A 91,715-nucleotide genomic window follows, 5' to 3' on the forward strand; every position below is an offset into this window, starting at 1 on the left:
ACCGAGGCCGCCCAGACCGTGCAGGTCTCGGCCTACCCCGACGCCTACGCCCAGTGGGAGAAGCAGGCCGCCGACCTGGTCGCCAAGCACTGGAACAGCTGAACCCGCTAACCACCACGAACGCTGGCCGGCACCCCACACCCGGGGTGCCGGCCAGCGGCGTCTCCACACACATCGTGAACAGTTGTTGTCGCTCCCGCGACAACAACTCTTCACGCAACCGGCGGGGCGTACCTGGTGGGTCAGACGCGGAAGCCGGCGGCGCGCGCGGCCTGGCGTTCGCGGCGGCGGTCCTTGCGCCTGCGCAGGAACCAGAAGAGGAAGACCACCATGCCGACCAGGAACGCCAGCACCAGCACCGGCAGGATGATCGCCACCAGGGACATCACCACGCTGGTCGCGTCCTCGGCCGTGCTCGCCACCGGCGCGCCGAAGCCCGCGGTGGTGGCGTTGACCACCGGCCGGGCGGCCGACTTGAGCAGGTGCACGCCGAACGCGATGACCACGCCGGTCACCACCGGCACCCACTGGTTCGACGAGAAGAAGCTCCCCGGGTCGCTGACCGTCACCGTCTCCGAGCTGGAGCCGGCGCCGAAGGCCAGGCCGCCGGCGGTCGGCCGGACCACGGTCTGCACCACGTCGTTGACGTGGTCGACCACCGGCACCTTGTCGGCGACGACCTCGACGGCGAGCAGCACCGCCAGGATCAGCATCACCCACCCGTTGCCCAGCCACTGCCAGCCGCCGGGCAGGTCGATCAGGTCGGTGTAGCGGGCCAGCAGACCCATGGTGAGCAGGGGGATGTAGGCGTTGAGACCCGCCGAGGCGGCGAGCCCGGTGCCGGTGAGGACTTCGAACACGATCTCAGCATCGCACCGGCACGCCAGTGCCGCTCGCTGGCGACGGCGAGGTCCTCGGCTACCCTCGTCGGGTGCGGCTGATGATTGCGAAGTGCTCGGTGGACTACGTCGGACGGCTCTCGGCTCACCTGCCGCCGGCCACCCGACTGCTCATGGTGAAGGCGGACGGGTCGGTGTCGATCCACGCCGACGACCGGGCGTACAAGCCGCTGAACTGGATGAGCCCGCCCTGCCGGCTGGAGGAGGCCCCCGGCGTCTGGCGGGTGGTCAACAAGGCGGGCGAGGAGCTGCGGATCACCCTGGAGGAGATCTTCCAGGACACCTCGTACGAGCTGGGCGTCGACCCGGGCCTGCGCAAGGACGGCGTCGAGGCGCACCTGCAGGAGCTGCTCGCCGCCAACCCGGAGACGCTGGGCGACGGCTTCACGCTGGTCCGGCGGGAATACATGACGGCGATCGGCCCGGTCGACCTGCTCTGCCGGGACGCCAACCATGGGGCGGTCGCCGTCGAGGTGAAGCGGCGTGGCGAGATCGACGGGGTGGAGCAGCTCACCCGTTACCTCGAACTGATGAACCGGGACCCGCTGCTCGCCCCGGTCGCCGGCGTCTTCGCCGCCCAGGAGATCAAGCCGCAGGCCCGGGTGCTCGCCACCGACCGCGGCATCCGCTGCGTGGTGGTCGACTACGACAAGCTGCGTGGCATCGAGCGCGACGAGCTGACTCTCTTCTGACCCGGTCCGCGCAGGACGTCCGCCTGTCCTTCGACGCGGAAGCACCAGCTGGCAGGCCGGCGGCCGGTGCGCGGCACGGGGTCGCCGGTCAGCGCCGGCCGTACATAAGCTTGGCTGCCTTGACCAGGCGGGCCACGTCGCCGGGCGTCCGCTCGAACGTCATCGACGGCAGCAGGGACCGGGCCCGGCGCCGGGTGATCGCCTTGGCCCGGCCGAACTCGCGCAGCCCGTCCTCGCCGTGGATCCGGCCGAAGCCCGAGTCGCCCACCCCGCCGAACGGCAGCGTGGACATCCCGGCGAAGGTGAGCGCCGAGTTCACCGAGGCCATGCCCGAGCGGAGCCGCCGGGCGATCGCCACCGCGTGCCGGCGACCGAAGACCGAACCCCCGAGGCCGTACGACAGGGCGTTGGCTCGGCGTACGGCCTCGTCGGCGTCGCGTACCCGGTTGATGGTCAGCGTCGGGCCGAAGGTCTCCTCGCGGACGGCGGCCGACTCTTCGGGGACGTCCACCAGCACGGTCGGGTGCACGTACGGCGGCCGCACCGCGGCCGGCCCGCCGAGCACCGCGCGCCCGCCGGCGATGATGGCGTCGTCGATGTGCCGGCGGATCACCTCGACCTGGCTCGGCATGGTGATCGGGCCGATGTCCGAGCCCTCGGCCCCGACGGTCAGCCGCTCGGCGCGGGCGACCACCTTGCCGACGAAGGCGTCGAAGACCGGGTCGACCGCGTAGACCCGCTCGATGCCGATGCAGGTCTGGCCCGCGTTGGTCAGCGCGCCCCAGACGCACGCCTCGGCGGCGGCGTCCAGGTCGGCGTCCGCGTCGACGATCATCGCGTCCTTGCCGCCCGCCTCCAGCAGCACCGGGGTCAGCGACTCGGCGCAGGCCGCCATCACCTTCTTGGCGGTGGCGGTGGAGCCGGTGAAGGCCACCTTGTCCACCCCCGAGCGGCACAGCGCCGCCCCGACGTCGCCGAGGCCGTGCACCGCGGTGAGCACCGGCTGCTCCGGCACCGCCTCGGCGAAGCTGTCGACCAGCCACTGGCCGACCGTCGGCGTGTACTCGCTCGGCTTGAACACCACGGCGTTGCCGGCGGCCAGGGCGTAGGCGGTGGAGCCGATCGGGGTGAAGACCGGATAGTTCCACGGGCCGATCACACCGACCACCCCGTACGGCTGGTATTCCAGGTGGCCGGAGAACTCGGCGAGGATCAGGCGCGACCGCACCCGGCGCGGGCCGAGCACCCGGCGGGCGTTGCGGGCCGCCCAGTCGATGTGCTCGATCGCGGTGAGGATCTCGACGATCGCGTCGGCGACCGGCTTGCCGCCCTCGACGTGCACCAGCTCGGCCAGCTCCTCGATCCGCCGGGCGAGCAGGCCGCGCCAGCGCAGCAGGCGTTCCCGGCGACCGGTGAAGCCGAGCCCGGCCCACCACTGCGCGGCGGAGCGGGCCCGCTCGACCGCCGCCGCGACGTCGGCCGGGTTGGCGACCGGGAAGCGCCCGGCCTCGACGCCGGTCGCCGGGCTGGTGGAGACCAGCCGTCCGTCCTCGATGACCGGGGTGCCCGGGACATGCACAGCCGTCATGGCGCGAGTCTAGACTCGCGCGTTACCCACGGGTAGTCCCGCGACCGGCTGTTCAGTCGTTACCAGACCGGTCGGCCGTTCAGCGCCCGGACCGGTCGGCCGGAGTTGATCGGCGGATCAGCCGGCACTGATCACCGGGCCAGCCGGACCGGGCGCCGCTGAAACGGCCGGCGCGGCCTCCGGAACGAGGGGTTGGGCAGCCCGATTCGGTGGAGGGTCTGACCGGCCGGTTAGTGGAATGGGCCACGGTGTGATGGGAGGCTCACTCCGGGGAGTTGGCGGGAAGGGGATCGTCCATGGAGGAGCAGCTGTTGCCGCTCTTGACGGTGGCCAGCGGTGCGATGCGGGGGGCGGCCTTCCGCGTCCGGTCGAACCGGCAGGTGATCGGCCGCACGCCGATCGCCAATATCGTGATCAACGATCCGCACGTGAGCCGGCAGCACGCGGCCGTCCGGCTCACCGATGCTGGCGCGACCCTCACCGACCTTGGTTCCTGCAACGGGACGTGGGTCAATGACCGGCGTATCGAGGTCGCCGAGCTGTTGTGCGACGGGGACCTGATCCGGCTCGGCCGGGTCGACCTCCGCTTCTTCGACCCCGGTGTGGCCAACACCGAACGGGTCGGGCTCTCCTTCAGCGTGGGGCGCCCGGACATCCGCCCGACCCTTCCGCTGCCGGTCGCCGTCCGGCCGGTTCTCGAGCAGCGGTAGGTCGACCGGCCGCGAAACCGCTCGGATCCGCATGTCCGTCAGGGATGCGGGCACGAAGCCCACTCCGTCCCGGGCGTCACCATGGCCCGGAGACACATGGTGCCGCGCCGGGCAAGGATGACAGCATGCCGCGGATGGAGACCGAGCAGCGGATCGTGACGGCGAACGGCATCACCCAGGCGGTACGGGTGGCCGGGCCGCCGGACGGCGTGCCGGTGCTGCTGATCCACGGCAACTGCTCGTCGGCCGCCTTCTGGGAGCCGCTGGTCCGGCGACTGCCGGCCACGCTCCGCGTCGTCGCCCCCGACCTGCGCGGCTACGGCGACACGCAGACCGCCCCGGTCGACGCCACCCGCGGGCTGCGCGACTTCGCCGACGACGTGGCCGCCCTGCTCGACGACCCGGCCCTCTTCGGCGCCGCCGACGCCCGCCCGGTGGTGGTCGGGCACTCGCTCGGTGGCGGGGTGGTTATGCGGCTGCAGGTCGACCACCCGGACCGGGTGGCCGGGCTGCTGCTCTCCGCGCCGGTCTCTCCGTACGGCTTCGGCGGTACCCGCGACGTGACCGGCACCCCGACCACGCCCGACTTCGCCGGCACCGGCGCCGGCACGGCGAACCCGGACTTCGTCGCCCGGCTGGCCGCCGGCGACCGGGGCGCGGACGCCCCGACCAGCCCTCGCAACGTGCTCCGGGCCACCTACGTGGCGGACCCGGCCTCGCTCGGCGAGGACGAGGAGCTGCTGCTGGACAGCCTGCTCTCCACCGCGACCGGGGATGACAACTACCCGGGCACGGCGGTCCCCTCGGCAAACTGGCCCGGCACGGCGCCGGGGGAGCGCGGGGTACTCAACGCGCTCGCGCCGGCGCATTTCCGGATCGCCGACGAGCTGGTCGCCGTCGCGGCGAAGCCCCCGGTCACCTGGGTACGCGGCGACGCCGACGTGATCGTTTCGGACACCTCGCTGTTCGATCTGGCGTACCTGGGGTCGCTGGGCGTCGTGCCGGGCTGGCCGGGGGAGCGGGACTGCCCGCCGCAGCCGATGGTCGGGCAGACCCGGGCGGTGCTCGAGCGGTACGCCGCGGCGGGCGGCACGTACCGGGAGGTGGTGCTGCCCGGCTGCGGGCACAGCCCGCACCTGGAGCGGCCGGTCGAGTTCGTCGCCGAGTTGCTCGCGCTGACCGACCCGGTGGCGGCGGTCTGAGGACCGTCCCGTCGGGGACGCGTGAAATATCCCACGGCGTCTCGACAACGCAGCGTCACGTGGCAGACTCCGGCGCATAACCTTAGCGGCCGTTCAAGTCGGCTGCGGAGCGAACAGGGGAGGCCGGTCGTGGCGCGCGAGTTCACCAGTGTGGGTGTGGTGGGTCTGGGCACCATGGGTGCCGGCATCGTCGAGGTGTTCGCCCGCAACGGCATCGACGTCGTCGCGGTGGAGATCTCCGAGGCCGCCCTGGCCCGCGGCCGGGCCAACCTGACCGGCTCGACCGACCGGGCGGTGGCCAGGGGCAAGCTCGCCGGGGCCGACCGGGACGCCCTGCTGTCCCGGGTGCACTTCCAGGTGGGGCTGGACGCGCTGCACTCGGTGGACCTGGTGATCGAGGCCGTCCCCGAGCACCTCGACCTGAAGCAGCGGATCTTCGCCGAGCTGGACCGGGTCTGCAAGCCCGAGGCGATCCTGGCCACCAACACCTCGTCGTTGAGCGTCACCGAGATCTCGGTCGCCACCACCCGGCCCAACCAGGTGATCGGCATCCACTTCTTCAACCCGGCGCCGGTGATGAAGCTGGTCGAGGTGGTCCGCACGGTGGTCACCTCCGCCGACGTGGTGGCCGATGTGGAGGCGCTCTGCGAGCGGCTCGGCAAGGTCGACGTCACCATCAGCGACCGGGCCGGCTTCATCGCCAACGCGCTGCTCTTCGGCTACCTCAACCACGCCGTCAGCATGTTCGAGGCGAAGTACGCCACCCGCGAGGACATCGACGCCGCGATGAAGCTCGGCTGCGGCCTGCCGATGGGTCCGCTCGCGCTGATGGACCTGATCGGCCTGGACACCGCGTACGAGATCCTGGACACCATGTACCGGCGCGGCGGCCGGGACCGCCGGCACGCCCCGGTGCCGCTGATCAAGCAGATGGTCACCGCGGGTCTGCTCGGCCGCAAGTCCGGCCGGGGCTTCTACACCTACGAGCGGCCGGGCTCGCCGGTGGTCGTACCCGACGAGCAGACGCCGGTGGCGACGGGGTCGGCGCTCGCCGATGGCGCGCGCGGCATCGCGAAGGTCGGCGTGGTCGGCTCCGGGACGATGGCCACCGGCATCATCGAGGTCTTCGCCAAGGCCGGCCACGAGGTCGTCTCGGTGACCCGGGGCGCGGAGAAGTCCGCCAAGGTCTTCGAGGCGGTCAAGACCTCGCTCAACAAGGGCGTGGTCCGCGGCAAGCTCAGCGAGGCGGACCGGGACGCCGCGCTCGGCCGGATCAACTGGTCGGCCACCCTGGATCACCTGGCCGACGTCGACCTGGTGGTCGAGGCCGTGGTCGAGGAGCTGAGCGTCAAGAAGGCCCTCTTCGCCAGCCTCGACGAGATCTGCAAGCCGGGCGTCGTGCTCGCCACCACCACCTCGTCGCTGCCGGTGATCGACGTGGCGATGGCGACCCAGCGGCCGGCCGACGTGGTCGGGCTGCACTTCTTCAACCCGGCGCCGATCATGCCGCTGGTCGAGGTGGTGCAGACCATCCGCACCTCGGCGGAGACCACCGCCACCGCCCGCGCGGTCTGCGCGGCGCTGGGCAAGACCGGTGTGGTCTGCGGCGACCGGTCCGGCTTCATCGTCAACGCGCTGCTCTTCCCGTACCTGAACGACGCGGTGAAGATGCTGGAGGCCAGCTACTCCACCGCCGAGGACATCGACTACGCGATGAAGCTCGGCTGCGGCTACCCGATGGGTCCGTTCGAGCTGCTCGACGTGGTCGGCCTGGACGTCTCGCTGGCCATCCAGCGGGAGCTCTACCTGGAGCTGCGCGAGCCGGGCTTCGCCCCCGCGCCGCTGCTGGAGCACCTGGTCACCGCCGGCTACCTCGGCCGCAAGAGCGGCCGGGGCTTCCGCGACCACACCCGCCGCTGAGCGGTGTCAACACCGGGCGCCGGTGACGGCGTCTCAGTGGTGTGACCTTCGAGGAGTACGTCAGCAGTCGCGGGCCGGCGCTCGTCCGGCTGGCCCGGCTGCTGACCGGTGACGAGCACCGGGCCGAGGACCTCACCCAGGACGTGCTGGCGCGCGCGTACGTGCACTGGCGCCGGATCGCCCGGGCCGACCGGCCGGACGTCTACGTGCGCCGGATGCTGGTCAACGCCAACACGTCCTGGTGGCGGCGCCGGTCCAGCCGGGAGCTGGCCACGGCGGAGTTCGCCGAGCGCCCCGGCCGGTTGGACCTGGGTGGCGAGGCCGCCGACCGGGACGAGATGTGGCGGCTGATCCTCGGCCTGCCCGACCGCCAGCGGGCGGTGCTCGTGCTGCGCTACTACGAGGACCTCGACGACGCGACCATCGCCCAGATCCTGGGCTGCTCCCCGGTCACCGTCCGCACCCACGCGATGCGGGCGCTCACCCACCTCCGGGAGCGCCACGGCGCCCCGACGACGAACGGGAGCCGGTCGTGACCGACCTGGATCAGCGGATCAGCAGCACGCTGCGGGAGCGCGCCGAGGGCGCGGTGGACACCAACCGGTTGACCGCGCGGGCGGTCGCCGGGGGACGGGCCCGACGGCGTCGACGCCGGGCCGGCGCGGGGGTCGCGCTGGGGCTCACGGCGGCGCTCGGCGCCGGGGTGATCGCCGGTCTGCCGTCGACCGGTCCGGCCCCGCAGCTCGCCGCGCCGGCCGTGGTGGCGGTGGCGCCGCCCCGCGCCGACGGGATTCCCGGGGCCGCCGCCCGGCCCGATCTGATCGGCTCCGACCCGCAGGTGCTGCACTTTGGCGCCGACCCGGCCCGGGTGCGCTACCTCGGCTGGGAGGTGGCGCGCGGGGTGGAGAGCGTCCAGATCGACGTCGGTAGCGGCCGGGCCGTCACGGTCGATCTGGCCCGTTCATCGGGGGCCCTGCGTCAGCGACCCGTGGAGGGGCTCCCCGGGGAGCTGGGGAACCTGGCCGCCGAAGCGGCCTTCGATGGCCGGGCGGTCAGGCTCGGCCCCGACGCCCGACCGGTCCTGATCCGACACTGGCATCCCGCCTCCGGCTTGTTCGCCCGGGCAGTGGTGAGCGAGGGAACAGCGGCGGAGTTGCTGGTCGCCGCGGACCTGCTGCGGTGGGACCAGGCCCGGCGCTGCGCCGCCCCCCTGCGGCTGACCGCCCTGCCACCCGGCGCGACGTTGGCCGGCTGCCGGGTGGACCTCGGCGCCTTCCCGCAGGCGCTCAGCGCCACGATGACGCTCACCCGGACCGGGGAGCGCTGGATGTCGGTCGGCCTCCAGTACGCGCAGGGCGTCGCGGGTGGCCGGACCGAGGGAAACCGGACGATCGGCGGCCGGGCGGCATACCTCTATCCGAAGGGTGACCAGTTGGAGCTGCTCGGTTTTCCGAAGGCGCACCTGATCGCGGACTTCGGCTGGCCGACGGTCGGCTTCACCGAGGCGGACGCGACCGCACTGCTCGCCGGGGCCCAGGTGGCCGACGATCTCACCCGGCCGGAGACCTGGCAGTGATGTCGGTCCGGCCGGCGGGCCACCCCGCCGGCCGGGCCGTAACCTTGGGTACGTGAGCCCCCGTCGCAACCGTCCCCGCCGCGAGGACAGCGCCCACCTGGACTCGGCCCGGTCGCGGCAGGGCGTGGAGTCGGTGCAGCAGTGGCGCGACGGCGAGTGGCAGGTACGCGGGATCAGCGGCGGTGGGTCCACCAAGACGTACCGCTGTCCCGGTTGCGACCAGGAGATCCGCCCCGGGGTGGCGCACCTGGTGGCCTGGCCGGCGGACGGGGTGGGTGACCTCACCGACCGGCGGCACTGGCACAGCGGCTGCTGGCGGGCCCGGGACCGGCGGGGCCCGATCATCCAGCGCGGCCGCAGCGCCCCGAGGTACGGCTGAGCGATCTGGATCACGCTGTTTCCGCCCGGACGGGCGGCGGCGGCGAGTTCGCGCCAGACTTGAGCGGTGAGCACACCGATCCGCGCGTCGTCGATCCTGCCCGGCCACCGGGAGGACATCGAGCTGCACACCGCCGACAACCTGCGCCTGGTCGGTGAGCTGGCCCGGCCGGTCGACCGGGAGCCGGTTGGCACCCTGGTCTGCCTGCACCCGCTGCCCACCCACGGCGGGATGATGGACAGCCACGTCTTCCGCAAGGCGGCCTGGCGACTGCCGGCGCTGGCCGACCTGGCGGTGCTCCGGTTCAACACCCGGGGCACCAGCAGCGTCCGCGGCACCAGCGAGGGCGCCTTCGACGGCGCGGTGGGGGAGCGTTTCGACGTCGCCGCCGCGATCGAGTACGCCGAGTTCCACGAGCTGCCGAACATCTGGCTGGTCGGCTGGTCGTTCGGCACCGACCTGGCCCTGAAGTACGGCTGCGACCCGGCGGTGGCCGGCGCCATCCTGCTCTCCCCGCCGCTGCGCTTCTCCGAGCCCGGGGACCTGGCCGTCTGGGCGGAGTCCGGCACGCCGCTCACCGCGCTGGTGCCCGAGTTCGACGACTACCTGCGGCCGGACGAGGCGCGGGAGCGCTTCGCGGCGGTGCCGCAGGCCGAGGTGGTCGGGGTGCCCGGCGCCAAGCACCTCTGGGTGGGCGATGCGGAGACGGTGCTGGACGAGATCGTCAGCCGGGTCAACCCGGCGGTGCCGGTGCCGCTGCCGACGACCTGGGACGGCCCGATGCAGACCGGCGACGTCAGCGCGTACGCCGACCGGACGGTGGCCTCCTTCGCCGACGTCCCGGTGCCCGGGCCGGAGCAGCGCTCCGCCACCGACTGAATTGCGCTCAAGATTGTGGTGCCCGGGGGCGAACGGACCCGGTGGTAGAGGTTCTGGCCCGGTCCGATCAGACGGTCGCGGTCGTTCCGCGGGCGGCACCCCGTTCGTCGGTCGGCCGCAGCCGGCCGCCGGCGGTGAGGTGGGCCAGCAGCGCGTCGGCGATGCGCTGACCCGCGCGGCCGTCCCACAAGTCCGGCATGCGCTTGGCATTCGGACCGGCCAGGACCTGCCGGGCGGTCGTCACTATCCGTTCCGGATCCCGTCCGACGAGGATGTTGGTGCCCTCGGTCAGGGTGATCGGGCGTTCCGTGGAGTCGCGCAGGGTCAGGCAGGGCACGCCGAGGGCGCTGGTCTCCTCCTGGACCCCGCCCGAATCGGTAAGCACGAGACGGGCCGACGCCTGCAGAGCGATGAAGTCGAGGTAGCCAGCCGGCGGCAGGAGGCGGATCCCATCGGGGAGACCGACCTCTTCGAGGCGGGCGGCGGTCCGGGGGTGGACAGGGAGAACGAGCGGCAGGTCCCGGGCGACCTCGGCGAGCGCTTGCAGCAGCGAACCGAGCGTGCCCGCGTCGTCGACGTTGGCCGGCCGGTGCAGCGTCGCCAGCCCGTACGCCCCGGGGGTGAGACCGTGTCGGTGCAGCACGTCGGACTCGAGCGCGCGGTCGAGGTTGGCGTACAACGTGTCGATCATGACGTTGCCGGCGAGGTGCAGTTGGTCGTCGTGATACCCCTCGGCGCGCAGGTTGTCGATTGCGTCCGGCGAGGGCGCGAAGAGCAGGTCGCTGAGCCGGTCGGTGACGACCCGGTTTACTTCCTCGGGCATGCCCCAGTCGCGGCTGCGCAGGCCGGCCTCGACGTGCGCGACCGTCACCCCCGCCTTGGCAGCGACCAGCGCGCAGGCCAGCGTCGAGGTGACGTCGCCGACCACCACCACGGCATCGGGCGCCAGCTCGGCCACGAGCGGTTCGAACGCGGTCATGACGCGGGCCGTCTGCTCGGCGTGACTGCCCGAGCCGGTGCCCAGGTGCCGGTCCGGCGGTCGCAGTCCCAGGTCCTGAAAGAAGACGTCGTTCATCGCCGCGTCGTAATGCTGCCCCGTGTGGACGAGTACGACGTCCGCGTGACGTTCTTCCAGCGCGTCCATCACAGGTTTGACCTTCATGAAGTTGGGCCGCGCCCCGGCCACGCACACGATCCGCGGCACCTCAGATCACCTCCACCGTGGCACCCCGCACCCGATGGCGGGTGTCGAGCACGTACCGGGCCTTCCGTTCGATGAGGTCGTAGTCGAACTGGTCGTGGTCCGCCAGCACGACGACCGCGTCGGCGGCGCTCAACTCCTCGGCAGTCACCTCGACCAAGGTCAGATCGGGTGCGCCGTGTACTGCCTCCACGACATGCGGGTCGGCGACGCGGACCTCTGCGCCCATCTGCCGCAGCAGTTGGACGATCCGCACCGCCGGCGACTCCCGTGCGTCACCGGTGTTCTTCTTGTACGCCAGGCCCAGCAGCAAAATCCGGCTACCCGACACAGACCGCTGCCGGCGGTTGAGCGCGTCGATGAGTCGGCGTACGACGTAGTCAGGCATGTGGTTGTTGATGTCGTTCGCCAGATCCACGAAGCGGAAACTCTGGCCGAGGGCGCGCTGCACTCGCCAGGACAGGTAGGACGGGTCGATGGGCAGACAGTGACCGCCCACGCCGGGGCCCGGGATGAAGCGCATGAACCCGAAGGGCTTGGTGGACGCCGCGTCGATGGCCTGCCAGACGTCGATGCCCAGGTCGTTGGAGATCATTGCGATCTCATTGACGAGCGCGATGTTGACATGCCGAAAGGTGTTCTCGATCAGCTTCGCCAGCTCGGCCTCCCGACAGGAGCTGACGGTGACCGTCGTGTCAACAACCGTGTCGTAGAAGGCCTTCACCTTGCTCAGTGACGCCTCGTCGACACCGGACACGATCTTCGGGGTGTTGACGACGTTCCACGTGGGGTTGCCCGGATCGATCCGCTCCGGGCTGAACCCGAGAAAGAAGTCGCTACCGGCGGTCAACCCGGAGGCCTTCTCAAGGACCGGCCCCACGACCTCCGCGGTGGTGCCGGGGTAGGTGGTCGATTCCAGCACCACGGTGCCGCCCGGACCCAGATGGCGGCCGAGTAGTTCCGCCGCTGCCTCGACGTAGGAGAGGTCCGGCACGCCATCGCGGAGCGGAGTGGGAACCGTGATCAGGGCGACCTCGAAACTCGCGCACTCGTCGGGGTTGGTGGTGGGTCGGTAGGAGCCGGCGTCGAGGACGGCGCGGATGCGGTCCGCCTGGACGTCCTCCACATACGACTCACCCGCCGCGAGCCGCCCGATCCGAACCGGGTCAACGTCGAATCCGACGACCTGGTGGCCGACCTCCGCCGCGCGGATAGCCAGCGGCAGCCCGACGTACCCCTGGCCGGCTATGACGACTCGCATGTCTGTCTCCTCAGTTGCTCTCGCCGCGCCGGGTGGGCAGGGTGGAGCGCGCCCACTCGCGGACGACCAGCCCGATGAAGGTCACGTTGGTGGTCAGGTAGCGCCGCCCGAGCCGCCGTGGCTCCTGCAGGGCCCGGTAGAGCCATTCACAACCCATGCGCTGCCACAGCCGGGGCGCCCGCCGCACGACCCCGGCGAGGACGTCGAACGACCCGCCCACGCCGTGCACGACCCGGGCGCCGGTGCGCAGGCCGTGCGTGGCGACGAAGATCTCCTTCTTCGGCGACGTCATGCCGAGGAAGAGCAGGTCGGCGCCGCTGCCCTTGATGCCGTCCGCGATGGCCGGCGCTTCGTCGTCGCGGTAGTAGCCGTGGTGGCTGCCGGCGATGAGCAGGTCGGGGTGCTGGCGGCGCACCCGGTCGATCATCGCGTCGAGGACGTCCTGGCGGGCGCCGAGGAAGTAGACCGATCGGCCCTGTTCCTCGGCCACCCGGAGCAGCGCTTGAAAGAGATCGATGCCGGCGACCCGCTCGGGTAGCGGCTGGCGCAGGACTCGGCTGGCCCACACGACCGACTGTCCGTCGGCCACGATCACGTCACAGCCGGTCACGGCCTCGTGCAGGGCCCGATCGTTGCGCATCTTGACGATCTTCGCGGCGTTGACGACGCCCACCTCGAGGAGCTCACCGCGCTCCACCGCTTCCGTGCACCGCTGCACAGTCTCGCGCAAGGTCACGGCGTCGATGGTGATCCCGAACAGCTTTCGGCGGAGTCGGGCACGCGTCCCGGCGGGCCCCTGCTGTTCAGGCTCCTGCACGGTGATCCGTTCTGCCGTCATTGCGCTCCCCACCCGGTGCGGTCGGTGGCCGGTTCGCCGGCCCGAAGGGTTCCGGCCGTACGCGGACCGACGTTGGCCCGCCAGGCGAAGAAGAGCCAGCCGAACTCGTACGGCCGGCACTCACGGTCGAGCGACGTCGGGCGGTAGATCCGGTCGATGACCGGCATCCGCAGCCCCGCGCGCGCCCGGGTGGCGACGGTGTGCAGTGCTCGGACGATCTTGCGCGGATCACCCCGGTAGACCTTCCGAACGGTGAGCCCTTCGTCGTCGAGGAGCATCGACTCACCGGAGGAACCGAGTTCCCGCGGGCCGAGCAGCCAGCGCAGCCCTCGCCGGATCGGTTCCCCGTACTCGCCGCCGCCCGCCTCGGTCAGGTCGAGCAGTGCCATCGGGCCCATGGCGTGCTGGTGAACGCTGTAGACGGGGTAGCCCTCGATGACGTCGCCGGTGCGGGCGTCGTAGTGCCACCACCACTGGCCCTCGGGGCCCTGAAGCCGACAGATCCGCTCGGCGGTCGTTCGGGCGGCGGCCAACGCCTCCGGGTCGTGCCCGGACTGGTGCAGCCGGGCGAGGGCCTGCACCGGATACACCTGGTCGGCGAAGCAGGCGACGTGGTCCCGATAGGTCCTGACCAGGCCCGGCCCGGTCGTGTGGGGAAAGAGCGGACTGCCGGGCAGCACACTGCCGAGCAGCCGCTGCCGGGCGGCGGCCAGATGCTCCTCGACGTCGGCCAGGCCGCGCGCTGCGGCCAGTGCCGACACGACCCAGGCGGCCTCGACCACGTAGGCGGGAGCGGTTCGCCGGTCGAACTCGCGCAGCCGATCCAGAGCGACCGGCAGCAGCGGGTGGGCCGCCTGCGCAGCGATCCAGCACACCAGGGCTACATCGCCGAGATTGCCACTGGTTGCCTGCCGCTTGACGAGCAGAGCGATGAAGTCGTCGATACGGTGGCCGCCCAGCAGCTCCCGATGCCGCACCTCCGGTAGCCAGTACACCCCGAGCGCGACGATCGCGGCGTAGCGCAGGCTGGTCCCGCGCGCCGCCGTCCGTACGCCGTCAGCTGTGTCGGTGAACGCGACCGTGTGCACGAATTCGTCGCGGTCTTCGCGATACATCATGGGCAGGCCCCGCGATGCGAGCGCGACGAGACGGTTGGTGAGTTCGATCGTCTGGCTGTCGAGGTGGGAGTACCTCGGCGGTGCTGACGTCATGTCGTCCTTCCGAAGGGCAGCGCAAGCCCCAAACAGGACGGCCGCCTGCGGTTGCGGCAGGAGAACCGCCCGTGCCCATGTCGTACGCGGTCCGGCGATCAAGGCGCGCGGAGCCGAGGATCCCGCTCACTCTCCGTGAGCCGGTGCGCCACGATCCGCAGAGCCGACAGCGACGCTACTGAGGACGGTGCGGCCCGGGACACATGTGACGGCAAGGCGACACTGGCGCGGCGCCCTTTTTGCCTTTTTCGTTAGGGGTTCTTCGTCCGATCAGATGTCCTCGATCTCCGGACGTACGGCCGCATCCGCCGTACCGCGATCACGTCACGGCCATTCCGGCAACGGTGGGACAGGTGCCGCGCTGGGCAGACCACGGCGCGGCACGACCGCGACCAACCGGGACGCGCCCCGTTACGGGGCGGCGCTGTCAGCCGCGGGTGGGAAGGGCAGCCGGGCCGGCCTCATCAGCGCGACAGTGGCCCGACGGCTGCGCGGGTGGCCGAGGACGGCCCGGGCGGCCTCGCGGAGGAACACCGCCGCCCAGAACAGAGCCGTCGCCGGCGGGGAGTGACGCATCCGGTAGAGCCGGACGCGGTTGACGGTCAGCAGGGTCCACAACGCCGGCGACACGCGTGACTCGCCGCCGATGTGAATCACCTCGGCACCGGCCGCCAGCTTCGTCAGGAAGCCCCGGTCGCGGGCACGCAGGGCGAACTCTGTCTCCTCTGAGTAGAGGAAGAACCGCTCATCCCACGGGCCGCAGGCGTCCAGGCACTCCCGGGACATAAGCATGGCGGCGCCCGTGGCCCAGTCGACCGTGCCGTCGCGGAAGTAGGCGTCGCGATCGACGATGGTCTCGCCGAGCGCCGGGAATCGGCCGGCCCGCTGGCCCAGGATCGCCTCGCCCAGGGCGCGGGGCACCGTCGGCTCGCGGCGCAGCGACAGTGCGACCGCGCCGTCCTCGTCAAGGATGCGCGGGACGGTGATGCCGACCCGCTCCGGCCCCGCGCCGCCGAGGTGGGTAAGCAGCGTCGCCACCGCGCCGGGCCGCAGCCGCACGTCGGGATTGAGGATCAGCACCGCGTCGTACGGCTCCGCGACGCGCAGCGCCGCGTTGAAGGCCGCGGCGTAGCCCGCGTTGCGCCCGGTCTGCGCGATTCGGCAGTGGGGCACCAGCCGCCGGGCGATCTCGACGCAGTCGTCGGCGGACGCGTTGTCCGCGACCGTCAGGTGCCAGCGCACCCCACACAATCCCTCGTCGAGCGACGCGAGCAGCCCGGGCAGTACCGCGGCGCTGTTGTACGTCACCACAACGACTGCGACCATCGGCGCGGCGCGCCCGGTGCTCATACGGCGCGGCTGCTCTCGTCGCGAAGCCAGGTGGTGAAGTCTCCGGAGTGGATCGGGCGCCTGGCGCGCCAGCGGGTCAACGCGGTGACGGCGAGGAAGACGGCCAGCTTGGGCGCCGTGGTGGGGCTCCGCGACACGACCCCCAGCAGGTCGGCACGGGTGGTGCGCGCCGCATGGACCGCCTTGGGCATGCTCCGCTGCAGTTGGGTGGTCGCGGTCACCGACCGCACCCGCCGGCGGACCAGGTCGCCGAGGGTGCGCGGAGCGTGCACGACGACGCGCGTGTCCGGCACCACGCGCCGCTCGTCGGGGGCGAAGGTCACCGACGCCGCGAGATCGTCGCCCATCACGTCGGGAAGGGCGAGGAGTCGCCGCCGGGCCTCGCGGGACACCGCGATGACGCCGCGGCCGAAGAGACCTTCCCGTACGACTGGCAGCTGCTGCCAGAAGTCGTAGTACCAGCGCACCGTCCACGACGACCGGGCGGTCGCCACGAGCCGCTCCGGCGCGACCGCCAGCACGCCAGGCTCGCGCAGGGCGGCTGCCAGGCGGCGGAGGTCGTCGGCGCCGATCTCGACATCGGCGTCGAGGTAGATAACGATGTCGCCGGTGGTGTGCGCGTCCCCCGCCCGCAACGCACCGTATTTGCCCGCGGAGGCCACCGGCACCACCCGGACCGGCTCGCCGACGGAGGCGGCCACCCGCTCGGTGTCATCGGTGCACCCGTTGGGGACGACGACGATCTCGAACTCGCCGGGCCGCGCATCGGTCACCAGCCCCCGCAGCAGTCGTCCGATGACGGCCGCCTCGTTGTGGGCCGGCACCACCACGCTGATCACCCCGTGAGTATCCATAGGAGGGTCGTGTCCCACCACCGTTTGTCGGATCCCTGTCGAAGAATGTTCGGCCGGATGGGGGTCGCCGCAGCGGCGGTGAGGTGCGGATACTGGCTGCGACCAACGGGACGAGAAGGGGCGGGACCAGCCAGGTGTACGTCACGGTACGCGACCGACCCGTCAACTCGACGGGCCCGCGCACCCGCCGAGTGGCGACCACGGTCCTGCTCCTCGGCGTGGTCAGCATGCTCACCGACGTCTCGTCGGAGATGGTTGCCGCGGTCCTGCCGCTGTATCTCACCGCCCAGGTGGGCCTGGGATACCTCGCCTACGGCTTCGTCGACGGCCTCTACCAGGGAGTCAGTGCGTTCGTGCGGATCGCCGGGGGGTACGCCGGCGACCGCGGCGGCCGGCCCAAGTGGGTCGCCGGCGTCGGGTACGCGGTGTCCGCGGTCAGCCGCATCGCTCTGTTGCCCGCGCAGGGGTTTGCCGCGATCACCGCGGTGGTGACGGCGGACCGGCTGGGCAAGGGCCTGCGCACCGCGCCGCGGGACGCACTCATCGCCGCGGCCTCCGAACCGGCGGCGCTCGGCCGGGCGTTCGGCGTGCACCGCACTCTCGACACCGTAGGCGCGGTCCTCGGACCCCTGCTCGCCTTCGCGGTGCTGGCCGCGGTGCCGCACAGCTACGACTCGGTTTTCATCACGTCGTTCTCGTTCGCCGTGGTCGGCGTCGCAGTCCTGGTGCTCTTCGTACCGAACTTGCGCACCGGCGCGACGACGGGACGCGTCCGGCTGCGGCGGGTGATGGCCGAGATTGCCGGGCCCCGGCTGCGCCGTCCCCTGGCGGCCACGGCGCTGCTCGGCGTCCTGACAATCGGCGACGGCTTCCTCTACCTGTCGCTGCAGCAGCGCGACGATCTCGCCGCCGCGATGTTTCCGCTGCTGTACGTCGGCAGCAATGTCGCGTACCTGATCCTCGCGCTGCCGCTGGGGCGGCTGGCCGACCGGGTCGGCCGGGCGCGCGTGCTCGTCGGGGGCCACCTGGCGCTGGTCGCCGCCTACCTGGCGGCCGGGGGGCCCTTCACCGGAGTGACCGCGACGATCGTCGTCCTGCTCCTGCTGGGCACCTTCTACGCGGCGACCGACGGCGTGCTTCCCGCTCTGATCAGCCGGCTAATCGGCGCCGAGACGAGAGGGAGCGGGATAGCCGCGGCGCAGACAGTCGTCGCGCTGGCCCGGTTCGTCGCCGCGGTCGGGTTCGGCAGCCTGTGGGTGGTGCTCGGGCGCGGTCACGCCCTGCTGCTCGTGGCCGCCCTGCTCGTCGCGGCCCTGCCGGCGGCCTGGTGGCTGCTCCGTCCCGCCGATCGGACGGTCGCGGCGTGACGGCCCGCGTGCGGCTGGCCGTGCTGGCCGGCGTCGTGCTGCTCGCGGTCATGGCCGCCACCGGGTACGTGCTGCGCGCCCGGCACCTGCAGGGGAAGGTGGAAGCCGCGCCCCTCGTCCCGCGCACCGACCTCGCCGCCGTGGTCAACGGACCCCATCTCGTGTTCCGCAACACCGCCCTTGGCGACGGGTACGGCAGGGTTGCTGTCGTGCCGGTGTCCTCGCCGGCCGGTCCCCGCGCCGTCACGCCGGCGTCCTGCGAGCGGGTGTACGCCACGACCGACCGCGCGGTCTGCCTGTCGGCCCGGCGCGGGATCACCAACACCTACCGGGCGCAGGTGCTGGGCCGCGACTGGGCGCCGGTCGGTGATCTGCCGTTGGCGGGGCTGCCGAGCCGGGCCCGGCTCTCCCGCGACGGTTCCCTGGTGGCGACGACAACCTTCGTGTACGGCGACTCGTACGCACAGCCCGGCCAGTTCTCGACCCGCACCCTGGTCATCCCCGTCGACAGAGGGGCCTCCGCCGACCTGGAGCAGTTCCGGCTCCTGGTTGACGGGCGGCGCGTGACGGCCGCCGACCGCAACGTCTGGGGTGTGACGTTCGTTGACGACGACCGTTTCTACGCCACCGCCGCGTCAGGCGGAAGGACCTGGCTCGTCGAGGGAAGCCTGTCCGCCCGGCGGATGACGGCCGTGCGCGGTGACGTGGAATGTCCGTCGCTGTCGCCGGACGGCACGCGAATCGGCTTCAAGAAGCGCGGCAAGCTGCCCGCGGGACAGTGGCGGTTGGCCGTGTACGACCTGACCACGGGGAAAGAGACTGTGCTGGCGGAGAATCGCAGCGTCGACGACCAGGTCGAGTGGCTGGACAACGCGACGGTCGTCTACGGGTTGCCGCGTACCGACGAGACCGGCGTCGCGACCAGCGACATCTGGGCGGTGCCGGCCGACGGCTCCGGTGCCCCGCGCGTGCTCGTGCCCCACGCGTGGTCGCCGGCGGTGGTCAACCGCGACTCGTCCTGACCAGACGGAGTTGTGCCGCTGTGGCAGGGGTGTTTTCTGCCAGAATGGGCCGGAGCCGACCCGGTCCAAAGCAGTCCAGTGACAACCGGAAGAGCGTGACCGCGACGATGAAGATTCGAGTGACCGGACGCCGTATCCGCATCACCGCTGCCGTCGTCACGGCGGTCCTGTTCCTTGCCGGCGCGATTGTGGCGCGGGCGGACGACCGCCACCGGACCAGCCCGATTGACCACCAGGAGCCGGCCGCCAGTGCCGCGGCACCGCAAGGCTCCCGGCCAGCCGGAGCCCGCGACCGACTGGGCGCGGCACCGTCACCCGCCGCTTCGGCGTCCCGCGGTGCCCGCCCCTCTACCTCATCGGCAAGCCCGAGCGCAGCGCCGCAGCCGGGGAACGGTCAGAAGTGGTGTGCCGAGACCCCGAGCGCGTGCGGATACCCGGACGAGACGAACACGGGGTGGCGGCACACCGGAGTGCGGCTCAAGACCGTGCACCAGGACCCCTTCACCATCGCCAAGCCTGGGACGGTCATCGACGGGCTCGACATCCGGGGATGCGTCCAGGTACGGGCCAGGAACGTCACGATCAAGCGATCCAGGATCGCCTGCTCCAACCAGCCGATGGTGAAGAACTACGAGCCTGACGGTAACGGTGGTCTGATCGACGTGGGAGCGGGCCTCGTGGTGGAAGACGTGGAGTTCGACGGACTGAACGACCCCGACGCGCATGGTATGGCGTTCAACAAGTACACGGTGCGTCGGGCGTACTTCCACAACCTCGGCGCGGCAGCCAAGCTCGGCTCTGACGTCCATATCGAGGACAGCTATGTCGCCGCCATCAGTTCGACCGAATCGAGTCACAACAGCGGCTTCCCGTCCGACGGCGGGGTGGGTATCACCCTTCGCCACAACACCGTCCTCATGAACAGCCAGAACGGGCATGCCGTAGCGATCTACAACGAGATTCCTGTGGGATCGATCGTGAAGGACGTTGTCGTCGACAACAACCTTCTGGCTGGCGGCAACTATGTCCTGTACTGCGGCGCGCCCGGGAAGACGGCGCCGAACCTTCGGGTGACGAACAACCGGTTCAGCGGGATCATCTACGCCAAGGGTGGGTTCTATGGGCCCACCGCGAACTGCGACGGAGCGGTGCTCTGGCAGAACAACTACTGGGACGCCTCACGTGAACCGCTGATGCCCTGAGGTGTCAGGTTGTGGCGGCCAGGAGGTCGACGAGGAAGGCAACCGTCGTCGGCTGAGCGTGCCGGCCGCCGGACAACACGTCGTCCAGCCATCGCGGTTGCAAAACCGGAGCGCCGTCCGACGTGACGTCGTACAGGGCCTGACACGTCTTCGGCTCCGCACGCCAGTGCGTGAGAACCAGCGCCGCCGCCTCCGCGGCCCCCAACTGCGGGCGGCGGGCACGGGTGAGCCGCTGGCTGACCTTGAGGGTCACCTTGCGCGCGGCGAGCGTCTGTGTTGCCAGCGTCGTCACCACCGAGCGGGTCCCGAGGCGAGCGGGAGACAGCCCGGAGTCGAGCGGAATGCGTGCCAGCTTCGGATCCAGCTCCTTCATAAGCCGGCCCAGCAGTAGGGAGTCCCGCTTGTCTCTCGGGGCCACGCCCAGCGCCAGCTCGACGAAGCGCCGGTCGAACATGGGATTGACGTAATGCCGTCGTACGGCCGCGACGGTCCCATGTGCGCCTGCCCACCGGTGCATCCGATGCATCAGGTAGAACTCGTCGGTCGCACGGAGCCAGTCGCCGGGCGCGAAGAGGGACTTGAGAGCCGCGATCGTCGTGTCCCGGGCCGAGGCGAGAAATGTGGAGTCGAGCGCCTGAGCCTCCACGGATTCGTTGCTGAACAGCCGCCAGTTCGCCAACCGCTCGATCAACTGGCCCGTGGTCCTCGCACGTCTCGGTTGCCCGGCGTAGTAGAAGCCGCGCGCGACCTCTCCGCCCAGACCTGACAGCCGGTGCCCTTGATCGAGATGGGCCTCCGCCAGCAGCAACGGAACCAATGCGAGCGGGCTGGCCTGGCAGTGCAGCGCTCGAGCGGCGGCGAGAGACAGGTCGTGGGCCCCCTGAGGCGTCGGCCACGCCTGCTCGTCGAGCCGATGAACCACGTGATTCATCTGGAACGGTGCCGCGAGGCGGGCTGCGATCTCCGCATCATCACTGTCCGGGTCGCCCAGCGTCAGCGCATTGAGCCCGGCTCGCATCTGCTGGGGAGTCGCAGCGAGAAGGATGCGCGAATCGTGCCCGCCGGTCAGCTGCAGCACGGCGTCCGGGTGGTCGCTCAAGTAGCTCTGCTGCCATCCACGCAGCACCGAGGCCATCTCGGCGACAGCATCGTCCAGGTTGGGCGTCCGGGCAGCAGCCGCAGGGGGATCCGCGTACTGCCGTTGGACGATCCTTCCCCCGTCGAGGGTGGCGACGGTGGCTGGCGGAAAGGTCCGCACACCTCGGAACATCGTGTGGTCACCGATCTGCCAGCCGATCATGGCCTGGACGCCCAGCCCAACGGCGTCGAAACCGGCGTCGGCCAACGCCGCAAGTGCCCTCGCGCTCGTCGAGGCGGCCACCACCCCGTTGCCACGCCACCAGAACAATTGATGAAACCCGAGCCAGTCACTGACGATGGTCAACGGGGCAGACCTGTGCGCTCGGTGTACGGCGGCGAAGGGAGGGAGCATCGACGTCAGATCTCTGCCATCCATGATCATGGCCGGCAGGTCGGACGTCGGGACATCCCGCTCCGGAGTGCGGGCCATCCGCCCGATTCTGATGGTGAAGCTTCCATCATCACCGACGATCGAGTCGCCGGCATCGGGCCCCGCGCAGGCGGTCCAGCCATTCTCCGCCGCATGCACCGCACCGACAGGGGTGTCGTCGTCGGTCAGGCAGGCGAGCACCCGCGGGTCGGGTCGTCGGAAGCGGATGGCGACGCCCGGCTGCCAGGCGACTGCCAGAAATGCCTTCACCGGGACGCTCGCTCGCCGGACGCGGGGGCAGGCAGCGCAGCGGGCACGTCCACCGCCTCAGCGCACGGTCTTGATAGCGATCAGCGACTTGGCGAGGCCCATCAAGCGCTCGGTGCGGATCTGCGAGTCCGGGAAGTAGTAACGCATCTGGGTCTTGTCGACGAGCTCCGTCCACAGCACCCCGCCGAGCGCCTCGCGGAGGTCCGCGGACCTGACGTGCGCGAGAGGCCACCACTGCGCCAGGGAGGCGCGCACCCGTACCGGCAGGTACTGCATGCCGGGAGCGATCCAGTGTGGCTCGACGGGGAAGTACCGGTACGGGGTCTGGACCCAGTGCTGCGACGCCAGCTGGTGGACCGTTTCGGCGAACCGCAGCCGGCGTTCGTGACCCCCGACGTGCTCGAGCACCGAGTTTGAGAACACGAGGTCATACCGGCGGGTCGCGATCTGCTCCGGCAGGGCGCAGGCATCGCCCAGGTCGACCTCGATCCAGTCGGGTACGTCGCTCGGGAGCGCCTCGATGTTCACCACGTGCACGTGCTTCGGGTGCACGGGAGATGCAGTCCAGGTGCCCGGCTCGCCTCCAAGGTCGATGACGGACATCTGGTCGAGGTCCGGGAAGGTCCGCACGAGCCAGTCCCACCGGCGGGCCCGACTGTGTCCGCCCCAGGAGTCAGCCCCGACGACCGCACGCTCGCGAATCGACTGCAAAGGCATTCAGAATTTCCCTTCTCTTCCGGCCCTGGCCCGGCCGTACTCGACGGGCCTGTGACCAGCGGCCGGACCGGCCGGGGAGCGAGGACGCTCGCCCGCAAACCTAACGTCGCGGATCGGCGGGTCAAACAACCGAAGCGGTCGTTGTTCCGACAGTCTGACCGAGAGTTCGCCCCGGCGAGCCTGTTGTCGCTGGGAAGATGGCATGGAAGGCTCGGCGTGCATCGCCGGAGCGAAGGGACGCGCCCGGACTTCCGCCGTACCAGCACGCCCGCCGGACTCGCTCGACCCCGAACAGTGAGCGTGAGACCTGCCGCCCCGTCCCGTGGATGCGACGACGTGGTCGAGTCGGGCGTCCCGGGCCGAGGAGAGGTGCTGATGAACATCACCGTCGCGAGAACCATTGCCGAGGTCGACTCCATTGCTGAGCAATGGGACGCCATGTCGGTCACGAGTCCACATGCCGCTCGAGCGCTCTTCACGCTGGTTCTCAGGGCCTCCCGCGACGACGTGCGGCCGCATGTGCTCATGATCCGCGACGGTGTCAGGCCTCCGATTCTCGTGGTGGGGCGCGTCGAACGCCGCCCTGTTCCGGTCAGGGTCGGCTACCGCACGGTGCTCTCCATGACGGCAACCCGGCTCGTCGTCGTGCCCGGGGGCGTCATCGGCGCTGAGAGCCGATCCGACTACGAGTTGGTCATGCGGTCACTGCTCGACACGCTGCGGCGCCACAAGTTGGACGCCCTCGAACTGTCGAAAATCGAGCTGGGTGGCCCCCTGTACGAGGCGGCGCTGCGTCATCTTCCCTGGTATCGCCGTGCCCATGCGTCCTCGCCGCTCAAGCGTCACCGGTCTGATCTGTCCGGCGGCTTCGCCGCTTTTCTCGCGGCGCGATCAAAGGGCACCCGATGGCGTCTGCGGCGGCGGTTACGCAAGCTCGACGAGGTGACCGGGGGCGGCGGGAAGCTGTCGGTGCACCGGATCGGTCCCGGAGACGATGCCGCCACCGGGTTGCGAATGCTGGAGGCTGTTGCTGGCAAAAGTTACCAGCGCGGGATCGGTGTCGGTTTCATCGACGACGAGCTGCACCGGGCGCTGATGACGTGGGCAACGGATGGCGGGGCTTATCGCGTCTGGCTGCTCCTGGTCGATGACGTGCCGGTTGCGTACGTCAACGGAGTCCTGCACGGACGAACTTTCTTTCTCTTCGAGACAGCCTTCGACCAGTCCCTCGCCGCTGACGAACCCGGCGCGATCCTCCTGACGCGAGTGCTCGAGGAGCTCGCGGCAGACCCCGAGGTGGACGGGTTCGACTATGGATTCGGCGACGCCCAGTACAAGCAGTCGCTGAGCGACGTTTGCTGGGACGAGGTCGACATGGTGGGCTTCGCGCTGCGCCCGCGGCCCCTCGCGCTGAGCCTGACGACCTCCTCGGCGGCGTTCGCGGTGGTAGCGGCCAAACGGCTCCTCGGCGGTGAGCGGGTGGCGAAGCTGCGACGGCGTCGCCGGGCCGAACTGACCGCGCCCGCCCGCGGGAGGGATGGTGACTGAGCTGCGCCAGCGACTCCACGGCAGTCGCGAAGACCTGATCGTGTATCTCGCGGCCGGGTGGTGGGACGGCCCGGCGGGGACGGACCGGCAGATGGCCAGCGAGCTGACGAGGTACGGCCCGGTGTTGTACGTCGACCCCCCGGTTTCCGCCTTGACGAAACTGCTCAAGCCGCATCACGCCGCATTGAGCAACCAGCCTCGTCTCCAGCTGCACCACCCGCGTATGGCGCGTCTGATCACCCGCGTCATACCGGGAATGACCCGGCCGGTCCTCCGTCACCTCCGGGCGCCGATGGTGAGCCGCGGGGTGGTCTCGGCGGTTGCTTCTCTCTGTGGCGAGGGAGCTCCCGTCGCCGCCGTCGTCTCGAGCCGGGTCGACGAGGCATGGTGTGCACTCCCCGCCCGGCGCCGGCTGCTGTACGTCACGGATGACCTGGTCGCGGGTGCTGACATGCTCGGCCTGCCGCGTCGACGGCTGGAGCGTGCCGAGAGGGCCGCGGTCCGGGGCGCCGACGCCGTCGCCGTCGTGTCACCCGGCCTGCGGCAGCGGTTCGCCCGGGACGGAATCTCCGCCGAGATCGTTCCCAACGGCTGCGCCCCGGACGTCTTCGCCGACGTCGACTCCGTGGCACCGCCCGAAGGGGTGCCGCTCGAGCGGCCGATCGCGGGGTTCCTCGGTTACATCAACGATCGGATCGATCTGGCGCTGCTGGAGGCCGTGGCCGATACCGGGTGTTCACTGCTGATCGTCGGGGCTCTCGGGGACGGCTTCCAGTCGCCACGCTTTGCGACTCTCACGGCCCGCAGGAACGTCTGGTGGGCCGGCCCCCGCCCGTACCCGGACATGCCCTCGTTCATGCGTCTCATCGACGTCGGACTGACACCGTACGCCGACACCCCGTTCAACCGGGCCAGCTTCCCGCTCAAGACTCTTGAGTACCTTTCCGCGGGCCGAGGGGTCGTGGCGACCTCCTTGCCCGCCACGAGATGGCTGGACACCGACCTGATCGCGATTGCCGATGAGCCGGGGGCGTTCGCTGAGAGGGTGAGGAGGGCTCTGGCGACGCCGCGGACGGAAACGCTCGCGGCCCAACGACGGGCGTTCGCAGAGCGTCACAGCTGGCGGCGACGTGCCGACCGCATGGCGGAGCTGCTGGGTCTCACCGGGACTATTACGGACCGAACCAGCGCGTCGTCGAGGTCCGTACCTGTCCCGTGGGATGGGTGAATCGCCAGACGGTCCCGCACGTTCCAATCATGATGCCGAGCGCGGTCGTGTAGGTCGAGTAGGCCATCACGTCGAACGTGTAGGCGAGGAACAGGGCCTGCAACTGTACGGCGACAAGGACCAGGCAGAGGTGCCGGTCCTCCGGCGTGGACGAACGACGGAACGCGATCGCCGCCAGCGACAAGGCGACGAGATGCAGCATCGCAAGAGCCGCCATACCGATGATGCCGTTTTCCAATGCCGTGCGAAGCCACTGGTTGTCCAGGTACTGGTACATCGGAGGAACCCACGTGCCGGTACCCCGGCCCCACCATGGTCGTTGGGAAAAGTAGTAACCAACCATGGCGTAGCGCTCGGTTCGTGACGTGATGCTGGGATCGTCGCTGGCATCTGCGAACAGGTTGATCAGCGTCCGGCCCAGCGATGGGGAGGCTGCTGCTAGGACCCCGAAGATGACGACGCCGAGAACCAGCGTGTTGTAACGCTTACGCCAGGTCCATAGCGGCATCAACACCAGAGCCGCGATCGCCACCGCGATCATGCCCGAGCGCGAGATCGTCTCGAGAATACCGAGGGTTATGAGGATGGCGGCGAGAGTGTATTGACGCCGGCGCCTGGAACTTTCGGCGTACGTCGCGAAGTGGATGGCGATGGGCCACGCCAGGGACAAGGTGCCGCACAGTTCCAGGTAGTGCGTGGTCGTGGCGGCGACCCGTACCCCGCCGCCCCGTTCCTGCAGTCCGATGAGCTCACCTGACTGGAGGCCCGGAATCTGCAGGTACTGCACGGGGTCCACGGGCAGTACCTGCTGCAGCAGCCCCACCACCGACATGAAGGCGCAGCACCAGACGAAGACCCGCAGGACCAGGCGGAGCCGGTCCCAGTTCGCCAGGCCGTCCGCGGTCATCAGGATGGCGCCGAAGAACGCGGCCGTAGCGAGTAGAAGACGGTCGGCCGCATTCGCCTCCATCGTCGTCAGGCCTCGTACGAAACCGACGGCGTAGGAGATGAGGAGAGACAGCGAGAAGATGAGCGTGGCCCACCGAATCGGCTGAGGACCGGACATGGCGAGTCGGGGGTGAAAGCGGGACCCGATCCACCAAGCGAACATGAGGGCGCAGAGGATGACGGCGGGCCGACCGATGTCGGCGCTCGTGCTGGGCAGGATGAGCAGCGACGGCAGGATCGTCAGCAGGCAAAGCATGACGGCGAAGACCAGGGCTGCGTCCAGCGACCCTTTCCTCCGCCGCGTGGCGTAGGTACGCTGACCGGCCAGCGCGGGTTCGAAATCGGTGAGTTGGATGCCCGGCGCGCTCAACGCCGGTTCCCGCCCTCGTCGTTCAGATTCCGGCGCAGGGTCGGCAGCACGATGGTCGGGTCACTTGGCACCTCCGATGCAGGTGTCGGTCGGCGCGTGGCGGGCTGGAGGGCGGTTTGAGCCCCTCCGCGCGGAGGGATGCTGGCCGGAACCCGGGTGCGGACCGTCTCACCGTCGTTGCCGCCCGCCGGCGCCCAGTGAGGCGGTTGGACCGCACGGGTCGACTCGTCGTCGACCTCGTCGGCCGCCTGTCCGTCCGCCGCCTGTCGCCGCAGCCGACGGCGTCGCAGGAGGGCATCCCCGCCGATCGTCACTCCACACATGATCAGCATCCCGGTACCGAAGACCGCGATGATGGCGCGCTTGACCTTGCCACCCGGACGCTTGAGATTCTCCCCCTGGTCGAGCCGTTGCACCGTGATCAGGTCCTGGCTTCGCACCCGGTACTGGGTCTGCAGCGCGAGGGCGCTTTCGCGGTAGCGCGTGATGACGGTCTCGGTGGTCTGGATGGCCTGTGCCCGGCTCTCTCCGATCACCTCAATGGTGGCGCCAGCTACGGGGTCGCCAGAGGTGATCTTGAAGCTCGTGCTGTAGCCCTCTCGTTCGAGCCGGTCCAGGAAGGTCTGGTCGACAGTGGTGTAGTTGGCGGCCTGGCTCAGCGCCTCGAGCCCGAGCAGGTTCCAGGGGTTGACGGGGAACTTCCTCGCTTCCTCCGGGTCCACGGACGTCTGGGGTGGAATGAGCTGGACGTACGACGTCAGCACGTAGTCCGCCTCCACCGCCGTCGCGGTGAAGCCCGTGCCGGCGATGGTGAGCAGGAGGAGAGGCAGCGTCATGTACCAGCGCCGCATCATCACCTTGGTGGCGTCCCAGAAGTCCACGTGATGTCTCCTCCGCCGGCCGCGAGTCCCGCCGCCCCTCCGTCGATGTGGACGACGGTGCGGCCCAAGCCAACAAGCCGACGCCCTAGCGCCCAAACATTAACGATGCCGGCTGATCCGAGTCATCCCCTGGATGGGTCGACATCCCCGCTTTGCGCCGCTACGCGCCGTCGCGGATGTCGGCATTCCGACCCCGGCCGGCTGGACATTGCAAAGGTGTGGGATGCGGGCTCGATGGGTTCTTAGAATCGCGACCAGTTGACCAGCGACGTACGGAGAAATATGAGCCGCGCAGGGCTGAAGATTCTTGTCTATCCCCACGCGATGGCGCTCGGTGGCAGCCAGCTCAACGCGATCGAGCTTGCCGCCGCAGTCCGCGATCTTGGTCACCAGGTATCCGTGATCAGCGAGGGCGGACCCCTGGTCCAGCGGGTACGGGAGTTGGATCTGCCCCACCTCATGTTGCCCGAGCGGCGCCGCCGCCCCTCCCCGCAGGTCGTCCGTCAACTTCGACGCCTCGTCGCCGAGCGTGGTGTTGACGTCATACACGGCTACGAGTGGCCGCCGGCCCTCGAGGCGGCGGCCGCCACCTTTCCGACCGGCAGGGCCGCCGCCGTCTGTACCGTCATGTCGATGGCGGTGGCGCCCTTCATACCCCGCTCCATGCCGCTGGTCGTAGGCACGAGGGCGATACAGGAGCGGGCGGCGGTGAACCGGCCCGGGCTGGTTCATCTCATCGAACCGCCCGTCGACCTCGTACACAACGGGCCGGATCAGCCCGTCGATGCGTTCCGGTCGGCACACGGCCTGCAGGACCGGGACGGCGTGGACATCGGGGTCGTCTGCCGTCTCGTGCCTGAGCTCAAGCTCGAGGGCGTCCTCACGGCGGTGGACGTGGTCGGCGATCTCGCGCGGGAGCTTCCGGTCCGGCTGGTGGTCGTCGGTGACGGCGCCGCCCGCGACATGGTGGAGGATCGAGCCGCGAAGGCAAACGCGAAGGCAGGCCGCCGTGCGGTGGTGCTCACCGGCGAGTTGTTCGACCCGCGGCCGGCGTATGCCGCCGCCGACATCATGCTCGGCATGGGGGGCTCCGCACTGCGCGCACTGGCCTTCGGCCGTCCGTTGGTGGTGCAGGGGGAGCGGGGCTTTTGGGAGCTACTCACTCCAGGCAGCTGTGACCTGTTCCTTCAGCAGGGCTGGTACGGGGTTGCCGACGGCAGGGGCGGTGCCGAGCGGCTCACAGGGATCCTCCGGGACCTGATCGCCGACCCCGCACGCCGGGCCTCGCTCGGGGCGTACGGCCGCCGGCTCGCCGAGGATCGCTTCAGCCTGGCACGAGCCGCCGGCATTCAGGAGAACATCTACCATGAGGCGCTTGCCGAGGCGCGAGCGGGACGGAGCGTGCTCGCCCAGAGCGGCGAAGGCTTCCGCTCGCTGACGGGCGTCGTCGCGCACAAGGTGGGCCAGCGTTATCGGGCCTTGCGGGGCACCCGAGCCGCCGAGGATTTCAACCAGGTCGCGCTCGCCCAAGCGGCGCTGACGAGGAACGGATCCTAGACCGAGGCCGGTGCGGTGTCGGGAGCGACCTCGGGGCTTCCCACCGTCCGCAACGAACGGACAGCGTCGCGCATCCCGTACAGCAACAGCCCCAGCGCGGTCGCCGCCGCCAGACCTGCCACCAGGACGGCAACCAGGTCGCTCGCGATCAGATGCGTGGCGAGCAGTGCGGCGCCGCCGACGCCGAGGGCGGCCAGCACCGGCTTCGCCAGTCGACGGCCGAATGCGCCCGGCGTCACGCCGGTACGCGCCAGCTCGTACAGGTAGACGGGCGCGACCACGAAAGCTCCCACGGCGAGCGCGCCGGCCGCCGCGCCGGACCCGCCGCCCAGTCGCGCCCCCGTATACAGCGCGGGTACCAGCGCGACCAGCCAGACCAACTGCACGGTGAACACCACCCGGGTGTTCGCCAGCACGACGAAGTAGTCGTAGACCAGTTCGAACATGATGCGCAGCGCGGCCAGCAGGCCGAGCCAGGCGAGCGCTGCAGCGGCCGGCTGCCACACCTGCCCGTACACCAGGGTGATGAGCGGCTCGGCGGCGCCCGCCAGCACCACACAGGCGGGCAGGGTCACTGCTGCCAGCAGGCCGCCCGTGGACAGGAACGTCGCCCGCATGATCGGCGGGTCGTGCTGCAGGCGGGCCAGGAGTGCGGGCGCCACGGACCGGACCGGTAGGGAGAACATCGTCGCCGGCCAGTTGGAGAGGTTGGCGGCGAGGACGTAGAAGCCCAGCGGCACCGGGCCGAGGACCACGCCCACGACTATCTTGTCCACATTGGTCGACGCGAAGACGACGATGCTGGAGCCGGCCAGCGGCAGGCCGAAACGCAGCAGCGCCCGGGCCCGCCTGGAGTCGAACCCGAACCGCAGCGAGCGCGGCGCGAAGGCGATGAAGAGGGCGGCGCCGACGATCGATCCGGTGAGCTGCCCGATGGCCAGGCTCATCGCACCGATGCCGGACAGCGCCAGCGCCACAGAGACCAGCGCACTGGTCCAACCGGCCACCTGGTCGGCCACCATCTTGCGGTCCTGCCGGAAGGTGCGCTGGAGCATCGCCACAGGCGCAGCCGCGAGGCCGCTGACGATCACGCTGAACCCGAGCACACGGACCACCGGCGTGGCGGACGGGTCGCCCATCGCGGCGGCGAACGCCGGCGCGCCGATGTAGCAGCCCCCGCAGATCAGAGCGCTGGATACCACGGATATCGTGGCGACCGTTGGCGCGATCTCCCGGGGATCGCCCGGCCACCGGACGATGGCCAGGCTCACCCCGAGCTCGTTGAAGCTGAGCACCGCGAGCAGCGCCACGGTCGCCACGGCGAAGGTGCCGAACTCGTGCGGACCCAGGAGCCGCGCGAGAACGATGCCGATCGCCAGCGTGCTCAGTTTGCTCACGGCGGCGCTCGCGAAGCTCCACCCCAGGGCCCGGCTCGCGCGGGAGAAGAGCGAGTCGTCCTCGCCGACGCCGAGCCTCACCCGGCCAGCCCCCGGAGCCGCACGTGTGTCTCCTCTCAGCTGCCCGGCGTGAACACCACGTCGACCCAGTAGTTGTGGTTGACTCCAGAGACCGGGAAGCCCCCACCGTACTGGTAGGAGCCACCGCCTGCGGGCACCCGCAGGGGCGCGTTGGTGACGCCGGCGGAGAATCCGTTCACGTCCACCGCATAGTGGCCGCTGGGGGTCGAGTACGACACGACGTACGGTGTGTTCGCGGTGATGGCGACCGGCGATGAGAACAGCATCGTCTGCCAGCCGGAGTCCGTCTCGCCGACGAACCTGCCGGTCGCCAGCAGGGCGCCGCTCGATGACCACAGCGACCCAGTGTGGGTGCCTGTGTTGTCGACCCCCTTGTAGAAGCGCACTCCGTTGACCGAGCCGGCCACGTCGGAGGAGAAGCGCATGCCAACCTCGATCGCCGCCGGATCGTTCCAGTTCGGGTTCACCGGCGTCGCCGTGTCCGCGAACACCGTCACCGCGCCCACCGGCACGGTCGGCTGCGGCGGTGGTGGGGAGGCGACGAATAGCGGCTCGACCCAGTAGTTGCTGCTGCCCCACGTACTGGTGGGGAAGGCGTCCGATCCGTACACGTAGACGCCGTTGCCGCCGGCGGGTGCGCTCAACGGGCCGTTCGTCCAGGTGCTGGAGAACAAGCCACTCGTCACGGCATAGTTGCCGCGGGGCGCGAAGTACGAGGCGACGTACGTCGTGCCCGCGGTCACCTGCACCGGTTCGGCGAAGTACACCGTCTGCCAGCCGCTGCCGGACTCGTTGACGAAGGCCGCCGTGGCGAGCCGCGCGCCGGTCGACGACCACAGGCTTCCGGTATGCGTGCCGCCGTTGCCGGTGCCCTTGTAGAAGCGCACGCCGATCAACGAGCCGTCGGCGGCCGAGGTGAACCTCACGCCGACCGAGACCGCACCGGGGTCCTTGACCGCTGCCGTGGCGGGCGTGTCGGTTGGCGAGAACAGCGTGTGGATCGTCGTGTTCGCGGGGTCGGTGGTGAACGACCAGATCTCTGGCGTGCCCATCGCGTTGCCGTTGGGGTCCGACGCCGTAACGCTGGCGGTGAACCTCTGCCCGGCAGACAGCGCCACCGGCGTGAAGGTCGCCGTCTTCGCCGTGCCGTCGTAGGAGACCGATCCGCCGACGGCGCCGTCGCCACTGTCGGTCAGCGTGAACTGCAGCGTGGCCGGATCGATCGGCTTGGTGAAGGTCGCGGTGAGCGCCGTCGAGACGGGCACGTACAGGGCGCTCGGGGTGGGCGTCACCGTGGTGACGTCGGGCGGCGTCAGCGTGGACGAATCGAACAGCACATCCACGTAGTAGTTCGTGGCCTTGTACGACCGGACGGGGAACTGGCCGGGACTGCCGTAGACGCCGTTGCCGCCGGCCTCGTGATCGCGCGGAGCTTTGAGCGGTGGAGCGAGGTGGTCGGCGTAGACGAAGGCCCACGGGTCGGCCGCGTAGCGCCCTGCGGGCGCGGTGTAGGAGGCCACGTACGTGGTGCCGGCAACGACCGGGACCGCGGTCGAGAAGAGCAGCTTCTGCCAGCCGGTTTCGGTCTCTCCGGTGAACGTGCCGGCGGCCAGCAGGTCACCGTCGGCCGACCAGAGGCTGCCGGCGTGGGTGCCGTTGTTTCCGAGGCCCTTGTAGAAGCGGACACCCTTGACGAACCCGTCGATCAGCGGCACCACCTTGACGCCCAACTCCGCGCCGCTGGTGTCGTTCGCGGCCGGATGTCCCGGCACCCGGTCGCCGAAGAGGGAGGTGGAGCCGGCGAGGGGAATCTGTCGAACCGTCGTCGTGCCGATGTTCGCGCTGTCGTCGGTGGCGCGCACCTGCACCGTCGACGAGCCGTCGCCCGTGGCGTGGTAGCTGTAGGACCAGGAGTCGGTCCCGGTGGCCGGATGCCAGGTCGCGCCGTCGTCGGTGGAGACCTCGATGCCGGCCACCACGCCGCCGCCGCTGTCACTGGCGGTGCCCTGCAGGGTGATCCTCGTGCCGTTGGCGAAGCTTGCTGCGGCGGCGGGCGAGACAATACCCGCGGTCGGGCCGACCGTGTCGGTGGACGCGGTGGCGGCGGCCAGGCCGCTCATCCGCGTTGCCGGCTGCACCCCCATGTCGGCGAACAAGTTGACCGTGGCCTGCTGGATCCGGGCGTCGGCCGGGGTCACCGGATCGAAGCCACTGTCGTGGTTGGCGTCGAGGCCCCAGGCGTACTGCACCGTGCCGGCGCCGAACACCAGAGCCCCGCTGGCCGCGCGGTAGAGCGTCAGATGGTGGGTGGTGGTGCCCGGCGTCACCTCGTTGCCGAAGTCGCGCAGGTACTCCGGGGTCTCGCCGGTCGTGGTGGACAGCCGGATGAGCCCGGCCGGCCGGAACCCGTTGTCCAGGTCCTCGTCCGACTCGTACCCGATCGTGTGCGGTGCCAGCGTCGCCGTCTGACCGGCGCTGAGATTCGCCACGGACGTGTTGCGCCAGAGGCGGTTCCGGCCCTGCCCGGCCGGCACCTGCAGCGCCAGGTCGTCGCTGTTGGCCATGAACGCCGTCCCGGTGAGTGCGTTCTCCGGACGCCCACCGTCCGACGGCGGGCTGAACCGTGGGTCGCGCCAGGTGCCGGTCCACTCGGGCGACGGGTCGCTCTTCGTACCCGCCCAGGTCTCCTTGTAGCAGACGAGCGTCCGGTGCCCGGTGTTGCTGCCATCCTTGCTGGGCTCCCACCGGGTCTTCCAGTAGACCTCGTTACCGCTGAAAAAGGCCAGGCTGGTGCCGGCGTCGCGGGCGGCCTCGACGTCGGCGCGCTGCGGGCCCGACCAGTACTCGTCGTGCCCGACCGAGAGGAAGACCTTGTGATTCCGGATCAGATCGCCCCGGCGGTCAGCATCGACGTCGGTCGTGTAGGTGACGTCGTACCCGTTCCGCTCAAGGAACCGGATCATCGGGTACTCGGTGCTGAACAGGAAGTCCCGGCCGGCGAGAACCCCGCGGGTGGCGAACGGCCTGTTGTAGCTGAGCTTGGTGGCGCGCCCGTTCGGGCCCGAGTAGAAGTTCGTGCCGCCGTAGCTGTTGTACGCCTGCCAGGTGGCGTCCGAGGTCTTGAAGATCAGGTCGGACGTGCTGCTGTCGTCCCGGACGACGAACGTGATGTGGCTGGCACCCCCGGTGTCGGTGCGGGTGAGCAGAGCGATGTAGACGCCGGAAACCGCGGTCGACGGGACAGTCCACGTAGTCGAGACGGCCCAGGTGCCGCAGTCGAAGATCTGCGTGGCAGGGTCAGTCACACACGGCGTTTCCTGGTTCTGCGCGGGGAAGGTGCCCGGCAACGTGGCCACCCTGCGGGCGCCGTTTCCGCCGTAGTAGCCCAGGCGGTAGATGTCAACGGTGTACTGGTGCTCTGCCCTGATCTTGAAGCTGACCGATTCACCGACGTTGGCGCTCATGTCGGCTGCGAAGCCCTGCAACGTCTCGTCCCCGGCGCCATCGATGTCCCAGACGCTGGCGGGAGTACCGGTCTTGCTGTTCTCGCAGACCACTGGGTTGGGTAGACATGTGGCCGCGGACGCCGCGCGCGGGGCGCCGGCGGCCAGCCCGGTCGCGAACAGCGCACTCGTGACGGCGAGGGCCACGGTGGATCGCACGGTCCGACGAGGCGGCACCGATCCGAACCGTCGGGCTGTTCTCACTCCCGCTGTCTGGTTCATCTGCTGCCAGCCCTCCGCCGGAAAGTGATTCAACTCCTGCACCGGGGAAGCCCCCGTCCCGGCGAATGACTTAGCGTGACCGTAGTGAGATCCTCGTCAGCTTGGCAACTGCCCGTTGAACCGATTTTCACGCCAAGTGGACAGGCCAGTTCGGCCGCCCAGATCAGGCAGGGTGGATGTGTGTCGCCCGTACAGACACCAGAACGAACACCGCCTGTCCGATCAGCGACGACACCGCTGTCGGCTTTGGACAGAAACGTTTTCATTCTGGTTGGGCCGGATCATCACTCCTCGAGGGCGGACCCCAGCGCCTCGGCGACGCGCGCCTGCTGGTCCGGGGTGATCTGTGGGTAGATCGGCAGCGACAGGATCTCCGGCGTGACACGCTCGGCGTTCGGGAACGACCCACGCCCGTATCCGAGTTCGGCGAAGGCGCCGGTCAGGTGCACCGGGACCGGGTAGTGGATGGCCGCACCGACGCCGGCCGCGTGAAGTCGCGCCAGCACGGCGTCGCGGCGGGCCGGCGTGCCGTCGCCGGGGATCCGGACGCAGTAGATGTGCCAGACGTGCTCGTTGCCGGGCAGCGTCACCGGGCGCACCACGTCGAGGTCGGCCAGCAGCTCGTCGTAGCGGGCGGCGGCGGCGCGGCGCCGGGCGTTCCAGTCGGCGAGCCGGGCGAGCTTGGCCCGCAGCACGACCGCCTGCAGGCCGTCGAGGCGGCTGTTCATGCCGACCACGTCGTGCGCGTACTTCTTCAAGCCGCCGTGGCCGCCCAGCGTGCGGACCGTGGTGGCGAGGCCGGCGTCGGCGGTCACCACCGCGCCGGCGTCGCCGTACGCGCCCAGGTTCTTGCCCGGATAGAAGCTGGTCGCGGCGATGCCGTCGGCGCCCGCACCGCGGCCGTGCCGGGTCGCCCCCTGGCACTGCGCGGCGTCCTCGACGATCGCCACGTCCCGTCCGCCGAGCCCGGCGCGGACCTGCTCGACCTCGGCGAGCTGGCCGTACAGGTGAACCGGGGCGATCGCCCGGGTGGCCGGTGTGACGGCGGCGAGTGCGGCCTCGACGTCGATGAGGTACGTCTGCGGGTCGCAGTCGACCAGCACCACCCGGCCACCCGCGCGGGCGACCGCCTCGGCGGTGGCGATGAACGTGTTGGCCGGCAGGATCACCTCGGTACCGGGGCCCACGCCGACCGCGCGCAGCGCCAGCTCCAGGGCGTCGGTGCCGTTGGCGACGCCGACGCAGTGCGGCACGCCGCTGAACGCCGCGTACTCCTGCTCGAACGCCGCAACCTCGGCGCCACCGATGAACGCGGTGTCGGCGATGATCCGCTTGAAACCGGTCTCGACCTCCTGGGCCACCTCCGCGTGGGCGGCGGCCAGGTCGACGAGCGGAACATTGCCCATGTCTGTCAACTCCTCAACGGTGCCGTCAGCTCGGCGGGAAGGTCGGCGGTGCGTAGCTGGCGGGCCGGGATGCCGGCCCACACCTGCCCGGGCGGGACGTCGCGCAGCACGACCGAACCCATGCCCACGAGGGACCAGGCGCCGACCGTGACGCCCTCCCGGACGAGCGCGCCGGCACCGAGGTAGGCGCCGCGCTCCAGCACCGCGCCGCCGCCCAGTCGAACCCCCGAGGCGATGGTGGCGTAGCTGTCGACCCGGTCGTCGTGCGTCAGCACCGCCTGCGGCATCACCGCCACGTGGCTGCCGACCGCCACGTCGGCGGTGAGCACCGTGCCGGCCAGGAGCACGCTGCCCGGCCCGACGGTGCATCCGGCGCCGACCTCCGCGGCCGGGTGCACGACGGTGGCGTACCGGTCGGTCGGCAGGTGGAGGCGCCGGACGATCCGTTCCCGTACCACGTAGTTGCGCGAGTTGCCGACGCAGACGACCACCGCGGCGTCGGGCATCCCGGCGACCACGTCGAGGCCGCCGAGCACGGGTAGCCCGGACCGCTCCGTGCCGTGCAGGGCCGGATCGTCGTCGACGAACCCGCGGAGCCGCCACGTGGGGCGCAGCCGGTTGGCCGCCAGCGCCGCGGACGCCGCCTCGCGGGCGAAGCCGCCCGCGCCGACGATGACCAGGTCTCTCATCCCCGCGCCAGTGCGTGCAGGACGCCCACCACGTGGTGCTGGTCCTCCTCGGTCAGCGCGTGGTGCAGCGGCAGGATCAGCGAGTCGCGGGTCAGCCGCTCGGTCACCGGCAGTGGCGCCGGCCGCACGTCCGCGTACGCCGGCTCCAGGTGGGCGGCCATGATCCCCCGGCGGGCGGAGACGCCCTGGCGGGCCAGCTCGGCGAGCACCTCGTCGCGTCCGGCGCGGAACGCCGGGGTCAGCAGGACCCAGAAGGACTGGTAGTTCGTCCGCCCGTAGGCCGGATCCCGGACCGGCAGCACGCCGTCGATGTCGGCGAGCATCTGCTGGTAGCGGGCGGCGAGTGCCCGGCGCTGGGCGACCAACCCCGCGAGGCGGCCAAGCTGGACGATCCCGACCGCCGCCTGGATGTCGGTCATCCGGTAGTTGTAGGCGGTCTCCAGGTACGCCTCGAGGACCGGCTGGGCACTGGCGTGCCGGTCGGCGGCGGAGATGTTCATGCCGTGCTCGCGCAGGCGGCGCAGGCGGGCCGCCAGGTCGACGTCGTCGACGGTCACCATGCCACCCTCGCCGGTCGTGATGATCTTGCGCGGGTGGAACGACCAGGCGGCGATGTGGGCGCCGGCACCCACCGGCTGCCCGTACGCGGTCGATCCGGCGGCGCACGCGGCGTCCTCGACGAGTCCGACGCCCCAACCGTCGGCGGCCCTGCGCAGCGCGGCCACGTCGAACGGCACGCCTCCCTGGTGGACGGCGATGACCGCCCGGGTCCGCGGGGTCCGCACCGCGTCGACGGTCTCGACGGTCAGGTTGCCGGTCGCCAGGTCGACGTCCGCGAAGACCGGCGTCGCGCCGACGTATCGAACCGCGTTCGCGGTGGCGATGAAGGACAGCGACGGCACGATGACCTCGTCGCCCGGGCCGACGTCGAGCACCACGAGCGCCAGGTGCAGGGCGGTGGTGCAGGAGCTGACGGCGACGCCGTGCCCGGCCCCGACGACGGCGGCGAATTCGCGTTCGAAGCGGGCGACCCGCGGCCCCTGGGCGACCCAGCCGGAGCGGACGGCGTCGGCGGCGGCTTCCGCCTCCTCCTCACCGAGCAGGGGAATCATCACCGGGATCCGGCGCGCCTGCGGCTCCGCGGCCCGTACATCGGCGGGGCTCGCCGGCTGACTCGTCGTGCTCACCGGGAACTCCGCCACCAGTCGACGAGGCCCTGCAGGCCCTCGTGCAGGCCGATCCCGGCGCGGAAGCCGAGCTTGTCGGCGGCCGCGCTCGTGTCGGCGAGCCGGCGCGTCACGCCGTTCACGGCGCGGGCGGGACCGTGCTCGGGGACCAGGTCGGACTTCATGACCTCGCTGAGCGCCCGGGCCAGCTGCTTGAGGCTGGTCTCGGTGCCGCTGGCGATGTTGAAGATGTCATCGGTGACGTCGGCCCGCGCCGCCAGGATGTTGGCGCGCGCGATGTCGGCGACGTGCACGAAGTCCATGGTCTGCAGGCCGTCGCCGAGGATGAGCGGCGACGTGCCGGACTCGATCCGCTCCATCCAGCGGATCAGCACCTCGGTGTAGAGGCCGTGGATGTCCATCCGCGGGCCGTACACGTTGAAGTAGCGCAGAGCCACGTAGTCCAGCCCGTACATGCTGTGGAAGCTGCGCAGCATGCCCTCGTTGAACGCCTTGGCGGCGCCGTAGAAGGTGTCGTTGTTGTACGGATGGTGCCGCTCGGTGGTGGGGAACTGCTCGGCCAGCCCGTAGACCGATGCCGAGGACGAGGCCACCACCTTGCCGACCCGCTCCGCGGCGGCCGCCTCCAGCACGTTGAACGTGCCGCCGACGAGTACCTCGTTGGCCAGTCGGGGTTCCTCGGCGCACTGGGTGATGCGGATCGCCGCCAGGTGGAAGACCAGGTCCTTGCCCCTGGTTACCTGATGGACGAGCGCGGCGTCCCGGATGTCCCCCTCGACGAGCCGGACTGGCCCGTTCTCCAACGCCCATCCCAGGTTGGCGCGCCTGCCCCGGACGAGGTTGTCCAGCACGACGATCTCCGCCGCCCCGCCCCGGACCAGTTCGTCGACGACGTGCGAGCCGATCGTGCCCGCACCGCCGGTGACGAGGGCTCGTGCGCCCTCGATCTGTACGCCCGTCACGCCAGGTGCCCCTCACTCAACTTGATCATCCGTCCGCCCTGCCCGAGGCTGCGTGAAGCGGCCTCCAGGATCTCCAGCACCCGCAGGCCAGCCCGGCCATCGGTGAGCGCCGGTGCGCCCGTGGTGATCGCCCGCGCGTACTCGTCGACCATCGTGCGCAGCGCCTCCCTCTCGGTCAGTGCCGGCGCGACCATGTCCCCCGAGCGGTAGGAGATCAGCATGTCACGCCGTTGATCCGCGCCCAGTTCCTCGCGGGTGGCCACGTCGACGCCCCGGTCGAACACCGACAACCGCTGGCTCGGGTTGAGGTCGTCCCAGACGATGGTCCGTTTCGAGCCGCCCACGATGGTGGTGCGAATCTTCACCGGGGAGAGCCAGTTGACGTGTAGGTGCGCGACCGCGCCCGTGTTGAGCTGCAGCGTCAGGTAGGCCACACAGGCGCGGCCGGCACCGATGCCGTCGGCGCCATGCGCGGCGACAGCCGTGGGGTGGACACCGGGCGGCAGAACGAAGTCGATGATGGACAGATCATGTGGGGCCAGGTCCCACATGACGTCGATGTCCTTCTGCACGAGGCCAAGGTTGATCCGCACCGAATCGAGGAAGTGCAGCTCACCCAGTTCCCCCGAGTGCACCAGCTCACGGATCCGCAGCACGGCCGGGGTGTAGCAGTACGTGTGGTCACACATGAGGGTGAGCCCTCGGCGCTCCGCCTCCTCGACCAGCCGCCGCCCCTCGTCGTAGGTGGCGGCGAGCGGCTTCTCCACGAGCACGTGCTTGCCGGCCTGCAGCGCTGCCAGTGCCACCCGCAGGTGCGTGCCCGCGGGCGTGGCCACGGCAACCGCTTGCACCTCCTCGTCGGCGAGCACCTCGGCGAGGTCGTCGGAGGCCCGGACCTTCGAGTACTCACCGAGCACCGATCGTGCCCGTCCAATGTCGAGGTCACAGAGCCAGCGCAGGCGGAACGAAGACGTGGCCATGAAGTTGCGGACGAGGTTCGGGCCCCAGTAGCCGGCACCGATCACAGCGACGCCGACGGGCTCGTCGGGCGTGGCGGGCTGAGCAGTCACGGGGATCCGTTCTGTCGTCGAGCGGGGCTTCGTCGGCCGGTCCGGGTGATGACCTGCACTGGCGGTCACGCGTCTCCACAGTGAGCGCCCGGCCTGCCCGCACCAGGGATCCTCGGCAAGCTAACGATCGCCGGTGAGAGAGTGCGAGGGCATTGACGGATTTTGGTCAGAGCCGATGGGTACGCCGGTACGTTCGGCTGTCGTCGCCTCTCCTCCTGGTCGGCGCTGATCCACTGTCGGTGGGGGCTGGACGATGACCGGCCTTGTCCGGACCGTCCGTCGGTCCGTTCCGCCGTCGGACGGCGGGTGGTGGGCCGGCACGCGCGGACCTGCGACGTAGGCTGCTGGGCACACTGCCAAGAGAGGGACGAGATGAGGGATGCCTCCACGCCGTCGCCGGACGGCGTGTTCGTGGCCGCCGGCGCCGACGTCGACCCTCGGGCCGTGATTGGACGCGGTACCCGGATCTGGCACCTCGCCCAGATCCGCGAGGAAGCCGCGCTCGGCCGTGACTGCAACGTCGGCCGGGGTGCGTACGTCGGTCCCGGCGTCCGCCTCGGCGACAATGTCAAACTGCAGAACTACGCCCTGGTCTACGAGCCGGCCCGGCTGGGCGACGGGGTGTTCATCGGGCCCGCGGCGGTGCTCACCAACGACGAATTCCCCCGGGCGGTGACTCCGGACGGCTGCCTCAAGGGCGATGCCGATTGGACGGCGGTAGGCGTCACCATCGGCGAAGGGGCCGCGATCGGCGCCCGGGCGGTCTGTGTGGCGCCGGTGACCGTCGGCCGCTGGGCCCTGGTCGCCGCCGGCGCAGTGGTGACCCGTGACGTGCCCGACTTCGCGCTGGTGGTCGGCGTGCCCGCGCGCCGGGTCGGCTGGGTCGGCCGCGCCGGCAAGCCGCTCGTCGCCAAGGGCGACGGCCGATGGGTGTGCCCGGATTCCGGGGCCGGGTACCAGGAGGCCGACGGCCGCCTGATCGAAACCTGAGCGAGCTGCTCGCGGGTGGTCGCCCGGCGGCTCACCGTCGCTGCTGCCGGGGCAGCACCACCTCGCGCAGGATCAGCTGGAGGGCGGCCACCGTGGGGATGGCGATCAGCGCGCCGACCACGCCCATCAACGCCACCCCGAGCAGCGCGGCCAGCAGGGCGGCCACCTCGTTGACCTCCACCGAACGCCGCATCACCTTCGGGTAGATCAGGTAGTTCTCCACCTGCTGGTAGATCAGGAAGAAGACCACGCAGGCGATGCCCTCCGGCAGCCCGGTGGCGAACCCGACCACGCTCACGATCACCGCGCCGAGGGTGGCGCCGATCTGCGGGATCAGGTCGGTCACCGCGACCACCACGGCCAGCGCGAACGGGTACGTCAGCCCGACGACCAGCGCGAAGACGAAGGTGGTCGCCCCGGCCAGCACGGCGATGCTCAGCGCCCCGACCATGTACGCCCCGACCTTGGCCAGGATCTCGTCGCCGATCAGCTGCACCCGCTGCCGGCGCGAGCGCGGCACCAGCGCGTACCCGAGGGCGCGCAGCTTGTCGAAGTAGGCCAGGAAGTAGATGGTCAGCACCAGCACGGTGAGCGCGCGGAACAGCGTGCCGAAGACCAGCTGTGCGCCGCCGAGCACCCCGCCGAGCGCCCGGCCGATGGTGTCGGCGTTCGCCGCCCCCTGCACCCGCTCCATCACGTCGTACCGCTCCACCAGGTCGTTGACCGCGTGGTTGCGGCGCAGCTGCTCGACGTAGCTGGGCAGCTGGTCGATGAACTGCCCGGTCTGGGTGACCACCGGTGGTACCAGCGCCACCAGGCCAGCCGCGATCAGCAGCACCACGGTGAGCGCGACCACCGCCACGGCCAGGCCGTGCGGCAGGCCCCAGCCGCGTAGTCGGACCACCGCCGGGTTGAGCCCCACCGCCAGGAAGAGCGCGATGACCACCAGGACCAGGATGCCGCCGGCGTTGCGGATGCCCAGATAGACCGTGTACGCCAGCAGCACCCCGAGCGCGCCGGTGAAGCCGGTCAGGAAGCTGCTCTGGCGCAGTGGGCGGCCGGGCCGGCCGAAGCGGCCCGACGCGGTGGCCGCCGGGCCGGGCGCCCCGAAGTCCGTGGGGTCCTCGTCGGGGGACGCGGTCCGCTCTCCGCCGGTGGCGGTGGAGCTGGCGGGCTCAGGTATCGCTTCGTCCCGGGGCACGCCCCGCCGCGGTTCGTCCCGTGCCACCCGACCTCCCCGGATCGCGTTCCGGCGGGCACGACCGGAACTGCCGGACCGTCCCGTGGCGTGGCCCGGGCGGCCCCCTTGTCCGGAGGGTAGTGGTCGACAGGTGCCCGGGCCAGCCCTCCGCGTGGCGGCCCCGGTCCGGCACCCTCACCCCGGGCGTCGATCCCGCCGGGGTCTCCGGATCTCCGGGGAGGTCGGGCGGCCGAACAGGGGTACGGGTGCGGCCGGATCGGGCCGGGCTCGACGTCGTCGGCCGGCGACCGGACCGACCGTTCCGACCTCACGGGTCGGAACGGCCCCGGTCAGTCGGACTCGACGGTGACAGTGCTCGGCTTGGCGCTGCGCTCGTCGGTGGTCGGCTTGGTCGGCCGCTTGCCGTTCTCCCCGGTGCTGGTGATCTTCGTCGGGGCGGCTTCCCGGCCGCCGTTGCCGGGCACCGCCGCCACGGTCGGCTCACCGTCCACGCCGGCGTTGGCCGTGCCGCCGTCGACGGTGGTCACCGGCTCCGCGACGGGCTTGGGCCTGGACGCCCCGCCGTTCGGGCCGGCGACCGGCTTGGCGCCCTCGACGGCAGGGGCGGGGGTCGGCTTGGCGCCGTCCGCGACGGACATCGGGGTCGGCTTGGCGCCGTCCGCCGCCGGCCCGGACCCGTCGAGCGTGGGTATGGCCGCCGTGCCGGTCACCTTCCGCAGTTGGAGCTCGGTGATCTGCCGCTGCACCTCGTCGTGCTCCTGCCGGGCCTGCCAGGTCTCCTGCCGCAGGTCGGCGAGCTGCTGCTGGGCCTGCGCGATCTCCAGCATCACCTGGGCCAGCTGCTGGCGGCCCGCCGCCGCCTCCTGCTGGGTCGCGGCGAGGTGCTGCTGGGTGGTGGCCAGGTGCTGCTGGGTGGTGGCCGCGTACTCCTCGAACTGGCGGCGGGAGGCGGCCACATGCTCGTCGGCCTTGCGGCGCTTGTCGGCCGCGTCCGTCTCGGCCCCCTGGAGCAGCTCGGCGGCCTCCACCTCGGCCCGCCGGCGCATCGTCAGCGCGTCGGCCTCGGCCGCCCGGCGGACCCCCGCGGCACCCGACTCGATCTCGTCGCGCCGGGCGGTCCACTCCCGCTCCAGCTCGTCGTGCCGGGTCGTGTGCTGGCGTTCCAGCTCGTCCGACCGGGTCTTGTGCTGCTTGTCCAGCTCGTCGCGGCGCTTGGCGTACTCCTTCTCGGCGGTGGCGTGGCGCTGGGCCAGCTCCCGGTCGGCGGCCTCCCGCCGGCCGTTGACCTCCTTCTCCACCCCGGCCCGCCAGGCGCCCAGCTCCTGCTGCGTCTGGGCCCTGGCGTGCTGCACGTACGCCTCGGTCTCGCTGCGCATCCGCTGCACGTACGCCTCGGTGTCGGCGCGGTTGCGCTTGGCGGCCTCGGCGGCCTCGGTGGTCAGCCGGTGCGCCTCCTGCCGGGACCGGCCGCGGGTGCCCTTCGCCGCCTCCTCGGCGTCGTCGACGATCTGCTTCGCCTCCTGGAGGGCCTTGGCGTGGGTGGCCCGGCCCGCCTCGGCCGCCGATTCGGTGAGCCGCTTGGCCTCCTGCTGGGCCTTGGTGTGCACCTCCTTGGCCGTGTCGCGCAGCTGGGTCGCCTCCTGCTGGGCCTTGGCCAGCGCCGCCTTGGCCGTCTCGCGCAGCCTGGTGGCCTCCTGCTGGGCCCGGGTGTGGATCTCCTTGGCCGTGTCGCGCAGCTGGGTGGCCTCGCGCTGGGCCTTCTTCAGCGCCTCCTGGGCGGCGTCGCGCAGCCGGGTCGACTCCTCCTGGGCGGTCGTCCGCAGCCGGGTCGACTCCTCCTGGGCGGTCGTCCGCAGCCGGGCCGACTCCTCCCGGGCGGTCGTCCGCAGCCGGGCCGCGTCGTCCTTGGCGCTCTTGACCGCGGCGTCCGCCTCGGCCTTGCGGGCGGCGGTGTGCCGCTCCTCCTCGGCGCGCCGGGCGGCGAGCGCGATCTCGAAGTCCTTGAGTGCCTGGGCGGCCTGCTCGCGGGCCTCGTCGATGATGTGCTCGGCGGCGGCGCGGCGCGCCTCGATCTCTCCGTTGGCGGCGGCGAGGATCGCGTCCGCCTGCTCCTCGGCGAGGGCGAGGATCTGCTCGACCCGGGGCCCGAGGTGTTTGAACGAGGCCCGGTCCACCACGCCCACCTGCTTGCGCACCTGGGCGAGGTCCCGCTGGAGGTGCTCGACCTGGCCGGCCAGCTTGTGGATCTGCGTGTAGGCCTGTTCCCGCTCGGCCGTCAGGGCCGCGATCTCATGCTCCGCGCGGGCGACGTACCGGTCGACCTGTCGTTTCTCGTACCCCCGCAGAGCGGACTCGAAGCTGGGCTCCGTCGTCACTTCCCCGCCGAGAGCGAACAGTTCCTCGCCGTGCGACATGCCCCCATCCTCACACGCATCCGGCCCTCCTGGGGCGATACGGACGCCCCGGTTGGGATGTACTTCACTGGTGCCGCGCGGGTGGATGTCACGTGGTGGGAAACGACTACGGCGCGGGGCGGAACCGGTCACCCGGTGTCACCCCGCGCCGTGGCTCATGCCCCGTCGGTGCGGTGGGTCAGCTGGCCGTCTCCGCGGTCGTCCGCTGCTCGGCGTCGGCCTTGGCCGGCTCCGGCTTGGCCGCCGCGGCCGGCTGCTGGGCCGGCAGGCCCGGCACGATCCCGGCGAGGCCGGAGAGCATCTGGCCGAGCTGGGAGGTGACGGCATTCTTCTGTCGGGTCAGGTCCTCGACCTCGCGGCGGGCCGCCTGCGTGGTCAGGTCCGCCTCGGTGTGGGCCTCGGTGAGCAGCCGCTTCGCCTCGGCCTTCGCCTCGTTGAGGGTCTTCTCGGCGAGCGCCTTGGCCTTGTCGACGGTCTCGTTGGCGGTGCGCTCCGAGTCGACCCGGCGGGCCTCGGCCCGCTGCTCGATCTCCTTGGCCCGCTCCTGGGCGGCCCGGGCCCGCTGCTCGGCCTCGCCGACCAGCTTCTGGGTCTGCGCGACCTGGGCGGCGTGCCGCTCCGACTCCTCGCGCTCGGCCTTCTCCCGCCGCTCGGCGAGCTGCAGTTCGAGGGCCTGGAGGTCCTTGTCCCGCTTGTCCCGGGCGTCGGTGAGCAGCTTGGTCGCCTCGGCCCGCTTCTCCTCGGCCTCGCGCCCGGCCTTTGCCCGCTGCTGGGTGATCTCCCGCTCGGCGGTGGCGCGCAGGGTGGCCACCTCGCGCTCGACCGTCGACTTCAGCTCGGCCACCTCGTGCGCGGTGACCGTACGCAGCTGCTTGGTCTCCCGGTCGGCGTCGGCGCGCAGCGTGTCGGCCTCCCGGCGGGCCTGCACCCGGACCTCGGCGGCCTCCCGCTCGGCGGCGGTACGGGCGCTGCCGGCCTCGCGCTCGGCGGTGGCCTTCATCGCGGCCGCCTCGGCCCGGGCCTTGTCGGTGATCTCCCGCGCCTCGAGGCGTGCCGCGGAGAGGATGCCCTCGGACTCGCGCTTCGCCTCGTTGCGGTGGTCGTTGGCCTGCTCCTCGGCCAACCGGAGGATCTGCTCGACGCGGGTGCCGAGACCGGAGAGGGTCGGCCGGCTGTTCTCCTCGAGCTGCTTGCTGGTGTCGGTGAGCTTCTGCTCGAGCGCGGACTGCCGCTGCTCGGCCTGGCGGAGCCGACGCTGGGCGTCGTTCATCCGCTGCTCGGCTTCGGCCCGGGCCTGCTCGGACTGGGTCAGCGCGGCGGTCATCCGACCGATGAAGTCGTCGACCTGGTGGGTGTTGTATCCGCGCAGGCCAACGGTGAAATCTGGCTGCGAGTTCGCGTTATCGAAGAACGCGAGAGGAGAGGACTGCTGCTGGGGCATTGGGACATACTCGCAGACCCCCCGGGGTCGTTCGCAAGAGCGGTCCCGAGCTTTCGCGTCCTCTTTACATGGTCAACTTCGGGGTGCCCGGTGGACCGGACCAAACGGCGATCTTGGCAGGTCCCGGGCGGGACGGGCGTCACGCATGGTGAGCGGGAAAGGGCCGCGGGACGATGCCCGCGGCCCTTTCTCCGGCGTCACTCGAATGGGGGTACGGCGGCCGTGTGGAAAGGCAATGGCCGGTCACCGCAATGGACATCCCGGCCTCCCCCGGACGGCTCAGTGCCCCCGGAACCGGTTGATCGCGGTCTCGTGGCGAGAGCGCAGCTCGGCGTCGCGCACGCCGAGCCCGTCCGTGGGGGCGAGGCAGCGCACGCCGACCTTGCCCTGGTGGGCGTTGCGGTGCACCTCGTACGCGGCCTGGCCGGTCTGCGCCAGCGGGTAGGTCTTCGACACGGTCGGGTGGATCTGCCCCAGCGCGACGAGGCGGTTGGCCTGCCACGCCTCGTGGTAGTTGGCGAAGTGGCTGCCGACGATCCGCTTCAGGTGCATCCACAGGTAGCGGTTGTCGTACTGGTGCTGGTAGCCGCTGGTGGAGGCGCAGGTGACGATGGTGCCGCCGCGCTTGGCCACGTAGACGCTGGCGCCGAAGGTCTCCCGGCCCGGGTGCTCGAAGACGATGTCCGGGTCCTCGCCGCCGGTCAGCTCGCGGATCCGCTCGCCGAAGCGGCGCCACTCGTCCGGGTCCTGGGTCTCCTCGTCCTTCCAGAACCGGAAGCCCTCGGCGGCCCGGTCGATGACCAGCTCGGCGCCCATCTTCCGGCACAGCTCGGCCTTCTCGGGTGAGGAGACCACGCAGACCGGGATCGCCCCGCCGTTGAGCGCCATCTGGGTGGCGTAGCCGCCCAGGCCGCCGGAGGCGCCCCAGATCAGCACGACGTCACCCTGCTTCATGTTCGCCCCGTGGTGCGAGACCAGTTGCCGGTACGCGGTGGAGTTGACCAGGCCGGGGCTGGCCGCCTCCTCCCAGGTCAGGTGGCGCGGCTTCGGCATCAGCTGGTTGGCCTTGACCACGGCCACCTCGGCGAGGCCGCCGAAGTTGGTCTCGAAGCCCCAGATCCGCTGCTGCGGGTCGAGCATGGTGTCGTCGTGGCCGGCCGCGTCCTCCAGCTCCACCGACAGGCAGTGCGCGACGACCTCGTCGCCGGCCTTCCACTTGGTCACGCCGGGGCCGGTGCGCAGCACCACGCCGGCCGCGTCCGAGCCGATCACGTGGTACGGCAGGTCGTGCCGGCGGGTCAGCTCGGAGAGCCGGCCGTAGCGCTGGAGGAACTTGAAGGTGGGCAGCGGCTCGAAGATGCTGGTCCACACCGTGTTGTAGTTGATCGCGCTGGCCATCACCGCGACCAGCGCCTCGCCCGGGCCGAGCTCCGGGGTGGGCACCTCCTGCAGGTGCAGCGCCTTGCGCGGGTCCTTGTCGCGGGTGGCCATCCCGTCGAACATCCGGGTGTCCTCCGCGCGGACCACCACGCCCCGGTAGGTCTCCGGTACCGGCAGCCCGGCGAGACCGGCGAGCTCCCGCTCCGGCTGGTCGGAGCCTTCCGCCGCCATGATCGCTTCGAGGATGTCCTGCACGGTGACCTCCCGTTCGTCCGCACCCACGCCGGGGGCACGGGTGCTGCCATCGTCGGCGCCGGTGCGACCGACCGCCATGTCGGCAATCGACACATCCGGCACCGGTCGCGCTCCTGTGGGCCGGAACGTTACTGAACGGTAGCTAGGGCCGGAAGCCCTCTGTGAAAAACTGCATTGGCCGATGCGTGGAGGTGTCCGTGGGAACGGTGAACCGCGCACGGCCGCACGCTGTCCCGTCGACTGGGACGCCGCCCGCCGCCCGCCGCCCCGCCCGGCACGCGGCCGGTCAGCCGCGGCGGTTGCGGCATGTCGCGCTGTCCAGCGGCCCGGACACCGCGACATGCCGCGATCGGCGGGCGGAGGCGCCGGTCAGTGGCCCCTGGCGGCCGGTTCGACCAGCTCGACCAGCACGCCGCCGGCGTCCTTCGGGTGCACGAAGTTGATTCGGGAGTCGGCGGTGCCCCGCTTCGGGGTCTCGTAGAGCAGCCGGACGCCGCGCTCGCGCAGCGCCGCGCAGGTCGCGTCGATGTCGGCCACCGTGTAGGCCACCTGCTGCACGCCCGGGCCGCTGCGGTCCAGGAACTTCGCGATCGTCGACTCCGGGGTCAGCGGGGCGAGCAGCTGCACGCAGCCGCCCTCGGTGGTCGGGCCGACGGCCAGCATCGCCTCGCGGACGCCCTGCTCGGTGTTGGTCTCGGTGTGCACGCAGCGCATGCCGAAGGTCCGCTGGTAGAAGTCGATCGCGGCGTCCAGGTCGGCGACCGCGACCCCGACGTGGTCGATACGGCGCAGGCCGATGTCTGTGACGAAGTCGGCAGCGGGCTCGGCGGGGGAGTTCTCAACCATGGCGCTAGTCTGACCGAACAATCGTTAAGGCGTACAGGTCGGCACCCCCCTCGGAGGCAGGCAATGGCTTCGGTGATCGTCAGCGGCGCGCGGACCCCAATGGGTCGCCTGCTCGGCAACCTCAAGGACCTCCCGGCGACGAAGCTCGGCGGCGTCGCGATCAAGTCGGCGCTGGAGCGGGCCGGCGTCGCCCCCGATCAAGTGCAGTACGTGATCATGGGCCAGGTGCTCCAGGCCGGTGCCGGGCAGATCCCGGCCCGTCAGGCGGCCGTCGAGGCCGGTATCCCGATGTCCGTGCCGGCGCTGACCATCAACAAGGTCTGCCTCTCCGGCCTGGACGCGATCGCCCTGGCCGACCAGCTGATCCGGGCCGGCGAGTTCGACATCGTGGTGGCCGGCGGCATGGAGTCGATGACCAACGCCCCGCACCTGCTGCTCGGCCAGCGCTCCGGCTACAAGTACGGCGACGTCGCGGTCAAGGACCACATGGCGCTGGACGGGCTCAGCGACGCCTGGGACTGCTGCTCGATGGGCGAGTCCACCGAGCGGCACGGCGCCCGGCACGGCATCACCCGGGAGGAGCAGGACGCCTTCGCGGCGGCCAGCCACCAGCGGGCCGCCGCCGCGCAGAAGAACGGCCACTTCGCCGACGAGATCACCCCGGTGATCATCCCGCAGCGCAAGGGCGACCCGCTGGTGATCAGCGAGGACGAGGGCATTCGCCCGGACACCACCGCCGAGTCGCTGGGCAAGCTCCGCCCGGCGTTCGCCAAGGACGGCACCATCACCGCCGGCAGCTCCTCGCCGATCTCCGACGGCGCCGCCGCCGTGGTCGTGATGAGCAAGGCCAAGGCGAAGGAGCTGGGGCTGACCTGGCTGGCCGAGATCGGCGCCCACGGCAACGTGGCCGGCCCGGACAACTCCCTGCACTCGCAGCCCTCGAACGCGATCAACCACGCCCTGAAGAAGGGCGGCCTGAGCGTCGCCGACCTCGACCTCATCGAGATCAACGAGGCGTTCGCCCAGGTCGGCATCCAGTCCGCACGGGACCTCGGGATCAGCACCGACAAGGTCAACGTCAACGGCGGCGCGATCGCGCTCGGCCACCCGATCGGCATGTCCGGCGCCCGGCTGGTGCTCACCCTCGCGCTGGAGCTCAGGCGGCGGGGCGGTGGCACCGGCGCGGCCGCGCTCTGCGGCGGCGGCGGTCAGGGTGACGCGCTGATCATCCACGTCCCGAACGGCGGCGAGACCCAGCAGTGAGCGATGCGGTCGACCACGTCCCGGCGGCGGCCACCGGATCGGTGCGCCGCAGTCGGGACGTACCGATGCTGGTGGAGCGGGCCCGCGCGGGTGACCCCCGCGCGGTGGCCCGCCTGATCACCCTGGTCGAGTCCGGCGACGAGGTGCTGCCGCAGGTCGCGGCGGCCCTCGCGCCGTACGCCGGTCAGGCCCAGGTGGTGGGCCTGACCGGGTCCCCGGGGGTGGGCAAGTCGACCACCACCAACGAGCTGGTCCGGGCGCTGCGGGCGCGCGGCCACCGGGTCGGGGTGCTGGCCATCGACCCGTCCAGCCCGTTCACCGGCGGGGCCATCCTCGGTGACCGGGTCCGGATGCAGGACCACGCCACCGACCCCGGCGTCTACATCCGCTCGATGTCGAGCCGGGGCCACCTGGGCGGGCTCTCCGCCGCGACCCCGCAGGCGGTCCGGGTGCTGGAGGGCGCCGGCTGCGACGTGGTGCTGGTGGAGACGGTCGGCGTCGGGCAGGCCGAGGTGGAGGTGGCCTCGCTGGCCGACACCACGCTGGTGCTGCTCGCCCCGGGGATGGGCGACGCGATCCAGGCGGTCAAGGCCGGCATCCTGGAAATCGCCGACGTCTTCGTGGTCAACAAGGCCGACCGGGACGGCGCCGACGCGACCGTCCGCGACATCCAGGGCATGATCGCCCTCGGTGAGCGCGGGCCGGGGGACTGGCGCCCGCAGGTGGTCCGCGCGATCGCCGTGCGCGGCGAGGGCATCGACGACATCGCCGCCGCGATCGACAAGCACCGCGGCTGGCTGGAGCAGCACGACGAGCTGCGCCGCCGCCGGGAGGCGCGGGCCGCCGCCGAGGTCGAGGCGATCGCGCTCGGCGTCCTCCGCGCCCGGATCGGCTCGCTGCGCGACGGTACGGAGCTGACGACGCTCGCCGCCAAGGTGGCCGAGGGCGCCATCGACCCGTACGCGGCGGCGGACGAGCTGCTCGCCCAGCTCGGCTCCTGACGGGATTGACCGCGGGCCCAGCCGGGTACAGCATCTGTCGACGTCGATCGACGGGGTGAGGGCCATGGGGGCGGACGGGATGCCGGCGGGGCTCGGCGACCGGGAGGCCCCGTGGCGGGTCGACGGGGTCGGCCCCCGGTGGTCACCGCTTCGTCTGCTGGCGCTGCTGTTCTTCGTCGGCATGCTCCTCTGCGCGTTGGGGATCGCGGTGTCAGCGGTCGGCGACCGGGACGGGTCCGGAGTCGTGCTGGGCGTGGCCGGGGCGGTCCTCTTCGCGCACCTGCTGGGTTTCCTCGCCGTGGTGTGGCTGCCGCGCCGGCGCTCCGCGCGGCACGTCACGTCGGCCCGGACTCCCGACGGCACGGTCGGCGTGCGGTTCGGCTATTCCCGCTGGGCGTACTACTGGATGACGGCGCTGCTGGTGCTCTGCCTGGCGATCGGTGCGGCGGTGGTGCTCGCCGCGGCGGCCCAGGGAGGCACGGCCGGGCGGGTGGGCGCGGTCGGCCTCGCGGTCCTGCTGGGGCTGACCGGCTGGTTTCTGGTCACCGTGCTGCGGGTGGGAGCCGGCGCGGTGACGGTCTCGCCGGCCGGGATCGCCCACCGCGGCCTGGTCCATCTGCACGTCGTCCCCTGGTACGCGGTCCACGGGGTCGGGGCCGGGGTCCGGGCGGGTACGCCGGTCATCGTGGTCGACGCCGCCCCGTCGCCGGACACCGTGGTCCGCCGGTACACCGGCTGGTTCGGCACGGCGGACGCGCGGGAGCTGCCCCGGCTGGTGGTCCGTACCCTCTGGCTGGCCACCGACCCAGCCACGGTCCTGGCCGCGCTGGCGTTCTACCACGCCCACCCGGAGCTGCGGGGCGAGCTGGCGACGCCGGAGGCGCCGCGCCGGATCGCCGAGGGGCGGGCCCGGGGGTGAGCGCGTCCACTCCGGACTCCGATCTCCTAGTACGCTCGCACCGCTCCACGGAACCGTGGGGGGAGCGAGGGTGTGGGGAGACCATGGCTGACGAGGCGACCCAGGAGCTGTCGATGACTCCGGACGTGGTGGCGGGCGGGACGACGCAGGTCTCCGACGAGGTGGTGGAGAAGATCGCGGTGGCCGCCGCCCGGTCGGTGCCCGGGGTGGCCGAGCTCGGTGGCGACGTGGCCCGGTTCTTCAACGCCGTGTTCGACCGGGTCGGCCTGGACCAGGTCGGCGACGCCCGACGGGGCTGCTCGGCGCACGTGACGAACGGCGCGGCGGTGGTCAACCTGGTGCTGGTGATCTCCGTCGGCCACCCGGTGCCCCAGGTGACCGACGCGGTCCGGGTCGCGGTGACGGCGGCCGTCGAGGCGTACGGGCTGCGGGCCGACGAGATCAACATCCGGGTGGACGACGTGGCGATGGGTGGTCCGGCGGCGCCGTCGGCCTGAGCAGGTTACCGGCCGGTACGAACATCCTTAGCGATCGTTCAGGCAGCCGTTCTACACTCGGTCTTCAGTCGAGGACTCGAGGAGGAGCTCCGCGGATGAACGCCGACGAGATCGCCGCCGGACGGGCACGCTGGCAGGCCCGCTACGACGCCGCGCGCAAGCGGGACGCGGACTTCACCACGCTGTCCGGGATGACCGTGGACCCGGTGTACGGGCCGCCCGAGGGCACCGCGTACCCGGGCTTCGAGCGGATCGGCTGGCCGGGCGAGTTCCCGTACACCCGGGGGCTGCACCCGACCGGCTACCGCGGGCGGACCTGGACCATCCGGCAGTTCGCCGGGTTCGGCAACGCCCAGCAGACCAACGAGCGCTACAAGATGATCCTCGGCGCCGGTGGCGGCGGGCTCTCCGTCGCCTTCGACATGCCGACCCTGATGGGCCGCGACTCCGACGACCCGCAGGCGCTCGGCGAGGTCGGCCACTGCGGCGTCGCCATCGACACCGCCGCCGACATGGAGGCGCTCTTCGACGGCATCGGCCTGGCCGGCGTGACCACCTCGATGACCATCTCCGGCCCGGCCGTGCCGGTCTTCTGCATGTACCTGGTCGCCGCCGAGCGGCAGGGCGTCGACCTGTCCACCCTGGACGGCACGCTCCAGACGGACATCTTCAAGGAGTACATCGCGCAGAAGGAGTGGCTCTTCGACCCGGAGCCGCACCTGCGCCTGATCGGCGACCTGATGGAGTACTGCGCCCGGGAGATCCCGCGGTACAAGCCGCTGTCGGTCTCCGGGTACCACATCCGCGAGGCCGGCTCGACCGCCGCGCAGGAGTTGGCGTACACCCTCGCCGACGGGTTCGGCTACGTTGAGCTGGGGCTGTCGCGGGGGCTGGACGTAAACGTCTTCGCCCCCGGCCTGAGCTTCTTCTTCGACTCGCACGTGGACTTCTTCGAGGAGATCGCCAAGTTCCGGGCCGCCCGCCGGATCTGGGCCCGCTGGCTGCGCGACGTCTACGGCGCCACCAGCGAGAAGGCGCTCTGGCTGCGGTTCCACACCCAGACCGCCGGCGTGTCGCTCACCGCGCAGCAGCCGGTCAACAACGTGGTGCGAACCGCCGTCGAGGCGCTCGCCGCGGTGCTCGGCGGGACGAACTCGCTGCACACCAACGCCCTGGACGAGACCCTGGCCCTGCCCACCGACGAGTCCGCCGAGATCGCCCTGCGTACCCAGCAGGTGCTGATGGAGGAGACCGGCGTGGTCAACGTCGCCGACCCGCTCGGTGGGTCCTGGTACGTCGAGGCGCTGACCGACAAGATCGAGGCCGAGGCCGAGGAGATCTTCGCCCGGATCCGGCAGCTCGGCGGCGAGGGCCCGCACCAGATCGGCCCGATGACCTCCGGCATCCTGCGCGGCATCGAGGACGGCTGGTTCACCGGCCACATCGCCGAGTCCGCCTTCGTCTACCAGCAGGCGCTGGAGAAGGGCGACAAGCGGATCGTCGGGGTCAACTGCCACACCGGCACGGTCACCAAGGAGCTGGAGATCCTGCGCATCTCGCACGAGGTGGAGCTGGAGCAGCGCCGGGTGCTGGCCGAGCGCAAGGCCGCCCGGGACGAGGCGGCGGTCAAGACCGCGGTCGCCCGGATGGTCGAGGTGGGCCGCACCGACGGGAACATGATCCCGGCCATGCTCGACGCGGTCCGCGCCGAGGCGACCCTCGGCGAGATCTGCGACGCGCTGCGCGGCGAGTGGGGCGTCTACCGCGAGCCGGCCCGCTTCTGACCCCGCCCACCCTTCCCCCCGCGATCGTGCACTCGGGCCCCGCGTCGCGTGGCATCCGCCCCATTTGCCGGGGCGGAAAGTGCACGATCGCGGGGTGGGGTGACGGGGACGGCGGGATGGTGGGTGAGCAGGGGTGAGAGTGGCAACTGTCGCCGTCGCGGTTGATCTGAGTTCGGCGGCGTCCGTGCGAGACTAGGTAACCATGAGCGACCCACGGATCACCTCGTCGATCTTCACCCGCGGCGCGGTCGACCTCAGCGCGCTGCGCACTCCCGCACCCACCTCCGCCCCGGTCCAGGCCGGCCCCCCCGCTGGCGCGCCCGGCGGTGCCGTTGGCGGCGTCACCGTCATCGACGTGACCGAGGCGACCTTCCAGTCCGAGGTCCTCGAACGCTCGCTGAACACGCCGGTGGTCGTGGACTTCTGGGCCGAGTGGTGCGAGCCGTGCAAGCAGCTCTCCCCGGTGCTGGAGCGGCTGGCCGTGGAGGGCGGCGGGGCCTGGCTGCTCGCCAAGGTCGACGTGGACGCCAACCCGCGGATCGCCCAGATGTTCCGGGTGCAGGGCATCCCGATGGTCTACGCGGTGGTCGGCGGGCAGCCGATCGACGCCTTCTCCGGGGTGGTGCCCGAGGCCCAGCTGCGCCAGTGGATCCAGGCTGTGCTCAAGGCCGGCGGCGTCACCATGGCCGAGCCGGAGGACCCCCGCCTCGACGAGGCCGACGACGCCCTGATGAGCGGCGACCTGGACGCCGCCGAGCGGGCGTACCGGAAGATCCTGGCCGAGTCGCCGGCGGACGCCGCGGCGGAGGCGGGCCTGGCCCAGGTCGGGCTGGCCCGCCGGGTGGCCGGCGCCGACCCGCAGGCGGCGCTCACCGCCGCGGGAGCCAACCCGGACGACGTCGACGCCCAACTGCTGGCCGCGGACATCGAGGTGCTCAGCGGCATGGCCGAGCAGGCCTACCAGCGCCTGGTCGGCCTGGTCCGCCGCACCGCCGGTGACGACCGGGAGAAGGTACGCCAGCACCTGGTGGGCCTCTTCGCCATCGCCGGTCCGGACGACCCCGCGGTCGCCTCGGCCCGCCGGGCGCTGGCCAGCGCCCTGTTCTGAGCACGTAGCACGCCAGCGCGGGCCGGCGTTCCGGCCGGCCCGCCCGACCACCGAGGACGGGAGCCCATGATGCGCCGGATCGCCGTCCTCGACGCGCCGACAAACCTGGGGTTGCGACCACCCACGTCCACCTCGGTCCCCGGCTGCGCCAAGGCGCCCGGCGCGCTGCGCGACCACGACCTGCTCGCCCGGCTGCGCGCCCGCGACGCCGGTTGCCTCACCCCGCCCCGGTACGACCCGGGCGACTGGCGCCCCGGCGACGGGGTGTGCCACGCCCGGGAGATCTCCGGCTACTCGGTGGCGCTGGCCGATCGGATCGGCGCGGTGATCGACCGCGGTGAGTTCCCGCTGGTGCTCGGTGGGGACTGCTCTGTGCTGCTCGGCTCGGCGCTGGCCATGCACCGCCTCGGCGAGGCGGTCGGGGGCCGGATCGGTCTGGTCTTCGTCGACGGGCACTCCGATTTCCGGCATCCCGGCAACGCCTCGTACGTCGGCGCGGCGGCGGGGGAGGACCTCGCGCTGGTGACCGGGCGGGGGCAGGCCGACCTGGCCGCCATCGAGGGGCGACGCCCCTACTTCCGGGACATCGACGTGGTGGTGCTCGGCATCCGGGCCCAGGACGAATACCGGCTCGACCTCCAGGCCGCCGGCATCACCACCCGGCCGGTGCCCGCGCTGCGCGCCGAGGGCGCGGCCCGGACCGCCCAGTGGGCGCACGAGCAGCTCGCGGACTGCGCAGGCTACTGGGTGCACATCGACGTGGACGTGCTCGACCCGGCGGTGATGCCGGCGGTGGATGCGCCCGACCCGGGCGGGATCGCCTTCGCCGAGCTGGAGATCCTGCTCGCCGGCCTGGTGGACACCCCGCACTGCCTCGGCGTCGAACTGACCGTGTTCGACCCGGACTACGACCAGGACGGCTCGTACGCCGCCGAGATCGTCAACACGATCGTGGCCGGGCTGGCGCCGGTGTCGGCGCCGGCGGCGGTGCCACCCCGGCTGCTGCCGGCGGCCCCGCCGCCGCAGCGCGTCCGGTCGGCGGGCCTGCCGGCGGCCCTCGGTGGATCCCCCTCCGGCGCCGGGGCGATGCCGGCTCCGACGAGCGGGCCGGCTCCCGCTGACCCGTCCGCCGGTCCCGGCGTGGTGAACGGTCCTCGCGTGCCTGGCGGCTCGGACCGGGAACCGGGCAACGGGCTCGCGCCGCCGGTGGTGGCGCCGGCCGCCGCGGTCGCCGTCGAGCCGATCGGCCCGCCCGCCTCCGCCGGGCCGGGCCTGCTGCGGCGGGTGCAGCCCCCGGACGAGGACGCCTCGACCGAGGAGAGGGCGCCATCGTCCGGTGACGGGCCCTCCTCGGCTGCCGGGATCGCCTGACATTCGCGCCGTGCGGGGTTCGGACCGGGACGGGGCCTGATCCGTGAGCGACGCTGAGTGACCGCGGGCGGCGCTCAGGATCTCGGCAGTGCCCGGAGGAAGCGCTCGCTGATCGGGACCGCGCTGGCGGCGCTCGACCCGCCCTGCTCGACGAAGACCGCGAACGCCACGTCGCCCCGCCAGCCGACGAACCAGGCGTGGGTGTGTGCCGGGTTGTTGTCGTACTCGGCGGTGCCGGTCTTGCCGTACACCGGGCCGCCCGGGACGTCGGCCAGCGCGCTGGCCGTGCCGGCGGTGACCACCTGGCGCATCATCGCCTTGAGCGGCTCCACCGACTCGGCCTTCAGCTGCGGGCCGGCTGCGGCGGGCTTCTCCGGCGCCGGGTCGAGCACCAGCTTGGGCTGCGCGAAGCGGCCCCGGGCGACGGCCGCGGTGGCCCCGGCCATGGCCAGCGGGCTGACCACCGTGGTGCCCTGACCGATGGCGGCTGCGGCCTGCTCGACCGGGGAGCCGTTGGCGGAGACCTTGCCGGTGAAGGCGTCGGCGCCGAGGTCCCAGGAGCTCTCCAGGCCCAGCGTCCGGGCGGTCTGCGCGAGCCCGTCGGTACCGAGCTTCGGGGCCAGCGAGGCGAAGGCCGTGTTGCAGGACTTCGCGAAGTCCGTCCGGAACGGCACCTTGCCCAGGACGAAGTCGTCGGAGTTCTTGAACGGCCGGCCGTCCACGGTGAGGTTCTTCGGGCAGTCCACCGTGGCGTCCGCGGTGACCGCGCCCCGGTCCAGCAGGCCGAGGGCGCTGACCATCTTGAAGGTGGAGCCCGGCGGCACCTGGGCGGTGAACGCCAGGTTCTCCCCGGCCGCGCCGGGACCGTTGGCGGCGGCGAGCACCGCGCCGTCGCTGATCCGGACCGCCACCAGCGCCGAGCGGCGCTTCTCGCCGCGCAGCGCGGCGTCGGCCGCGTTCTGGGTGGCCACGTCCAGGGTGGTCTTCAGCGCCTGGCCGGGTTGCGGCGCGTGCCGGAACACCTCGGTCTCGGTCGGCGGCTGGGTGCTGTCGGGCACCGGCCGCCGGATCAGCACGGTGATCCCGGGGGTGCCGCGCAGCCGCTCGTCGTACCGGCCCTGCAGGCCGCCGTGTCCGACCAGGTCGCCCCGGGCGTACCGGTCCGGGTGGGCGGCGATGTCGTCGGCCTGGGCCTCGTCGACCGAGCCGAGCAGGGCGCGGGCGAACTCGCGGGTGGGGGCGAGGTCCAGCTTCTCGGAGCGGAACTTCGTGCCGGGCAGGTCGTAGATGCGCGGCCGGATCTGCCGGTACGCCTCGTCCCGCAGCGTCACCACCTCGACGAAGGCGTCCGGATTGGCGTCGCTGAGACGTTTGGGCAGGTCGGACAGGTCGACCGGGGGCGTGATCGGCGGCTTGACCCTCTTGAACGCGGCGTCCAGCTGCGTCGTCAGGGCCGTGACGTCGGTGACCTCGCTCGGCTGCAGGCCGACCCGGACCACCGGGCGGGGCGCCACGATCGGCTGGCCAGCGGCGTCCAGCACCCCGGCCCGGGCGGCGGGGACGCGGCGCAGCGCCAGCCGGTCACCCTCGGTGAGCTGCTCCTGCATCACCTGCGGCTCCCAGATCACCTGCCACTGGTCGTCGTCGCCCTGGCGCAGCCGCACCGGCCGGTCGTACGCCCAGGTGGCTTTCCCCGGCAGTGCCCACTCGACCCGGATCGTCGCGGTGGCGACGTTCCTGGTGACCTCGGCGTCGCCGGTGCGGCGCAGGTTCGGCGGGGTGGCGGCCAGTTCGCCGGAGAGGTCCTTGATCTCCTTCGCCACCTCGGCGGCGGGCAGCCGCGCTCCGGTTGGGTCGACGAAGCCGACCGCGTCGAGGTGGCCGGAGCGCCAGCCGGCCAGGAAGGCGTCCAGGCTCTGCTCGGGTCCGCCGCGCTCCGAGCACCCGGCCAGGACGCCAGCCGCCAGCACGGTGGCGACCAGGCCCGCGAGGGCCGGCCGGACGCGCGTACGGAGGCGTCGGTGGGGGTACGAGACGGTCATGGAGCGGCACCTCCGGAGTTCGGGCTGTCCTGCACGCTAGTACGTGGCCGCTTCCCGCACCGCCCCGGCGCGACCGTACGCTGGGGGAACAGGCGGTGTGGCGGTGTGATGAACATCGCTAGTCGGGGTACTCGGCAGCCGGCCGACCACGGATCTGCAACGGGTGAAAGGACAAAGTCCCGAACCGGACGTCTGGCCGGTGGTCCGCCGACGAACGTGCGAAGCGGCAGGGCCTAGGCTGGGCGGCAGAGTGACCCACAACGCGGTGGGTCGAGGGGAGTGGCACCGATGGACCGGCGTCCGGCGATCAAACCGGGACCCGACCTCCGGCAGGCTGACACCGGCCGGGACGACAGCTTCGATTCGGCGACCGACGGGGACGGCGTCGGCCGACTCGATACAGGAGTGACCGGGATGACCGGTTCGAGCATCGACACCCTCTATGACCTCGGGCTTCCCCCGGAAGCACTGGGCGACGACGTGGAGGACGCGGATCTCGACGAGCCGGTACCCAACGCGGAGCGCCTGGTGGCCCAGGCGGTGGCGTTGGCCGGCGACGATCACGACGCGGCGACCCTGGTGGGTCGTTTCTGGCGTTTCGCGCCGGACGAGGAGCTGATCGGGTTCACCGCCGAGGAGATGCTCGACGCCGCCCGGGCGCACCGCGACCTGGCCCAGCAGCGGGTGCCGGGCGAGCTGAAGCTGCGCATCCACGAGCCGGACGCCGACCAGCACCACACCGTGATCGAGATCGTCACCGACGACATGCCGTTCCTGGTCGACTCGGTGACCGCGCTGCTCAACGCCCACCACCTCGACGTGCACCTGCTGGTGCACCCGCTGGTGGTGGTCCGGCGCGAGCCGCTCGGGCGGCTGACCGAGGTCTCCGCCGACGTGGAGCCGGACGACGCGATCGCCGGTGACCTGATCGAGAGCTGGATGCGGATCGAGATCGACCCGGTCCGCGAGGCCGGGCAGCGCGAGCAGCTGCGCCGGGAGCTGCAGCGGGTGCTCACCGACGTCCGCGAGGCGGTCGAGGACTGGCCGAAGATGCGCCAGCGGGCCCTGGCCCTCGCCGACGAACTGGCCTCCGCCCGCACCTCGGACAACCGCCCGCCAGTGCCGGAAAAGGACATCACCGACTCGGTGGAGCTGCTCCGCTGGCTGGCCCACGACCACTTCACCTTCCTCGGTTACCGCGAGTACCGGCTGGTGGAGTCCGGCGGCGAGGGCGGCGACGGCGGCCCGGCGCTGGAGGCGGTGCTCGGCACCGGCCTGGGCATCCTGCGGTCCGACTCGCCGGAGGCGCGGGCGCTGTCATCGATGACCCCCGAGGCGCACGAGAAGGTGATGGAGAAGCGGCTGCTGATCATCACCAAGGCGAACTCCCGGGCGACCGTGCACCGCTCGGCCTACCTGGACTACATCGGCTTCAAGATCTTCAACGACGACGGCGAGGTGGTCGGCGAGCGGCGCTTCCTCGGCCTCTTCTCCACCGCGGCGTACCGGACCAGCGTCCGGGAGCTGCCGGTGGTCCGCCGTAAGGTCGCCGAGGTGCTCGACCGCTCCGGCCTGAGCCAGCGCAGCCACTCCGGCAAGGACCTGCTCCAGATCCTGGAGACCTACCCGCGCGACGAGCTGTTCCAGATCAAGACCGACGACCTGTACCACGCCGTGATCGGCGTGCTGCGGATGGCCGGTCGCCGACAGCTGCGGGTCTTCCTGCGCCGGGACGCGTACGGGCGGTTCATCTCCTGCCTGATCTACCTGCCCCGCGACCGGTTCACCACCCAGAACCGGCTGCGCATGCAGGACATCCTGCTCCGCGAGCTGAACGGCGTCGGGGTGGACTACACCACCCGGGTCACCGAGTCGATGCTGGCCCGGGTGCACTTCATCGTCCGGACCGATCCGAGCAACCCGCCCGGGGAGATCGACGCCGACCTGCTCGCCGAGGAGTTGGCGGACGCCACCCGGCTCTGGGACGACGACTACCGGCTGGTGCTGGAGCGCAAGCTCGGCGACGAGCAGGCCAAGCACCTGTTCAGCCGGTACGCCGACGCGTTCCCGGAGGGCTACAAGGACGGGCACACGCCGTACGAGGCGATGAAGGACCTGGCCAAGCTGGAGCTGCTGGAGGAGCCCGGCCAGCTGGAGATGCACCTGTTCCGCAAGCAGCTCGCGCCGCGGACCAACGACCACGGCCAGGCCGACGTCGACGAGACCATGGACGTCCGGTTCAAGGTCTACCGGTACGGCGAGCCGATGATGCTCTCCGCCGTGCTGCCGGTGCTGCACTCGCTCGGCGTCAGGGCGGTCGACGAGCACCCGTACGAGGTGGACCGGGTCGACGGCCGGGTCTTCCTCTACGACTTCGGCCTGCGCCTGCCCGAGGCGCACCAGGAACTGGCCGAGGTGCGCCCGCACGTGGAGAACGCCTTCGCCGCGGCATGGCGGGGCGAGGCCGAAGTGGACGGCTTCAACGAGCTGGTGCTCCGTGGCGGCCTCACCTGGCGGCAGGTGGTGGTGCTGCGGGCGTACGCGAAGTACATGCGCCAGGCCGGCACGGTCTTCTCCCAGGACTACATGGAGCAGACCTTCATCGCGTACCCGGGGATCGCGGCGCTGCTGGTCGAGCTCTTCGAGACCCGGTTCGCGCCGGGCGGGTTGAGCGCGGAGGCGCGCCGGGAGCGCAGCGACGAGCTGGTCACGGCGATCGGCGCCGCGCTGGACGACGTCGCGAGCCTGGACCAGGACCGGATCCTGCGGTCGTACCTGACGTTGATCCAGGCCACCCTGCGGACCAGCTTCTACCAGAAGCGCGCCGGCGGGCGGCCCAAGCCGTACGTGGCGTTCAAGCTGGACCCGCAGGCGATCCCGGACCTGCCGGCGCCGCGACCGAAGTTCGAGATCTTCGTCTACTCGCCTCGGTTCGAGGGCGTGCACCTGCGGTTCGGGCCGGTGGCCCGGGGCGGGTTGCGCTGGTCCGACCGGCGGGAGGACTTCCGCACCGAGGTGCTGGGCCTGGTCAAGGCGCAGATGGTGAAGAACGCCGTGATCGTGCCGGTGGGCGCCAAGGGCGGCTTCGTGCTGAAGCAGAAGCCGGGGGACCGGGACGAGGCGGTCGCCTGCTACAAGGAGTTCGTCGGCGCGATGCTCGACGTCACCGACAACATCGTCGCCGGTGAGATCGTGCCCCCGGTCGACGTGGTCCGGCACGACGCCGACGACCCGTACCTGGTGGTCGCGGCGGACAAGGGCACCGCGACGTTCTCCGACATCGCCAACGAGATCTCGGCGGCGCACTGCTTCTGGCTGGGCGACGCGTTCGCCTCCGGCGGTTCGGCGGGCTACGACCACAAGAAGATGGGCATCACCGCCCGCGGCGCCTGGGAGTCGGTCAAGCGGCACTTCCGAGAGATGGGCCACGACACCCAGACCCAGGACTTCACGGTGGTCGGGGTCGGCGACATGTCCGGCGACGTGTTCGGCAACGGCATGCTGCTGTCGGAGCACATCCGGCTGGTGGCCGCCTTCGACCACCGGCACATCTTCCTCGACCCGGGTCCGGACGCCGCCACCTCGTACGCCGAGCGGAAGCGGCTGTTCGACCTGCCCCGGTCGTCCTGGGAGGACTACGACCGTGAGCTGATCTCCTCCGGCGGCGGGATCTACCCGCGTACCGCGAAGTCGGTGCCGATCTCGCCGGAGGTCCGCGCGGCGATCGGCCTGGACGACGACGTGACGCAGCTGTCGCCGCAGGAACTGATGAAGGCGATCCTCACCGCGCCCGTCGACCTGTTCTGGAACGGCGGCATCGGCACGTACGTCAAGGCCTCGACCCAGACCAACGCGGAGGTGGGCGACAAGTCCAACGACGCGATCCGGGTGGACGGCAGGAGCATGCGCTGCCGGGTGGTCGGCGAGGGCGGCAACCTGGGCTGGACCCAGCTCGGCCGGATCGAGTACGCCCTCACCGGCGGGCGGATCTACACCGACTTCATCGACAACGCGGCCGGGGTGGACTGCTCCGACCACGAGGTGAACATCAAGATCCTGCTCAACACGGCGGTCGCCGACGGCGAGCTGGACATACCGGCGCGTGACGAACTGCTCGCCGAGATGACTGACGAGGTCGGCGAGCTGGTGCTGCGGGACAACTACGACCAGGCCCGCGCGATCAACAACTCGCAGGCCCAGGCCGGCTCGCTGCTCCCGGTGCACCGCCGCATGATCAACGAGTTGGAGCGGTCCGGTCAGCTCGACCGGGCGCTGGAGGCGCTGCCGCCGGACGAGGAATTGGCGGTCCGCACCGAGTCCGGGCTGACCGCGCCAGAGTTCGCGGTGCTGCTCGCGTACGTGAAGATCGTCCTGGAGCGGGAGATCCTGGCCGAGGGGCTCGCGGACGAGGAGTGGACGACCGACGTCCTGGTCAACTACTTCCCGACCCCGATGCGGCAGCGCTTCGCCGACCGGATGGGCCGGCACCGGCTGCGCCGCGAGATCGTCACCACGGTCCTGGTCAACGAGGCGATCAACCGGGGCGGCATCTCGTTCGTCTTCCGGGTGGTCGAGGAGACGGCCGCCTCCGCGGCCGACGTGATCCGGGCGTACGTGGTGGTCCGCGACGTCTTCGGGCTGAAAGAGCTCTGGGACGCGGTCGAGGCGCTGGACAACAAGTTCTCGCCGGAGCTGCAGACCAGCGTCTACCTGGACACCCGACGGCTGCTCGACCGGGCGGTGCGCTGGCTGGTGACCAATCGGCGCTCGCCGATCGATGTGCCGGCGGAGACCGCCCGGCTGCGGGCCGGGGTGGCCCGGCTCCTACCCGACCTGGAGGAGCGCTTCTACGGCAGCGAGCGGGAGGCGCTGGCGACGCACATCGACTCGATGACGTCCAAGGGGCTGCCGCGTGAGCTGGCCGAGCAGGCGACCCGGCTGATGTACAGCTTCGGCCTGCTGGACGTGGTGGAGACGGCGACCGCCACCGGGCGGGACGTCGGGGAAGTGGCCTCGGTCTACTTCGTCCTCTCCGACCGGTTCCGGGTGGACTCCCTGCTGTCGAAGATCTCACTGCTGCCGCGGGAGGACCGCTGGCAGACGCTGGCCCGGATGGCGCTGCGCTACGACCTGTACGCCGCGCTGGCCGCGCTGACCGCGGAGGTGCTCGGCTCCACCCCGGACAGCCTGCCCCCGCACGAGCGGGTGCAGGAGTGGGAGCAGTCGAACGCCACCTCGATTCACCGGGCCCGCCGGGCGATGGGGGAGTTCGACGAGTCCCGGGCCGACCTCGCCGCCCTGTCGGTGCTGCTGCGCCAGATCCGCACCCTGGTGCGGACCTCCGCCGCGGCCTGAGCGGTACGCCGACGCGCCTCCGGTGGGACCGACGTCCCACCGGAGGCGCGTTCGCGCGTCACGAGGTGATCGTGGCGAAGACGACGATGTTGTTCAGGTAGCTGCCGGCGGCCTGGTCGAACTGGCCGCCGCAGGTCACCACCCGCAGCCCCGGCCTGTCGTTCGGGCCGTAGACCGACTCGGTGGGGAAGGTCGTCTTCGGGTACGACCGCACGTCGTCGACGGTGAACGTGGCCGTCGTGCCGTCGGCCCGGGCCACCGCGATGGTGTCGCCCTTCGTCAGGGCCCCCAGCTGGAAGAACACGGCCGGACCGAGCTTCGCCGAGTCGACGTGCCCGACGATCACCGCGTTGCCGACCTCGCCCGGGCTCGCCCCGGGCTCGTACCAGCCGGCCTTCTGCGCCTGCTCAAGCGGAGGGACCTGGACGGTGCCGTCCGGGTTGATGCCGAGCGACATGATCTCGGCGGCGACGCCGATGCGGGGGATCGAGATGGTGGTGGGGGCGGACCGGGCCAGGGCGGCCGGCCCGGTGACCAGGCTCGCGTCGGGGCGGGTCTCAGGGCTCGGTGCTCCGGTGCCCTCGGTCGAATCCTGGACGGTGGTCGGTACGGCCTCTGGCCCGGTCGGGTCCGGGGCGGTCGGTACGGCCTCCGGCCCGGCCTGGGCCGCCGGCTGCGGGGGCCGCGGCGCCGGGATGGTCCGCAGGGACGCCCCGATCATCCCGGAGCCCGCCATGGCGAGCAGCACGACGACGGCCGCGCCGGCGGCGCGCCACGGTCTCCCGTGACGGCCGCCGGCCCGTGTCGCCGCCAGGTCAGACGAGCCCATTGGCCCGACGCCGCCGCAGCAGCAGCATGCCGCCCAGGGTTGCCGCACCGATCATGCCCGCGCCGCTGGCAGCCATGCCCCGGTCGGTGCTGGTGGTGGTCATGCCACCGTCACCGCCATCAACGTGGCCGCGCGGCATGCAGTCATCCTTGCGGTCGTGGTCCTTGCGGTCCTTCTTGCCGTCGTGGTCCTTGTTGTCCCAGTCCTTGTTGTCCCAGTCCTTGCGGTCCTCGTCCTTGCGGTCCTCGTCCTTGCCGTCGTGACCCTTCCGGTCGTCGGCCTTGTCCGAGTGGTCGTCGGCCATGCCACCGCCTTGGCCGTCGGCTTCCGGCTGCCAGGCTTCGCCGCCGTTTCCCCAGTCCTTGCCGTCGTGGTCCTTGCCGTCGTGGTCCTTGCCGTCGTGGTCCTTGCGGTCGTGGTCCTTGCGGTCGTGGTCCTTGCGGTCGTGGTCCTTGCCGTCGTGGTCCTTGCCGTCCCAGTCCTTGCCGTCGTGGTCCTTGCCGTCGTGGTCCTTGCCGTCGTGGTCCTTGCCGTCGTGGTCCTTGCCGTCCCAGTCCTTGCCGTCGTGGTCCTTGCCGTCGTGGTCCTTGCCGTCATGGTCCTTGCGGTCCCAGTCCTTGCGGTCGAAGTCCTTGCGGTCCCAGTCCTCGTGGTCCCCCGCGCAGAACTCGAGGAGCTGGACCTGCGGCTTCGCGACGGCCCCCACGTACTCAGCGTTCGCGCCCGCGTACGCCGCCCCGGGCGAGAACAGCAGCAGGGACGCGCCGCCGAGAGCGGCACCCGCAACGAGCTTCCCGAGCATCTTCCTTGCCATGATTTGCGTCACTCCATCCCTATTTATCCTGAGCCCGACGATGGTCGAGCTACGCCCGACGTTAGACGGTTTCGGGGCATATCCGGGGAAAGATTCGTGTTTCAGCGTCTACCGACGGTTAGCGGCATAGGAGTGTTATGCGGCTTATGCGGCCTTAGCGGTCTTCGGGACCTTCGGGGATGGCGCGATCCGCCGTGGCCTACCTGCGCCGCGAGTACCTGCCGGGGCGCTGGGCTGCCGTGCTCCGCCAGCCTGGCCGTCTCTGCCGGCAACGGGCCGCAGAGGTACTGCCTGTTGGACTGTTATCCCTTGTCCTGAATCGGCGCTCGACATTGAAGTATTGCTATGGAAGCGCTCCCATTCGACGACGAATGCAGGTGCTTCGACCGAATGGCCAGCCGACCTGCGACGGGCAACGCCCGTAACGGCAACAACCCGGCCGGCGGCCCGCCGATCTCCGGGGGTCTGGTTCTCCGCCCAGTTCCAGGAGCTCATGCGCGACGCCTACCCGCCGCTCTCCTGAGCCGGCGGCCGGCCCACCCGCCGCAGCGGGAGTGCGGCACCGCCGCGACGGGGCCCCGACCGTGCATCGATCGCCAGGGGCGCCCAGTCCTCCCCGGCGGAGTCCGGCGCCGGCCCGGCGCCCGCCGGGTAGGTCAGGGGACCGTGCGCTCTATCGCCGCCCGGCCCAGCTCGGCCAGGTCCCGGCGGGCCCGTTCCAGGTTCTCCGGTGTTAGGTCCTGGCCGCGCGCCATGACCAGGTCCTCCGGCTCCCATGGCTGTTCAGCCCCGGTACGGATGTTGTCGCCGCCGGCCCCGGTGCCGGTACCGGTCGAGCCGGTGCCGGCCGCGTACGGGTCGCCGAGGATGTCGGGCGTGCCGGTGTCGGCCACCGCGCCGTCGGGCTCCGCGAAGGAGGGGGTGTCCCGGTCGGCGCCCCCGCCGGTCATCAGCTGCGGCACGGTGGTCTCGTCGTCCACCGCCGCGGCCGCCTCGGGGCTCTCCTCCAGCGGCCGCTCGCGGCCGAGGTCACGATCCGTCATGCTGCTGCCCTCCTGTCCCGTTCGCTGATCCCCTCGCGTACCCCGCAGCGGCGGGGCCATTCGCGGGCGGGCCGGCACAGCGCCGCTGAGCGGGCTCCGGGCGGCTCGTGACGCGGCGCGGGCCGGTTCAGCGCGGCTCGACACTCGGCGGGGCGGGCGGCTCGGCCGGGCGGAGCCACTGCCAGGCCAGCATGATCAGCCCGAAGACGAGCATCACCAGGCCGGCCCAGAGGGTGATCCGGACGCCCTGCGCCTTGTCGATCTCCGACTGCCCGTCAACGAGCCCGACCAGCCCGACGATGACCCGGCGGATGTCGAACAGCCGGGCGGCGGCCGACCGCTTCATGCTCAGCCGAAGGCCGCCGCCGTCCATACCCCGTCGCACGTCCGTGGGGCGCGTTGTTCCCCCGGATGCGCGTTTTCATGCCGGTCCGTCCCGTGGATCAGCGCCGGGCGCGCGGAACGCCCCGGCCGCACGCGCGGCCGGGGCGTCCGAGGGGTGGTCAGCGGCCCAGGACCCGGTCCAGGAAGTCCCGGTACTGCCGGACCGCCACCCGCAGCTGCTCGGTGTCCGACTCGCCGGCGCTCTGCCAGCCGCCCAGCTTCTCCTTCTGCGTGGCGAGCGCCTCCGACAGCGCCCCGATGGCCTCCTCGACCAGCGACTGCGCCTCGCCGACGGCCGCGCGCGGGTCGTCCACGAAGCGGAGCTGGACCTCGCGCCAGCGGTCCCGGAAGCCCTGCGCGGCGTCCGCCTCGAAGAGGGTGGCGGCGTGGGTGGGGACGTTGGCGCCGGCCGGGCGGGCCGCCTCGGCGACCCCGGCCGTACCCACCGCGCCGGCCGCGCCGACACCCGCCGCGCCGCCCTCCGGGGCCTCGGCGTCCGGGTCGACCATCGCCGGGGTCGCGCTGCCGTATCCGGCCGCGCCGGCCGCCGGTGCGTCGTCGTCGCCGCGCAGCGCCGTGACCGTCCCGTCCGGGCCGTGCCCGGCCGCCCAGCGGTCCGGGTCGTGGATCCGGTCCGCCGCGGTCGGGTCGGCCCGCTCGTCGTCGAACGGCTCGGTCCGCCCCGGCGCGCCGTCGCCCGGCCGGGCGGTGTCCTCGCGCCGGGCGTCCCGCTCGTCCTCCGGCCGCCCGCCGGCCAGCGCCGACGCGGCGACCGCGTCGCCCACGGTGGTCGCCCCGAAGGCGGTCGGCAGCGGGCCGGGCTCGTGGAACTCCGCCCGGCCGTCGCCGTCCCGGTCGGCCGCGCCGTCCCGGTCCACCGCCTCGTCCCGGTCGGCGATTCCGTCCCGGTCGGCGTCGCCCGCGCGGTCGGCGTCCCGGACGTCGTACGGGCGGGTGTCGTCGAGGTCGTCGACCGGCCGGTCGGTGACCGCCGGATCGTCGAAGGTGCCCCGGTCGTCGAGCACCTCCTCGGGCACGTCGGCGTGCCCGTCCCGGTCGTGCCGGCCGGTGTCGTCGGCGTCGACCGCGTCCGGCGGCGGCACGGCCACCGGCGCGGAGCGGACGACCTCGGGTTGGTCGTTGTTGACCTGCTGCTCTTCCTGGCGCATCGCGACTGTCTCCTCAGCGGCTCGTGGCGTCGTGCGGGCTGTCCGGGTGGCGCTGCTCCGGCGGGCGGTTCCCGACCGGTTCCTCGCCGAGCAGGTCGGCGAAGAGGGCCCGGTAGTGGACGACGGCCTGGCGGAGGTCCTCGGTGCCGGCCTCACCCCGCTCGTTGCGCACCCGGATCTCGTGCGCGTCGCGGTAGTGGGTCAGCGTGCGGGCGTGCTCGACGGAGAGATGGGCGATCTGGTCGGGGAAGTCCCCGGTGGGGTAGCCCCGCTCGGCGATCAGCCGGCTGACCAGCTCGTCGGCGTCACCGACGGTCTCGGCGGGGGAGTCGACGAAACGGACCTGCAGCTCCTCCCAGGCGGCGGCGTAGCGGGCCCGGGCCTCCGGGGCGAGCGGGGTGAGTTCGAGCTCGGCGTGCCGGCGCTCCCGGTCGCGCAGCTCACGCTCGGCGGCGGCGCGGCTGTCCTGCTCGGCGACGACCCGGTCGTACTCCGGGCCGAAGCGCTGCCGGAGCGACCGGCGGCGGCCGGCCACCACGGCCGCGGCGACCACCGCGGCCAGCACGAGTACGACGAGAACCAGAATGACTACCTGCGTGGGCGACATGGCTCCTCCTTCGCCACCCGGTATTCCCTCCGTCCACTGATCGCCAATCCCGATCCCGGGGACTTTCCTGACCGATTCCCTGCGGCGAAACCCGCGGGGGCATGGGAGGCCCACCGGACGACCCGCCGCCAAAACCTGACTCGTTCCAGAAAACTCGCCTGGGTGATGCCGGTCGAGTCCGACGCCGAACTGCTCCGGGCAGGCGGTCTACGACGTCCTCCGCGCCCTCACCGAGGCGGGACTGCTGCGCCGGATCGCCCCGGCCGGCGGCCCGGCCCGGTACGAGATGGGCGGCGACGACCACGACCACCTGGTCTGCCGGGGAGTGCGGGGCGATCAGCGACACCGACCGGCCTCGGGCCCCCGGGCCCTGTCTCGACCCCTCGGCCGCCGCGTTCGCGCTGGAGTTCGCCACAACAACCAGCAGCAGCGGACGGTCGGTTCACGCGGCCCGGCGACGCTGGAGAACTACCACTTCCTCGCGAAGATCAGCCACTTCGACCGGGAGCGGATCCCGGAGCGGGTGGCGCACGCCCGCGGCTTCGCCGCGCACGGCGAGTTCGAGGCGTACGGGACGATGGGCGACGAGCCGGCCTCGACGTACACCCGGGCCGAGCTCTTCCAGACCAAGGGCAACAAGACCCCGCTCCGCCCGGTGGGGATGATGACGCTCAACCGCAACGTCACCAACTTCCACAACGAGAACGAGCAGGTCGCCTTCGGCACCGGCGTGCTGGTGGACGGCCTGGACTTCTCCGACGACAAGATGCTGGTCGGCCGTTCTCCTACTCGGACACCCAGCGCTACCGGGTCGGGCCGAACTACCTCCAGCTGCCGATCAGCGCGCCGCGGGAGGACGTCCAGGTCAGCACCAACCAGGACGGCGGCCAGATGTCGTACGGGGTGGACAACCGGGGAGGCAACCCGCACATCAACGTCGAGCCGTCCTCCGCCAACGCCTGATCCTGTCCCGACGAACGCCCCGCCGGTCCGCCGGCGGGGCGCTCCTCGTACCCGCCCTCGCAAGATCAGTCCACAGTAGTGATCGGCGCGACGGACGGTAGTGCTCCGGCGCGGGATTACGTATCCTGCCCAAGGCGCCCGTGTCGGTGCCCGGCGCACCCGCTGACACCCCTTCCGGGCGAGGACTCATGGACACCCGCGACTGGCCGATTCGCGCCAAGCTGACCGCCCTGGTCGTCACCCCGGTGGCCGCCCTGCTGGCACTCTGGATCTTCGCCACCACGCTCACCTTCGGTCCGGCGCTCGACCTGCTCTCCGCGCGCACCCTCCTCTACGACCTCGGCCGTCCCGGCGAGCGGGTCGTCGCGGAGCTCCAGCGCGAACGCCGCGCCTCGGTGGTGCAGCTTTCCACTCCGGGTACCCTGCCCGGCCTGGCCGAGCAGCGGACCCGCACCGACGCGGCGGTCGCCGAGCTGCGCCGGCGGATCGGCGGCGACCAACTGCGCGACGCCGCTGACGGCCGGCTAGACGCCCGGCTCGACGCGCTGGTCGCCGCCCTCGACGCGCTGCCCGCCGGGCGCGGCTTCATCGACCGCCGACAGGTCGACCGGGTCGGGGCGATCGGGCTCTACACCGGCATAGTCTCCTCCGCCTTCCAGGCCTTCTCCGCCATGGCCACGCTGCCCGACCCGGACCTCAACCGGGAGGCGCTCGCCCTCACCGCGCTCGGCCGCGCCCGCGAGCTGCTCGGCCAGACCGACGCGCTGCTGGCCGGCGCGCTCACCATCGGCCGGTTCGCCGAGGGCGAGCACCTGCGGCTGGTGCAGACCATCGGCAACGAGCGCTTCGTGGCCGAGTCGGCCGTGGCCGACCTGCCGGCGCCGGACCGGAGCGCCTACCAGCGGCTGATCGAGGGGGACGACTTCGTCCGGCTCCGCGGCATGCAGGAGGCGCTGCTGCGGGCGAACCCGTCCGCACGCCCGCCGGTGGACGCCCGGGTCTGGCAGACCAGCCACGACGCCGTCCAGCAGCGCCTGCGTGAATTCGAGCTGGGCGAGGCCGACGGGCTGGCCGACCGGTCGGTGCCGGTCGCGGTCGGCATCCTGGTCCGGCTCGGCGTCGCCGGAGTGCTCGGGCTGGTGGCCATCGTCGTGTCGATCCTGGTGGCGGTCCGGGTCGGGCGGACCCTGGCCCGCCGGCTGACCGGCGTCCGCACCGCGGTGCTGGAGATGGCCGAGCACCGGCTGCCCGACGTGGTGGCCCGGCTGCGCCGGGGCGAGCAGGTGGACGTCGCCCGGGAGGCGCCGCCGCTGGAGTACGGCGGCGACGAGATCGGCGAGGTCGGGCGGGCCTTCAACGAGGTTCGCCGGACGGCGGTGCGGGCCGCGGTCGATGAGGTCACCCTCCGCCGGGGCCTTAACGAGGTGTTCCTCAACCTCGCCCGGCGCAGCCAGGGCCTGGTGCACCGGCAGCTCGCCCTGCTGGACCGGATGGAGCGCCGGACCGAGGATCCGGACGAGCTGGCCGAGCTGTTCCGGGTCGACCACCTGGCCACCCGGCTGCGACGGCACGCCGAGGACCTGGTCATCCTCGCCGGGGCGGCGCCCGGGCGGGGCTGGCGCCATCCGGTCGCGGTGCTGGACGTGGTGCGCGGCGCGGTCTCGGAGGTCGAGGCGTACGACCGGGTGGACATCGGGACGGTGCAGCCCGCGGGTGTCCTCGGCCGGGCCGTCGCCGACGTCATCCACCTGCTGGCCGAGCTGATCGAGAACGCCACCGCGTTCTCCCCGCCGGAGACCCGGGTCGAGGTCACCGGGGAACAGGTGCCCAAGGGGTACGCCGTCGAGATCACCGACCACGGGCTGGGGATGTCCTCGCAGGCGGTCGAGGACGCCAACCGGCGACTGGCCCGGCCGCCGGAGTTCGATCCGGCCGACAGCGCCCGGCTCGGCCTGTTCGTCGTGGCCCGGCTGGCCGCCCGGCACGGCGTGCGGGTCACCCTGTGCGCCGAGGCCCCCGGTGGGGTGACCGCCGTGGTGCTCGTACCGGCCAACCTGGTCACCGCCGAGCCGCCGGTCGCCCCGCCGGCCGCGGAGCGATCCGCCGCCCCGGTGGCCCGGCTGGCCACCCTGCCCCGGCCGCGTACCGCCCGGACCAGGGAACGGCCCGACCAGACCGTGCTGCCGTTCGCACCGGCCCGCACCTCGTCGGTGGAGGCGGCCACGGACGGCGACGGCCTGCCCCGCCGGGTCCGCCGGCGGGGCGCGCCCGCCCGCCCGCGCCCGCCCGCGCCCGCCGACGCCCCGGCCGTCCGCTCCCCGGAGGAGGTACGCCGCCAGATGTCCGCGCTCCAGGCGGGCACCGCGCGCGGGCGACGCGACGGCGCGGCGATCCACCCGGTGTCGCCGGGACATCCCGACGGGACGACGGTGCCGGCCGGTGGCCGCCCCGAGGGGCGGGACGGCGGCTCCGAACCGTCCCCGCCGGCTGACCCGGTGCCGACCCCCGACCCCCTGACCGCGACTGAGAGGGACGCCTAGTGGTGCACACGACGAGGCAGAGCGCCGATCTCGGCTGGTTGCTCGACGAGCTGGTGGAGCGGGTGCCGGCGGCCCGGGAGGCGGTGGTGCTCTCCGCCGACGGCCTGCTGCTCGGTGCCTCCGCCGAACTGGACCGGTCCGCCGCCGAGCACCTCTGTGCCCTGGCTTCCGGCTTCTCCAGCCTGGCCAAGGGCGCCAGCCGGCACCTGGCGGCCGGCGGGGTGCGGCAGACCGTGGTGGAGATGGAGTCCGCGTACCTGTTCGTGACGGCCGCCGGCCAGGGCGCGTGCCTGGCCGTGGTCGCGGAGGCCGACGCGGACATCGGCCTGGTGGCGTACGAGATGGCCATGCTGGTCATCCGGGTGGGCGAGAACCTGACCGCCCCGGCCCGGGCGACGGTGGGATCCGCCGATGCGGGCTGAGCCGCCGGGTCCGCAGCACGAGTGGATGGACGCCGCCGCCGGGCCGGTCGTCCGCCCGTACACCCTCACCGGCGGTCGGGTCCGGCCGGCCGTCGAGGGCTTCGACCTGGTCGCCTTCGTGCTGGCGACCGCGGACGCCGACCCGTACGGCCAGCCGGGCCTGCAGCCGGAGCACCGGCGGCTGGTCGAGCTGGCCCGGCGGCCCGCCGCGGTGGCGGACCTCGCCGCCGACCTGGACCTGGCGGTGGGCGTGGTCCGGGTCCTCCTCGGTGACCTGCTCGCCCGGGGCCTGATCTCGGTGCGGCAGCCGCCGGCCGCCGCCGGACTTCCCGACAACGACATCCTCAAGGCGGTGGTCAGTGGACTACGTGCGCTCTGAGCGGAGCCCGGTCGCGCCCCGGATGCCGCTGGCCCTCAAGATCCTGATCGCGGGCGGCTTCGGCGCGGGCAAGACGACGCTGGTCAGCGCGCTCAGCGAGGTCCGGCCGCTGCAGACCGAGGAGGTGCTGACCGGGGCCGGCATCGGCACCGACGACCTCTCCGGGGTGGAGGCGAAGTCGACCACCACGGTGGCGATGGACTTCGGCCGGATCACCATCAACGAGGACCTGCAGGTCTACCTCTTCGGCACCCCCGGGCAGGACCGGTTCTGGTTCCTCTGGGACGAGCTGGCCTTCGGCGCGCTCGGTGCCGTGGTGCTCGCCGACACCCGCCGGCTGGCCGACTGCTTCCCGTCGATCGACTACTTCGAGCAGCGGGGGGTGCCCTTCGTGGTCGGGGTGAACTGCTTCGACGACGCCCGCCGGTTCGGCACGGAGGCGGTCCGGCAGGCCCTGGACCTCGACCCGGACGTGCCGGTGGTGCTCTGCGACGCCCGGGAACGGCAGTCCGGCAAGCTGGTGTTGATCTCGCTGGTCGAGCACGTCGCCCGGCAGCGGGGTGAGCCGGTCCCGGTCGCCTGACCCGCTCCGGCGGGGTGGCGCGAGGCCCGCGTCACCCCGGTCCAGTCGCTCCGGCGGGGAAATCCGGGAAAACAGGCCTAACCGCCCGGGTGACCGGGAAGCCTCTGGTGTGATCGACGACAGGAATCGGCGGAGGGTGGTTCGGTGACCGGCACGATCGTCCACATCGGCGGCTACACGGCGGAGGGCGGCGGACGGGGTGACGGCATCGTCGCCGCTCGCCGCGACCCCGACTCCGGGGAGCTCACCCCGCTCGGCACGGTCGCGGTCACCGCGAACCCGTCCTTCCTCACCCGGCACCCCGCCCTGCCGGTGCTGTACGCCGTCAACGAGCTGCCGGAGGGGGAGGTCAGCGCCTTCGCCGTCGGCGAGCGGGGGGAGTTGAGCCCGCTGGGCGTCCGCCCGACCGGTGGCGCCGAGCCGTGCCACCTGGCGGTCGCGCCCGATGGCGGGCACCTCTTCGTCGCCAACTACGGCGGCGGCAGCGTGGCGGTCTTCCCGCTGGACGGCCGCGGCGTCCCGGGGGAGCGCACCGACCTGGTCGTCCACCAGGGGCACGGCCCGGACCCGGAGCGCCAGGAGAAGGCGCACACCCACATGGTCTCGCCGGACCCGGGCGCGGGGCCGCTGCTCGCCGTCGACCTCGGCACCGACTCGGTCTACCGGTACGACCTGGACGCAGCCTCGGGCAGGCTGGTGCCCCGGGCGCCGCGGGTCCGTACCGCTCCCGGGACCGGGCCGCGCCACCTGGCCCGGCACCCGGACGGGCGGCGCTGCTGGCTCGCCGGCGAGCTGGACGGGACGGTCACCGCGTACGAGCTGACCCCGGAGGGGGTGCTGCACCAGCGGGGCCGGGTGGACGCCAGCGGCCGGGCCGGGCACGTCCAGCCATCGGAGATCACCGTCGGACCGGACGGCCGGTTCCTCTACGTCGGCATCCGGGGGGTGGGGACGGTCTCGGTCTTCACGCTCGAGGGAGAGCTGCCCCGGCTGGTCGAGGAGGTGGAGACGGGCGGGGAGTGGCCCCGGCACATCGTGCTCACCGGGGAGCACCTCTACGTCGCCGACGAGCGGGCCGACATGGTCCGGGTGTTCCGGGTGGATCCGTCCTCCGGCGTACCGACACCGGTCGGTGAGCCGGTGCCGGTGCCGAGCCCCACCTGTGTGCTGCCGTGAGCCAGCCCATCCGATGTGGACAATGGCGACGCCGGGAGACTGACTGATTACTCACCGTGCCAAAAGTGCGATCAACTGTATCTCCTGCGTAACTTTCGTCCGAACGGTTGTGGCACCAACCGGACCGGTTACGCAAGATGGTCACCGTGTCTGGCCGCCATCGCATGAGTTCAAGTATCCGTGGAGCAGGTGCCGCCGCAGCGGCGACCGCGCTCGTCGTCGTGGTTGCAGGGTCCTGGTTCGGCTACCAGCAGTTGGCCGGGCCGTCCTGCTCCGGCCAGATCCAGCTCGCCGTGGCGACGGCCCCGGAGCTCGCCCCAGCGGTGCAGGCCGCCGCGGCGCAGTGGGTCGACGACGGCGCGGCGGTGGGTGGCACCTGCATCGCGGTGACCGTGGCGGCCTCGGAGCCGGTGGACATGGCGGCCGCGGTCGCCAGCAAGCACGGGGCCACCCTCGCCGGCGTGGGCCAGGCGAGCGGCACGGCGATCACCCCCGACGTCTGGATCCCGGACTCCTCCACCTGGCTGCTGCGGCTGAAGACCGGCGGCGCCACCGCGTTCGCCCCGGCCAACGGTGCCTCGATCGCCCGCAGCCCGGTGGTGGTGGCGATGCCGGAGCCGGTCGCCACCCGGTTCGGTTGGCCGGACAAGAAGCTGAAGTGGACCGACATGCTGAAGGCGGTCACCTCCGGCAAGCCGCTGCGGGCCGGGATCGTCGAGCCGACCCAGGACGCGGCCGGCCTCTCCGGGCTGCTCTCGCTGACCGCCGCGGCGAGCGCCGGCGGGGACGCGAAGGCGACCACCGGCGCGCTGCGGGCGCTGGCCACCGGCCGGTCCGCGCTGCGGCAGGACCTGCTCGCCCGGTTCCCGCGCTCCAACGACCCGACGTCGATCGCGGCCGGGCTGGGCGCCGCCGCGCTGTCCGAGGAAGACGTGATGGCGTACAACGCCACCAAGCCGCCGATCCCGCTGGCCGCGCTCTACCTGGAGCCGTCGCCGATGCCGCTGGACTACCCGTACGCGGTGCTGCCCGGCATCGAGCCGGTCAAGGCGTCCGCCGCCAAGGTGCTCTTCGAGGTCCTCACCACGCGGGGCTTCCGCAACCGGCTGGCCGCCCAGTCGCTGCGGGCCCCGGACGGCAACTGGGGTGACGGCTTCAAGGCGCTGCCGGGGGCGCCCAGCCCGGCGGGCGGCGCGACCGTCCCGCCGGCCGGCGGCGGCGCGACGGGTGGCCTGGACCCCGTCGCGATAGGCCGTGCGGTCTCCGGGTGGTCGATCGCCACCCAGCCGGGTCGGATGCTCGCCATCATCGACCGCTCCGGCTCGATGAAGGAGCCGGTTCCCTCGGCCCGTGGCCGCAGCCGGGAGGAGGTCACCGTCGAGGCGGCCCTGCGCGGTCTGGGGCTGTTCGACAACTCCTGGTCGATCGGCCTCTGGACCTTCTCCACCCAGCTGGTCGGCCAGCAGGACTGGCAGGAGATCGTGCCGATCGGGCCGCTCTCTACCAACCGGAGCAAGCTGGAGCAGGAGCTGCCTGGCATTCGTCCGAAGGACAAGGGCAACACCGGCCTGTACGACACCGTCCTCGCCGCGTACAAGAAGGTGCAGCAGGACTGGGAGCCGGGTCGGGTCAACTCGATCGTGCTCTTCACCGACGGCGTGAACGACGACGACAACGGCATCTCCCAGGCCGCGCTGATCAGCGAGCTGAAGAAGCTGACGGACCCGGAGCGGCCGGTGCAGATGATCATCATCGGTATCGGCGGCGAGGTCTCCAGGGCCGAGTTGAAGGCGATGACCGACGTCACCGGCGGCGCGCCCTTCGTCGCCGCGGACCCGAACAAGATCGGTGACATCTTCCTCGGCGCGCTCGCGCTGCGCCCGAACGCGCCGCGCTGAGTCGCGGCACAGTGCGGACGGCCGCCGCACCGGGGGGATCCGGTGCGGCGGTTCGCGTTTCGGTCGCCGACCAAGAGAAGATAAAACTGACGGTAAGACGTCGGAAGTAATCGGTGACCATCATCGTCAGGCAGGATGTCGGGAGTGCTCCGTCGCCGGACCCCGGCGGGAGCGGACCTGTGCGATGTGGGGAGGCTGGGTGACCTCGGCGACGCTGTCCACGCCCGTCCGGATCTCGTCGACGTCGGGTGGCGGGCGGCCACCGACCACCTTCACCCGCGCCGACCAGCGGGCGTACGTCCGGACCCTGGTGGTGCTGGACACCGCGGTCCTCTCCCTCGCCGTCCTCGCCGGGTACGCCGCTCGCTTCGGCGACCGGGTGCCGGTCGGCTCCGAGATCCCGTACGTCCTCGTGGCGCCCGCCCTGGTGCTCGTCTGGCTGGTCTCACTCAAGGCGATGGGCTGCTACGACGACCGGGTCCTCGGCTACGGCGCCGACGAGTACCGCCGGGTCAGCTCCGGCAGCCTGCGCCTGGCCGGCGGGATCGCCATCGCCGGCTACATCGCCGACGTCGAGGTGTCCCGGGGTTTCCTCGGCATCTCCTTCGCCGTCGGCACGGTCGCCCTGGAGGTGACCCGGTTCGCCGCGCGCAAGCGGCTGCACCGGGCCCGCTGCAGGGGCGCCGGTTGGTCCCGCCGGGTGCTGGTGGTCGGTGACACCGCGCACGTGCTGGAGCTGGTGCACACCCTGCGCCGCGAGCCGTACGCCGGCTACCACGTGGTCGGCGCCTGCATCCCCGACGCGCTGCTCGCGCCGGTGCCGCAGCGACTCAGCGACGTGCCGGTGGTGGGTTCGCTGCGGGGCGTACCGGAGGCGGCCGCGGCGATCGGCGCGGACACCGTCGCGGTCACCGCGTCCGGCGAGCTGACCGCGACCCGGCTGCGCCGACTCGGCTGGCAGTTGGAGGGCACCGGCGTCGACCTGGTTGTCGCCCCCGCGCTGACCGACGTGGCCGGCCCGCGCATCCACACCCGTCCGGTCGCCGGCCTGCCGCTCATCCACGTCGAGGCGCCCGAGTTCCGGGGCGCCCGCAAGCTGGTCAAGGAGTTCGTCGACCGGACCGCCGCCGCGCTGGCGCTGGCGCTGCTGCTGCCGCTGCTGGCGGTGATCGCGCTGACGATCCGGCTGGACAGCCGGGGCCCGGTGCTGTTTCGCCAGGTCCGGGTGGGGCAGGGCGGCCGCGAGTTCGGGGTGCTCAAGTTCCGCACCATGGTGGTCAACGCCGCCGCCCTCCTCGCCGACCTCGCCGCCGGCAACGAGGCCGACGGCCTGATGTTCAAGATGCGCGACGACCCGCGGGTCACCCGGGTCGGGCGGCTGCTGCGTAAGTGGTCGCTGGACGAGCTGCCCCAGCTGGTCAACGTGCTGCTCGGCCAGATGAGCCTGGTCGGCCCCCGCCCGCCGCTGCCGTCGGAGGTGGCCCGCTACGACGGCGACGTGGCCCGTCGCCTGCTGGTCAAGCCGGGCATGACCGGGCTCTGGCAGGTCAGCGGCCGGTCCGACCTGAGCTGGGAGGACGGCATCCGGCTCGACCTCTACTACGTCGAGAACTGGTCCCTCGCCGCCGACCTGACCATCCTCTGGAAGACCTTCGGCGCGGTGCTGCGCAGCCGCGGGGCGTACTGACCCGCCGGGGCGGTCACGGCTGCGGGCCGGTCCAGTCGAAGCAGACCACCACCGCGTCGTCGACCAGGTCGCCGGCGACGAAAGCCCGCAGGTCCCCGATCAGCGACCGGACCGCGTCCAGCGGCTCCATCGGACCGGTCCGGCGCAGGAAGCGGTCCAGCGCGGTCTCCCCGTACCGGACGTTGCCGCCGGTCGCGTCGACCACCCCGTCGCTGAGCACGAAGAGCCGGTCGCCGCGGCGCAGCGTGAAGCGCTGCTCCTGGTAGTCGGTGCCCTCGAACATGCCCAGCGGGAACTGCTTCTCCAGCACCTGCTCGGTGACCTCGCCGTCGCGCAGCAGCACCAGGCGGGGCGAGCCGGCGTCGACCACGGTCAGCTCGCCCGAGGCCAGGTCGAGCTCCAGCAGCAGGGCGGAGAGGTGCTGCTCGCCCCGGTGCAGGGCGTAGATCGCCTGGTCGGCGAGGGCCGCCTGGTCGGCCAGGGCCAGCCCGGCCCGGCGCCCGTTGCGCAACGCGTAGGTGGCCAGCGAGGTGAGCATCGAGGCGGTCACCCCCTCGCCCATCCCGTTGATCGTGGAGAGCCAGAGCCGGTGCCCGTCGTCGGACCAGTCGAAGCCGTCGCCGCGCACCGTGTACGCCGGCTCCAGCTGGCCGGCCAGGCTGAACGAGGGGCGGATCCGGCTGCGGCCGGGCAGCAGCTCCCACTGCATCTCGGCGGCGAGGGTGAGCCGGCGGGTCCGCCGGGCCGTCCGGTAGACGTCGGTGCCGGCGGAGACGGCGGCGAGCTCGTGCCCGAGCGCGGTGGCGATGCCGTCCAGCTCGGCGACCACGGCCCGGTCGTCCGGGACCGGGGCCAGCCGCAGCACGCCGCGCCGTTCGCCGCGCATCCCGACCGGGAACCAGGCGGCGCCGTCGGCCAGCACCGGCTCCTGATGGTCGAAGGACCGCCACGCCGGGTGGCCCGGGCCGGTGAGCGGCTCCCCGTCGCCGAGCGGGAGCAGCGCGGAGAGCCGGTAGTCGGCCTGGAACAGCTCGATCTCGGTGATCCGGTAGTCGCGCGCCAGCAGGGCGCCGAGCCGGTCCAGCAGAAGATCGGCCGGGGCCTCGGCCAGCACCTGCCGCGCCCGGTCCTCCGGTTTACTCATCGTCACTCCTTCAGACAGGGCCGCCGACCAGGGACGCCGGGTAGTCTCGTGCCCACCATGGCCGAACAACAGGGTCCGGTAGGACCAGAAGTGAGTATGGCCGCCGAGCTCGACGCCGCGGCGGGTGCCCTGCTCTCCGTCTGGGAGGCGGCGCGGGAACGCACCACCAGCCGCCTCTCCAGCGCCCAACTACGCACCGTGATGGTGGTGGAGCGGTACGACGGGATCAACCTCCGCCGGCTCGCCACGCTCCTGGACATGCTGCTCTCCTCGGCCAGCCGGCTCTGCGACCGGCTGGTCGCCGCCGGGATGCTCGAACGGGAGCCGGGCCGGTCGGACCGCCGGGAGATCTCGCTGCACCTGACCCCGGAGGCCCAGCGGCTCCTCGCCGAGCTGCGGCAGGACCGCCGGCAGCGGCTGGCCGAGGTGCTCGCCCGCATGAGCGGTGAGGACCGGGAGGCGCTGCTGCGGGGAATCCGGGAGTTCGACCGGGTGGCCCGGGACCGGGAGGTCGCCGTCCGGCCCCGGGCGGAGTGGCCCACCGGCCTGCCCCCGCAGGCCCGGGACGCGGCGTGGGACGGCCCCTCGGTGGCCCGCTCGGCCTGACCGCCGCCGGGTGGCAGGCCGGCCACCGAGGCGAGCGCCTGCCGCAGCCGGGTCTCGCCGAACATCTCCACCGCCGCCGGGCCGCCGCGCGCCTCGGTCACCCCGTCGGTGTATGCCAGCAGCAGTTCGCCCGGGACGCCGGCCTGGGATCGCCCATCCAGGAAGTCCGGGTCACCCCGCATGGGCCAGCCAACCGGACGGCCGGGCGATGATCCGGCGTACCACCGCGCCCGCCCCGCCGACCGCGGCCGACGCGGGGCCGAGTGCCGCGGCGCGTACCGTGACCGGCGACCACGCGGCGGTGAGCACCCGGTCGGCGAGCTCCGCGACCACCGGCGGGCGCAGCCAGGGCGCGAGGGTGGCGTAGCCGCCGCCGAGGACCACGGTGTCCAGATCCAGCAGGTTCACCACGCCGGCGACGGCCACCCCGAGGGCGGTGCCGGCGGCGCGCAGCGCGTCCAGGGTCGCCGGGTCGCCCGCCGCGGCCAGGTCGGCCAGCCGCCGGGCGGCGGTGTCCGCCGGCAGGTCCGCGCCGGCCAGCCCGGCCGCCGCCAGGACGGCCTCCTGGCCGGCGTACGTCTCCAGGCAGCCCCGCGCGCCGCAGCGGCAGGTCGGCCCGGCCGGGTCCACGGTCACGTGTCCGAGTTCGCCGCTCCAGCCCCGGGCGCCCCGGAAGAGCGCGCCGTCGAGCACGATCCCGGCGCCGATGCCGATCTCGCCGGAGACGTGCAGGAAGCTGCGCGGCCCGTCCGGGCGGGCGTGCAGCTCGCCGAGGGCGGCGAGGTTCGCCTCGTTCTCCACGACGAGCGGCGGCACGTCGTCAACCGGTTCGGTCGGCAGCGGGTGACCGGTGAGCAGCGCGGGCACGTCCACGTCCCGCCAGCCGAGGTTGGGTGCCAGCCGGACCAGCCCGCGCGCGTCGACCAGACCCGGCACGGCCAGCGTCGCCCCGGCCAGGGTCAGGCCCTCCCGCACCGCGGCGGTGTGCGCCCGGCCGGCCAGCTCGGCCAGGCGGGCGAGCGCGTCGGCGGGGGAGACGGGGCGCAGGTCGGCCCGGCGTACCTCGTGGTGCCGGACGGTCCCCGCAAGGTCGACCACGCAGGCGGCGAGGTAGTCGACGTTGATCTCCAGCCCGAGCCCGGCGGGACCGTCGGCGGCGAGCCGCAGCCCCCGGGCGGGGCGGCCGGCGCCGGCGCGGGGCGCGGGCGCGGCCTCGGCCACCAGTCCGCCGGTGATCAGGTCGTCGACCACCGCCGAGACGGTGGCCCGGGTCAGGCCGGTGTCGGCGGCGATCCCGGCCCGGGAGGGCGGCGGGTCGGCGGTGGCGATCCGCCGGAGCACCACCGCGAGGTTGAGCTCGCGGAGGCTGCCCTGCCGGACCGCTCCGGCGGTGCGGGTGTCGGTCACCGCTTGACAGTGCCACACGCCGGTCATTTAATTCAATCACTGAACAAATTGCGGACGAACACCACCGGAGGTCTGCCATGGCACCCCGTCCCACCCCCGCCGACAAGTTCTCCTTCGGTCTCTGGACGGTGGGTTGGCAGGCCCGCGACCCGTTCGGCGACGCCACCCGGCCCGAGCTGGACGCGGTCGAGGCGGTCCACCGGCTCGCCGGGCTCGGCGCGTACGGGATCACCTTCCATGACGACGACCTGGTTCCCTTCGGCGCGGACGCCGCCACCCGGGACGCCCACCTGACCCGGTTCCGCAAGGCCCTCGACGAGACCGGCCTGGTCGTCCCGATGGTCACCACCAACCTCTTCACCCACCCGGTCTTCAAGGACGGCGGCTTCACCAGCAACGACCGCGACGTCCGCCGGTACGCGCTGCGCAAGGTGCTGCGCAACGTCGACCTCGCCGCCGAGCTGGGCGCCCGCACCTTCGTGATGTGGGGCGGCCGGGAGGGCGCCGAGTACGACCTGGCCAAGGACGTCCGCTCGGCGCTGGACCGCTACCGCGAGGCGGTCGACCTGCTCTGCCAGTACGTCGTCGACCGCGGCTACGACCTGCGCTTCGCCATCGAGCCCAAGCCGAACGAGCCGCGCGGCGACATCCTGCTCCCCACCGTCGGGCATGCGCTGGCATTCATCTCCACCCTGGCCCGCCCCGAGCTGGTCGGGCTCAACCCGGAGGTCGGGCACGAGCAGATGGCCGGCCTCAACTTCGCGCACGGCATCGCCCAGGCGCTCTGGCAGGGCAAGCTGTTCCACATCGACCTCAACGGCCAGCGCGGCATCAAGTACGACCAGGACCTGGTCTTCGGCCACGGCGACCTGCTCAACGCCTTCGCCCTGGTCGACCTGCTGGAACACGGCGGTCCCGACGGCGGGCCCGCGTACGACGGGCCGCGGCACTTCGACTACAAGCCGTCCCGCACCGAGGACATCACCGGGGTGTGGGCCTCGGCGGAGGCGAACATGCGGACGTACCTGCTGCTCAAGGAGCGGGCGGCGGCGTTCCGGGCCGACCCCGAGGTGGCCGAGGCGCTGGCTGCCAGCAAGGTCACCGACCTGGCCACCCCGACGCTGAACCCGGGGGAGAGCTACGCCGACCTGCTCGCCGACGCCTCCGCGTTCGAGGACTTCGACCCCGACGCGGCGGGCGCCAGGGGCCTCGGCTTCGTCCGGCTCAACCAGCTCGCCGTCGAGCACCTGCTCGGCGCGCGCTGAGGCGGGCCGCCATGCCGCTCGTCGCCGGCGTCGACTCGTCCACCCAGTCCTGCAAGGTCGTCGTCCGGGACGCGGAGACCGGCGCGCTGGCCAGGCAGGGCCGGGCGCCGCACCCGGACGGCACCGAGGTCCACCCGGAGGCATGGTGGGACGCCCTCCGGGCGGCCGTCGACGACGCCGGCGGGCTGGCCGACGTGGTGGCCGTCTCGGTCGCCGGCCAGCAGCACGGCATGGTCTGCCTGGACCGGGCGGGCGAGGTGGTCCGCCCGGCGCTGCTCTGGAACGACACCCGCTCGGCCGGGGCCGCCCGCGACCTGATCGCGGAGGCCGGCGGCGGCGAGGCCGGCCGGCGGTTCTGGGCCGAGGCGGTGGGCAGCGTGCCGGTGGCCAGCTTCACCGCGACCAAGCTGCGCTGGCTGGCCCGGCACGAGCCGGCACAGGCGGCGCGGGTGGCGGCGGTCTGCCTGCCGCACGACTGGCTCACCTGGCGGCTGGCCGGCGCGCCCGACCTGGACGCCTTGCATACCGACCGGGGCGACGCCAGCGGCACCGGCTACTGGTCGCCGCGGACCGGTGAGTACCGCCTGGACCTGTTGGAGCAGGCCCTCGGTCGGGCGGTGCGGGTGCCGACCGTGCTCGGCCCGACCGAGCCGGCGGGCGTCCTCGACCCGGCCGCGTTCGGCGCCGGCCGGTCCGGCTCGCGGGGCATGCCGTCCGGCGGGGGCGCCCGGCCCGTCGCCGCGACCGGCGGGGTGCTGCTCGGCCCGGGGACCGGGGACAACGCCGCCGCCGCGCTCGGCGTCGGGGCGGGTCCCGGCGACGTGGTCGTCTCGATCGGCACCTCCGGGACGGTGTTCGCGGTGGCCGACGCCCCGGCCGCCGACCCGAGCGGCGTCGTCGCCGGCTTCGCCGACGCCTCCGGCCGGTTCCTGCCGTTGGTCTGCACCCTCAACGCCGCCCGGGTGCTCGACGCCGCCGCGGCGATGCTCCGGGTCGGCCTGGACGAGCTCTCCGAGCTGGCGCTCGCGGCCCCGCCCGGCGCGGACGGGCTGGTCATGGTCCCCTACCTGGAGGGGGAGCGGACCCCCGACCGGCCGCTGTCCACCGGCGCGGTGCACGGGCTCACCCTGCGTACCTCGACCCCGGAGCACCTGGCCCGGGCCGCCGTCGAGGGGATGCTCTGCGCGCTCGCCGACGGCCTCGACGCGCTCACCGCGCAGGGGGCCGTCGTGGAACGGGTGATCCTGGTCGGCGGGGGGGCCCGTTCGGCGGCGGTGCGCCGGATCGCCCCGCAGGTCTTCGGCCGCCCGGTGGTCATCCCGCCGCCGGGCGAGTACGTCGCCGACGGCGCGGCCCGCCAGGCCGCCTGGCTCGCCCTGGGCGGCGCGACGCCGCCCGGGTGGTCGGTCACCGACACCCGGGAGTACGCCGCCGAGCCGGTCCCCGCCATCCGCGAGCGGTACGCCGGAGCCCGCGACCGGACGCTCGACCGGTCCGACGGGCCGCAGCGGTAAACGGCTGTACGGGTGGTGCCCGTCCTGGCGATCATCGACTGATGCGCACCGCCCCCGCCGATCCGGCCCTGCCCTCCGTCCTCCAGTACGACGACTCCGACACCCCGTGCGACGTGGTCGACGCGCTGGTGCTGGCGGACTTCGTCACCGGGCGGCATCCCTGGTCGCGCACCCTCCGGCTGCCCCGGGTACGCCCCGACGCGACGCTGACCCCCGCGGACGGGCGGTTGCTGCGGACCGCCATCGAGCCCCGGCAGCGGTCCCGGCTGCTCGCCGGCGACGGGTGGACCGCCCGGGTGGTGAGCTGGAAGGGGCGCGGAGCCGAGGTGACGGTGACGGCGGTGAGCGACGAGGTCGGCCAGGCGGCCCTGGACCGGATCGTCGACGGGGCGGCCGAGCCGGAGGACCCCGACACCGGCCGGATCGGCTTCTGGCACCAGAATCCCCGCCGGGGCGCCCAGCGCGACCTGCGGTCGATCGCGGCGCCGGAGTGGGCCGCCATCCGGCACAACTACGCCGCCGACGCGCGTACCGCCCTCGACGGGCTGATGGCCGCCACCCCGGAGACCATCTCCGGCCGGCTGGTCCTGCTGCACGGGGCGCCCGGCACGGGCAAGACGACGACCCTGCGGGCGCTGTCCCGGCAGTGGCGCGACTGGTGCCAGGTCGACTGCGTCCTCGACCCGGACGCACTCTTCGGCGACGCGGCCTACCTGTCCGAGGTCGCGGTCGGCGAGGAGGACGACGGTGAGGGCGGCCCGGGCCGCCGGTGGCGGCTGCTGATCCTGGAGGACTGCGACGAGCTGATCCGGGGCGAGGCGAAGCAGGCCGCCGGGCAGGCGCTGTCCCGCCTGCTCAACCTCACCGACGGGCTGCTCGGTCAGGGCCGGGACGTGCTGGTCGCGATCACCACCAACGAGGACCTGTCCCGGCTGCACCCCGCGGTCGTCCGGCCGGGCCGGTGCCTGGCCCGCGTCGAGGTGGGCCCGCTGTCGTACCCGGAGGCGACCCGCTGGCTCGGCGCCTCGGTGGGCGTGCCGCCGCAGGGCGCGACGCTGGCCGAGCTGTACGCGCTGCGCTCCGGGGTCGCCCCGGTCGGCGCGGTCCCGGTCGAGATCGGCGGCTACCTCTGAGGGACGGGCGGGCGGGGTCGTCACCGGCCCGTGATCCGCACCTGGTTGGCTGCCGGTCATGACCAGCACCAGGATCTCCCGGCGCGGGAACGCGGCGCACCGGTTCTACAGCGTCGTGGTGTTCGTGGTGCTCGCCTCGCTGGACAACATGGCGATCGGCCTGGTCCCGCCGCTCTACGGGCCGATCTCCGGCGCGCTGGGCGTATCGCAGCGGCTGCTCGGGCTGGTCACCGCGGTGAGCTTCCTGGTCAGCGCGGTCGCGGCGGTGGCCTGGGCGTACGTCGGCGACCGGACCAACCGCAAGCCGCTGCTCATGGTCGGCACGCTGATCTGGGCCGCCGGCACCGGCGGCAGCGCGCTCGCCCAGGACTACCCGACGTTCCTGGCCGCCCAACTGCTCGCCGCGGTGGGGCTGGGCGCGGTCGGTTCGGTCGGGTTCTCCGTGGTCACCGACCTGATCTCGCCGCGCCGGCGGGGCCTGGTGATGAGCTTCTGGGGGCTGTCGCAGGGGGTGGGCACGCTGGCCGGCACGCTCACCGGCGGCATCCTCGGCAACACCGACTGGCGGCGTCCGTTCCTGGCGCTCACCGTGGTCGGGCTGGCCGCGACGCTGGCCTACCTCTTCACGTACGACATCCGGCGCGGGCAGAGCGAGCCGGAGCTGGCCGGGGCGATCGACGCCGGCGCCGAGTACGACTACCGGATCACCCGAGCCGACCTGCCCCGGATCCTGGCCCGGCGGACCAACCGCTGGCTGATCCTCCAGGGCCTGACCGCGCAGGCGGCGTTCGGCTCGCTGGTGTGGCTGCCGGTGCTCTTCGCCCAGCGGGCCGAGGCCCAGGGCTACTCGGCGGCCACCGCGGTGGTGGTGGGCAGCGTCTTCGCCACCCTGTTCCAGCTCGGCGGGGTGCTCTCCATCGTCGGTGGGCTGGTCGGCGACGCGCTGCAACGGCGTACGGCACGGGGCCGGGCACTGGTCGCGGCGGTGGGCATCCTCGCCGCCCTGCCGTTCTACCTGGTCCTCTTCCTGGTCCCGGTCCGCATCACGGTGCCGGACGGCGCCGGCTCGGGCGCGGTGGTCCGGGCCGTGCTGGCCAGCGTGGTGACCGAGCCGACGGTCGGGCTGAGTCTGCTCACCGCCGTCGTCGCGCTGGCGCTGACCTCGGCGAACTCGCCGAACTGGTTCGCCCTGATCGCCGACGTCAACCCGCCCGAGCACCGGGGCACCGTCTACAGCCTGGGCAACCTGGTCAACGGGGTCGGCCGGGCGGCCGGCAACGGGCTGGTGGGGGTGGCCTTCCACGGGCTGCGGGCGGCGTTCCCGCCGCCGCTGAACTACGCGGTCGGGCTGGCCGTGTTCCAGCTCTTCTTCATCCCGACCGGGCTGATGTACTGGCTGGCGTCGCGGACGTCGCCCCGCGACATCGAGGCCGTACGCGACCTGTTGCACGCCCGCGCCGACCGGCTCTGACCCCTGACCGGCGCGGACGGGACGTGAAGATCCGCACAACTTCCTGGAAGAGTGGCCTCCCGACCTGGGGAGGCCACTACTTCCGTGGAAGTTGTGCGGATCTTGGGGAGCCGGGCCGGCCGGCGGGACCGGCGTCACTCAGGCGCGGACCCAGACCGTCACGTCGGTCGGCACCCGGCCGTCGGCGTCCAGCGGGGCGCTGCTGTGCAGCAGCTCTCCGACCGGCGGTGGCACGGCCGTGTCGCCGAAGTTGGCCAGCACGGTCAGCGCGCGGTTGCGGAAGGCCAGCACCTCGTCGCCCGAGGAGAGCCACTCCAGCGGGCCCCGGGCCAGTCCGTGCTCGCGGCGCAGCCGCAGCGCGGTGCGGTACATCTCGTACGTCGAGCCGGCCACCCCGCGCTGCCGGTCCAGGGCGTACTCGGCCCAGAGCGGCGGCTGCGGCAGCCAGCTGGCATCGGTCGGACCGAAGCCGTACGACGGGGCGTCGGCCTCCCACGGGATCGGCACCCGGCAGCCGTCCCGGCCGCGCTGGGTGTGCCCGCTGCGCTCCCAGGTCGGGTCCTGCCGGGCCTCGTCCGGCAGCGTGGTGTGCTCCGGCAGCCCCAGCTCCTCACCCTGGTAGAGGTAGGCGGAGCCGGGCAGGGCCAGCATCAGCAGGGTGGCCGCCCGGGCCCGGCGCAGGCCGAGCGCGGCCTCCGGCTGCTGGTCGCCGATGCCGATGCCGTTCGGCCGGCCGCCACCGATGGTCAGGCCGAGCCGGGAGGCGTGCCGCACCACGTCGTGGTTGGAGAGCACCCACGTGGTCGGGGCGCCGACGCCGTCGGTGGCCTCCAGCGAGCGGGTGATCACCGCGTACTGGGCGGGCGCGGTCCACGAGGCGAGCAGGTACTCGAAGTTGAACGCCTGGTGCATCTCGTCGGGGCGGACGTAGCGGGCCAGCCGCTCCGCCGGCTCCACCCACGCCTCGGCGACCAGGATCCGCTCGCCGTCGTAGGAGTCGAGCACCCGGCGCCATTCCCGGTAGATCTCGTGCACGGCGTCCTGGTCCCACATCGGCGGCCGGGGCTTCTCCACCTCGTTGCCGGAGAGGATCTCCTGCGGCTCCTGCCAGTTGGCCAGGTCGGCCTGCTTGATCAGGCCGTGCGCCACGTCCACCCGGAAGCCGTCCACGCCACGGTCCAGCCAGAACCGCAGCACGTCCAGGAACTCCGTCTGGACCTCCGGGTTGTCCCAGTTGAGGTCGGGCTGGCCGGTGTCGAACAGGTGCAGGTACCACTGCCCGGGCCGGCCGTCCGGGTCGGTGACCCGGGTCCAGGCTGGGCCGCCGAACACGCTCTGCCAGTCGTTCGGCGGCTGGTCGCCGTCCGGGCCGAGGCCGTCGCGGAAGACGTACCGGGCCCGCTCCGGGCTGCCCGGGCCGGCGGCCAGCGCCGCGCGGAACCAGGTGTGCGCCGAGGAGGTGTGGTTCGGCACCAGGTCGACGATGACCTTCAGACCCTTGGCGCGGGCCTCGGCGATCAGCTTGTCGGCGTCCTCGAGCCGCCCGAAGAGCGGGTCGACGTCCCGGTAGTCGGCCACGTCGTACCCGGCGTCGGCCTGCGGCGACGGATAGAACGGCGACAGCCAGACAGCGTCGACGCCCAGCTCGGCGAGGTGGCCGAGCCGGGCGGTGATGCCGGGCAGGTCGCCGATGCCGTCGCCGTCCGAGTCGGCGAAGGAACGCGGGTAGATCTGGTAGATGACGGCCTCGGTCCACCACCCGGTGGCCGGGCCCCCGGACTGGTCCTGCTGCGTCGCGTCGGTGTTCAGAGCCTTCTCCCTGTGTCGAGCCGGTGCGGGCGGTCGAATCCGTTCAGTGTTCCCGCGGTGGCGCGGTCGATTCACGCACCACCAGTCGAGTGGGCAGGATCACCGGGCTCCCCGGTGGGTCGGCGGCGCCGCGCGGGTCCGGGATCCGGCCGGCGTACGCGTCGACGGTGCGCGCGCCGAGCGGGTCGAGCAGCAGCCGGGCGGCGAGCCGCCCCTGTTCGGCGGCGGGCTGGGCGATGGTGCTCAGCCCGAGCACCCCGGCGAGGTCGTGGTCGTCGACGCCGATCACGCTGACGTCCTGCGGCACCCGCAGGCCCGCGTCGCGCAAGGCGGTCATCGCGCCCATCGCCATCTCGTCGCAGGCGGCGAAGATCGCGGTCGGCGGTTCGCCCCGGGCGAGCAGCTCGGTGGTGGCCCGGTTGCCGCCGTCGATGGTGAACTGCGACTCCATGTCCAGGCTGGGGTCGGGGCGGATCCCGGCCGAGCGCAGCGCCTCCTGGTAGCCGCAGCGGCGGTCCAGGTGGGTGGTGAAGGCCAGCTCGTCGTCCGGGTCGCCGGAGATGTGCGCGATCCGCCGGTGACCGAGGTCCAGCAGGTGCCGGGTGGCGGTCCGGGCCGCCGCCACGTCGTCGATCCGGACGCAGGGCCAGCCGGGCACCACGGTGCCGGAGCTGATGGTGATCCCCGGCAGCTCCAGGGTGGCCAGCGCGGTCAGGTCGGCCGCCCGCAGCGGCGTGGCGACCAGCATGATCGCGTCCACCCGCTTGTGCAGGTTGGCGGTGCGCAGCACCCGCTGCCGGACCTGCTCACGCCCGCCGAGGTTGTAGAGGAGCAGGTCATACCCGGCCTGGTGGAGGAAGTCCTCGACGGCCTCGACGACGGTGCCGAAGAACCAGCGGGTGATCCGCGGGACCACCACCGCCACCGTCCCGGTGCGGCCGCCGGCCAGCCGGGAGGCGCTCGGCGAGACCGCGTAGTCCAGCTGCTCGGCGGCGGCGAGCACCCGGCGGCGCGTCGCGGCCGAGACCGTCGGCAGGCCGCGCAGCGCCCGGGAGACGGTGGCGGTCGAGACCCCGGCGAGCCGGGCCACGTCATCAATCCTGGTCACGGTACCCCCGCTCCGCGTCCGACCCCCGCCGCCGCCCGGAGGCCGGGCGGCGGCGGTTTCCGGGTCAGCCCTTGACGCTGCCGGCGAGCAGGCCCCGCACGAAGTAGCGCTGGAGGGAGAGGAACACGATCAGCGGTACGACGATCGAGACGAACGCGCCCGCGGTGAGCCGCTGCCACTCGTTGCCCCGGGTGCCGGCCATCTCGGCCAGCCGGACGGTCAGCGGGGCGGTCTCGTTGCCGCCGCCGGCGAAGATCAGCGCGACCAGCAGGTCGTTCCAGACCCAGAGGAACTGGAAGATGCCGAACGCCGCCAGCGCCGGGGTGATCAGCGGCAGCACGATGGTCCGGAAGATCTTCGGGTGGGTGGCCCCGTCGACCCGGGCCGCCTCCATCAGGTCCCTCGGCAGCTGCGAGATGAAGTTGTGCAGCAGGAACACCGCGAAGGGCAGCGCGAAGCAGGTGTGCGCGAACCACACCTGGGCGAACTTCTGCTCGTCGACCAGATCCCACGCCGGGAGCACCGTGACGCCGGCGATGGTGACGCCGGTGGAGAAGAACTTCAGCAGCGGCACCAGGGCCATCTGCAGCGGCACGATCTGCAACGCGAAGATCGCGATGTAGAGCCAGTCCCGACCCTTGAAGTTGATCCAGGCCAGCGCGTACGCGGCCAGCGACGCGAAGGCGAGCGGGAAGAGCACCGACGGGATGGTGATCGCCAGCGAGTTGATGAAGTAGCTGGCCAGCTGACCCGACGAGGAGGAGGTGCTGAAGAGCACCTCCTGGTAGTTCTCCAGGGTGAACTGCGGGTTGGTGAAGTAGTTCCACCAGCCGGTGCTCTTGATCTGGTCCTCGGGCCGGATCGAGGAGATCAGCAGCCCGAAGGTGGGGATGGTCCAGAGCACCGCGATGACGATCGAGACCAGCGTGGCGGTACGGGTGTTCAGCCGCTTGCGGACCCGACCGGCGGCGGTGGTCTTTTCGGTGGCCTGGGTGCCCGCCGGGACGGTGGGCGTGGCGGTGGTCATCTCAGCCCTCCCGCTGCTGACGCAGGTTGCGGATCTGGTAGATCACGATCGGGATGACCAGGACGAAGAGGAAGACCGCCAGGGCGGAGCCCTGCCCGTTCTGGCCGTACCGGAACGCCTGGTTGTACATCTCGTTGGCGATGACGCTGGTGTCGTAGTTGCCGTTGGTGGCGGTCCGGACGATGTCGAAGACCTTGAGCGTGGCGATCGACAGGGTCACCACCACCACGATCAGCGCCGGCCGGATGCTCGGCATGGTGATCCGCCAGAACATCTGCCACGGGGTGACCCCGTCCAGGCGGGCCGCCTCGACGATGTCCGCCGGGATCGCCTTGATCGCGGCGGAGAGCACCACCATGGCGAAACCGGCCTGGATCCACACCATGATCACGATCAGCAGCAGCGTGTTCAGCGGTGACTCCAGCAGCCACTGCTTCGGCTCGCCGCCGAGGCTGACCACGATCTGGTTGAGCAGGCCGATCTGTTCCTGCCCGTCACCGCGGTACGCGTAGACGAACTTCCAGATGATGCTGGCGCCGACGAACGAGATGGCCATCGGCAGGAAGATCAGCGACTTGGCGACCGCCTCGAACCGGGCCTTGTCCACCATGACGGCGTAGAGCAGGCCGAACGCGGTCGCCACCAACGGGACCAGCAGCACCCAGATCAGGGTGTTGATCAAGACCCGGACGATCGAGTCCTCGGAGAACATCCAGCTGTAGTTCCGGAACCCGACCCAGTTGTTGCTGCCGCCGTCCATGAAGGAGAGCAGCGTGGTGCGGATGGCGGGGACGACCAGGCCGACGAGGAGCAGCAGCATGGTCGGCAGCAGGAAGAAGAGCGCGAAGAGCCCCTCCCGCGGCTTGCGGCGCCGGGGCAGTGGGGCGCCGCTCGCCGAGGCGGCGACCAGCTGGGCGTCCCGGCGTCGGGCGAACCAGGCCGGCACCACGTCGAGGAGCAGGAGCAGACCGCCCACCACCGCGACGAAAGCGATCAGCCCGTACATCAGCATGAGGAACTTCGGCTGTTCCTCCGCGAAGTCGAACTCCATCGACCCTCCTTCAAGGGTTCGGTTGAGGGCGGTGGTGGGGGGGGGGCCCCCCCCCCCCCCCCCCCCCCCCCACCCCCCCCCCCCGCCCCCGAAAACATGTTGGGGGTGTTGAAAAACCCCAA

The 91,715-nt window shown here is 72.1% G+C and carries 72 protein-coding genes and 2 pseudogenes; 36 read left to right on the forward strand and 38 right to left on the reverse strand.

The window, feature by feature from the left end; genetic code table 11:
* Nucleotides 1–242: 242 nt before the first annotated feature.
* On the reverse strand, nt 243–860 hold the full coding sequence (locus tag ACLQ2U_RS18220) for a DUF4126 domain-containing protein (protein WP_425751871.1): 618 nt from the start codon (nt 858–860) through the stop codon (nt 243–245).
* 71 nt (nt 861–931) lie between these two features.
* On the opposite strand from ACLQ2U_RS18220, the gene nucS reads away from it, so the two are divergent.
* Nucleotides 932–1,591 (forward strand): endonuclease NucS, encoded by a 660-nt coding sequence (gene nucS / locus ACLQ2U_RS18225; protein WP_425751872.1) that lies wholly within the window; start codon nt 932–934, stop codon nt 1,589–1,591.
* Between the two features lie 88 nt (nt 1,592–1,679).
* Here nucS and ACLQ2U_RS18230 read toward each other — a convergent pair whose 3' ends face one another.
* A complete protein-coding gene (locus ACLQ2U_RS18230; RefSeq protein WP_425751873.1) occupies nt 1,680–3,179 on the reverse strand; it encodes an aldehyde dehydrogenase family protein in 1,500 nt (499 codons plus the stop codon).
* A gap of 296 nt (nt 3,180–3,475) precedes the next feature.
* Here ACLQ2U_RS18230 and ACLQ2U_RS18235 point away from each other — a divergent pair, with 296 nt between their 5' ends.
* From ACLQ2U_RS18235 to ACLQ2U_RS18265, 7 genes are all read left to right on the forward strand, one after another.
* Complete coding sequence (locus tag ACLQ2U_RS18235; protein WP_425751874.1) at nt 3,476–3,889, forward strand: FHA domain-containing protein; 414 nt, start codon at nt 3,476–3,478, stop codon at nt 3,887–3,889.
* A gap of 125 nt (nt 3,890–4,014) precedes the next feature.
* Nucleotides 4,015–5,091, forward strand: coding sequence for an alpha/beta fold hydrolase (locus tag ACLQ2U_RS18240; protein WP_425751875.1), 1,077 nt, complete (start codon nt 4,015–4,017; stop codon nt 5,089–5,091).
* Nucleotides 5,092–5,220: 129 nt separating this feature from the next.
* Nucleotides 5,221–7,011 (forward strand): 3-hydroxyacyl-CoA dehydrogenase family protein, encoded by a 1,791-nt coding sequence (locus ACLQ2U_RS18245; protein ID WP_425751876.1) that lies wholly within the window; start codon nt 5,221–5,223, stop codon nt 7,009–7,011.
* 41 nt (nt 7,012–7,052) lie between these two features.
* Complete coding sequence (locus ACLQ2U_RS18250; protein ID WP_425751877.1) at nt 7,053–7,547, forward strand: SigE family RNA polymerase sigma factor; 495 nt, start codon at nt 7,053–7,055, stop codon at nt 7,545–7,547.
* Nucleotides 7,544–8,587, forward strand: a complete 1,044-nt coding sequence (locus ACLQ2U_RS18255) for a hypothetical protein (RefSeq protein ID WP_425751878.1) — start codon at nt 7,544–7,546, stop codon at nt 8,585–8,587. Before ACLQ2U_RS18250 ends, ACLQ2U_RS18255 begins: the two co-directional genes overlap by 4 nt.
* Before the next feature lie 52 nt (nt 8,588–8,639).
* Nucleotides 8,640–8,966, forward strand: coding sequence for a hypothetical protein (locus ACLQ2U_RS18260; RefSeq protein ID WP_425751879.1), 327 nt, complete (start codon nt 8,640–8,642; stop codon nt 8,964–8,966).
* Nucleotides 8,967–9,032: 66 nt separating this feature from the next.
* Complete coding sequence (locus ACLQ2U_RS18265; protein ID WP_425751880.1) at nt 9,033–9,845, forward strand: alpha/beta hydrolase; 813 nt, start codon at nt 9,033–9,035, stop codon at nt 9,843–9,845.
* Between the two features lie 67 nt (nt 9,846–9,912).
* Here the strand turns inward: ACLQ2U_RS18265 and wecB are convergent, their stop codons facing one another.
* From wecB to ACLQ2U_RS18295, 6 genes are all read right to left on the reverse strand, one after another.
* Nucleotides 9,913–11,049 (reverse strand): non-hydrolyzing UDP-N-acetylglucosamine 2-epimerase, encoded by a 1,137-nt coding sequence (wecB, locus tag ACLQ2U_RS18270; RefSeq protein ID WP_425751881.1) that lies wholly within the window; start codon nt 11,047–11,049, stop codon nt 9,913–9,915.
* Between the two features lies 1 nt (nt 11,050).
* Nucleotides 11,051–12,307 carry a nucleotide sugar dehydrogenase gene (locus tag ACLQ2U_RS18275; RefSeq protein ID WP_425751882.1) on the reverse strand — a complete coding sequence of 419 codons (1,257 nt, stop codon included), beginning with the start codon at nt 12,305–12,307 and terminating at the stop codon, nt 11,051–11,053.
* 10 nt (nt 12,308–12,317) lie between these two features.
* Nucleotides 12,318–13,043, reverse strand: a complete 726-nt coding sequence (locus ACLQ2U_RS18280; RefSeq protein ID WP_425751883.1) for a WecB/TagA/CpsF family glycosyltransferase — start codon at nt 13,041–13,043, stop codon at nt 12,318–12,320.
* Between the two features lie 98 nt (nt 13,044–13,141).
* On the reverse strand, nt 13,142–14,356 hold the full coding sequence (locus tag ACLQ2U_RS18285; protein ID WP_425751884.1) for a hypothetical protein: 1,215 nt from the start codon (nt 14,354–14,356) through the stop codon (nt 13,142–13,144).
* Nucleotides 14,357–14,767: 411 nt separating this feature from the next.
* Nucleotides 14,768–15,706, reverse strand: coding sequence for a glycosyltransferase (locus ACLQ2U_RS18290; protein ID WP_425751885.1), 939 nt, complete (start codon nt 15,704–15,706; stop codon nt 14,768–14,770).
* Nucleotides 15,703–16,560: a glycosyltransferase gene (locus ACLQ2U_RS18295; protein WP_425751886.1), complete on the reverse strand. Its 858-nt coding sequence runs from the start codon at nt 16,558–16,560 to the stop codon at nt 15,703–15,705. Before ACLQ2U_RS18295 ends, ACLQ2U_RS18290 begins: the two co-directional genes overlap by 4 nt.
* 191 nt (nt 16,561–16,751) lie before the next feature.
* On the opposite strand from ACLQ2U_RS18295, the gene ACLQ2U_RS18300 reads away from it, so the two are divergent.
* From ACLQ2U_RS18300 to ACLQ2U_RS18310, 3 genes are all read left to right on the forward strand, one after another.
* Nucleotides 16,752–17,927, forward strand: a complete 1,176-nt coding sequence (locus ACLQ2U_RS18300; RefSeq protein ID WP_425751887.1) for an MFS transporter — start codon at nt 16,752–16,754, stop codon at nt 17,925–17,927.
* A complete protein-coding gene (locus tag ACLQ2U_RS18305; protein ID WP_425751888.1) occupies nt 17,924–18,949 on the forward strand; it encodes a hypothetical protein in 1,026 nt (341 codons plus the stop codon). Before ACLQ2U_RS18300 ends, ACLQ2U_RS18305 begins: the two co-directional genes overlap by 4 nt.
* Nucleotides 18,950–19,044: 95 nt before the next feature.
* Nucleotides 19,045–20,151: a right-handed parallel beta-helix repeat-containing protein gene (locus ACLQ2U_RS18310; protein ID WP_425751889.1), complete on the forward strand. Its 1,107-nt coding sequence runs from the start codon at nt 19,045–19,047 to the stop codon at nt 20,149–20,151.
* A gap of 4 nt (nt 20,152–20,155) precedes the next feature.
* On the opposite strand, the gene ACLQ2U_RS18315 is transcribed toward ACLQ2U_RS18310, so the two are convergent.
* A complete protein-coding gene (locus ACLQ2U_RS18315; RefSeq protein ID WP_425751890.1) occupies nt 20,156–21,931 on the reverse strand; it encodes a hypothetical protein in 1,776 nt (591 codons plus the stop codon).
* Nucleotides 21,932–21,988: 57 nt separating this feature from the next.
* On the reverse strand, nt 21,989–22,648 hold the full coding sequence (locus ACLQ2U_RS18320) for a class I SAM-dependent methyltransferase (RefSeq protein WP_425751891.1): 660 nt from the start codon (nt 22,646–22,648) through the stop codon (nt 21,989–21,991).
* 375 nt (nt 22,649–23,023) lie between these two features.
* On the opposite strand from ACLQ2U_RS18320, the gene ACLQ2U_RS18325 reads away from it, so the two are divergent.
* Both ACLQ2U_RS18325 and ACLQ2U_RS18330 read left to right on the forward strand, forming a co-directional pair.
* Nucleotides 23,024–24,196, forward strand: coding sequence for a GNAT family N-acetyltransferase (locus tag ACLQ2U_RS18325; RefSeq protein WP_425751892.1), 1,173 nt, complete (start codon nt 23,024–23,026; stop codon nt 24,194–24,196).
* Entirely contained in the window at nt 24,189–25,424 is a 1,236-nt protein-coding gene (locus ACLQ2U_RS18330; RefSeq protein WP_425751893.1) for a glycosyltransferase, read from the forward strand. Before ACLQ2U_RS18325 ends, ACLQ2U_RS18330 begins: the two co-directional genes overlap by 8 nt.
* Here ACLQ2U_RS18330 and ACLQ2U_RS18335 read toward each other — a convergent pair.
* On the reverse strand, nt 25,369–26,742 hold the full coding sequence (locus ACLQ2U_RS18335; RefSeq protein ID WP_425751894.1) for an O-antigen ligase family protein: 1,374 nt from the start codon (nt 26,740–26,742) through the stop codon (nt 25,369–25,371). The genes ACLQ2U_RS18330 and ACLQ2U_RS18335 overlap by 56 nt on opposite strands.
* On the reverse strand, nt 26,739–27,623 hold the full coding sequence (locus ACLQ2U_RS18340) for a hypothetical protein (protein ID WP_425751895.1): 885 nt from the start codon (nt 27,621–27,623) through the stop codon (nt 26,739–26,741). Before ACLQ2U_RS18340 ends, ACLQ2U_RS18335 begins: the two co-directional genes overlap by 4 nt.
* 258 nt (nt 27,624–27,881) lie before the next feature.
* Between ACLQ2U_RS18340 and ACLQ2U_RS18345 the strand changes: the two genes are divergently transcribed.
* Nucleotides 27,882–29,180, forward strand: a complete 1,299-nt coding sequence (locus ACLQ2U_RS18345; RefSeq protein WP_425751896.1) for a glycosyltransferase — start codon at nt 27,882–27,884, stop codon at nt 29,178–29,180.
* Here ACLQ2U_RS18345 and ACLQ2U_RS18350 read toward each other — a convergent pair.
* The 7 genes from ACLQ2U_RS18350 to ACLQ2U_RS18380 all read right to left on the reverse strand — a co-directional run bounded on the left by ACLQ2U_RS18350 (nt 29,177) and on the right by ACLQ2U_RS18380 (nt 39,697).
* Nucleotides 29,177–30,658 carry an oligosaccharide flippase family protein gene (locus tag ACLQ2U_RS18350; RefSeq protein ID WP_425751897.1) on the reverse strand — a complete coding sequence of 494 codons (1,482 nt, stop codon included), beginning with the start codon at nt 30,656–30,658 and terminating at the stop codon, nt 29,177–29,179. The two genes, ACLQ2U_RS18345 and ACLQ2U_RS18350, sit on opposite strands and share 4 nt — an antisense overlap.
* Before the next feature lie 35 nt (nt 30,659–30,693).
* The gene (locus ACLQ2U_RS18355) at nt 30,694–34,320 is read right to left on the reverse strand and encodes a DUF4082 domain-containing protein (protein WP_425751898.1); all 3,627 of its coding nucleotides are present in this window, start codon (nt 34,318–34,320) and stop codon (nt 30,694–30,696) included.
* Between the two features lie 347 nt (nt 34,321–34,667).
* Nucleotides 34,668–35,789, reverse strand: coding sequence for a DegT/DnrJ/EryC1/StrS family aminotransferase (locus ACLQ2U_RS18360; protein WP_425751899.1), 1,122 nt, complete (start codon nt 35,787–35,789; stop codon nt 34,668–34,670).
* Between the two features lie 5 nt (nt 35,790–35,794).
* Nucleotides 35,795–36,478 carry an acetyltransferase gene (locus tag ACLQ2U_RS18365; protein WP_425751900.1) on the reverse strand — a complete coding sequence of 228 codons (684 nt, stop codon included), beginning with the start codon at nt 36,476–36,478 and terminating at the stop codon, nt 35,795–35,797.
* Nucleotides 36,475–37,665, reverse strand: a complete 1,191-nt coding sequence (locus tag ACLQ2U_RS18370; RefSeq protein WP_425751901.1) for a DegT/DnrJ/EryC1/StrS family aminotransferase — start codon at nt 37,663–37,665, stop codon at nt 36,475–36,477. Before ACLQ2U_RS18370 ends, ACLQ2U_RS18365 begins: the two co-directional genes overlap by 4 nt.
* Nucleotides 37,662–38,627: an NAD-dependent epimerase/dehydratase family protein gene (locus ACLQ2U_RS18375; protein WP_425751902.1), complete on the reverse strand. Its 966-nt coding sequence runs from the start codon at nt 38,625–38,627 to the stop codon at nt 37,662–37,664. Before ACLQ2U_RS18375 ends, ACLQ2U_RS18370 begins: the two co-directional genes overlap by 4 nt.
* On the reverse strand, nt 38,624–39,697 hold the full coding sequence (locus tag ACLQ2U_RS18380; protein ID WP_425751903.1) for a Gfo/Idh/MocA family protein: 1,074 nt from the start codon (nt 39,695–39,697) through the stop codon (nt 38,624–38,626). Before ACLQ2U_RS18380 ends, ACLQ2U_RS18375 begins: the two co-directional genes overlap by 4 nt.
* A gap of 372 nt (nt 39,698–40,069) precedes the next feature.
* Between ACLQ2U_RS18380 and ACLQ2U_RS18385 the strand changes: the two genes are divergently transcribed.
* A complete protein-coding gene (locus ACLQ2U_RS18385) occupies nt 40,070–40,687 on the forward strand; it encodes an acyltransferase (RefSeq protein WP_425751904.1) in 618 nt (205 codons plus the stop codon).
* Between the two features lie 31 nt (nt 40,688–40,718).
* Here the strand turns inward: ACLQ2U_RS18385 and ACLQ2U_RS18390 are convergent, their stop codons facing one another.
* The 5 genes from ACLQ2U_RS18390 to mce form a co-directional block, all read right to left on the reverse strand.
* Nucleotides 40,719–41,915 (reverse strand): AI-2E family transporter, encoded by a 1,197-nt coding sequence (locus tag ACLQ2U_RS18390; RefSeq protein ID WP_425751905.1) that lies wholly within the window; start codon nt 41,913–41,915, stop codon nt 40,719–40,721.
* 302 nt (nt 41,916–42,217) lie between these two features.
* Entirely contained in the window at nt 42,218–44,302 is a 2,085-nt protein-coding gene (locus ACLQ2U_RS18395; protein WP_425751906.1) for a hypothetical protein, read from the reverse strand.
* A 178-nt stretch (nt 44,303–44,480) separates the two neighbouring features.
* Nucleotides 44,481–45,743, reverse strand: a complete 1,263-nt coding sequence (locus tag ACLQ2U_RS18400; RefSeq protein WP_425751907.1) for a cell division protein DivIVA — start codon at nt 45,741–45,743, stop codon at nt 44,481–44,483.
* 279 nt (nt 45,744–46,022) lie between these two features.
* On the reverse strand, nt 46,023–47,378 hold the full coding sequence (gene ccrA, locus ACLQ2U_RS18405; protein WP_425752053.1) for a crotonyl-CoA carboxylase/reductase: 1,356 nt from the start codon (nt 47,376–47,378) through the stop codon (nt 46,023–46,025).
* Nucleotides 47,379–47,747: 369 nt separating this feature from the next.
* Nucleotides 47,748–48,224, reverse strand: coding sequence for a methylmalonyl-CoA epimerase (gene mce, locus ACLQ2U_RS18410; RefSeq protein ID WP_425751908.1), 477 nt, complete (start codon nt 48,222–48,224; stop codon nt 47,748–47,750).
* A gap of 63 nt (nt 48,225–48,287) precedes the next feature.
* Between mce and ACLQ2U_RS18415 the strand changes: the two genes are divergently transcribed.
* The 7 genes from ACLQ2U_RS18415 (at nt 48,288) to ACLQ2U_RS18445 (ending at nt 56,167) form a co-directional block, all read left to right on the forward strand.
* Nucleotides 48,288–49,487 carry an acetyl-CoA C-acetyltransferase gene (locus ACLQ2U_RS18415; protein WP_425751909.1) on the forward strand — a complete coding sequence of 400 codons (1,200 nt, stop codon included), beginning with the start codon at nt 48,288–48,290 and terminating at the stop codon, nt 49,485–49,487.
* On the forward strand, nt 49,484–50,488 hold the full coding sequence (gene meaB, locus ACLQ2U_RS18420) for a methylmalonyl Co-A mutase-associated GTPase MeaB (RefSeq protein WP_425751910.1): 1,005 nt from the start codon (nt 49,484–49,486) through the stop codon (nt 50,486–50,488). Before ACLQ2U_RS18415 ends, meaB begins: the two co-directional genes overlap by 4 nt.
* Before the next feature lie 64 nt (nt 50,489–50,552).
* Nucleotides 50,553–51,407, forward strand: coding sequence for a hypothetical protein (locus ACLQ2U_RS18425; RefSeq protein WP_425751911.1), 855 nt, complete (start codon nt 50,553–50,555; stop codon nt 51,405–51,407).
* Between the two features lie 83 nt (nt 51,408–51,490).
* Nucleotides 51,491–51,904, forward strand: a complete 414-nt coding sequence (locus ACLQ2U_RS18430) for an Asp23/Gls24 family envelope stress response protein (protein ID WP_425751912.1) — start codon at nt 51,491–51,493, stop codon at nt 51,902–51,904.
* A gap of 95 nt (nt 51,905–51,999) precedes the next feature.
* Entirely contained in the window at nt 52,000–53,688 is a 1,689-nt protein-coding gene (locus ACLQ2U_RS18435) for an acyl-CoA mutase large subunit family protein (protein ID WP_425751913.1), read from the forward strand.
* A gap of 202 nt (nt 53,689–53,890) precedes the next feature.
* On the forward strand, nt 53,891–54,796 hold the full coding sequence (locus ACLQ2U_RS18440; protein ID WP_425751914.1) for a tetratricopeptide repeat protein: 906 nt from the start codon (nt 53,891–53,893) through the stop codon (nt 54,794–54,796).
* A gap of 66 nt (nt 54,797–54,862) precedes the next feature.
* Nucleotides 54,863–56,167, forward strand: a complete 1,305-nt coding sequence (locus tag ACLQ2U_RS18445; RefSeq protein WP_425751915.1) for an arginase family protein — start codon at nt 54,863–54,865, stop codon at nt 56,165–56,167.
* A gap of 74 nt (nt 56,168–56,241) precedes the next feature.
* Here ACLQ2U_RS18445 and ACLQ2U_RS18450 read toward each other — a convergent pair whose 3' ends face one another.
* On the reverse strand, nt 56,242–58,209 hold the full coding sequence (locus ACLQ2U_RS18450; RefSeq protein ID WP_425751916.1) for a penicillin-binding transpeptidase domain-containing protein: 1,968 nt from the start codon (nt 58,207–58,209) through the stop codon (nt 56,242–56,244).
* Between the two features lie 288 nt (nt 58,210–58,497).
* On the opposite strand from ACLQ2U_RS18450, the gene ACLQ2U_RS18455 reads away from it, so the two are divergent.
* Nucleotides 58,498–63,564 (forward strand): NAD-glutamate dehydrogenase, encoded by a 5,067-nt coding sequence (locus ACLQ2U_RS18455; RefSeq protein WP_425751917.1) that lies wholly within the window; start codon nt 58,498–58,500, stop codon nt 63,562–63,564.
* A gap of 58 nt (nt 63,565–63,622) precedes the next feature.
* On the opposite strand, the gene ACLQ2U_RS18460 is transcribed toward ACLQ2U_RS18455, so the two are convergent.
* From ACLQ2U_RS18460 to ACLQ2U_RS18485, 6 genes are all read right to left on the reverse strand, one after another.
* Nucleotides 63,623–64,378: a class F sortase gene (locus ACLQ2U_RS18460; RefSeq protein ID WP_425752054.1), complete on the reverse strand. Its 756-nt coding sequence runs from the start codon at nt 64,376–64,378 to the stop codon at nt 63,623–63,625.
* Between the two features lies 1 nt (nt 64,379).
* Nucleotides 64,380–65,207, reverse strand: coding sequence for a hypothetical protein (locus ACLQ2U_RS18465; protein WP_425751918.1), 828 nt, complete (start codon nt 65,205–65,207; stop codon nt 64,380–64,382).
* Between the two features lie 656 nt (nt 65,208–65,863).
* On the reverse strand, nt 65,864–66,250 hold the full coding sequence (locus ACLQ2U_RS18470; protein ID WP_425751919.1) for a hypothetical protein: 387 nt from the start codon (nt 66,248–66,250) through the stop codon (nt 65,864–65,866).
* A gap of 127 nt (nt 66,251–66,377) precedes the next feature.
* Complete coding sequence (locus ACLQ2U_RS18475; RefSeq protein ID WP_425751920.1) at nt 66,378–66,635, reverse strand: hypothetical protein; 258 nt, start codon at nt 66,633–66,635, stop codon at nt 66,378–66,380.
* A 118-nt stretch (nt 66,636–66,753) separates the two neighbouring features.
* Nucleotides 66,754–67,803, reverse strand: a complete 1,050-nt coding sequence (locus ACLQ2U_RS18480; protein ID WP_425751921.1) for a hypothetical protein — start codon at nt 67,801–67,803, stop codon at nt 66,754–66,756.
* Between the two features lie 13 nt (nt 67,804–67,816).
* The gene (locus ACLQ2U_RS18485; protein ID WP_425751922.1) at nt 67,817–68,410 is read right to left on the reverse strand and encodes a hypothetical protein; all 594 of its coding nucleotides are present in this window, start codon (nt 68,408–68,410) and stop codon (nt 67,817–67,819) included.
* Between the two features lie 241 nt (nt 68,411–68,651).
* On the opposite strand from ACLQ2U_RS18485, the pseudogene ACLQ2U_RS18490 reads away from it, so the two are divergent.
* The 8 genes and pseudogenes from ACLQ2U_RS18490 to ACLQ2U_RS18525 all read left to right on the forward strand — a co-directional run bounded on the left by ACLQ2U_RS18490 (nt 68,652) and on the right by ACLQ2U_RS18525 (nt 78,058).
* Nucleotides 68,652–69,373, forward strand: a pseudogene (locus ACLQ2U_RS18490) (catalase).
* Between the two features lie 188 nt (nt 69,374–69,561).
* Nucleotides 69,562–71,913, forward strand: coding sequence for a sensor histidine kinase (locus ACLQ2U_RS18495; protein ID WP_425751923.1), 2,352 nt, complete (start codon nt 69,562–69,564; stop codon nt 71,911–71,913).
* The gene (locus ACLQ2U_RS18500; protein ID WP_425751924.1) at nt 71,913–72,335 is read left to right on the forward strand and encodes a roadblock/LC7 domain-containing protein; all 423 of its coding nucleotides are present in this window, start codon (nt 71,913–71,915) and stop codon (nt 72,333–72,335) included. Before ACLQ2U_RS18495 ends, ACLQ2U_RS18500 begins: the two co-directional genes overlap by 1 nt.
* Nucleotides 72,325–72,714: a DUF742 domain-containing protein gene (locus ACLQ2U_RS18505; protein ID WP_425751925.1), complete on the forward strand. Its 390-nt coding sequence runs from the start codon at nt 72,325–72,327 to the stop codon at nt 72,712–72,714. The genes ACLQ2U_RS18500 and ACLQ2U_RS18505 overlap by 11 nt, the downstream gene beginning before the upstream one ends.
* The gene (locus ACLQ2U_RS18510; RefSeq protein ID WP_425751926.1) at nt 72,695–73,297 is read left to right on the forward strand and encodes a GTP-binding protein; all 603 of its coding nucleotides are present in this window, start codon (nt 72,695–72,697) and stop codon (nt 73,295–73,297) included. Before ACLQ2U_RS18505 ends, ACLQ2U_RS18510 begins: the two co-directional genes overlap by 20 nt.
* 144 nt (nt 73,298–73,441) lie before the next feature.
* Entirely contained in the window at nt 73,442–74,473 is a 1,032-nt protein-coding gene (locus tag ACLQ2U_RS18515) for a lactonase family protein (RefSeq protein ID WP_425751927.1), read from the forward strand.
* A gap of 164 nt (nt 74,474–74,637) precedes the next feature.
* The gene (locus ACLQ2U_RS18520) at nt 74,638–76,371 is read left to right on the forward strand and encodes a VWA domain-containing protein (protein WP_425751928.1); all 1,734 of its coding nucleotides are present in this window, start codon (nt 74,638–74,640) and stop codon (nt 76,369–76,371) included.
* 199 nt (nt 76,372–76,570) lie between these two features.
* Nucleotides 76,571–78,058 (forward strand): sugar transferase, encoded by a 1,488-nt coding sequence (locus ACLQ2U_RS18525; RefSeq protein WP_425751929.1) that lies wholly within the window; start codon nt 76,571–76,573, stop codon nt 78,056–78,058.
* 13 nt (nt 78,059–78,071) lie between these two features.
* Here the strand turns inward: ACLQ2U_RS18525 and ACLQ2U_RS18530 are convergent, their stop codons facing one another.
* Complete coding sequence (locus ACLQ2U_RS18530; protein WP_425751930.1) at nt 78,072–79,202, reverse strand: PP2C family protein-serine/threonine phosphatase; 1,131 nt, start codon at nt 79,200–79,202, stop codon at nt 78,072–78,074.
* Between the two features lie 96 nt (nt 79,203–79,298).
* Here ACLQ2U_RS18530 and ACLQ2U_RS18535 point away from each other — a divergent pair, with 96 nt between their 5' ends.
* Nucleotides 79,299–79,808 (forward strand): MarR family winged helix-turn-helix transcriptional regulator, encoded by a 510-nt coding sequence (locus ACLQ2U_RS18535; protein ID WP_425751931.1) that lies wholly within the window; start codon nt 79,299–79,301, stop codon nt 79,806–79,808.
* Nucleotides 79,809–79,876: 68 nt separating this feature from the next.
* Here ACLQ2U_RS18535 and ACLQ2U_RS18540 read toward each other — a convergent pair.
* Both ACLQ2U_RS18540 and ACLQ2U_RS18545 read right to left on the reverse strand, forming a co-directional pair.
* Nucleotides 79,877–79,990: pseudogene (locus tag ACLQ2U_RS18540) on the reverse strand (hypothetical protein); the annotation flags it as partial.
* The gene (locus ACLQ2U_RS18545; protein WP_425751932.1) at nt 79,980–81,242 is read right to left on the reverse strand and encodes an ROK family transcriptional regulator; all 1,263 of its coding nucleotides are present in this window, start codon (nt 81,240–81,242) and stop codon (nt 79,980–79,982) included. The gene ACLQ2U_RS18545 and the pseudogene ACLQ2U_RS18540, both read right to left, overlap by 11 nt.
* A 50-nt stretch (nt 81,243–81,292) precedes the next feature.
* Here ACLQ2U_RS18545 and xylA point away from each other — a divergent pair, with 50 nt between their 5' ends.
* The 4 genes from xylA to ACLQ2U_RS18565 are packed head-to-tail and all read left to right on the forward strand — an operon-like array spanning nt 81,293 to nt 86,598.
* A complete protein-coding gene (gene xylA, locus ACLQ2U_RS18550) occupies nt 81,293–82,480 on the forward strand; it encodes a xylose isomerase (RefSeq protein WP_425751933.1) in 1,188 nt (395 codons plus the stop codon).
* A gap of 11 nt (nt 82,481–82,491) precedes the next feature.
* Entirely contained in the window at nt 82,492–83,994 is a 1,503-nt protein-coding gene (xylB, locus tag ACLQ2U_RS18555; protein ID WP_425751934.1) for a xylulokinase, read from the forward strand.
* 41 nt (nt 83,995–84,035) lie between these two features.
* Entirely contained in the window at nt 84,036–85,127 is a 1,092-nt protein-coding gene (locus ACLQ2U_RS18560; RefSeq protein ID WP_425751935.1) for a DUF5925 domain-containing protein, read from the forward strand.
* A 58-nt stretch (nt 85,128–85,185) separates the two neighbouring features.
* On the forward strand, nt 85,186–86,598 hold the full coding sequence (locus ACLQ2U_RS18565; RefSeq protein WP_425751936.1) for an MFS transporter: 1,413 nt from the start codon (nt 85,186–85,188) through the stop codon (nt 86,596–86,598).
* 138 nt (nt 86,599–86,736) lie between these two features.
* Here the strand turns inward: ACLQ2U_RS18565 and ACLQ2U_RS18570 are convergent, their stop codons facing one another.
* The 4 genes from ACLQ2U_RS18570 to ACLQ2U_RS18585 all read right to left on the reverse strand — a co-directional run bounded on the left by ACLQ2U_RS18570 (nt 86,737) and on the right by ACLQ2U_RS18585 (nt 91,593).
* Entirely contained in the window at nt 86,737–88,407 is a 1,671-nt protein-coding gene (locus tag ACLQ2U_RS18570) for a glycoside hydrolase family 13 protein (RefSeq protein ID WP_425752055.1), read from the reverse strand.
* A gap of 43 nt (nt 88,408–88,450) precedes the next feature.
* Complete coding sequence (locus ACLQ2U_RS18575; RefSeq protein WP_425751937.1) at nt 88,451–89,515, reverse strand: LacI family DNA-binding transcriptional regulator; 1,065 nt, start codon at nt 89,513–89,515, stop codon at nt 88,451–88,453.
* 64 nt (nt 89,516–89,579) lie between these two features.
* Nucleotides 89,580–90,542 (reverse strand): carbohydrate ABC transporter permease, encoded by a 963-nt coding sequence (locus ACLQ2U_RS18580; protein WP_425751938.1) that lies wholly within the window; start codon nt 90,540–90,542, stop codon nt 89,580–89,582.
* Nucleotide 90,543: 1 nt separating this feature from the next.
* A complete protein-coding gene (locus tag ACLQ2U_RS18585) occupies nt 90,544–91,593 on the reverse strand; it encodes a carbohydrate ABC transporter permease (RefSeq protein WP_425751939.1) in 1,050 nt (349 codons plus the stop codon).
* Between the last annotated feature and the right edge of the window lie 122 nt (nt 91,594–91,715).

This window comes from Micromonospora sp. DT47 (assembly GCF_049844475.1).
Lineage (GTDB): Bacteria > Actinomycetota > Actinomycetes > Mycobacteriales > Micromonosporaceae > Micromonospora.

Coding starts and splice junctions, on each gene's coding strand:
- ACLQ2U_RS18230 (WP_425751873.1), bottom strand. CDS start 3,179: ATGACGGCTGTGCATGTCCCGGGCACCCCGGTCATCGAGGACGGACGG.
- ACLQ2U_RS18235 (WP_425751874.1), top strand. CDS start 3,476: ATGGAGGAGCAGCTGTTGCCGCTCTTGACGGTGGCCAGCGGTGCGATG.
- ACLQ2U_RS18240 (WP_425751875.1), top strand. CDS start 4,015: ATGCCGCGGATGGAGACCGAGCAGCGGATCGTGACGGCGAACGGCATC.
- ACLQ2U_RS18275 (WP_425751882.1), bottom strand. CDS start 12,307: ATGCGAGTCGTCATAGCCGGCCAGGGGTACGTCGGGCTGCCGCTGGCT.
- ACLQ2U_RS18285 (WP_425751884.1), bottom strand. CDS start 14,356: ATGACGTCAGCACCGCCGAGGTACTCCCACCTCGACAGCCAGACGATC.
- ACLQ2U_RS18290 (WP_425751885.1), bottom strand. CDS start 15,706: ATGAGCACCGGGCGCGCCGCGCCGATGGTCGCAGTCGTTGTGGTGACG.
- ACLQ2U_RS18295 (WP_425751886.1), bottom strand. CDS start 16,560: ATGGATACTCACGGGGTGATCAGCGTGGTGGTGCCGGCCCACAACGAG.
- ACLQ2U_RS18320 (WP_425751891.1), bottom strand. CDS start 22,648: ATGCCTTTGCAGTCGATTCGCGAGCGTGCGGTCGTCGGGGCTGACTCC.
- ACLQ2U_RS18325 (WP_425751892.1), top strand. CDS start 23,024: ATGAACATCACCGTCGCGAGAACCATTGCCGAGGTCGACTCCATTGCT.
- ACLQ2U_RS18360 (WP_425751899.1), bottom strand. CDS start 35,789: ATGGGCAATGTTCCGCTCGTCGACCTGGCCGCCGCCCACGCGGAGGTG.
- ACLQ2U_RS18365 (WP_425751900.1), bottom strand. CDS start 36,478: ATGAGAGACCTGGTCATCGTCGGCGCGGGCGGCTTCGCCCGCGAGGCG.
- ACLQ2U_RS18385 (WP_425751904.1), top strand. CDS start 40,070: ATGAGGGATGCCTCCACGCCGTCGCCGGACGGCGTGTTCGTGGCCGCC.
- ACLQ2U_RS18395 (WP_425751906.1), bottom strand. CDS start 44,302: ATGTCGCACGGCGAGGAACTGTTCGCTCTCGGCGGGGAAGTGACGACG.
- ACLQ2U_RS18400 (WP_425751907.1), bottom strand. CDS start 45,743: ATGCCCCAGCAGCAGTCCTCTCCTCTCGCGTTCTTCGATAACGCGAAC.
- mce (WP_425751908.1), bottom strand. CDS start 48,224: ATGGTTGAGAACTCCCCCGCCGAGCCCGCTGCCGACTTCGTCACAGAC.
- ACLQ2U_RS18415 (WP_425751909.1), top strand. CDS start 48,288: ATGGCTTCGGTGATCGTCAGCGGCGCGCGGACCCCAATGGGTCGCCTG.
- ACLQ2U_RS18425 (WP_425751911.1), top strand. CDS start 50,553: ATGGGGGCGGACGGGATGCCGGCGGGGCTCGGCGACCGGGAGGCCCCG.
- ACLQ2U_RS18430 (WP_425751912.1), top strand. CDS start 51,491: ATGGCTGACGAGGCGACCCAGGAGCTGTCGATGACTCCGGACGTGGTG.
- ACLQ2U_RS18435 (WP_425751913.1), top strand. CDS start 52,000: ATGAACGCCGACGAGATCGCCGCCGGACGGGCACGCTGGCAGGCCCGC.
- ACLQ2U_RS18440 (WP_425751914.1), top strand. CDS start 53,891: ATGAGCGACCCACGGATCACCTCGTCGATCTTCACCCGCGGCGCGGTC.
- ACLQ2U_RS18445 (WP_425751915.1), top strand. CDS start 54,863: ATGATGCGCCGGATCGCCGTCCTCGACGCGCCGACAAACCTGGGGTTG.
- ACLQ2U_RS18450 (WP_425751916.1), bottom strand. CDS start 58,209: ATGACCGTCTCGTACCCCCACCGACGCCTCCGTACGCGCGTCCGGCCG.
- ACLQ2U_RS18455 (WP_425751917.1), top strand. CDS start 58,498: ATGGACCGGCGTCCGGCGATCAAACCGGGACCCGACCTCCGGCAGGCT.
- ACLQ2U_RS18465 (WP_425751918.1), bottom strand. CDS start 65,207: ATGGCAAGGAAGATGCTCGGGAAGCTCGTTGCGGGTGCCGCTCTCGGC.
- ACLQ2U_RS18470 (WP_425751919.1), bottom strand. CDS start 66,250: ATGACGGATCGTGACCTCGGCCGCGAGCGGCCGCTGGAGGAGAGCCCC.
- ACLQ2U_RS18480 (WP_425751921.1), bottom strand. CDS start 67,803: ATGCGCCAGGAAGAGCAGCAGGTCAACAACGACCAACCCGAGGTCGTC.
- ACLQ2U_RS18485 (WP_425751922.1), bottom strand. CDS start 68,410: ATGTCGCCCACGCAGGTAGTCATTCTGGTTCTCGTCGTACTCGTGCTG.
- ACLQ2U_RS18495 (WP_425751923.1), top strand. CDS start 69,562: ATGGACACCCGCGACTGGCCGATTCGCGCCAAGCTGACCGCCCTGGTC.
- ACLQ2U_RS18505 (WP_425751925.1), top strand. CDS start 72,325: ATGCGGGCTGAGCCGCCGGGTCCGCAGCACGAGTGGATGGACGCCGCC.
- ACLQ2U_RS18520 (WP_425751928.1), top strand. CDS start 74,638: ATGAGTTCAAGTATCCGTGGAGCAGGTGCCGCCGCAGCGGCGACCGCG.
- ACLQ2U_RS18530 (WP_425751930.1), bottom strand. CDS start 79,202: ATGAGTAAACCGGAGGACCGGGCGCGGCAGGTGCTGGCCGAGGCCCCG.
- ACLQ2U_RS18535 (WP_425751931.1), top strand. CDS start 79,299: ATGGCCGCCGAGCTCGACGCCGCGGCGGGTGCCCTGCTCTCCGTCTGG.
- ACLQ2U_RS18545 (WP_425751932.1), bottom strand. CDS start 81,242: ATGACCGGCGTGTGGCACTGTCAAGCGGTGACCGACACCCGCACCGCC.
- xylA (WP_425751933.1), top strand. CDS start 81,293: ATGGCACCCCGTCCCACCCCCGCCGACAAGTTCTCCTTCGGTCTCTGG.
- xylB (WP_425751934.1), top strand. CDS start 82,492: ATGCCGCTCGTCGCCGGCGTCGACTCGTCCACCCAGTCCTGCAAGGTC.
- ACLQ2U_RS18560 (WP_425751935.1), top strand. CDS start 84,036: ATGCGCACCGCCCCCGCCGATCCGGCCCTGCCCTCCGTCCTCCAGTAC.
- ACLQ2U_RS18565 (WP_425751936.1), top strand. CDS start 85,186: ATGACCAGCACCAGGATCTCCCGGCGCGGGAACGCGGCGCACCGGTTC.
- ACLQ2U_RS18580 (WP_425751938.1), bottom strand. CDS start 90,542: ATGACCACCGCCACGCCCACCGTCCCGGCGGGCACCCAGGCCACCGAA.
- ACLQ2U_RS18585 (WP_425751939.1), bottom strand. CDS start 91,593: ATGGAGTTCGACTTCGCGGAGGAACAGCCGAAGTTCCTCATGCTGATG.